We start from the raw sequence: 90,448 nt of genomic DNA, 5'->3' as shown, positions 1-90,448 counted from the left end.
CGAAGATCGACGATGACCGCCAGCCTCGCGATCAGCGACGCTCGCGGCTTCCTACACCACGCCGCGGGGCACTATCGTGGAATGAACAAGGGTGTAGAACCCGGCCGCCTTCATACCCACACCCGCAGCAGCAGCCCCTCCTCCGATCACAGCCGCCGCTCCCGTCATCGCTTCACCAACGAGTTTGGAAGGCTTGTAGTCGCATATGTCAGCAAGTGTGGGCGTCGCGAAAAGAGAAGCTGCGAGCACTACGCCCGCAAGTGAATGTGCATGGGTCATGGAATCGCTTTTGTAAAACTAATCCAACAACTTTACCCTTACCCGACACAGCTTGTCGACGCTGTGCTCGGCAGACTAGTCTCTAGGACCGCCCACAGTTATATCTTGTGATCGCTTCCCGCGCGCGGTTCGTAGATTTTTCATTCATGTTGCGACTACATGTACGCAAAAGCAGATCGCACATCGAGGACGGATTGAAAATCCTCGTGTCGGTGGTTCGATTCCCCCCCCCGGGCACCACTTCTTCCAGAGAAGACAGTGATGACAGATAGTTAGATCGAGAAGTCGGCGTTTTGCAGACCACTCGTATGGCGAAGGCGTTCTGTCCCCCAATCCTTGTGGCCGACCATTGAGCCACGGATCTTCCGCCTCCAGATCGTATCAGCGCATCGAAGCTGCGCGGAACGCTCCCGGCACCCACGTTGCGCGATTCCGAAACCCGGCGTCCCGTCGGGCGTAGTCGAGGCCGCCGACGAAACGAAACTCGCGTCCGGCACGCCTCCTCGGGCGATGACCTCCTCGACGCCGACATATCCAGGATCGACCTGCGGCCCGCTGGAATACCCGGCGGCGCGCAAAGCCTCGACCCGCACCTCGCCGACAAGCGTGTCGCCGGCGGCGCTCCGCGAACTGTGGCGCACCAAGATGCCATCCTCCGCCAAGCCGCGCAGCACAGGACGCCCGAACCCGCCCAACCGGCCCCGTTCCAACGCAAAAGCTGCGGATTTTTTCATCAGCCGTCAGGGCCATTTCAAGTAGTGCACCGGTGCGGCCACCGATAGGGTTTGCAGTGCTGCCTGCAGTTGTTACCTTCGGTACCCTTACTGGAGGAGAAATGGTGTTGAGTAATATTCCATACGGCTTGACCGGCCCGCAGTACTTTTTGTTGTGCAAATTGCGTATCAATAATGTCATAAATTTCAATCATGGTGATGCCAGCATCCTTATCGACAAGGGACTTGCACGGGTCGGGGCGAGCGGCGATCTCGAACTTGAAGACCGGGAACGCGCGGATGTCTCGCCCCCCTTACGGCAGGCGATGACGTCCTGAAGACAGCTCGCGCGCAAGTCCCCCTGCGTGCGAGACAACCGGCCAGACAGGGCGCCAAGCGACGCTGACAGCCGCGCGACAGGACGCGCCGCACCCAAACATGTCCCGCGCCGGAAGCTGCGGGACATGTCGATCGATATCACGCCGGCCAATCGCCCTTCCGCCAAGCGCAGCAACGCCTCGCCCGCGCGCAATGCGCAGCGCAACCAACTTCCGACGTCCTCCGCTCATCCCGCGCTGTGCGAGATGGCCTCATCGCGCTGCGCCCTCGACGTCGTGCCCAGTTCGGAGCGGAACAGGGCCAGCATCGCGACAAGCATCAGCGCGCAGCCGACCGCCTCGGCGAGGGAAAGCGTCTCGCGCAGCAGCACCGCGGCAAGGAATGCGGCAATCGCCGGCTCGGTCATGGTCGCGATGAGCCCGACCCCGGCGGAGGAACTGAGCTTCATCCCGGTCACGAAGGCACAATAGGCGCCGCCCGTTGCGGCAAAGCCGATGTAGGCAAGCAGCGCAAGCTCGCGCGGCTCCAGCATCGTCAAATCGACGAGCGAACCCGAACTGCGCGAAAGACCAACCGCCGCCAGAACGCCCCCCGTGGCCGCCAGGCCAAGGTAAGTCACGCAAAGACATGGCACCGTCCGACACGCCGCCCGCGCCGCAACGGAAATTCCGACGAATGCCAGCGAGGCCCCGGCGAGGAGCCCCGCGCCGACCATGTCCAATGCGCCCGCGGCATCGACGGCAGCCTGCGGATCGAAGGACACGAGGGCGAGCCCCGCGACCGACAACATCAAGGCGACCATGGTCCATCCCGGTGGCAAACGGCCCCGGCGCAGCGCGCTGGCAGCAACCACGATCATTGGCGGGGCGCAGACCGTCACCGCCACCGTCACCGTCACGCCGACCCGCGCAAAGGCCGCGAACAGGCAGATCTGGAAGACCGCACCCGAAAGACCGAACAGGCACAGCGGCGCAAGGGGCAGCCGGCGCATCTCTGGCAGGGGGTGTCCTGCCAGACGTGCGATCAAGAAAATCAAGATGGCCCCCATCCCGACCCGCAGCATCCCGATGAGCGCGGGATCGAACACGATATCCTTCCGCATCAGCCCGTTGGCGACCCCGACCGTTCCCCAAAGACAGGCCGCGACGGACACCATCGCGAGACCCGCAAGCGGCCGCAAACGGCCAAGCCGCGCCATCTCGGCCGAGATCATCGCCCCGCCTCCGAGGTCCGGGTGCGGCCAGATCGACTGCGGACCAACGAGACCGTCGCTCGGAACCCTGGTGTGGCTTCGGGTGCTGCCTTGGCCATGCGATCCTGCAGCGCCTTCGACGACGGAGAACGCAGACCTATCAGGTGCAGGCGGCGGGGCTCTGCGGGCCGGACATTGTGCATCTCGCAGACCTCCCATGGGCCATCGGATCGGCCATCAAGGCGCGCCTGGCCGCAGAGTCATCACGCAGCGTCATCACATTGAAATAATGCGATTATTCCCAGGGCCATTTGGTACACATCGATTGTTGCAGAATTGTTTGCGACGCGCAGAAGCGTCTGCGGTCCCCGGTTTCGGGCCCCTGCCTGCTCTCGGCGAGGAACCGGGCCACTGCTGGCCCACGTCTTTCGGCGCCTTGCCGGGCTTGTCGCAAAATTCCAACACTCCCCGCGCCGGCGGCGACACCGACTGGGCTTCAAGACTCGCGGTGTCTAGAACTTGGGTCGCATCCACCAAGCATCAGGACGTCACGATGAAGATCAATGTCTGCCACATCGGGAACAGGGAATGGTTGGATTTCAAGGCGGATATCGCTTACGGCCTGCTGTTCGCCCTCGAAGAGCTTGGTCATGACGTCGTGATGCGCATCAACAACTTCGAGCAGAACCGGCTGAACATCATCATCGGTGCCGATTTTCTGGCCGCCTCCGAAGACACGGTCCGGCAAATCCGCGGCTCGACGATCGACTACGCCATCTTCGAAGTGGAGAACTTCGACGGTGCGACCATCAACCAAAGACCGAATTTCCCGCTCTCGAGCTACACGTCCCTGGTCGAAGGGGCACGGTTCGTGATCACCCCTTACCTGGCCAACCTTTCGGCCTATGCGGGCGTCTGCGATGCCGCGAAAATCCGCTATGCACGCTGGGGGTTCTACGAGCAGCTGCGCGATCCCAGGATCGTCCGACGGAAGGACTTCGACTTCGAGGCCCTGTTCTTCGGCCTGCTGAAAGGCAGCCGGGCGGAAAAGGTGGATCGCCTGGTCAACACCCACGGCCGCACTGTGAAAATCCTGGGCAGAAACGATCCGTTGACGGTGAAGGATTACTTCGTTGCGACCTGCAAATGGGGGCTCAACCTGTCCTACGGTGCCAGCGAGAAATTCATCAATCCGTTCCGCCTGTACTACATGGCCGCGAACGGCATGCCGATCCTCGCCGATCCGGGCGCGGACCAGGATGGCTACCTCGGCTTATGCGAGGTGGTCGGTTTCGAGCATCTCCCCGCCCGGCTCGACGATGCCGTGATCGACGCCGACACGCTCGCCGAGCGCTGCCGGGCCCACAGCCTCAGCCAGAACCTGAAGGCCGTCCTCTAGGCTCGGGACTGATAGCCAGCATATTCCAGTAGCGGCGAGAGCGATGGCTGACAGGAAGACCGTCGGGCATAGGTCGTGGCGAAAGGTGTCGATCATCACAACCCTTTCCCGCCGCGCTCGGCGGCCAGTCCCGTCATCATCCTCGTGCTGATGACCTTGTCCGTGGTCTTTCGCCGCCACCGCTGCCAACGGTTGCAGAACGTCTCGATGGGGGCCGATAGGTGGGGCACTTACGGGGGCATTTCTACCGCCCTCGGGCCGGAAGTTTCGTAACTTCGGTATGTTAGGAGATATTGGCTGGGGCGGTAGGATTCGAACCTACGGTGCGCGGTACCAAAAACCGGTGCCTTACCACTTGGCTACGCCCCAACCGTGGCGCGGGATTTACGCCAGCCTCCCGGAGGGCGCAACCCCCTTCTGGAAAAAATCTCGGTCTTTTTTGGCTCACCTTGCGGAACCCTCGCCAGAACCCTCCCGACGGTCCGAAGACCCGCGGCGATCACGCCCTCGCCGGAGGACCTCTGGGCAGAAAAATGCGTATCTGCCGCGTCCGGCGCGCTTCGCATCGTAGAGCGCCGCATCCGATGCTTCGAGCAGCGCATCGGCCCCGCTCCGCGGCATCGGCTCACCGGGAGACCGCAGCGCGATACCGATGCTCGCGGAAATCCGTGCCGGCGGAAGCGCGGTTTCAGCCCGCAGCGGAATCGGCTCTTCGAGCCGGGTGATGAGCTGCGCCGCCAGAGCGGCAAGACGGGTACGATCGCCCGTACCAACCACGACGATGACAAACTCGTCGCCGCCGACACGCGCCACTGTATCCTCCTGCCGGGTCAGCTCGCGCATGACGCCGGCGACCCGCTCCAGAACCCGGTCACCTGCCCCATGTCCGAGCGTGTCATTGACCCGTTTGAAGAAATCGAGGTCCACGTGCATCACCGCAAAAGCCGCGTCCCTCCGCAGCAGGTCGGTGAGCACCTGCGACACGGCACGGCGGTTGCGCAGCCCGGTGAGAGGATCGGTATAGGCGCGCTCCTCGGCGGCCAGCATTGCGCCCTGCAAGCGGCGATTGAGCGTGCGCGACGCCTCCATCGCGGCAGATTTCGCCTCGACCAGGTAGAGCATGTCGATGGCGAGATCCGTCGCCGCGAAATCGCTGCTGGTCAGCGCGTGATCGCGCACGGCATCGACAAGGCCGAGGCCGAAGGACAGGTCGAGTACCGCCCCGCCCGACGCATCCGGCAGGGCGAGACCGCGCAGCGTCTCGCGCCCCTGCCCGACCAGCCGCACCTGCAAGCGCCGCCCATCGAGCGCCAGGAGCGCCGCAAGTTCGGTGATCTGACGCGGGCGAAAGATGTCGAACAACTCAGAGAAATGCCGCGTGCGGTACTCCCGGCCGCCGAGGACCCGGTGCAATGTCGGCCCGATCGTACCGACCCGTCCCATAGCATCAAGGCGAGCGTGCATGGGGCAGAGCCGGTCCAGCGTGGCCTGCGGCAGGGCAAGCGGCGTCATCCGTCACGCCCCGCACCATGCGCGCCCAGCTCGAAGCTGCGGCCCGCTGAATAGCTGGGCTCGACCACCGCGATCTCGATCATTTCGTCCTCCCCCGGCCCTGCCTCGAGGTCGAGCACGATCAGCGCGCCATAGTCGTCCGCCATCGCCCGCAGCACGCCGGCAAGCACATGCGAATAGCCGCGTCTGGTGGGGCCGCTGCACTTGCAGACGAGCGTGAATCGGCGTGCGGCGGTCTCGGTCAGTTCCAGCGGCGGCAGATCGAGATCGGGCACGGCAAGCCGCGCGCGTCCGGGCAGTTCCTCGAGCGAGTGCAGGAAATCGATGAAGTCCTCGCCGCCATAGCGCATGAGTCGGCGCAGGCGTTCGTTGTTGGGGTGGGTCATCAGATATGTTCCGATGTCCTCGAGCATCGCGGCGCGCGGCTTGCCCAGTTCGATCTCGGCCTGCGTCAGCACCCGGCCGACGATCTGTGCCTCATAGTCGAGCATGGCTTCGAACTCGGGCAGGTCGAGCTGGGCGGCATCGGCAACGCTGCGCCAGCGCTCTGGCCCATAGGTGTCTTGCACGAAACACTGGAGCGTGCGCGCAACCAACCCGTGCATCCGCCACTCCATCCGCTGTCCGGCGCGCTACGCGCCGCCGCGTCTCAGGAGGGCTGCAGCCGACCTTGGCTCCGCTCCCGCACTGTCAGTGCCGCGCGGTCGTTCTTCCATCGCGTGTGTCCTTTCTCCTTCGCATGGCCGCGCTGTCCGCGAGAAGGATCACGAGCAACATGGCGATACGACCACCAGATTAAGGCACGGGGGCTTAAGGAAATCGGAAATCGGAAAGTTTTAGGGAATTTCCACCATCAGGTCGCCACGATGCGCAGCCAATCGGGAAGATGCCCGATGTCTGGCAGGACGGCATCCGCGAGCGGGCGCAGCTCTTCGGCGCCTGCCGGACCGGTCAGAACCCCCACGGTCATCATGCCGGCCGCGCGCCCGGCCATTAGGTCGTGGGTGCTGTCGCCGACCATGACGACCTGGGCGGGCGAAAGGTCCAGCGCCGCAGCGAAGGCCAGCAGCGGTTCGGGCGACGGCTTTGCACCGTGCCCGCTGTCGAAGCCTGCGACGAAATCGAACCGGTCCGCGACGCCGACCTGACCAAGATGGGCGTAGGCCACGGCCTCGTTGTCGTTGGTCATGACCCCCAGCCGCAACCCGGCGCCGCGCAGCCTGTCCAGCAGCGGCGCCAGCGGCACGGCTTCGACCACCGGCGCTCTGGCCGCCGCCTCGGAGAGGAAGCTTTCAAGCGCGGCGGCATCGCGCCCGCCAAGCCCACGTGCCAGGCATTCCGCCGCCTCGCGGCTGGTACCAGCGATCACCGGGCTGTCTTTCCAGAAGCTGCGGCTGTCGAGGTCGAAGCGCAGCTCGCGCGCCATTGCGGCCACCAGCAGGCCATCGCCCTGCGCCAGGTGATCCATCACCCCCAGCGCCCAGGCGCTCCATGTGCGGGTGAAATCGAACAGCGTGCCATCCTTGTCGAACAGCACCGCCGCTGCGCGCCGCTGCGGGGCCGCGGTCATGTCCAATGCACCTCGCCGCCGCCGGGAAGATGCTGGCGCGCCTGGAATGGCAGATCGTAGGTCAGCCCCGCTTCATCGCAGAAGGCCCGCACCCAGGCGTCGTCCATCAGCAGGAAATCGAGCACGGCACCCTGGAACCCCGGATCGGAGAGGCCGGTCCGGAAATCCTCGACCGAGGCGCCGGTGGCTCCCAGGAAGACCGGCAGAAGCTCGTCATTGGCAGCAAGCCAGGCCGCCGCCTGCAAGCCGATCAGCTCTGCCTCGTCGCGTCCCACCATCTTCGCACCCCGTCAATTGAAAGGCTTTCTTAACCAGTTTTCATAAAGACTGAGCGACAACGGGGATGCAAGGCCGTGCGATCTGCGCCCGGATGGCGAGAAATGCGCCGCGCCGGAACCACCTACGCCCCAGGTGCAGAGCAGGACCACGGTACAGGGACATGAGCGGGCCAATGGCAGGACGCATTCTGATCGTCGAGGGCATGGCGGACCACCGCATCCTGCTCAGGGGCCGACTGGCCAAGGCCTTTTACCAGGTGAGCACCGCCGAAAGCGGCACAGAGGCGCTGACCGAGGCCGCGGCAAGCCGGCCTGACCTGGTCATCGCCTCGACGCGCCTGTCCGACATGTGTGGTGGCGGCTTCTGCACCCGCCTGCGCGCGCTTCCCGGTCACGGCGACACACCGCTCATCCTGCTCTGCGAAGACGACCAGCCCGAGCAACGGCTTGCGCTTCTGGCGATGGGCGCCGACGACGTCATCGCCCGCCCGGCCTCGGAGATTCTGCTGCTGCCCCGAATGCGCAATCTCTTGCGCCGCGCCAGGGCGCAGGACGAAATGCACCTGCACAGCGACACCAAGCGTGCGCTCGGCCTGTCCGATGCCCCACGCAGTTTCGAGCGCCCCTCCCGAATCTCGCTGATCTCCATGGATCCGGCCCAGGCCATGGACCCGCTTGCCGCGCGGCTGCGGATCGGTCTCGGCGCGCAGGTGCAGGTCGCACTGCCCGAGCATCTGCTCAAGAACAACGCGATTTTTGCCGAGGTGATCGTTCTCATCGACCCGGGCTCCGACGCGGGCGCGGGGCTGGCCCTGCTGTCGCAACTGCGCACCGCCCGTGCGCAGCGCCGCGCCGCATTGGTCTATGTCACGGATGCGGGCCGCGCGACGCTCGCGGCGCAGGCGCTCGACCTCGGTGCCGACGAATTGCTGCATCACGGTGCGGACCCACTGGAACTCGCGTTGCGCCTGCCGCGGCTGATTGCCCGCGGGCGCTGCGCCGAGCGGCATCGCGCCGCCCTGCGCAGCGGCTTGCGGGACGCGATGATCGACCCGCTCACCGGGCTGTACAACCGGCGCTACGCGATGCCCGAACTGGCGCGCATGGCGCAGAAGGCGGCGCAGCAGGCTCAGCCGCTCGCGCTGCTCGTCGCCGACCTTGACCACTTCAAGGCGGTGAACGATCGCTGGGGACATTCCACCGGCGACCGGGCGCTGGCCGCCTCGGCGCAAGCGCTGTCGGAGACCTTGCGAGAGGGCGATCTGCTGGCCCGACTCGGCGGCGAGGAGTTTCTGATCGCGCTGCCCGGCTGCACCGCCGATGAGGCGCTGGCCACCGCCCGCCGCCTGCGTCACTCCGTGGCCCGCCTTGCGCTTCCGTCGAGCGACCGAATGCCCGACGCCCCCGCCTGCCTTGCGCTGACGGTCAGCATCGGCGTGGCGCTGGTGGCCGAGGAAGGCGACCCGGTCGAGGCCGCTCTGGTCCGGGCCGACGGCGCGCTCTATGCCGCCAAGCAGGCCGGTCGCAACCGCGTGCGCCTTGCGCGGCCGGAGACGCCGCTGCCGCGGCGAATACATCTGCGCGAGGTGCGCCAGATGTAAGGCCCTTGGCCGAACAGCGCGGGCGCGCCGCGTTCAGTCCCGCGGTTTGCGGGGCAGATGGCGCGCCAGATCGTCAAGCTCCGCTTCCAGCCGGTCCGCATAGGCCGTCCGCGCCTCCGGCGAGAGTGCCGAGACGTAGTCCACCAGCACCTGCTGCCCCATCTTCTGCCGCTCTGCCGCGCGGGCGTCTTGGGCAGTCAGCGCCTGCGCGAAGGCGGCACTGTCGAAGGGGTCGGCACGCAGCACCTCGACCGCGCTGCGGTAATCGCCAAAGGGGGCCGGCCGCGGCCGATCGCCCTGCTTGCGCTCAAAGGAGCTGAACAGCTTGTGCCCCAGCTCGCGCCGCTGGTCCTCGGAGAAGGCCCGCGTGTAAGGCGTGATGAAATCCCGGCCACGCGGCGGGCCGTCGCGGTCGGGACCGCCGTGGCGCAGTAGCCCGCCCGCGACGACGCCGGCCACGGCGAGATTGAGCGCCAGCGAACCCAGCAGCAGCAGGCGCATCCAGCGCGGAGCGCGCGAGGCCTTGGGAGAGGCGGAGGGGCGCGGGGCGTCGTTCGTCATTTTCAAAGTCCCAACATCGCGTAGTCAAAGCCGCTCGCCGGATCGATCGCCGAGAGCGAAGTGCTGCTGTCGGTGGACAGCCAGGTGGTCATGGTCTGGGGCGAGGCAACCCCGATCCACACGCCCGCGGCGCAGGCCGCCGCCAGCCCCGCCAGCGCAGGCCAGCCGCCGAAGACGCGCAGCGCCTCGCGCCAGCTGGCAACGCCCCGCCGCGGCGGCGCAGATCGCACATCTTCCGGCCTCGGCGCGGGCTGCTCTGCGAGCGCCAGTGCCTCCATGCGGGCCATCCAGTCGCCAGAGGGCATGGGTGCGTCGCGCCGTTCGGCCTCGAACAGCGGGGCCAGTGCCCCCTCTTCCTTCCTGCGCTGATCAGTCATCGTCATACCCCAGCTCTGCGCGCCGCCCGGCCAGCAGGGCCTCCAGCGCCTTGCGTCCCCGCGCGGTCAGACTTTCCACCGCGCGCACGCCCAAGTCCATGATCCCGGCAATTTCCGGGTTTGAAAGTCCTTCGAGATGCCGCAGCACCACGGCCTGACGCTGGCGCTCCGGCAGGGCCCCGAGCGCCTCCTGCAGCGCCCCCTCACGGGCGCGCCCCTGGAGGGTCGCCTCGGCACCGGGCGCAGGATCGGCCGGTTCCGCGATATCGTCGAGGTCCACCGTGCCGCCGCGACGCCTGCGCATCCGGTCAATGCAGAGGTTTGCAACCACGCGGTAGAGCCAGGTCGACACCTTCGCCTCGCCGTCACGCCAGCCCGGCGCCGCGCGCCAGAGCCGCAGCAGGGCCTCCTGCGCGACGTCCTCTGCCTCGGCCCGGTCACCCAGCATACGCACGGCATGACCAAAGGCGCGCGGGCCGAGCCGCTGCACAAGGGCGCGCGCCGCGGCCTGATCGCCCGCGGCATAGGCCGCAAGCAGGGTCTCGTCGCTGTCCCCGTTCATCGCGTCATAAGGCATCCGGTCCATCCCATTGCGCTAGCCCGAAGTCCCGGACCGCGCAAGGACCGGGCCGCGGCAGGCGGCCCGGTCCCGTTCACCTCAGTACTGCCAGAAGTCCCGCATCATGCCGCCGCGCGGACCTTGTCCGTCGCGCGGACCATCGCCATCCTGCGGGCCGCGCTTGAAGCCCTTGCCGCCCTGATCATGCTCCCGCTCACCGTGCCAGGACCGCGGCCCATCCTCATGGCGCATCATCCGGTCCGCCTTGGGGCCATGCTCCATGTCGCGCTGCTGGCCGCGCATCGGGCCGGCGGCCGCCAGTTCATCGGCGGTCACCAAGCCGTCCTCGTCGGCATCGAAGCGGTCGAAGAAGCCCATCGGCCCCTGCGCCTGCATCTCCTCGAGCGACAGCTTGCCGTCCTTGTCGGCGTCGAACCGCTCGAGCATCCGCTGCTCCATGCGCGCCTTGCGCATCTCGAGCTGCTGCGCCTCGCGCGCCGCCCGGCGGGCGTCGGCGAAGGCGATCAGCTCATCGCCCTCCAGCAGACCGTTGCCATCCGCGTCGGCGGTCGCAAAGGCCTCGGTGAAGCCCGCGGCGGGGCCGTGCCCTGCAAATTCCTCACGACTGATCGACCCGTCGCCGTCGCTGTCGAAGCTCTCGAACATCTGCGTCATCGGCGCCGGTCGCGCGCCGCGCTGGTCGGTCGGCTTGGCGTCGGATGCAGCAAAGGCAAGGCTCGCCGTGCCCAGGACCACGAGGGCAGCGCCGGTCATCAGTTTGTTCATGCGTGTCATCGCTGCGATCTCCTCATTCATCGCGTATCGTGTCGGCGGCGGTCTTGCCGTCCGATCACAAGCTTCCACGCGCGGCGGCGCAAACTCCGTCGCATACCGGCGAAGATTTTTTGAGAAGGACAGGAGCGCGAGCCGGACTGAACAAGAAAATCGATTAATTAAAGTCACTTAAATCGAAAACATCCGTTTGCTTTCTGCATCGCGGGTCCCGGACTTCCGACTTGCGGAAAAGGATATATGGCAGCCCGTCCCCGGTGCGCCTGCCTCCCGACGTCTTGGAAAACCTGACTCTGCCGGTCTTGTTTGCGACATCACGCCGCTGCGCGCCTCTGTCCTCTTCCCATGCGGCCGGTCATGCGCCACCTTTGGGATATGACTTCGAAAGTGCATCCCATGTCCGATCTGTCGCAGGAACGCGAAACCTGGCCCGCCGTCTGGCGCGGCTTTCGCTGCCGCTGCCCAAACTGCGGCAACGGTCCGATCCTCCGGTCCTATCTCAAAGTGCGCGATCACTGCCCCGTCTGCCGGGAAGAGCTGCACCACCACCGCGCCGACGACGGCCCGGCCTATCTGACCATCCTCATCGTCGGCCACATCATGGCCCCGGCGCTGCTCTGGGTGTTCACCACCTGGCGCCCCGAACCACTGATCCTGGTCACCATCTTCCTTATTGGCTGCATCGGGCTTTCCCTCTACCTTCTGCCGCGACTGAAGGGGGCGATCGTCGGCTTCCAGTGGGCGCGCGAGATGCACGGCTTCGCGCGCGACCGCTAGGAGCGGCGCGCAAGCGCGATCCCCGCGAGCCAACACAAGACGCAGGGGAATGCGCATGAGCAGCGACAAGACAGCCATCCGCGACGCAGCCACGGTGATCGTGCTGCGCGACCGCGACAGCCGCCCGAGCGTGTTGATGGGACAGCGCGGCGCGGGAGCGGCCTTCATGCCCAACAAGTTCGTCTTTCCCGGCGGCGCGGTGGACGACGCCGACGCCGAGGTCAAGCTCGCCGCGCCGCTGCCGGCGGCCTGCGCCACCCGGTTGGAAGAGGACGCCCCCGCAGGGCGGGCCCCGGCGCTGGCCGCGGCGGCGATCCGCGAGCTCTGGGAGGAAACCGGGCAGGTGCTGGGCTGGCCCGGCAAATGGCCGACGCCGCCGGCGGGATGGGAGGGATTTGCCGAAACCGGCCACCGCCCGTCGGCCTCGGCGCTGCAATTCGTCTTCCGCGCCATCACCCCGCCCGGCCGCCCGCGTCGCTTCGATGCGCGTTTCTTCCTGGTGGATGCGGAGGCGCTGAAAACCGATCCCGATGACTTTTCGGCGGCCTCGGACGAGCTGTCGCACCTGCAATGGGTGCCGCTCGACGAGGTGCGCCGCTTCGACCTGCCGTTCATCACCGAGGTGGTGCTGGCCGAAATCGCCGCACGGGTCACCGATCGCCGCGCGCCGAGCTCGGTGCCCTTCTTCCGCAACGACGACGAGGAAAGCCTGTTCCTGCGCCTCAACGGCCGCGCACCCGGCGCGCCGGAAAACAGCAAGCCGAAGCGTCAGCTGCGGATCAGGAGGTAGTAGGCACCCGCCAGCAGCGCCGCGAGCAGCGCGAGGTTGAACATCAGCCCGGCCAGCACGCCGAGCCGCCAATGGCTGCGCCGCGCCTTCACGTCGATCGCCTCGAGATGCCGGGCAATCCGGGATTCGGCGCGGGAAAGCTCGGCCTCGTCAAGCCTCATGGCAAGCTTGGGGTTGCCGACCATGCCCTGCGCCCGGCGCAATGTTGCAAGGTCGCGCCGCGCCCATCGCGGCAGCCGCGGAGCGGCGCGGCGCGCGCGCTGCTCGAAGCTGCCCTTACCGAGGCCGAGGCGGCTCTCGAGAAGCGGCATCAGCCGGGCACCGATCTTGGGGTCCTGATCCATGGCGCGAACCTCGGGCATTTGCCGCCCGCGCGCAAGCCGCAACGGCGGGGCGGCGCCAACCTCCTTCGAAGGAGGTTGCAAATCTCTTCGAAGAGATTTGCCCCGGCCCGGCGCGTTTTGCCCTTTTCTGGTCCCCGCCCGCGCCCTAGACAGGGCCCATGCTGAACATGATCCGCCACGGCTCCGCCACCGACCAACCGCCGCTCGTGATTGTCCACGGGCTCTTCGGTTCCGCGCGCAACTGGGGCGTGATCTCGAAGCGCCTGTCGGACCGGCGCGAGGTGATCGCCGTGGACCAGCGCAACCACGGGGACAGCCCGTGGCGCGACAGCCACAATTATCTCGACATGGCCGGCGACATCGCCGAGGTGATCGAGAGCCTCGGCGGCCCTGCCGACGTGCTGGGCCATTCGATGGGCGGCAAGGCGACAATGGTGCTGGCGCTGACCCGGCCCGATCTGGTCAATCGGGCGATCCTGGCCGACATCGCGCCGGTGCCCTACAGCCACGATCAGAACCAGAACATCGCCGCCATGCGCAGCGTCGACCTGTCGGCCATCGAGAAGCGCTCGGATGCCAACGCCCAGCTCTCCGAGGTGCTCGAGGATCCCACCCTGTGCAGCTTCTTCACCCAGTCGCTCGACCTCAAGGACAAGCGCTGGAAGCTGAACCTCGACGTGCTCGAATCCGAGATGCCGAAGATCCTCGGTTTCCCCGAGATCGAGGCGCAGTTCGACCGCCCTGCGCTGTTCCTCTCGGGGGCCGAGTCGCATTACGTGCTGCCCGAGCACCGCGCGCGCATCCGGTCGCTCTTCCCGGCGGCGAAATTCGCCAAGCTGCCCGGCTGCGGTCACTGGCTGCACGCCGAGAAGCCGCGCGAGTTCGAAGCGGCGGTGCGGACTTTCCTTGACCTGACGGCCTGAGGCAGGAACCAGCGCTGCCCGGTTTCCGGGCTGACGCCGACGCCGATTTTCCTTTTTGGAATCTGCGCATTCCTGTTTTCGAATTGCGCGCGAAGGCGCTTGCGCCGGGGCTCGCCCCTCCCCTTCTAGTTTCCGAAACGCTTATGTTCCGGAACGTCGCCCATGTCCGCCTTCTCTTTCTGCGCCGGCTCAGTCGCCTTCGAGCAGGTGGAGCTTGCCCTCCAGCCAGGGCAGCTGGCGCAGCGCGGGGGTGATCACCAGATCCGCGACAAGCTGGCGCATGGTGCGTGCCACGTCTCGCGGCACGCGGTCGGCCCAATCGGCGGCGGCAAAGAGCGAGATGGTCCGTGCGAAGGGCTTGATCGGCAGCGGATGCGCCTCGATCCGGTCGTGCACCCGCGCCGCGCGCATGTAGCCGAGCGGCGTGGTGATGCCCCAGCCGACGCCACGCGCCACCAGCGTCATCAGGGACAGATGCGCGCCGATCTCGAAACGCTCGGGAAAATCCAGCTTGAGCCGCGACAGATGCGCCTCGATCTGGCGGCCGATCATCTGGTCGCGGTCGTAGCGCAACATCGGCAGGGCCGACATCAAGGCCTCGGTCCCGCCCGCCTCGCGCGCCTTGCCGCGCGGCGCAACCAGCACGAAGGGGTCTCGCACCAGCGGATATTCGATCACGCCGGGCGTCGCGATGCCGGGGCTGGCCGCGATCGCGATATGCAGGCGGCGGTCCACCATGGATTCCATGATCTCGTGGCTCGGCGCGGTGACCAGCTTGAAGCGACAGCGAGTCATGTTCTCGGCCAGGATGGTCACCAGCTGCGGCGTCAGGTCGTTGTCGAAATCGTCGATCACCCCGAGGTTGAGCTGCGCCAGATGGGTCAGGTCCATCACCGTGAGCTCGTTCTGCGCCAGCCGGAGCTGCCCGAGCACCGCCTGCGTCCGCATCAGGAAGGTGCGCCCCGCCGGGGTCAGTTGCATCGGCCTGCGCCCGTGGTCGACCAGATCGATGCCAAGCGCGGATTCAAGGTTGCGCAGCTGCTGGCTGACCGCCGGCTGGCTGAGCCCGGTGCGTTCGGCCGCCTGCGCCACGGAGCCGGTCCCCGCCAGCGCCTCGAACACCTCGAGGCCGCGCAGGCTGATCCCTTTCATCAGCATAAACTCATCCCTCACCTGAACCGGGTACCGCCCCGGCCCACTCCGCCCTGCCCGTGTCGAAGACTGGCACAGATTCACTTTTTCCGAAACTCCCCAAGATCAGGCATGAGCCAGACCCAATGACCGTGACCCCTCTCAAAGCCGCCCCCGGCCTGCCCGCTCACAGCACCGCCGACACCGCCGATATCGTGCAGATCATGCTGGCGAGGCTGCGCGCCGAGGGCGAGGCGGCGGCGCTCGACTATGCCGCGCGACTGGACGGCTGGCAGGGCGAGATCGTGCTGCCGACGGCGCGCCTCGCCGAGGCACAGCGCGCCCTGCCGGTCACGCTGGTCGAGGACATCGCCTATGCCCATGCCAACATCCGCGCTTTTGCAGAGGCGCAGCGGGCCTCGGTGCAGGAGTTCGAAATCGAGCTGCGCCCCGGCCTGCGCGCAGGGCAGCGGCTGATTCCGGTCGGCTGCGCCGGCTGCTACGTGCCGGGCGGGCGCTATGCCCACATCGCCTCGGCGCTGATGACCGTGACCACCGCCCGCGCCGCCGGGGTCGGCCGGGTGATCGCCTGCTCGCCGCCCGGTCAGGGCGGCATCCCTCCGGCAATCCTGCATGCTCTGCACCTGGCCGGGGTGGACGAGATGCTGGCACTCGGCGGGGTGCAGGGCATCGCGGCGCTGGCGTTGGGGCTTTTCGGAATGCCGCGGGCCGACATCCTCGCCGGGCCGGGCAATCCGTTCGTCGCCGAGGCCAAGCGGCAGCTCTTCGGGCCGGTGGGAATCGACATGGTGGCTGGGCCGACCGACGTGATGATCCTCGCCGATGCCAGCGCCGACCCGGAACTGGTGGCGCTCGACCTGCTTGGACAGGCCGAGCATGGCGGCAATTCCCCGGTCTGGCTGGCCACCGACCACCGTCCGCTTGCAGAGGCGGTTCTGGCGCGACTGCCGCAGATGGCCGAGACCCTGCCCGAGCCGAACCGCTGCGCCGCCCGCGACGCCTGGGCGCACCTCGGCGAAGTGATGCTCTGCGACACGCGCGAGGAGATGGCCGCGCTTGCCGACCGCTATGCCCCCGAGCACCTGCACGTGATGGCGCGCGATCTGCCGTGGTGGCGGGCGCGGCTGCGCTGCTACGGCGCGCTGTTCCTTGGAGCCGGCACCACCGTGACCTTCGGCGACAAGGCCGCGGGTCCGAACCATGTCCTGCCGACCGGCGGCGCCGCGCGCCACACCGGCGGGCTCTCGGTGCACAAGTTCCTCAAATGCGTGACGTGGCAGGAGGCCGCGCCCGAGGCGCTGCCCGACCTGGCCCGCGCCAGCGCCGGAATCAGCCGCGCCGAGGGAATGGAAGGCCATGCCCGCAGCGCCGAGGCACGGATCGTGCGGCGACCGCTGCGCGCGGCAAGCTGAGGCTGCGGAAGGTGCCGGACGGGCTCAGAGCCCGGTGCACATCCGCTCGGCACGCTTCACGAAGGCCGAGTAGCGGCTCCAGAAGTCCTTGTCCGACTGGCGGCTCGACTGGCGCACCTCCTGGGCCTGGTGCGGGTCACGGTAGAAGTTGACCGCCCGGCGCTGATCGCCCGAGCGCAGCTCGTCGTTGGCCGCCGCCTGCACGCAGCCGCAGAGCGCGTCATTGCGGGCTTTTCGATCCGAACTCATGCAGGCTTTGCTGACTGGCCCCTGCGCATAGTACCTGTAGCCCGACCCCGAGCCGCCCCCGCAGCCCGCCACCAACGCCAGAATCGTCACCAGAAATATCGGTTTCATCCGCCTGCTCTCTCAACACTGCCCGTCACTCCACGGGTCTTCTGCCCGCTGGTCCGGAGTTTTCCCGAAGATGCCCGAAGCGGGCGGCGGTTTCAATTCACCGATTCGTTGTTGGACAACAGCTGCCGCGACGCTAGGCGGCGACATCGCATCGCCACCGTCTACCAGTTCACCCGGCCGCCAATCCGCCCCGAGAGAGGTGGCCCTGAAAGCGTGCCGCGCGCGGCGGCGGCATGGCGCTTGGCGCGCCTTGCGCCAAACCCGCCGCCGCGTCAGGAAATGCAGGGAGATGAGGCGCATCGGCGCAGCCGCGCCGCCTGCCCTTCGATCCGGCTTGACCGGACGCCAAAAGCCTTACATATCGGGCCAATCATGACCGATCTCGCGCATATCCGTAACTTCTCCATCGTTGCCCACATCGACCACGGGAAATCCACCCTGGCCGACCGGCTGATCCAATCCACCAACACCGTCTCGGAACGCGAGATGAAGGAGCAGCTGCTCGACGCGATGGATATCGAGCGCGAGCGCGGCATCACCATCAAGGCGAACACCGTCCGGATCGAGTATATCGCCGACAATGGCGAGCAATACGTGCTCAACCTGATCGACACCCCCGGACACGTCGACTTTGCCTATGAAGTGTCGCGTTCGATGCGCGCCGTCGAAGGTTCGCTGCTGGTCGTCGACAGCACCCAGGGCGTCGAGGCGCAGACGCTCGCCAACGTCTACCAGGCGATCGACGCCGACCACGAGATCGTGCCGGTGCTCAACAAGATCGATCTGCCCGCCTCGGAGCCCGAGCGCGTCAAGGAACAGATCGAGGACGTGATCGGCATCGACGCCGAGCACGCTCTGCTGGTCTCGGCCAAGTCCGGCCTCGGCATCAAGGAAACGCTGGAAGCCATCGTGCACCGGCTGCCCGCCCCCACGGGCGAACGCGACGCGCCGCTGAAGGCGATGCTGGTCGACAGCTGGTACGACGCCTATCTCGGCGTCGTCGTCCTTGTGCGGATCATGGACGGCGTCCTGAAGAAGGGCGACAAGATCAAGATGATGCAGACCGGCGCGACCTATCCCGTCGACCGGATCGGCGTCTTCCGCCCCGCGATGCAGAACGTCGACGAGCTGGGTCCGGGCGAGATCGGCTTCCTCACCGCGCAGATCAAGCAGGTGCGCGACACCAAGGTCGGCGATACGATCACCCACGAGAAGAAGGGCGCCGAGAAGCCCCTGCCGGGCTTCAAGCCCTCGGTTCCGGTGGTGTTCTGCGGTCTCTTCCCGGTCGACAGCGCCGAGTTCGAGGACCTGCGCGACGCGATCGAGAAGCTGGCGCTGAACGACGCCTCCTTCAGCTACGAGATGGAAACCTCGGCGGCGCTTGGCTTCGGCTTCCGCTGCGGCTTCCTCGGGCTGCTGCACCTCGAGGTGATCCGCGACCGCCTCGAGCGCGAGTATGACATCGAGCTGATCACCACCGCGCCGTCGGTGATCTACCACGTCTACATGAAGGACGACACGAAGATCGACCTGCACAACCCCGCCGACATGCCCGACATGTCGAAGGTGGACCACGTCGAGGAGCCGCGCATCAAGGCCACGATCCTGGTGCCCGACGAATACCTCGGCGACGTGCTCAAGCTTTGCCAGGACCGCCGCGGGTTGCAGCTCGACCTCACCTATGCGGGCAACCGTGCCATGGTGGTCTACGACCTGCCGCTGAACGAGGTGGTGTTCGACTTCTACGACCGCCTCAAGTCGGTGACCAAGGGCTACGCGTCGTTCGACTACCAGATGATCGGCTACCGCGAGGACAACCTCGTGCGCATGTCGATCCTGGTGAACGACGAGGCGGTGGACGCGCTGTCGATGCTGGTTCACCGCGACCGCGCCGAGATGCGCGGCCGGGCAATGTGCGAGAAGCTGAAAGAGCTGATCCCCCGCCACATGTTCAAGATCCCGATCCAGGCGGCGATCGGCGGCAAGGTGATCGCACGCGAAACGCTTTCGGCGATGCGCAAGGACGTGACCGCCAAGTGCTACGGCGGCGACGCCACCCGGAAGAAGAAGCTGCTCGAGAAGCAGAAGGCCGGCAAGAAGAAGATGCGGCAGTTCGGCAAGGTCGAGATCCCGCAGGAGGCCTTCATCTCCGCCCTCAAGATGGACGACTGACCGGCACATCCCGGCCAGCACCAGACAGACAGGCCGGGGCGATCGCGCCCCGGCCTTTCACGTTGGGCCCCGCTCGGGGCCGCCCTACCTCCCCCTCTTCACCGCATCCTCGCATGGGAGCTTTCCGATGCCCGCACCGAAGACTTCGCTGAAGCTGCTCGCCACCGCGCTGGCGCTGCTTCTCCCCGCAACCTCGCTCTCTGCGGCAATCTGCGACTACCGGCCCAGCCGGTTGGTCGGCGACACCGTGACCGGCGCAGCGGCCGCCGCCACCGGTGCCGTTGCGGCCGCGACCGGCGTGCAGGGCGACGGCGGCTTCTACACTTTGGTCAATGCCACCAGCGGCCTGACGCTGCTCGGCGGCAAGCTCGCCGCCTCGGGCGGCGCGGCCGGGCTGCTCGAGGGCGGCGGTGCCGCGGCCGCGGCGGCCATGGCCAACCCGATGGTCTGGGTGCCGGCGCTGATCCTCGGCGCGGGCGGCGCGGGCTACGAGGCGACCTGCGCCTATTTCGTCGACGAGCGGATCACCGACTACGACCACGTGCTGATGATCATGCGCGACTTCGAGGCGCATTCCGACCCGCGGTTCTTCCGGCTGGAAGAGGACACGCTGAACCCGTTCATCGAGATCCACGACGAAGCCGGCAAGCGGGCCACCTACCGCATCGAGGACCTCTACATCGTGGACGGGATGCTCAAGCACCGGGGCTGGGGTCCGAACCGCAAGATCGGCCGCGTGGTCTTCGTGCCGGCCGATGCACCGATCGAAGCCCTTCCAGAGGGCTCGGTGCAGGAGCTGCCGACCTCGACCGAGATGGCGCCGGTTTCTGATACGCCCGCCGTCGAAGCGCCTGCCGAAGCCCCGGCGGCTGCGGCCGCCGCTCCGGAAGCGCCCCCTGCGCCCGCCCCCGCGGTGCCCACAACCAACTGACAGGCACCCGGCGCCGCAGACCCAGGGCGGCGCCGGATGTCCCGGCATCCACTGCGCAAGAAAAGAGCCGCCCCCGAGACGGGGACGGCTCCAGGATGACCTCGTTGAGGGGGTTTTACTCGGTCATCGTCTCGGGGCCGGCGGGTGCGCGCTCCTGCAGCATCGCGATGATGCGCTCGTTGAGCTCGGGGTTGGCCTGCGCCGCCTGGCCGATCTGGTTGTAAGTATCGACGTCCATGCCCTCGGTCTCGTTCACCGCATCAGCCATCTCGGCCTGGGCTTCCTCGACCAGCTTCTGCTTGCCTTCGGGCTCCTCGACCGCGTCGATCTTGACCATGTAGTCCTGCTGCACCGCCTGCACCTGCGCGGCGGCATCGACAAAGGCGGTCAGCTGCGTTTCGCTGAACTCCGCCGCCGGAGCAGCCGGGGTCTGTTCGGGTGCCTGGGCCGGCGCTTCCGCCGGGGCCTCGGGGGTGGCGGTCTGCGCCATCACGGGTGCCAGCGGTGCCGCGACAAGGGCTGCGATGACGGTCGACTTAAGCAGGGTGCTCTTGAGGTTCATAGAAGTCTCCTTCCGAAGGGTCTGGCGCGGGAGCATCCCGCGGCTTCTCCCGACAGCTATGTGCGGTGCCGCAGCGCGGCAATGCAGCCGGAAGAACGGCCCGCGTTCGGGCAAGGGCTTGCCGGGATGGCTCGCGCCGGGCGGCGGTGAACCGCGCGTCAAATCGCCCTTGCGGAAGCTCGCCGGGGCCGGGCACCGCGAATGGCGGGGATGCGCCTGCGGCTTCACCCTCGCGTGAGCATCTCTTGCCGTTTTTCGTGCTACACTCCCGCCATCCAAGGGAGGAAACCACATGAAACGCCTAGCCATCGCCGTCGTCCTCGGCCTCGCCGCGACCCCGGCGCTTGCATTCCACTGCCCCGCCGACATGGCCAAGATCGACGCCGCGCTCGCCGCCGGACCGACGATTTCCGAGGCGGACCTTGCCAAGGTCAAGCAACTGCGCGCCGACGGAGAGCAATTCCACGCGGCGGGTCAGCACCAGCAATCGGTGGACACGCTGGCCGAGGCGATGCGGATTCTGGGCATCAATTAACCGCGAGGTCCGCCGGGTTTCGCCACCCGGCGGGCCAGGGCTCTTCCCTCTCGGCCTTGTGGAGTCCATGTTGACGCCGGAAGCACCCGCCTTTGCGGCGTGCCGACGCAGGGAGGGCATCTTGGATCCACACGCAGCAACAACCGTTTACGCCCGCTGGGCTCCCATATACGACCAGACCTTCGGAGCCATCACCCAGGCCGCGCGGCGCGCCGCCGCGAAGCGGGTGACCGGCCCGGAAGGCATGCGGGTGCTGGAAGTGGGGGTGGGCACCGGACTGTCGCTGCCGCTGCTGCCGCGGCACATGAAGGTCACCGGCGTGGACTACAGCGCCGAAATGCTGGCGCAGGCCAAGCGCCGCGCCGCGCGGATGGACCTGCCGCATATCGAAGCACTGCTGCGCATGGATGCCCGCGCCCTCGACTTCGAGGACGCCAGTTTCGACCGGATCGTGGCGATGCACATGATCTCGGTGGTCCCCGAGCCGGAAAAGGTGATGCGCGAGATGGTCCGCGTGCTGAAACCCGGCGGGCAACTCGTCATGTCGAACCATTTCGCCCGCAAGCAGGGACCGCTCGCGCATATCTCGCGGCGTACCGCGAAATTCGCCGACCGCATCGGCTGGCACTCGGATTTCGACATCTCGGTGGTGCTGGACACGCCGGGGCTGAAACTGGTCGAGCGTCGCGCCCTGCCGCCGGTCGGCATGATGACGCTGCTCGTGCTCGAGCGCAGCGATGCGCCGGCCGCCGCGAACGATCCGGCCCGGCCCGGAGGCTGAGCCGGCCGCCGCGTCAAGCCAGCATCTGGCCGTCGCCGCAGATCGAGATCGCCTGCCCCGAGACCGTCCGTCCGCGCGGGCTGGCGAGGAACAGGATCTGGTCGGCGATCTGCTCGGGCGAAACATACTCCTTGAGCGAGGTGTAGGAAAACGCCGCCGCCTCGACCTCCTCGAAGCTCTTTCCGAGGCGTTGCGCCTTGGCCTCGAGCACCCGTCGCTGGCGCTCCCCCGCGACGATGCCCGGCAGGATGGCGTTGGCACGGATCCCGTCCTTGCCCAGTTCGATGGACAACGACTTGGTGAAGCCGATCACCCCCCATTTCGCCGCCGCGTAGGGCGTACGCAGGGCAAAGCCCACCCGCCCCGCCATGGACGACAGGTTGACGATCGAGGCGTTGCCGCTCTGCCGCAACGCAGGCACCGCGTGACGCACGCAGTGAAACTGCGAGGTCAGGCAGATCGACAGGCAGCGCTCCCAATCAGCCGGGTCCACCTCCTCGACCGGGCTGGTCGGTCCGGCGATCCCGGCGTTGTTGACCAGCACGTCGAGCCCGCCCAGCTCGTCGATGGCCGCCTGCATGAAAGCCTCGATCTGCGCCGCATCGGCGACGTCGCAGCGCCGCTGCCAGACCTCCGCCGGCAGATCCGACAGCGCGGACGAGTCGATGTCGCAGGTGGCCACCCGCGCGCCCTCTGCAAGAAAGGCATCGACGATGGCCCGTCCGATGCCCTGCGCGCCCGCGGTGACGATCACCCGTGCGCCCTCAAGTCCCAGATTCATGGCAGAATTCTCCTCCGGCTGTCTTCCATCTGTTCCGCGCCATAGGCGAGGATGAGGTCCGCGGCGACACGGATGTCTTCTGTCACCGCCCGCGCCGCCGCCTCGGGATCATGCGCGCGCAGTGCCGCGCAGAGCTGGCGGTGGTGGGCTCGCGAGTGGTGCCCGCGCGAGCGGCTCACCTCTTCTTCCTGCGCCACCGCGGCGCGCGCCCCGATGTCGTAATTGATGATCGGCCCGGCCTTCAGCCAGAGCATGGTGATCACGTCCATCAGCATCTGCGAGCCCGCGGCCCGATAGAGCGCGAAATGCAGCTCCTTGTTCGCCGCCACTGCCTCGGGGCTGCCGTTGGCGGTGTCGAGGATCGCCTCGTAGCGCTCTGCCAGCGCCAGGATCCCCTCGATCTCCTCCGGCGTGGCGCGCGCCGCCGCGAGCCGCGCGGCCTGCGCCTCTGTCAGCACCCGCATCTCGGTCAGATCGGAAAACTCCTCGGCGCTCATCAGCGGCACCTGCACCGCCCGCTTCGGCTCGACCAACAGTGCCCCGCCCGCCGCCAGCCGACTCACCGCCTCGCGCACCGGCATCATCGACACGCCCAGCTTCTCGGCCAGGTCGCGCAGGGAAATGCGGTCATGCGGCCTGAGCTGCCCCGAAAGCAGCATCTCGCTCAGTGTCTCGTGTACCTGCTCCGAAAGGGTCTTCGGTCGCGCGTCGCGTGACGCGCCGTAATTTCTGCCCATATCTTCACTTCTCCCCGTTGACTCTTTCCGAGCCCTTCTGCAACTGTGATCTCAGATCACACCAGAACGGGCAAGACCGCAACCGTGATCCCGCGGCAAGGGAGGAAACTGTGCCACGGGGACGCGGGTCACCAGAATCTGGTGTGATCTCATGGACCAGTTCCATTTTGCATGAGCCGGAGGAGGACCGCGATGATGCCCGCACCCACAGAGTTCCGTCGTTCCCCTTGCCCGGCCGTACTGGTCTGACCTGAACCTGACCCGGAGCCTCAGAATGGCAAAGACCCGCAAGGTGATCATCACCTGCGCCGTGACCGGCGCGATCCACACCCCCTCGATGTCCGAATACCTGCCGGTGAGCGCCTCGGAAATTGCCGAGGCCGCCATCGGCGCGGCCGAGGCCGGGGCCGCCGTGGTGCACCTGCACGCCCGCAACCCCGAGGACGGGCGCCCGGATCAGACGCCCGAGGCCTTCTCGCCCTTCCTGAAGGTGATCAAGCAGGCCTCGAACGTCGTGGTGAACATCACCACCGGCGGCGCGCCGACGATGACCATCGAGCAACGCATCCGCCCGGCGCAGTCCCATCGGCCCGAGATCGCCTCGCTCAACATGGGGTCCATGAACTTCGGCCTCTTCCCGATGCTGCAACGGTTCCCGAACCTCACGCACCAATGGGAGCGCGACTACGTCGGCAACAAGGACATCATCTTCAACAACAGCTTCGGCCAGATCGAGCATATCGTCACCACGCTCGGCGCGCTCGGCACGCGCTTCGAGTTCGAGTGCTACGACACGGCGCATCTCTACAACCTCAAGTACTTCCTCGATCAGGGGCTGGTGAAGGGTCCTCTGTTCATCCAGACCGTGTTCGGTCTGATGGGCGGGATCGGCGCGCATCCCGACGACGTCATGCACATGAAGCGCACCGCCGATCGCCTGTTCGGCGACCAATACCGGTGGTCGGTGCTTGGCGCGGGCAAGAACCAGCTGCCGATCGCCGCCATGGCCGCCGCGATGGGCGGGCACGTGCGCGTCGGGCTCGAGGATTCGCTCTGGGCCGGACCCGGCCAGCTGGCACGCAGCAACGCCGAGCAGGTCACCAAGGCGCGGCAGATCATCGAGGGACTGGGGCTGGAGCTGGCCACACCCGACGAGGCCCGCGAGATCCTGGACACCAAGGGCGCGGACGCGGTCGGCTTCTAGGCCCCGCCCCGCACGAAATCCCCTCGGGAGAGAATGCTCCCAGACTGGCCCCCGTTGCCCCCTCATGGCGCCGGGGGCTTCTTTTTGATGGCGGCGGGGGGCTGATCCGCCCGGAATCAAGGCGAAGCCGCCGTGCGAGCGCCGGTCCGTCCCGGCGGGCTGGCGCTCGCCCGGCTCTCGTTGCACCCCTTGCGCCTCAGGGCTTCCTGAACAGCCGCGTCAGCTCGAACAGCGCGTCCAGCCGCTCGAAGCGTTCGCGCGCGTCCGGCCAGCGTTCCTCCTGCGCAGCGGCGACCAGGGCCTCGACCAGTGACAGCGTCGAGATGTTGGAATCCCAGGCCGAGGGGATCTCGACCCAGCAATTGAAGGCATGTTCGGCGACGCTGGTGATCGGGCTCGACCACTGGTCGGTGATCAGGATCACGTGCATCCCCCGCCCCGCCGCGATCTCGGCCAACCGCTGCAGGTTGTCCTCGTAGCGGCGGATGTCGAAGATCAGCAGCGTGTCGCCCTCCTCCATGTCCAGCACGTAGTGCGGCCATGTCGCAGAGGAGGACGTCAGATGGGTGACCCGCGCCCGGATCGCCTGGAAATGGGTGAAGGCATATTCAGCAAGAGAGCGGGTGATCCGCCCGCCGACCACGTAGAGCCGCCCCTCGGTCGAGGCGAGCCGCTTGGCCGCCGCGTCGAACTGGCCTGCGTCGATATTGGTAAAGGTCTGCCGCAAATTCTGCGTCACCGCCTCGGCGAAGCGGTTCAGCAGGTGCGACTCCGGCGCCTCCGAGGCCCAGACCGCGCGCCGCGCCTCGGGGCCGGATACCTTGGCCTGCAGCTCCGATAGCAGCGCCGCGTGGAAGGCCGGATAGCCCTTGAACCCAAGCTTCTGCACCATCCGCGCGACGGTCGGCGTCGACACTCCGGCATTCGCCGCGGCGGCGGTGATCGAGGCGATCCCCGCACCGGGGTAATCGTCGAGCAGCGCCTGCGCGAACTTGCGCTCGGAGTTCGTCAGCTGCGCGTAATGCTCGCGGATGAGCTGGCGCACGGTGCCGGTCGGGCTGGTTTCCACGGGCTCCCCTTCTTGCCGGGTTCAAAAATTGGGCAGAAATCGACGGCACTTGGCGCCCGGTCCCCTCGACCCAAAATCGTTCTGAAAAATTATTGACGCACTATCGAGCGCGTGGAAAGGTTTTTCCAAAGACAGGGGGACAGACGTGTCGGAAGAAGACACCACCGCATTCAAACTGCGCAGAGCCGGGGGCCGCGGCCCCGCGCTGGTGCTGTGCGAACATGCCTCGAATGCCATTCCCGCGCGCTACCACGGGCTTGGTCTGCATGAGACGGATCGGCAGAGCCACGCCGTCTGGGATCCCGGCGCACTGGCGCTTGCCGAGCGGCTTTCCGCGGCTCTCGATGCGCCGCTGGTGGCCGGGACGGTCTCGCGCCTCGTCTACGACCTGAACCGCCCGCCAGAGGCTGCCTCGGCGATGCCTGTCAAAACAGAAAGCGTTGATGTGCCGGGAAATATCGCCCTGTCAGAGGCCGAACGCGCCCAGCGCACACGCGACATCTACGCTCCCTTCTGCACAGCGGTGACCGAGACCATCGCGGCGCGGAAGACGCTGGGCACGCCGTTTGCCCTGATCACCGTGCACAGCTTCACGCCCAGCTGGTTCGGCGCACCGCGCGCGGTCGAGATCGGCATCCTGCACGACGACGACACGCGGCTGGCCGACCGCATGCTGGACGAGGCGCGCCGCCTGCCCGGCCGCCGCATCGCGCGCAACGATCCCTACGGCCCCGCGGATGGTGTGACCCATTCGCTGAAGCTGCACGGCATCACCAACAACCTGCCGAACGTGATGATCGAGGTGCGCAACGACCTGCTCGCCGATGAGACCGGGATCGAGATGATCGCCGGGGAACTGCTGACCCTGCTGCGCCCTGCGCTGGCGGGTCTGGGACTGACGGAGACGGACAATGCCTGAGGCCATGATCTGTTACGTGCGGATCATCGACCGGATGAATCGCGCCATCGGGCGGTTCGCCATGTACCTGCTCTTCGCGTTGATCGGCGTGCTGATCTGGTCGTCGGTGTCGAAGACCTTCTTCACGCCAACTCTCTGGACGCTGGAAACCGCGCAGTTCATCATGGTCGCCTATTACGTTCTGGGCGGTCCCTATTCGATCCAGATGGGCTCGAATGTGCGGATGGACTTCTTCTACGGCGACTGGTCGCCGCGCCGCCGCGCCATCGTCGATGTCATCACCATCTGGTTCCTGCTGTTCTACCTCGGCGTGCTGCTCTGGGGGGCGATCAGCTCGACCGCCTACAGCTTCGGCTATTTCGGCACCGAGCCCTTCAAGTTCTTCGGCGAGCTCATCTGGGCCTTCGTCACCGGCGGACCCAGCGCCGCCGCCGAGCACCTGGGCCATCTCGAGCGCAGCCCGAGCGCCTGGCGCCCCTACGTCTGGCCGGTGAAGGTCATCCTGTGCTTCGGCGTCACGCTGATGATTTTGCAATGCGTCGCCGAGTTTTTCCGCGACATCGCCCGCATCCGCGGAGAGGACCTCTGATGTCGCAAGACCTGATCGCAATCGTCATGTTCTCGGGCATGCTGGGCCTTCTGCTGACCGGGCAGCGCGTGTTCGGCGCCATTGGATTCGTCGCTGTCGTGGCCGCGCTCTGCCTCTGGGGTGACCGGGGCGGCTTCGATCTGGGCTTTGCCGCCTCGATCAAGCTGATGAAATGGTACCCGCTGCTGACCCTGCCGATGTTCATCTTCATGGGCTACGTGCTGTCGGAATCGAAGATCGCCGACGATCTCTACAAGATGTTCCACGTCTGGATGGGCGGGCTTTCAGGTGGCCTCGCCGTGGGCACCATCGGGCTGATGGTGCTGATCTCGGCGATGAACGGCCTGTCGGTGGCGGGCATGGCCATCGGCGCCACCATCGCCCTGCCCGAGCTGCTGAAACGCGGCTACGACAAGCGCATGGTGACCGGGGTGATCCAGGCGGGTTCAAGCCTTGGCATCCTCGTGCCACCCTCGGTGGTGCTGGTGCTTTACGCGATGATCGCCCGCCAGCCGGTGGGCCAGCTCTGGCTCGCCGGGGTGATCCCCGGCCTGCTCATGGCGGCGGCCTTCATCGTGTACATCGTCATCCGCTGCAAGCTGAACCCCGAGCTCGGCCCGATCCTGCCCAAGGCCGACCGCGACATCGCCATGGCCGAGAAGCTGCGCCTGCTGCGCGCCGGGCTGCTGCCGCTGGTGATCTTCTTCGTGATGATGGTGCCCTTCGTGCGCGGCTGGACCTCGCTGGTGGAAAGCTCGGCGATCGGCGCCGTCGCCGCCTTCGTCGCGGCGGTACTCAAGGGCCGGATGACCCGCGAGGTCTTCGAGAACTCGGTCCGCAACACGCTCGGCGTGTCCTGCATGTTTATGTGGATCATCCTTGCCGCCCTCGCCTTCGGCGCGGTCTTCGACGGGCTCGGCGCGGTCAGCGCCATCGAGGAGCTGTTCACCGAGAAACTCGGCCTCTCGCCGTGGATGATCCTCGTGCTGATGCAGCTGAGCTTCATCGTCATGGGCACCTTCCTCGACGATACGGCGATGCTGGTCATCGTGGCGCCGCTCTACGTGCCGCTGGTCGGTCATCTGGGCTTCGACCTGGTGTGGTACGGTGTGCTCTACACGATCACCTGCCAGATCGCCTATATGACGCCGCCCTTCGGCTATAACCTCTTCCTGATGCGCGCCATGGCGCCGCCGCAGATCGGGCTGCGCGACATCTACACCTCGATCATTCCCTTCGTCGCGGTGATGACCGTGGTGCTGGCGATCATCATGATTTTCCCCGGGCTGGCCCTTTGGCTGCCCAACCTCGTCTACAACAATTAACAACGAGACCCCCGCAAAGAGGGGCGCAAACCCAACCACGCAACAGGAGAGACAAGATGACACTGACACGACGCAAGATCCTGAGCGGTGCCGCTCTGGCCGCTCCGGCTGCGCTCGCGGCGCCCTCCATCGGCCGCGCGCAAGAGCCGATCAAATGGCGCTTCCAGACCTACGCGGGTGCCGCCCTCGGCGAACAGGTGACCAAGCCGATCGTCGACTACATCAACACCGCCGCCCAGGGCGAGCTGGAGATCGAGCTCTACTACGCCGACCAGATCGTGCCCACCGGCGAGCTGTTCCAGGCGCTCCAGCGCGGCACCATCGACGCCGTGCACTCGGATGACGACTCGATGGCCTCGCCCACTCCGATGCGAGTCTTCGGCGGCTACTTCCCCTTCGCCACCAAGCACATCCTCGACGTTCCGGTGCTGTTCCAGCAATACGGGCTCGCCGACATCTGGCGCGCGGAATACGAGAAGGTCGGCGTGACCTGGCTCTCGGCCGCCGGCCAGGACCCGTGCAACTTCAACACCAAGAAGGAGATCACCAGCCTTGCCGATCTCGACGGGCTGAAGCTCTACACCTTCCCCACCGCCGGGCGCTTCCTCGCGCAGTTCGGCGTGGTGCCGGTGAACATCCCCTACGAGGATGCCGAGGTCGCGGTGCAGACCGGCGAGCTTGACGGCATGGCCTGGTCGGGCATCACCGAGGATTACACGGTGGGCTGGGCCAACGTCACCGACTACTTCCTGACCAACAACATCTCGGGCGCCTGGATCGGCTCGATCTTCGTCAACCAGCAGCGTTGGGCCGACCTGCCCGAGCACCTCAAGACGCTGGTGATGGCCGGGATCAAGGCCGCCGACACCTACCGCAACCAGTGGTACTGGGGCGGCGAAGCCAAGCTGCGCGCCACCGGCGACAAGCTGCAGCTGCGCTCGGTGCCGCCCGAAGAATGGGCCGAGGTCGAGAACGCCGCCAAGGCGTTCTGGAAGGAGATCGCCGAGGAGAGCGAGGTCCACGCCAAGGTGGTCTCGGTCTTCGAGGAGTACAACGGCGTCATCAACCAGGCCGGCCCGCCCTACAACTTCTAAGGCGCTCCGCCGCAGCGACATTTGGCCCCCGCAGAGCTATTGCGGGGGCCGATCCCGTGGAATAATTTGATCAAATCTCCGCGCCCGCGCGCGGTGACACGGACAAGCCCAGCAAGGAGCACGCGGAATGACCGCCCCCCTGACCCTAGACGACCTGAAAAACGCCGCACGCGCCGGCGAGATCGACACAGTCCTCGTGTGCATCGTGGACATGCAGGGTCGTCTGCAGGGCAAACGTTTCCATGTCTCCAACTTCCTCGACCACGCGATCGTGGAGACCCATTGCTGCAACTACCTGCTGGCCACCGACGTGGTCATGAGCACGCCCGAGGGCTTCGCCTCGACCAGCTGGGCGTCGGGCTATGGCGACTACGTGATGAAGCCCGACCTCGCGACGCTGCGCCCCGTCCCCTGGCTCGAGGGCACCGCGATGATCCTCTGCGACGTGCTCGACCACCACGGCCACCCCGTGGCGGAATCGCCGCGCCAGATCCTGCAAAAGCAGATCGCCCGCGCCGAGGCCATGGGCCTGACGCCGATGATGGCGACCGAGCTGGAGTTCTTCCTCTACGCCCGCTCCTACGACGAGATCCGCCACAGCGGCTGGCGCGATCTGGAAACCCTCTCGCCCTACAATCAGGATTACTCGATCCAGATGACCAGCCGCGAGGAATACGTGATGCGCCCCGTGCGCAACCACCTCTACGCCATGGGCGTGCCGGTGGAATGCACCAAGGGCGAGGCCGAGCACGGTCAGGAAGAGCTGAACATCCGCTACGCCGATGCGCTGACCTGCGCCGATCACCACGCGATCTCCAAGCACGCGGTCAAGGAGATCGCCCACCAGCAGGGCCACGGCGCGACCTTCATGGCCAAGTGGCACGCGGACAAGGTCGGCAGCGCCGCGCATATCCACCAGTCGCTGTTCCGCGGCTCCGAGAACGCCTTCTACGACAAGGATGGCGCGCACTGCATGTCGCAGACGATGAAGCACTACGTGGCGGGCCTGCTGAAATACGCCCCCGACGTCACGCTGCTGCTGGCCCCCTACGTCAACAGCTACAAGCGTTTCGTCCCCGGCACCTTCGCGCCGACCAAGACCGCCTGGTCGGTCGACAACCGCACCGCGGGCTTCCGCCTCGTCGGCGAGGACACCAAGGGCGTGCGCATCGAGTGCCGCATCCCCGGCTCGGACATGAACCCCTACCTCGCCTGCGCCGCGCAGCTGGCCGCGGGCCTCGCCGGGATCGAGGAGAAGCTCGAGCTGCCCGAGCCCGCCAAGGGCGACATCTATGGTATGGATCACGTGCCTGACGTGCCGAGCACCCTGCGCGCCGCGATCGAGACCTTTGCCGGATCGAAGATGCTGCACGCCGCGCTCGGCGACAAGGTGATGGAGCATTACGCCCATGCCGCCCGCGTCGAGCAGGCCGACTTCGACCGCGCGGTCACCGACTACGAGCTGGCGCGCGGTTTCGAGCGCGCCTGAGGAGCCCCTTGAGGAACCCAAAATGACCACCCTGAACAACATTTCCCCCATCGACGGTTCGGTCTTCGCCACGCGCGAGACGCTGCCCCTCGACATGGCCCGTGCCGCGGTGCAGAGCGCCCGCGCAGCTCAGGCCGACTGGGCCGCCCGCCCGCTCGCCGAACGCATCGACCTCGTCATGAAGGGCGTCGCCGAGATCGGCGCGCAGAACGAGGCGATCGTGCCCGAGCTGGCGCAGATGATGGGCCGCCCGGTGCGCTACGGCGGCGAGTTCCGCGGCTTCAACGAGCGTGCCTCCTACATGGCCGAGATCGCCGAGGGCGCGCTGGCGGACATCGAGGTCGGCGAGGACGCCAGCTTCAAGCGCTACATCAAGCGCGTGCCGCACGGCGTGGTCTTCGTGGTCTCGCCGTGGAACTACCCCTACATGACCGCGATCAACACCGTGGCCCCGGCGCTGATCGCCGGCAACACCGTGGTGCTGAAGGGCGCGACGCAGACGCTGCCCGTGGGCGAGCGGCTTGCCAATGCCTTCCACAAGGCCGGCGTGCCCGAGGCGGTGTTCCAGAACCTCTACCTCGACCATGACACCACCTCGGCCCTGATCGCCGAGGGCGCCTTCAACTTCGTCAACTTCACCGGCTCTGTCGGCGGCGGCAAGGCCATCGAGCGCGCCGCGGCGGGCACCTTCACCGGGCTCGGGCTCGAGCTTGGCGGCAAGGATCCGGGCTATGTGATGGAGGATGCGGATGTCGATGCGGCGGTCGACACGCTGATCGACGGCGCCATGTTCAACTCCGGCCAGTGCTGCTGCGGCATCGAGCGCATCTACGTCCACGAGAGCCTCTACGACGCCTTCGTGGAGAAGGCCGTTGCCGTGGTGAAGGGCTACAAGCTCGGCAACCCGCTGGACGAAGCGACCACCATCGGCCCGATGGCCAACGTGCGCTTCGCCGAAGAGGTCCGCGCGCAGATCGCCGAGGCGCTTGAAATGGGAGCCAAGGCCCATATCGACACCTTCCCCGAGGATGACGGCGCGGCCTACCTGACCCCGCAGATCCTGACCAATGTGACCCACGACATGCGCGTCATGCGCGACGAGAGCTTCGGCCCGGTCGTCGGCATCATGAAGGTGAAGGATGACGCCGAGGCCATTGCCCTGATGAACGACAGCCCCTTCGGCCTCACCGCCTCGCTCTGGACGCAGAACGTCGAACGGGCGCAGAAGGTCGGCGATGCCATCGAGACCGGCACCGTGTTCATGAACCGCGCCGACTACCTCGATCCGGGCCTGTGCTGGACCGGCTGCAAGCAGACCGGGCGCGGCGGCGGCCTGTCGGTCATCGGCTACCACAACCTGACACGCCCCAAATCCTACCATCTCAAGAAGGTGACGAAATGAGCCTGACCGCCAACTGGTCCTACCCCACCGCCATCAAGTTCGGCGCGGGCCGCATCGCGGAACTGCCCGCCGCCTGCGCGCAGGCCGGCATCAGCAAGCCGCTGCTGGTCACCGACCGCGGCCTTGCCACCCTGCCGATCACCGAGAGCACCATCGCCATCCTCGAGAAGGCCGGGCTCGCCTGCGGTCTCTTCGCCGACGTTGACCCGAACCCCAACGAGCGCAACCTCGCCGCGGGTGTCGAGGCCTACCGCGCCGGTGGCTATGACGGGGTGATCGCCTTCGGCGGCGGCTCCGGTCTCGACCTCGGCAAATGCGTGGCCTTCATGGCCGGGCAGACGCGGCCGGTCTGGGACTTCGAGGACATCGGCGACTGGTGGACCCGCGCCGACGCCTCGGCCATCGCCCCCATCGTCGCCGTGCCGACCACTGCGGGCACCGGATCCGAGGTCGGCCGCGCCGGCGTGCTGACCAATTCCGAGACCCACGAGAAGAAGATCATCTTCCATCCCAAGATGCTGCCCGCCGTGGTCATCTGCGACCCCGAGCTGACCGTCGGCATGCCCAAGGCGATCACCGCGGGCACCGGGCTCGACGCCTTTGCCCACTGCGTCGAGGCCTTCTCCTCGCCCTTCTACCATCCCATGTCGCAGGGCATCGCGTTGGAAGGCATGCGGCTGGTGATCGAGTACCTGCCCCGCGCCTATGCCGACGGCACCGACCTCGAGGCGCGCGCGCAGATGATGAGCGCCGCCGCCATGGGGGCCACCGCCTTCCAGAAGGGCCTCGGCGCGATCCATGCGATGAGCCACCCCATCGGCGCGGTCTTCGGCACCCACCACGGCACCACCAACGCCGTCTGCATGCCCGCGGTGCTGAAGTTCAACGCCGACGCGATCCGCGAGCGCTTCGACAAGGCGGCGGGCTATCTGGGCATCGAGGGCGGCTTCGACGGCTTCTGCGCCTTCGTGGACGCCTTCAACGACAGCCTCGGCGTGCCCAAGGGCCTCAAGGCGCTCGGCGTCACCGAGGAGTCGATCCCCGAGCTGGTCAAGGGCGCGATCAAGGACCCCTCCTGCGGCGGCAACCCCGTCGAGCTGACCGAGCAGAACCTCGAGGCGCTGTTCCGCGCCGCAATGTGAGCCGCTCGGCTTGAGCGATGCGGGCCGGGGCGAAAGCTCCGGCCCTGCTTGTTTTCGCATGTCGTTTTCACTTGGCGCAGCCTGCCCGTCCGCGCGGGCTGGCGCTCGCCCGGCTCGCCCCAAGCTCTTCTTCGCCGCCCCCCGCTCTTGCGCTAAACTGCTGGCACGCCCCCGGAGGACCTGCCCATGCACGCGCCCACGCCCTTCACCCTCATGGCCCGCAACAATGCCTGGGCCAACGAGACGCTCTACACCGTTCTCGCCGCGCTGTCCGAGGAAGAGTTCACCGACCCGCGCCCCGGCTTCTTCCCATCGCTCAGCCTGACGATGAACCATATCCTGCTGGTCGATCTCTACTACATCGACGCGCTCAGGCGCGGTGGGCTGGGCCTGTCGCTGCGCAACCGCGCGCGGGTGGACGACCCCGCCGCGCTGGCCAGGCTGCAGGCCGAGAGCGACCTGCTTCTGCTGGCCTTCTGCGAGTCGCTCACGCCCGCCATGCTGCACGAGGAGAGGCTCACGCAGCGCCCTTCCGGCCCCGTGCACGAGAAGGTCGAGCCGTTGCTCCTGCATCTTTTCCAGCACCAGATCCATCACCGGGGACAGGCCCACGTCCAGTTGCAGGAGGCGGGATACGCCCCGCCGCAGCTCGACGATTTCTATCTCGACCATGGCCGCGTTCCCTCGGCCGTGGCCTGGTTCCCGCGGTAGCCGCCGAGCCCCCTTGCACATGCTGCCCCGACGTCGCCTTATGGCGCCGACATACGGACGGGGAACGACAGATGACGAAGACTGTGGCGGTGATCGGCGCGGGGATCGTGGGGGTGAGCACGGCGATCGAGCTTCTGCGCGAAGGCCACTCGGTGGTGCTGATCGACCGCAAGGGCCCGGCAGAGGGAACCAGTCACGGCAATGGCGGCGTGCTGGCGTCGGCGGCGGTGCTGCCGGTCACCGGGCCGGGGCTGTGGAAGAAGGTGCCCAAGATGCTGCTCGATCCCGATCAGCCGCTCTTCCTGCGCTGGTCCTACCTGCCGACGCTGCTGCCCTGGCTGAGGCGCTACATGTCCCATGCCAATGCCGCCGACACGCTGGCACGCGCCCGCGCCATCGCGCCGCTGATCGGTGACAGCCTGGCCGACCACCTCGCACTGGCCGGGGGCACCCCGGCGGAAAAGTGGATCGTCCCCTCGGATTACGTCTTCGCCTACGCCGATCGCGCCGCTTTCGAGGCGGATGCCTTCGGCTGGCGCACCCGCAGCGATCTCGGTTTCCAACACGAGGTGCTCGAGCACGGTGCCTTCCAGGCCTACGACCCGGCGATGAGCCCCGCCCTCGCGCTCGGCGTGCGCCAGCCGGGTCATGGCCGCATCGCCGATCCGGGGCACTACGTGAAGGACCTTGCCGCCCATGCCCAGAGCCTCGGCGCAAAGCTGGTGATCGGCGAGGTGACGGATTTCGTCGAGGAGCACGGGGTGCTCACCGGCCTCCGGATTGGCGGCGACACCCTGCCCTGCGACGCCGCGGTGCTGGCCACCGGGGTCTGGTCCGGCCCGCTGGCGACGCGACTCGGTCTGAAGGTTCCGCTGGAATCGGAGCGCGGCTACCATCTGGAGCTCTGGGAGCCGTCGGTCATGCCCAAGGCCCCGGTGATGTTCGCCGCCCAGAAATTCGTCGCCACCCCGATGGAGGGCCGGCTGCGCCTTGCCGGGATCGTCGAGTTCGGCGGTCTCGAGGCGCCGCCCTCGGCCGCGCCCTTCGCGCTGCTGCGCCGGGCCATCCGCGCCGCCATGCCGGAACTGACATGGGCGCGCGAGGTGGAATGGATGGGTCACCGCCCGTCGGTCGCCGACTCGCTGCCGGTGATCGGGGCGGCTCCCGCGCTCAAGGGAGCCTACGTCGGCTTCGGCCATGATCACATCGGCCTCACCGCCGGGCCGAAGACCGGGCGCCTGCTGGCGCAGATGATCTCGGACCGCAGCCCGAACATCGACGCGACCCCCTTCTCGCCGCGCCGCTTCGCGTGACCGCGCAAAGGTGATGTCCCCGCTGCCCTTCTTCGCCCGCAACGCCAGATGGCTCATGCTCATCGGCCTCGCCTTCGGCATCGCCGTGCCGGAGGGGGCGCAGATCGTCCGCCCCTGGCTTCAGGAGCTGGTGGCGCTCATGCTCTTTGCCGCCGCGCTGCGCATCGGCCCGCGCGCGGCGCTCGGTGCAATCCACCACCTGCGCGGAACGCTCGGCGCGCTGCTGGTCTTCCAGCTGGCCTGCCCGCTGGCGCTGGTCGGCCTGGCCGCGGCCTGCGGTCTGCTGGGCAGCCCGGTTGCCCTCGCGCTCATCCTGCTGATGGCGGGGGCGCCGCTGGCCAGCAGCCCCAATCTCACGCTCATGGTCGGCGGCGAGCCCGGTCCGGCGCTTCGGATGCTGATCCTCGGGATGCTGATCCTGCCCGCCACCACGCTGCCGGTCTTCGCCCTGCTGCCCGCGCTCGGCGATGCGGCGGGCATCCTCGGCGCCGCGCTCAAGCTGCTGCTGGTGATCCTTGCGGCCACCGGCCTTGCCTTCGCGCTGCGCCCGCTGCTGCTGCCGCGTCCCGGCCCGGCCGCCCTGGCGCAACTCGATGGCGCTTCGGCGCTGCTGCTGACGGTGATGGTGCTGGCGCTCACCTCGGAGATCCGCCCCGCGATGATCGAGCGCCCCGGCGCCCTGCTGGGCTGGATGGCGCTGGCCTTCGCCGCCAATCTCGGGCCGCAGGTGCTGACGCTCTGGCTGCGGGCACGGGGCGGCAGGCGCGACGCGCTGGAAGCGCTGGCGATCATCGCCGGGAACCGCAACATCGGGATCTTCCTCGTTGCCCTGCCGGCGCAGGTGACCGACCCGCTGCTGCTCTTCATCGGATGCTACCAGGTGCCCATGTTCCTGACGCCGCTGGTGATGACCCCGATCTACCGCCGCTTCGCAACCCGCGCCGCAGGACTTGGCTTCACCGGCACCTGCGCTATCACGGGCACAGACAACGGAGACCGCAATGCCCCTCACTCCCGCCGATGACACCTTCGCCGAGACCCTGAACCGAACCCTGCCCGAGGGCACGCTGCGCCGCGCCGAACCGCGCTACCTCGAAGAACCGCGCGGCCGCTGGCAGGGAATCTCGGGCTGGGTGGCGCTGCCGCGCACCGTCGAGGAGGTCTCGGCCATCGTCCGCGCCTGCAACGCGGCCCACGTCGGCCTGCTGCCCTATGGCGGCGGGACCGGCCTCGTCGGCGGGCAGATCGCCCCGGAAGGCCCCGCACCGCTGATCCTCTCGCTCGAGCGCATGTCGGCCATCCGCGCCGTCTACCCCGAGGAGAACGTGCTGGTGGCCGAGGCCGGGGCGGTGCTCGCCGACGTGCAGGCCGCCGCGCTCGAGGCCAACCGCCTCTTTCCGCTGTCGCTCGCATCCGAGGGCACGGCGCGGATCGGCGGGCTGCTCTCGACCAACGCCGGCGGCGTCAACGTGCTGCGCTACGGCAATGCCCGCGAGCAGGTGCTGGGGCTGGAAGCGGTGCTGCCCGACGGCACGATCTGGCACGGGCTGAAGCGGCTGCGAAAGGACAACACCGGCTACGACCTGCGCGGGCTGCTGGTCGGCGCCGAGGGCACGCTGGGGGTGATCACCGCAGCCGCGCTGAAGCTCTCGCCGGTGCCCGCCGCCACCGGCACGGCGCTGCTCGCCGTCGAAAGCCCCGCCGCCGCGCTCGGCCTCCTCGCCCTCGCCCGCGAGCAGCTCGGCGAGATGGTCAGCGCCTTCGAGCTGATCGGCCGCATGGGGTTCGACTTCCTCGCCGAGGCGCTGCCCGAGGTGCGCCAGCCCTTCGCCGAGCCCCCCGCGTGGTGCGTGCTTGTCGAACTCGGTCTCGCGCAGGGCATGGACCCCGAAACGGCGTTGGAGGCGCTCTTCACCGCCGGCATGGAGGCCGGTCTGGTCAGCGATGGGCTGCTCGCCCAGTCCGAGGCGCAGGCGCGGGCCTTCTGGGACATCCGCGAACGCATCCCCGAGGCCAACCGCGCGATCGGCGCCATCGCCAGCCATGATGTCTCGCTGCCGCTGAGCGCCCTGCCCGAATTCATCGAAACCGGCCTCGCGCGCCTGGCGCGGCTTGGCGATTTTCGCGTCAATTGCTTCGGCCACCTCGGCGACGGCAACCTGCACTACAACGTCTTCCCGCCGAAGGGCCGGAAAAAGCAGGAGTACGTCGCGATCCGGGGCGATGTGCAACGCTGCGTTCACGACCTGGTGCACGAGATGGGCGGCTCGGTCAGCGCCGAGCATGGCATCGGCCGGCTGAAGGTCGATGACCTCGAGCGCTATTCCGACCCCGCCAAGCTGGCGGCGATGCGCGCGATCAAGGCGGCGCTCGATCCGGGCGGCATCATGAACCCCGGCGCGGTGATCCGGGGCTGAGGTCGCGCAGGCTGCGCGCGGCGGGGCGGCCCCAGCCCCGGCGGGTGGTCACGCGGGCGACTTGTAGGCCTGCGCCACCTTGCCGGCCCGCTTCTGCATCTCCATCAGCTCCTCGGCCGAGAAGCCCCGGACAGTCTGGACGTTGCTCACCATGCCAGAGGCCCCCACGGCCATCATGCTGGCCAGGAGGTCATGCACATCGGCGACCTCGGCGATCACCATCCAGTCGGTCGGTCCGGTGGTGGCGTAAAAGGCCAGCATCTTGCCGCCCGCCGCCTCGACGACGGAGCGCGCGCCCTCGGCACGGTCACTGGGGTTGGCGATCATGCCCTTCAAGGCCGCCGCCGTGTAACATCCCGTCACAATGAATGTCGGCATAATGACTCCTCCGGGGAAGGACCCACGGGTCGTCCTCTGCACCACGCAGGCCGGTCCGGCCCGCATCCTCCCTGACAAAGTTTTACCACAAACGGCCGCTCCGGCACTGACCGGAAGCGTGTCAGCCGGTGCAGCTCACCGGCAGAAGCGGTTGCCGGTCCGCGCCGCACGCTCCGAGCGGATGCGTTCGAGCCCCTCTTCCACCGCCGTTCCGGAATGCACCGCGTCCTGCACCGTCACGTCGTCGCGGGCATTGCGCTCGCGCAACACGCGCGCGGCATCCATCGTCCGCCCGGCATCGCGCAGCAGGATCACCCGCTGCAACTCGTCGCTGCTGCTGGCCCCGCCGCGCGCCTGCGCGGCGCTGTCCAGCACGGCCAGCCCCGCGTCGTGACGACAGGCGATGGCCAGTTCCAAGGCGTCGCCGCGGGCCGCAGGAGCATCAGGTGCATCAGGAGCGGCGGTGCAGGCGGCCAGCAGCAGCGGCACGCAGAAGAGCGTTGCACGCGCCGAGCCTGACCGGGAGGGGATGGACAATTGCATGGTCTGCTTCCTGATCAAATGGTCACCTCACATGGGCCCGGAACTTGCCCCCGTTATGGCCAAGGGCACGAGCGGCCCGCACTCAGCGCGGACCGAAGAAATCCTGCGCCGCCGCGGCGCGCGTGGTCCCTATGGCCGAGGAGAACGCCTCCCGGTCGGCCCGCGCCTCCGGCTGGGCGAGCATCACAACTAGCGCACCAAGCAGCCCCGCACAGACCAGAAACTCGTATTTCATCGCCAGCATCGGTCCCGCCTCGCGCCCTGCGCACCCGTTGATGTGCAGAATGCTGCGCGGGATCCGCGATCAAATCAAGACCGCGGGGCGTGTGCACACCGGCTCGGTCAACTCTCCGCCGCACTCCGCCGCACTCTGCCCCACTCAGCCCCACCAGGGACCGTGGTGCACCGCCCTTCCATCGACCCGGTCAAAGCCGTGGCGGCCGAAGAAATCGCGCTGCGCCTGGATCAGCGCCGCCGTGCCGCGCGGCTGGCGCAGCGTGTCCCAGAAGGCCAGCGCCGAGGCGAGCACCGGCAGCGGGTAGCCCGCCGCGATACCCTCGGACACCAGCTGCCGCAGCGCCGGAATGCCGCGCTCCAGCACCGGCGCGAAGCGCGGCGCAAGGAAAAGCTGCCGCTCGGGCGGGCCATCGCGGAAGGCGGCCGAGATGTCGTCGAGCAGCCGCGCGCGGATGATGCAGCCAGCGCGCCAGATCTCGGCGATGCGGGCGAAGTCGAGCTGCCAGCCGTATTCGGCCGAGGCCGCATCGAGGATGCGGAAGCCCTGCGCGTATTCCAGGATGCGCGCCGCCAGCAGCGCCGCTTCCAGCTCTCCCATGTCCGGCGCAAGGGCCGCCCGGTCCGCGCCGAGCGCCGCCCCCGCCACCTCGCGCAGCGCCTTCTCGGCCGACCACGCGCGCGCGGCCACGGCGCCCTCGATCATCGTCGCGGACTGGCCCAGCTTGACCGCCTCGATCGCGGTCCAGCGGCCGGTGCCCTTCTGCCCGGCCCTGTCGAGGATGGCATCGACCATCGGCCCCGCGCCGAGCGGGTCGTCGTAGGAGAGCACCTTTCCGGTGATCTCGAAGAGGTAGCTTTCCAGCGGGCCGTCGTTCCAGCGCGCGAACTGCGCGCCGATCTCGGCGGGCGAAAGCCCCGCGCCGTGGCGCAGCAGGTCGTAGACCTCGGCGATCATCTGCATGTCGGCATATTCGATGCCGTTGTGCACCGTCTTGACGAAATGCCCGGCCCCGTCCGGCCCCATGCGGTCGGCGCAGGGCGCGCCCTCGAACGTGGCGGCGATCTTCGACAGGATCGGCTCGAGCCCGGACCAGCTTTCCTCCGAGCCGCCGAACATCATCGACGGGCCGTGCCGCGCCCCCTCCTCGCCGCCCGAGACGCCGAGCCCGACGAAGTGCAGCCCATGCTCGGCCAGCCGCGCGCTGCGGGCGCGGGTGGAGTGGAAATCGGCGTTGCCCGCGTCGATGACCGTGTCACCCTCCGCCAAAAGCGGGATCACCTGATCGAGGAACCCGTCCATCGGTGCCGTCGAGGGGATCATCGCCAGCAGCAGCCGCGGCACCGGCAGCGTCTCGATCAGCGCCTCCAGGGTGTCCACCGCGGTGACGTGGTCCGCGAAAGGTTCGGCGCGCGTCATGAACTCCGCAATCGGCCCCGCGCTGCGGTTCGAGACCGCGATCTCGATGCCGTTGTCGGCCATGTTGAGCGCCAGCGCGGCCCCCATCGTGCCCAATCCGTAAATGCCGATCTGCGGGTCTGCCATGGAAGCCTCCTGTGGGTGTGCCGCGGAAGGTAGCGATAACATCGCGAGAGGCAAGCCTGTGTCGCCCTCCCTGCCGCGCACAAGCGCCGTGCGGCGCTCGCGCATCCGGTGCGGCTCGACCGAAACGACAAAAGCCGGACGCTGCCGCCCGGCTTCTTCTCTTTCCAAATATGCCGGGGGAGTCCGCCGCCAGGCGGGCGGGGGCAGCGCCCCCTCCCCGACCGGGTATCAGGTGTCGAGGCACCAGCGCATGATCGCCTTCTGCGCGTGCAGGCGGTTCTCTGCCTCGTCCCAGATCACCGACTGCGGCCCGTCCATCACCTCCGAGGTCACCTCCTCGCCGCGGTGCGCCGGCAGGCAGTGCATGAAGAGCGCGTCCTTGCCCGCGGCCTCCATCAGCGCCTCGTTCACCTGGTAGGGACGCAGCATGTTGTGGCGGCGCTCCTTGGCGGATTGCGCGTCATGCATCGACACCCAGGTGTCGGCGACGATGAGATCCGCGCCCTCGACCGCCTTGTAGGGGTCGCGCTCGATGGTGATGCTGGCGCCCTCGTTGCGTGCCAGGCCGACAAACTCCATCTCGGGGTCGAGCTGCACCGGGCCGGTGAAGGTCAGGTCGAAGCCGAAGCGCCCGGCGGCATGCAGGAAGGACGCGCAGACATTGTTGCCGTCGCCGCACCAGACCACCTTCTTGCCCTTGATCGGGCCGCGGTGCTCCTCGAAGGTGAGGATGTCCGCCATGATCTGGCACGGGTGCGTGCGGTCGGTCAGACCGTTGATCACCGGCACGGTGGCGAATTCCGCCATCTCGGTCAGCACCGCCTCGTCGAAGGTGCGGATCATGATCATGTCGACGAAGCGCGACAGCACCCGCGCGGTGTCGGCGATGGTCTCGCCGTGGCCAAGCTGCATGTCGCTGCCCGAGAGCACCATGGTCTGCCCGCCCATCTGCCGCACGCCGACGTCGAAGGACACGCGGGTCCGGGTCGAGGGCTTCTCGAAGATCAGCGCAACCATGCGTCCATCGAGCGGGGTGTCATCGTCGGGCATGGCCTTGGGTCGGCCGTTGCGGCGGTCCTTGATCGCCTTGGCGCTGTCGATGATCGCCCGCAGCTCTGCCGGGTCGGTTTTGTGGATGTCGAGAAAATGGTTCATCTGTCGGTCTTTTTTGTTGGGCCGGGGTGGGGGCGCTGCCCCCGCCCGCCTGCGGCGGGCTCCCCCGGGATATTTTTGCCTAGAAGAAACTCAGGCGGCGGCCTCCAGCGCGGCGGCCGTGGCGTCGAGGCGCGCGACCGCCTCGGCGATCTCCTCCTCGGTGATGGTCAGCGGCGGCAGGAGCCGCACGACATTGTCCGCCGCGGGCACGGTGATCACCAGTTGCGCGTAGCCGGCCTTGACGAAATCGGCCGGGGCGACCTTGGTCTTGAGGCCGATCATCAGCCCGGTGCCGCGCACCTCCTCGAAGATGTCCGGATGCGCCGCAACGAGGCCCTCGAGCTTCTGGCGCAGCGCGCCGGCCTTGCGGCTCACCTCCTCGAGGAAACCCTCGCCGGTCAGCACATCCATCACCGCGCCGCCAACGGCGCAGCCGAGCGGGTTGCCGCCATAGGTCGAGCCGTGGGTGCCGACGGTCATGCCCGAGGCGGCCTCCTCGGTGGCCAGCACCGCGCCGAGCGGGAAGCCGCCGCCGATGCCCTTGGCAACCATCATGATGTCGGGGGCGATGCCCGCGAACTCATGCGCGAAGAGGCGCCCGGTGCGGCCCATGCCACATTGCACCTCGTCAAGGATCAGCAGGATGTGCTTGTCGTCGCAAAGCTTGCGCAGCGCCTTGAGGTGGTCGTCGGGCAGCGGGCGGATGCCGCCCTCGCCCTGGATCGGCTCGATCAGGATGGCGCCGGTGTGCTCGTCGATGGCCGCCTCGATCGCATCCATGTCACCGAAGGGCAGATGCTTGAAGCCGGGCAGGATCGGCCCGAAACCCTTGACCATCTTCTCGGAGCCCGCCGCGGCGATGCCCGCCGAGGAGCGGCCGTGGAACGAGCCGGTGAAGGCGATGATGTCGGTCTTCTCGGGCTGGCCTTTCTCGTACCAGTACTTGCGCGCCATCTTCACCGCGAGCTCGCAGGCCTCTGTGCCGGAATTGGTGAAGAACACCGTGTCGGCGAAGGTGGCACCGACCAGCTTGTCGGCCAGCGCCTGCTGCTGCGGGATCTCGTAGAGGTTCGAGACGTGCCAGAGGTTCTGTGCCTGCTCGGTCAGCGCCGCCACCAGCGCCGGATGCGCATGGCCGAGCGCGTTCACCGCGATGCCGCTGCCGAGGTCGAGAAATCGGCGGCCGTCCTCTTCGATCAGCCAGCAGCCTTCCCCCTTCACGAAATGAAGCGGGGCGCGCGAATAGGTCGGCAGGACGGAGGGGATCATGGAGGCTTCCTCTGCAATGAGGCCCGATTGGTGCCAAGGGCATGGGGCCAAGTCAAGTTTTCAAAGGGGATGTGTGACGCACAAACGATCGGACGCGCCCGAAAGGGGCGCTGCAGGAAGAGCTCAGGCTCGTCGGATTCGGATCGCTTGCGTCATGCGCAGGCTCTTGCCGGGTTTCCCCGCGTAAATCAAGCACCTTGCGCGGCTCACGCCGCAAAGGGATCCTCGGGGTAGCCGACACCCATAAGGTAGAGCCCATCCGGCGGGCAAACCGGCCCGCAGGCGGCGCGGTCGGCGGCCTCGAGCGCCGCTTTCACATCCGAGGGCGCCCAGCTGCCCGCGCCGACCCGCTCGAGCGTGCCGACGATCGAGCGCACCTGGTTGTGCAGGAAGCTGCGGGCGCGCAGGTGGAAATGGTATTCCGTACCCGCCCCGGTCTCGACCTCCTCGATGCGGCATTCGTCCAGCGTCTTCACCGGCGAGGCGGCCTGGCACATGGTCGAGCGGAAGGTGGTGAAGTCGTGCAACCCGATGAGATGCGTCGCAGCGTCGCGCATCGCCGTGAGCGACAGCGGGGTCATCACCCGCCAGACCTGCCCCTTTTCCAGCGTCGAGGGCGCGCGGCGCACCAGCACCCGGAAAAGGTAGCGCCGCTCCGTCGCCGAGAAGCGCGCGTGCCAGTCGCCGTCGACCGCCGCGCAGGCGCGGATCGCCACCGGCGCGGGCTTGAGGTGGAAGTTCAGCGCCTCGCCGAGACGGAAGGGATCCCAGTCCTTCTCCATGTCGCAATGGGCAACCTGCCCGCGGGCGTGCACCCCGGCATCGGTGCGCCCGGCGGCGGCGATGGTGTGCTCGCGCGTCTCGAGTTTGCCGAGGGCAGCTTCGATCGCCCCCTGTACGGAGGGCTGATCCGCCTGACGCTGCCAGCCCGCGAAGGGCCCGCCGTCATATTCCACCAAAAGCGCGTATCTGGGCATGGATGCCCCCTTAGCGCGCCGCCGCGCGCCCATCAATCCCCGCGGCTGCCCCGACCTTCTTCTAGGTTCAAATATCCCGGGGTGAATTCGCCGCAGGCGAAGAGGGGCAGCGCCCCTCGCTGCGCCCCGCGCCCGAGACGGGCACTGGCAACCCGGCCCCCGCGCCTCTATCTCTAGGGAAACGCAGAACGAGGGACGCCGCCTTGGTCATCGGAACCATCGCCGACACGCTCAGCCGCGGGGTCGGAAACGTCGCCGACACGCTGTCGGAAACCTTCTTCGAGCCGGTCGTGCGCCTCGGCGTGACCGGGCTGTCGCGCGCCGGCAAGACCGTCTTCATCACCTCGCTGGTCGCCAACCTGCTCGACCGCGGGCGGATGCCGCAGCTTGCCGCAGAAGCGGAATCGCGCATCCTCACCGCCTATCTCCAGCCGCAGCCCGACGACACCGTGGCGCGCTTCGACTACGAGACGCACCTTGCCGCGCTCACCGCGCGCGAGCCGCGCTGGCCCGAGAGCACCCGCGCCGTCTCCGAACTGCGGCTCTCGCTCAAGGTGCGGCCCACGGGGTTGCTGGCCGGGCTGCAGGGCCCGCGTACGATACATCTCGATATCGTCGATTATCCCGGCGAGTGGCTGCTCGATCTCGGCCTGCTCGAGCAGAGCTTCGAGCGTTGGAGCGAAACGACGCTGGCGCGCTTGCCGCAGCGGCCCGGATCGGAGGCTTTCCTCGGCCTGCTCGGAGGGATCGACCCGAACGCAGAGTTCGCCGAGCCGCAGGCCAAGGCGCTGGCCGAGGCTTTCACCGGCGCGCTGCATCAGGCGCGCGAGGCCGGGTTCTCGGACTGCACGCCTGGGCGTTTCCTGCTGCCCGGCGAGAAGGCGGGCAGCCCGGCGCTCACCTTCGCGCCGATGCGCAAGCCGGAAAATCCCGCGCGAAAGGCGCTCTGGCGCGAGATGGAGCGCCGCTTCGAGGCCTACAAGTCGCAGATCGTGAAGCCCTTCTTCCGCGACCACTTCTCGCGCATCGACCGGCAGATCGTGCTGGTGGACGCGCTGGGGGCCATTCACGCGGGTCCGCCGGCACTCGACGACCTGCGGCGCACCATGGCGGGCATCCTCGGGGCCTTCCGTCCCGGCTCGAACGCCTGGCTGACGCAGCTTCTGCGTGGGCGGCGGGTGGAGAAAATCCTCTTCGCCGCCACCAAGGCCGACCACCTGCACCATAGCCAGCACCCGCGGCTCACCGCGATCATGGAGGCGCTGACCCGCGAGGCGCGCGACCGGGCGCGCTTTGCCGGGGCCGAAACCGCGGCCATGTCGATCGCCGCGCTGCGCGCCACGGTGGAGCAGACGCTGCCGCACAATGGCGGAGAGCTTGACTGCGTGCGCGGCACGCTGCTGAACGCCGACGGCTCGCGCGGGAAGCAGGCGGCCTTCTACCCCGGCGCACTGCCCGAGGACCCGGCGCATCTGCTGACCCCGGCGCGCGAAGGCGCGACGGGCTGGCTCGATGCCGACTACGAGATCATGCGGTTCGCGCCCGCTCCGCTGACGTTGAAGCCCGGCGAGGGCCCGCCGCACATCCGGCTCGACCGCGCCGCGCAGTTCCTCTTCGGAGACAAGTTGTGAGCCCGCATCTGCGTCCTGCCCGCCCCACCGACGCCGGCAGCCTCGGTGCGATGATCACCGAGGCGGTCGCGGCGCATGACTGGAAGCCCGCGCTGCACAGCGGTGCCGAGGACATCGCCCATGCCGGCATGATGATCGAGCGCGGCTGGGTCACCGTGGCCGAGACCCGCGGCGGCGCGCTCCTGGGCTTCCTCGCCCGCGAGGACACCTACGTGCATGCACTTTTCGTCTCGCCCGCGGCGCAGGGGCGCGGCGTCGGATGGGCGCTGCTGGCGGATGCCCAGCGCGCGGCGCGCCGTCTGGAACTCTGGACCTTCGTCGCCAATGCCCGCGCCCAGCGCTTTTACGAGCGCGCGGGCTTCGCCGTGACCGGACGCGGCGACGGGTCTGCCAACGAGGAAGGCCTGCCGGATCTCTTCTACGTCTGGGAGCGCCCCACATCCCGCATCAAGGAGGCCCGCGCATGAGCGACCTGCCCCCCGGAGGCCCCCGCAAGCAGGGCCCGATCCTCTTCGACCTCGACGAGGCGCAGCCCACGATCACCCCTTCCGAGGCGCCGCCGGTGCCTGAACCGGATCTGCCCGGCCCGCAGGGACAGGCGATGACCACCGTCGCCGCGCTGGCGGCGCGCCGCCCCTCGAAGCTGGCGCGCTGGTTCTGGGCCCTCGCCGGCACGCTGATCTCGGCGCTGATCTCCATCGCCGCCTGGCGCTTCGCCACCGATCTCATCGCATCGGTGCCGCTGCTCGGGCTTGCGGTCTCGGTGCTGATGGGGCTGGTGGTGCTGGTCGGTCTTGCCATCGTGGTCAAGGAACTTGCCGCCATGTCGCGGCTGGCCAAGGTCGACGCGCTGCACCGCGCCGCCGATGCCGCCTTGGCCTCCGAGGACCTGAAAGCGGCGCGCAAGGTGGTGGACCAGCTCTCGAGCCTCTACGCCGGGCGCGAGGACACCCGCTGGGGCCGCGAGCGTCTGAAAGAGCGCGGTGCCGAGGTCTTCGACGCCTCGGGGCTGATCGGGCTGGCGGAAACCGAGCTGCTGGTGCCGCTCGATGCCGCCGCACGGCGCGAGGTCGAGGCCTCGGCGCGGCAGGTGGCGACGGTCACCGCGCTGGTGCCGCTGGCGCTGGCCGACGTGATCGCAGCGCTTTCCTCCAACCTGCGGATGATCCGCCGCATCGCCGAGATCTACGGCGGGCGCTCGGGCACGCTCGGCAGCTGGCGGCTGACTCGGGCGGTGATGTCGCATCTCGTGGCCACGGGCGCGGTGGCGGTAGGCGACGACATGCTCGAACCGGTGCTCGGCGGCGGCATCCTTGGCAAACTGTCGCGCCGCTTCGGCGAAGGGCTGGTGAACGGCGCACTGACGGCGCGCGTCGGCGTTGCGGCGATCGAGGTCTGCCGGCCCCTGCCCTTCGTCCAGCGCAAGCGCCCCTCGGTGCGCGAGATCATCCGCACCGCGCTGGCCGGTTTCGTGATCAGGGAGAACACCAAGGGGTGACCCCGTGCCACAGGCAGCGATCTGATCCGCGGCGGGTTGATCCGGGACAAGGCGCGCGGCGCACGGCGAGGTCAGGCTCGTGCCGCCGGCAGGAGCCTGGCCGATGGTCCGCCAGCCCGACCCCGCCAAGGATTTTCCCAAGCCGGGGGATCACGGCTTCCAGCGTGATGTGGTCTAAGGGGCGATCGATGGCTCGGTCACCACCTTTGCCATCGTCGCCGGGGTGGTGCCGATGCTGTCCCTCGTGCTGGCGCTCGAGAATGCGCTTGGCGTCGCGACGCGGCGCACCATGACGAGTTTCTTCGGCATCGGGGTCTAATCGGGGCCTACAAGCGCCGCGGGTCGCTCACGCCCCGGTGGCGCTCAGGGCTGGAAACGCTCGCCCTCGGCGGCATCGCCGCAGCAGGGACCTTTGCCGTGGGGCGCTGTTCACGTTGTGATGCAGCCCGAGCCTGGGCTGCCATCCGGAAGGCGATGCGCGGAAAAAGGGCGGCCAGTGCCGGTAAAGGAGCTTTCAGTCGGCACTGGCCAAAGGGGGTGCCCCCAAACCTGGGGCCGTTCATGAGAGGAAACCCTCGCCCGGACCATCCGTGAGTGGTAGCGGGTCCCCGTTTCAGGGGCGAGGGGTACAGCGCACCGGCCTTAATTGGCCGACGCGGGGGAAGGCAAAGCGGTTCTTGTCCCTCCACTTTGCCCCGTGACGGAGTTCTGGACCCCGCCTTCCGAGGGGACGGGGGACTCACCTACCCCGCCGACCCTCAGAGTTCCAATCCCGACCACCAGGCCGAGTATCAGCAGAACGGCGACCAGCAGACCGCCGGTGAGGGTTCCGGCCCCGCCGTAGGGATGCCGTTCCGCCAAATCCATCTTGGGCTCGGAACGCAACGTTGAGCCATAGGAGCCGCTGTGACGCAGCTCGGTATCACGATAGGCCATAAAGCCTCCACGAGTTCGGAGTGCGCACGCCGGGTACGGTTGAGTGTGGGAGGGGCGTGGCATTTGCAGAAATAAACCTCATTTGCTGGCCAAGGTCGCCTGCAATCCCCGCGGCCCCGGCTTACCGGCGCGCTGCCGCCAGATACGGCAACCGCATTGGCCGATCCCCGCCACCGCACCCGCGCACCGGCGGCGGTGCGCCGTTTTCGCGCCACCTTCGAGGTGGAATTCCGCGCATTGCCGCCTCGGCAGGCACCCCTCCGCAACCACTGGACCATCGCGAGTCGGATGCCTATAAGGCGCGCATGATGCCCCGCAATGCGATCATCATTCGAATTACATGCCCGGCGCTCTGACCTCTAGAGCCGCCGGGACAAGGCGTATGGACCGCCGCGCCGACCTTTCTCAGACATCTCCGACATAATTTCCGGGACCGCAGAACATGTGCGCCGACACCACCCCCCAGACGCCTGACTACAAGGACACGCTGAACCTTCCGCAAACCGAGTTCCCGATGCGCGCGGGCCTGCCCAAGCGCGAGCCCGAGTGGCTGGAACGCTGGGCGAAGATCGGCGTCTACGACCGCCTTCGCGACAAGGCCGCGGACGGCGCGCGCACGCCCTTCACGCTGCACGACGGCCCGCCCTACGCCAACGGCCACCTGCACATCGGCCACGCGCTGAACAAGACGATCAAGGACATGATCGTCCGCTCGCACCAGATGATGGGCCATGACGCGCGCTACGTGCCGGGCTGGGACTGCCACGGCCTGCCGATCGAATGGAAGATCGAGGAGCAGTACCGCGCCAAGGGCAAGAACAAGGACGAGGTGCCGATCATCGACTTCCGGCAGGAATGCCGCAAGTTCGCCGAAGGCTGGGTCGACATCCAGCGCGAGGAATTCAAGCGCCTCGGCATCACCGGCAACTGGGACGATCCCTACCTCACCATGGCCTTCCACGCCGAGCGCGTGATCGCCGAGGAATTCATGAAGTTCCTGATGACCGGCACGCTCTACCAGGGCTCGAAGCCGGTCATGTGGTCGCCGGTCGAGAAGACCGCGCTGGCCGAGGCCGAGATCGAGTACCACGACCACAAGTCGCACACGATCTGGGTGCCGTTCAAAATCGTCTCGGGCGGGCACATCGCGCTGCCGCAGGGCGAGGATGACGATTACGCCGGGGCCGACACCGAGCTGCTGGCCGAGGCGCTGCACCAGGCCCGCGTGGTGATCTGGACCACCACCCCCTGGACCATCCCCTCGAACAAGGCCGTCGCCTTCAACCCCTCGATCGAATACGGGCTCTACGAGGTCACCGCGACCCCCGAGGAGTCCTGGGTGTCGGTCGGTGATCTCTACGTCGTGGCCGACAAGCTGGCCGGCGACGTGTTCAAGGCCGCCCGCCTCGCGCCCGAGATGTTCACCCGCAAGCGCGGCGTCTCGGCGGAAGAGCTGTCGAGCCTCACCCTCGCCCACCCCTTCGCCGGCCTTGAGGGCGCCGAGGGCTTCTGGGACTACGAGGTGCCGATGATCGACGGCGAGCACGTGACCGATGACGCGGGCACGGGCTTCGTGCACACCGCGCCCAGCCACGGCGCCGACGACTACGAGTGCTTCGTCAAGCGCAACTGGATCGACCGGATGACCCACAACGTCGGCGAGGACTCCGAGTTCCTGCCGCATGTGCCGTTCTTCGCCGGGCTGACCGTGTTCGATCACAAGGGCAAGGAAGGCAAGGCCAACGCCGCCGTGATCGACAAGCTGGTCGGGGCCCGCGGCATCATCGCCCGCGGCCGCGTCACCCACTCCTACCCGCACAGCTGGCGCTCGAAGGCGCCGGTGATCTTCCGCAACACGCCGCAGTGGTTCGCCTCGATCGACCGCGACGTGAACGACGGCCAAGACGAGAACGGCACCACCATCCGCCAGCGCGCCCTCACCTGCATCGACCAGGTGAAATGGACGCCGCAGTCGGGCCGCAACCGGCTTTACTCGATGATGGAAGCCCGCCCCGACTGGGTGCTGTCGCGCCAGCGCGCCTGGGGCGTGCCGCTGACCTGCTTCACCAGAAAGGGCGCCCTGCCCACCGACGCGGACTTCCTGCTGCGCGATCCGGCGGTCAACGCCCGCATCGGCGAGGCCTTCGAGGCCGAGGGTGCCGATTGCTGGTACGCCGAGGGCGCCAAGGAGCGCTTCCTCGGGGCCGAGTACAACGCCGATGAGTGGGAGCAGGTCTACGACGTGCTCGACGTCTGGTTCGACTCTGGCTCGACCCATGCCTTCGTGCTGCGCGACCGCGCCGACGGCACCAAGGACGGCATCGCCGACGTCTACATGGAAGGCACCGACCAGCACCGCGGCTGGTTCCACAGCTCGCTGCTACAATCGGTCGGCACCACCGGCCATGCGCCCTATCGCAACGTCGTCACCCACGGCTTCACGCTGGACGAGAAGGGCAACAAGATGTCCAAATCGCTCGGCAACACCATCGTGCCGGACGAGGTGATCAAGCAGTATGGCGCCGACATCCTGCGCCTTTGGGTCGCCCAGACCGACTACACCGCCGACCAGCGGATCGGGCCGGAGATCCTCAAGGGCGTCGCCGACAGCTACCGCCGCCTGCGCAACACCATGCGCTTCATGCTCGGCGCGCTCGGCCACTTCGAAGAGAGCGACCGGGTCGAAGCGGCGGACATGCCGGAACTCGAGCGCTGGGTGCTGCACCGCCTTGCCGAGCTCGACGACGTCGTGCGCGAGGGCTACCGCAGCTTCGACTTCCAGCACGTGTTCCAGCAGGTCTTCACCTTCTGCACCGTGGATCTGTCGGCCTTCTACTTCGACATCCGCAAGGACGCGCTCTACTGCGACGGCGACACCGCCCGCCGCAAGGCCGCGCGCACCGTCATGGACCTGCTGTTCCACCGGCTGACCACATGGCTCGCGCCGGTGCTTCCGTTCACCATGGAAGACGTCTGGCTCGACCGCTTCCCCGGCGAGGACAGCTCGGTGCACCTGATGGACTTCCCCGAGACCCCGGCCGAGTGGCGCGATGCCGTGCTGGCCGAGAAATGGGGCAAGGTGCGCCTCGCCCGCCGCGCGGTGACCGCAGCGCTGGAACTGCAACGCACCGACAAGGTCATCGGCGCCTCGCTCGAGGCATCGCCGGTGGTGCATGTCGAGGATGCGGCGATGCTGGAAGCGCTGAAGACCGTCGCCTTCGAGGACATCTGCATCACCTCCGAGGTGTCGCTGACCGCCGATCCGGCCCCGGCCGAAGCCTTCCGCATGGCCGACGTGCCGGGCGTGGGCGTGGTCTTCGAGAAGGCCGAGGGCGAGAAATGCCAGCGTTGCTGGAAGATCCTGCCGGACGTCGGCACCCACAGCCACCCCGCCACCTGCGCGCGCTGCGACGCGGCCCTGGGGTAAGACGGAGCGGCCCTGCCCCGCGGCGCTGTGACGGCGCGGGCTGCAGGGGACTCCGTGAAGAAAAGGAAGGGCCGGGGCAGGCATTGCCCCGGCCCTTTGCTCTTGCCCGGCGGCCTCAGGCCCCGCCGGGCGCGTCCCCGGCCCCGCGCAGCTGCGCGGCGATCGCGCCCTTGTCGATCACCGACCAGACCTCGGCAATCCGCCCGTCGCGAACCCGGTAGAAGACGTTCTCGGCGAACCGCACGCGGCGTCCGTTCACCGGCAGGTCGAAAAGCGTGCCGACCGGGGTGCAGTCGAAGTCAAGCCGGCTGGCGATCTGCGGCGGATCGCAGGCAAGCAGGGCAATCTTGAACGCGAGGTCCGGGATCGCCTCGAAATCGCGCTCGAGCATGTCCCGGTAGCCCGCAAGGCCGATCCGAGCGCCGTTGTATTCGACCGTTTCCGCGACGAACTCGCCAAGCCGCGGCCAGTCCTGCCGGTTCAGGCACGCGATATAGCCGCGATAGACCCCAGCCAGTTCTTCGGATGTCATATGTCGATGCTCCCCCTGCCGAACTGCGGCGGAGCCTAGCGCGTCGCGACGGGCCGGCAACGCAAAAAGGGCGCCCGAACCGGGTGCCCCCTGCCACTCTTGCCGCCCGCGTTCAGCGGGTCGGGATGCTGACGCGCAGCTGCACCGTCTCGACGCCGGGGTTCTCGTCGTAGATATCCCAGTTCGAGCGGTGGTCGTAGCTCAGGCCGACTCGCCAGCCGCGGCTGGTCTCGTAGCCCAGCTCGATTCCCGAGCGAAACTCGATCGGACCGCCCAGGTCGAAACCGTCGTTGTTGAAATAGAGCCCCGGCATGGCGTGCAGCTCGGCGTAGAACGGGCTGTACCCGATGTTGGTGCCATAGGTCGCGCCGTAGCCGACCCAGCCCTCGCCGTCCTCGCTCACCGAAATGCCCATGGTCTGGCCGAAGGGGCCGAACTTGCGCCCCAGATCGTAGCGAAGATAGGCCTCGCCCTTTGCTTCGGCTTCACGATCGACCCATTGACCCAGAGAGAAAGCGACGCGCGACCGCGTCTCGTTCGGACCAAGACAGCCGTCCGCCGTACCGCAGTAGTTCATGCCCATGTCGGTAAGACCACCGATCAGCATCAGCACCGCGAAGGTTCCGTTTGCCATTCTGCTCTCCTGTCTGCCCCGGCGCTTGACGCGCCGTCCGTTGATGGCGTTTGCATGGCGCAGGATTGCCCTCCTGTCCACCCGGAGCGCGGCTCCGGAGATGCGGCGCATCCAATCGGCAACAGGCGTCTACAGCGGCAGGCGCGCCAGAAGCCCCTCCGCGGCCAGTTCGACAAGATCGAGCGTGCCGTCGAAATCGCGCGTGTAATAGGGATCAGGCACCTCGGAAGCGCCGATTTCCGGCGCATAATCGGTGAACAGCGCCAGCGCCGCCTTGCTGCCGTCGGGCCGGAGCGCCAGCAGGTTGGACATGTTCGCACCATCCATGCCGACGATCAAATCGAAGTGATGAAAGTCCTCGGGCGACACCTGCCGGGCGCGGAGCCCCGAAAGATCGTAGCCCCGCGCCTTGGCGGCCCGCTGCATCGGGCCATAGGGCGGCTCGCCGACGTGCCAGTCCCCCGTTCCCGCGCTGTCGATCTCGAGCGGCAGACCGCGCTGCTCGGCCTTCGCGCGCAGCACCCCCTCGGCCGAGGGGGAGCGGCAGATATTGCCCAGACAGACAAAGAGGATACGGTAGGTCATGCGGGTCTCCTTCGGGGTCCGTGATACCGCGACGCCGCCGGCGGGCAAAGCCCCCGGCGCGCCACCCGACACAGCGAGGGGCCATGTCCGCACAGCGCAGCACCGCAGAGAAGATCGTTATCCTAACCGGGGCCGGGATTTCCGCCGAAAGCGGGCTGGGCACCTTCCGCGACGAGGGCGGGCTCTGGGCGCAGCACCGGATCGAGGACGTGGCGACGCCGGAGGGGTTCGCCCGCAATCCGAAGCTGGTGCATGACTTCTACAACGCGCGCCGCGCGCAGGCCGCCGTGGCCACGCCCAACGCCGCCCATTCCGCTCTGGCCCGCCTGCAACGCGACCATCCCGGCGAGGTGATCCTCGTGACCCAGAATGTCGACGGGCTGCACGAAAAGGCCGGAGCCACGGCGCTCCACATGCACGGCGTGCTGGACGGGGCGCTCTGCGCCGCCTGTGGCGGCCGGTGGACGGCACCTCTGGTCATGTCGCCGTCCGGGGTCTGCCCGCATTGCGACCGCCCCGCGACCCGCCCAGACATCGTCTGGTTCGGCGAGATGCCCTATTTCATGGACGAGATCGCCGAGCACCTCGAAACCTGCGACCTCTTCGCCGCCATCGGCACCTCGGGACAGGTCTACCCGGCCGCCGGATTCGTGCAGGAGGCTGCCTATGCCGGCGCGCATACGGTCGAACTCAACCTCAGCGACAGCGACACGTCGCGCAGTTTCGCCGAGCATCGCGTCGGCCCCGCCAGCCGCATCGTGCCGCAGTGGGTCGAGGAAATTCTCGCCGCCAAAGCCTAGCGGTCGAGGTCCACCGGCACCTCGAGGCGAATCTCTCCCGCCCGCTCGAAGGTCAGTACGAGACCCACCGTCGCCCCCTGCTCCATCGGCCGGGTCAGCCCCATCAGCATGATGTGGTCGCCGCCGCGAGCGAACGCATGGTCGCTCCCGGCGGGAATCAGCACGCCCTCGGCGTGCCCCTGCATGGAGACCACCCCGTTCGCGCCCTCGGAACTGCCGTGCAGCATGGTCTTCGCGGCGCTCTCGGAACTGGCCGCGATCAGCCGGTCATCCTCGGGGCCGTCGTTGCGCACCTGCATGTAGACCGCAGCGCTCGCGGCAGAGGGCATCGCGGCGCGCGCATAGGCGTCCTCGATGACGATATCCGCATGCACCTGCGCGGCTGTGGACAGCCCCAGCGCGATCATCAAAGCAAACTTCAGGCCCATGCTCAGCTCCTCTCCCCAAGTGAAGGTAATCCCTCGGAATTCGTGGACCATCCACAGGGCTACCGCAAGGGCATGCCCTGGGGATATCTCACCGAACAGTGCCGCGGCGCAGAAAATCAGATAAGCATCAAGTAGATGAAAACAAAAGAAAACAGCCCCGGAGCAGGCTGCTCCGGGGCTGTGGAAATCTCTGTGGGCAGGATCAGGCCTGAGCGGCCTGTGCCTTCGCGATTTCTTTCTTCACTTTCAGGGCATTGGCGCTGAGTTCGACGTCCTTCGCCTTGGCGAGGAACTTGTCGAGGCCACCACGGTGGTCGACCGAACGCAGGGCCGAAGCCGAGATGCGCAGTTTGACGCCGCGGCCGAGGGTCTCGGACTGCAGGGTCACATCATTCAGGTTCGGCAGAAAGCGACGCTTGGTCTTGTTGTTGGCGTGGCTCACGTTGTGGCCCGTCATCGGGCCTTTGCCGGTCAGTTCGCATACGCGCGACATTGGGTCCATTCCTTCATGTCTCGGGGCGAAAGCGGGCCTTCCGCCAATATCAAAGGGCGCCGCTTGCACAGCGCCCGGAATCTGGTCGGGCTTCTCTAGCTCCAAGCCCCATCGGAGTCAAGAGCCCTTCCCGGCAAAGCCCGGAAGATAGGTGCGGAGGATTTCCTCGGCGGCGCGGGCGGGGCTCAGTCCGCCCTGCTCGACCTGCCCCGCCAGCGCTGCCATGGCCCCGCGGACCGGTTCCTGCCGCAGCCGCGCGAGCAGCCCCTCGCGCACCTCCGCCTCGAACCAGTGCCGTGCCTGCTCGGCCCGCCGGGCGGCGAACTGGCCGCTCTCGCGCCGCCAGCCGACCAGCGCCTGCATCTCCTCCCAGGCCTTTGACAGCCCCGCCTCCTCCAGCGCCGAGACGGTCAGCGCCTTGGGAAAACCCTCGGGGTCCTGCGGGCGCTTGCGCAGGAGCCGCAGAGCCCCGGCGTAATCCGCGCAGGTGCGGGTCGCGGCGCCCTTCAGCTCGCCGTCGGCCTTGTTGACGAGGATGATGTCGGCGCTCTCCATGATGCCGCGCTTGACGCCCTGCAACTCGTCGCCGCCGGCGGGGGCCAGCAGCAGCAGGAAGAGATCGGACATCTCGGCCACCATGGTCTCGGACTGGCCCACCCCCACGGTCTCGATCAGGATCACGTCGAAGCCCGCCGCCTCGCAAAGACCGATCGCCTCGCGCGTGCGCCGCGCGACGCCGCCGAGCTGCGACTGCGCCGGCGAGGGCCGGATGAAGGCGTTGGGCTCGCGCGACAGCCGCTCCATGCGGGTCTTGTCGCCAAGAATAGACCCGCCCGAGCGCGCCGAGGAGGGATCGACGGCCAGCACCGCCACCTTCAGACCCTGCGCGGCGAGCATCATGCCGAAGGCCTCGATGAAGGTGGACTTGCCCACCCCCGGCGTGCCCGAGAGGCCAATCCGCAGCCCCTCGCGCCCCGCCCCGCGCAGCCGGTCGAGCAGCGCCATCGCCTGCGCCCGGTGGTCGGCGCGCGCGCTTTCCACAAGCGTGATCGCCCGCGCCAGCGCGCGGCGTTCGCCGGCCTCGATGCGTGCCGCCAGGTCCTCGATATCCATGCCACCTCGCTTCAGTTGCCCCGATTTGCGCCGCCCCCGCGCGGAATGTCCACCCGCAGGGCTTTTCTTCTGGGTGAAAATATCCCGGGGGCACCGCCGCAGGCGGTGGGGGCAGAGCCCCCTCTGCGGCACCGGCGCCGAGCGGATTGCCGAGCAGGGGCGCTGCCCCTCTTGGCCTGCGGCCAATTCACCCCGGCGTATTTGGAAAGAGCAGAAGCGCCGCGGGCTCAGGTGCCGCGCGGCTTGGCGCGGAGCGTGGGATCGGCCTCGCGCGGGTCCTCGGGCCAGGGGTGGCGCGGGTATTGCGCCTTCATGTCCTTGCGCACGTCGGCGTAGGAGCCGGCCCAGAAGCCCGGCAGATCCATGGTGGTCTGCACCGGGCGGCGGGCGGGCGAGAGCAGCGTGACCCGCAGCGGCAGCTTGCCGACCATCGGATGGCTGCGCTGGCCGAACATCTCCTGGATGCGCAGGGTGATCTCGGGGTGCTCGCCCGAGTAGTCGATGGGAATCTCGCGCCCGAGCGGCGTGGTGAACCGGCCCGGTACCGAGCCGTCGAGCGCCTGCATCTGCCCCCAGTCAAGCCGGGCGCGAAGCGCCGGCAGCAGGTCGAGCCGCTTCCAGTCCTCGGCGCTCTTCACGCCGCCGAGGAAGGGCAGCAGCCAGTCCTCTGCTTCGGCCATCAGCGCATCCGGCCCCATGTCCGGCAGGTCGAGCCCGGCGGCACGGCCGATCTCCACCCGCGCGCAGAACCGGCGGGCGGCGTCCGACAGCGGGATGCCGAGCTCGCGCACCCCGTCCAGCATGGCGCGGGAGACGGCCTCGGCCGGGGCGTCCTTCCATTGCCGGTCATCGAGGGCGATGGCGCCCAGCCGTTCCTGCTGGCGCGCGATGACCCGGCGGTCGCGCTTCGACCATTCACAGACATCCTGCCAGACGATCTGGCCTTCGAAGAGCGCGCGCAGCTCCGACTCCGCGATGGGGATGGCCTGCCGGATGCGCGCCTCGCGCGGGTTGCCGTCGGTGTCGGTGACGACGATGAGCCGGGTCTGCGCCAGCGGATCGGCCCCGTCCATCACCGCGCCCTTGCCGCCCGAGAGCTGGTAGCGCGGCGCATCCCCCTTGCGGCGCAGCCCGATGCGGTCCGGGTAGGCGAGCGCGGCCTGCGCGGCGGGCGAAAGCCGCGCGCCCTGGGTCTCGCCGGCGGCGCGCGTGAGCCGCCGCGCCTCCTGCTTGATCCGCTCGAGCGCGGCGCGGGTGACCTCATAGGGGCGGCTCTCGGTGAAACGGCGCAGGTCGCGGAGGGCTTCGAGCCGATAGCTCAGATCGCAGGGGGCGCCGCGCAGCGGATCGCGCTCGGCCAGCAGCGCGGCGAGCGGTGCCGCCTCGGGTCCGGCCAGGCTGAGCATATGCGCCAGCCGCGGGTGCAGCGGCAGACGGGCGAGCTGGCGACCGTGGCGGGTGATGCGGCCCTCGCTGTCCAGCGCCCCGAGCATTGCCAGAAGCGCCTGCGCCTCGGCGAAGGCACCGGCATGCGGCGCGGTTAGGAATGGCAGATCCTCGGGCGTGGCGCCCCAGAGCGCCAGTTCCAGCGCCAGGCCGGACAGGTCGGCGGTTTCGATCTCGGCGGGCGGGAAGGCGTGAAGCGCGCCCTCCTCGCCACGCGTCCAGAGCTTGTAGGCGATGCCCGGCGCGACCCTTCCGCCGCGGCCGGCGCGCTGCGTGGCCTCGGCGCGGGTGACCTTCTCGGTCACCAGCCGCGACATGCCCGAGCCGGGGTCGAAGCGGGCCCGGCGGGCGCGGCCGCCGTCGACGACCACGCGGATGTCCTCGATGGTCAGCGAGGTCTCGGCGATGGAGGTGGCCAGCACCAGCTTGCGGCCCTGTTCCTCGGGGCGGATCGCGGCGCGCTGCGCGGCGAACTCCATGGCGCCGAAGAGCGGGCGGATCGTCACCTCCTTCGGCAGGCGCGACTTCAGCACCGACTCGGTGCGGCGGATCTCGCCCTCGCCCGGCAGGAAGGCCAGCAGGCCGCCCTGTGTCTCGGACACCGCCTGCACGATGAGATCCGCCATCGCCTGCTCGAAACGCTGGGTCTTCGGCACGGAGCGCTCGAGCCAGCGCGGCTCGACCGGGAAGCTGCGGCCCTCCGAGGTGATCACCGGTGCCTGCATCAGCTCGCCCACCGGGCCGGCGTCGAGCGTGGCGGACATGGCCAGCAGGATCAGGTCGTCGCGCAGCGCCCCGGCGATCTCGAGGCAGAGCGCGAGGCCGAGGTCGGCATTGAGCGAGCGCTCGTGGAATTCGTCGAAGATCACCGCGCCAACCCCCGCGAGTTCGGGGTCGGACTGGATCATGCGCGTGAGGATGCCCTCGGTCACCACCTCGATGCGGGTGGCTTTCGAGGTCTTGCTCTCGCCGCGGATACGGTAGCCCACGGTCTCGCCCGGGGCCTCGCCGAGCGTCTCGGCCATGCGCGTGGCGGCGGCGCGGGCGGCAAGACGCCGTGGCTCGAGCATGACGATGCGGCCCTCGGTCAGCCCGACATCAAGCATCGCCAGCGGCACCCGCGTGGTCTTGCCCGCGCCGGGCGGCGCCTGCAGCACGGCGCGGCCCCGCGCGCGCAGGGCAGAGATGAGCTCGGGCAGGACGGCGTCGATGGGCAGGTGATCCATGCGCGTGGTTATGCGGGATCGCAGTGCCGCCGTCGAGGGCGGGATTCGGGGGGCGCTGCCCCCGAGGCGCTGCGCGCCTCTCCCCCGGGATATTTCCGCCTAGAAGAAAGGGCGGCTCAGCGCGCGGCGACGCGGAAGACGCAGCCGTCGGAGATGAGCTGCGGCGGGGTCAGGCACAGGCCCTTGGCGACGCTGAAGGCGGCGAGCACCTTGGGGACATAGTCGCGGGTCTCGGCATAGGGTGGCACGCCCTGGTGCTGCGGGATCGAGTTCTCGCCCGCGTTGTAGCCTGCCAGAACGAGGATCGGATCGCCGTCGAAACGTTCCATGAGGAAGTCGAGGAAGGCGACACCGCCGCGGATGTTCTGCGCCGGGTCAAGCGCATTGGCCACGCCGAAGCGCGCCGCGGTGGCGGGCATGAGCTGCATGAGCCCCTGCGCGCCGGCCCGGCTCACCGCATCGCTGCGCCCGCTCGATTCCACCGCCATGACGGCCAGCGCCAGCGCCGGCGAGACGCGGGTGCCGACGGTGGCCTTGAGCAGCTCGATGCCGTAGCGCGCGGCAATGTCCTGCAGCTGTTGCAGGCGCGGCGCGCGCACGCCTCCGCCCTGCGGGGGCCGGTCGAGGCGCAGGAGCGCCGGCTCGAGTCGCCCCGGACCCGAGGCAGCAAGCTCGGGCGAGACCGCCTGCCAGAACCAGCCGTAACTGCCTGTCCCTTCGCTCCGTCCCGGCACCGACGGCGCGTCCGGCAGCGATTCCTGCGGCAAAGGCACGGGTTTTGGCGGCGGCGGCACGATCTGAACGGTGATCCGTTTCGCGGTGCCCGGCTTGGGCGGAGTCACGCGCTTGGCCGAGAATTCGGGAAAGGGCGGCGGTGTCTCGGCGCGGACACCCCCCGCAAGCGGCGCGGCGGCCAGCGCCACGGCCAGCGTGGCGGTACGGAAAAAGCCCGGTCGGATGACGTCTGCGGTCACTGCTGCCTCGTCTGCGTCTTGTGCCTGTCGAGGGGCCCGGCTCTGCGTCCGACTCGCCTCCGACGCAGTCCCGGCCTGCCCCTGCCCCGGCAGGAGGACCGGCGGATCCGCGCCCGCCAGCGAGTCTCGCACAGATTGCAAAGTCAACCAAGATTGTTCGCGAAACGCGCATAAATTCGTGACCCGGAGGGCGCAGCCGGGCGAGGTTTTGCCAGAATGCGCCGAGCTTTCTTGATTTTTACATCTAAAATCAGCGACTTGTCGGAATGTTATAGATTCCTTTCCGGACTGCAAAAACAATCCGATTGCGCCAAAGTCCCGCCTCATTCCACCGGCTTTATTGGGTCTAGGCCACGAGGGACAGGGGTGTGGAGAGACGCCCCGGCAAGCTCCCGAAGCGGTTGAGAGAGCAAACTGGATTTACGGAGAGAGACAATGCTGAAATTCATCAAGAACTTCCGCAAGGACGAAGACGGCGCAGTCACCGTGGACTGGGTCGTGCTGACCGCAGCCGTGGTCGCCATGGCGGCAGCCGCCTACAACCTGATCGGCACCAACGTGACCACCGCACTCACCTCGGTCGGTGGCAACCTGACCACTGCGATCGCCGGCGACACCGCCGCTGAGCCCGCCGCGGAAGAACAACAATAACGGTAAGCAACAGCGCCGCATCGCAGGCCTTTGCAAAGCCGCCGCCGGACGCTGTCCGGCGGCGGTTTCCTGTTCGGGGGCGCGCGGGCCCGCCGCTCCGCGCAATCGGCACCGCCGGCGCAGTCGCCCCGACGCGCCGCCGTGAAGGCCCAGAAGCGGCCATCTTTCACCACAATCCCCACGTAGACCCCCCATTGGACGCGCCGGAGAAACCTGCGTGGACGCGACGCGCAGGGCCCGCCCGGCCCCCGAACGAGAGGAACTGACATGCGACTGGTATTCGGACTGGTTCTGATCCTGGGGCTCGGCCTTGCCGGCTTTGCTGTGTATCTCGCGCAGAATTACATCGGCGCCTATCAGGTGGCGCTGAAGCAGGAGCGCGAGAAATCGGTCAAGGCGGTGCCGACCCAGCAGGTCTATGTGACCACCCGCGCCATCGCCCACGGCGAGATCGTCTCTGCCAAGGACGTGCGCCTGGCGCCCTGGCCCGTCGAGATCCTGCCCGAGAACACCTTCGGACCCAAGACCCCGCTGTTCAAGGACGGCGATGCCCCGCGGGTCGCCATGCGCGCCCTTGAGAAGTTCGAGGCGGTGGTGCCCAGCAAGATCAGCGAGCCCGGCGGCGACGCGGGGCTGACCTCGCGGCTGCGGCCGGGGCAGCGGGCCTTTGCCATCAAGGTCGACGTGCACACCGGGGTCTCGGGCTTCCTGCGTCCCGGCGACCGGGTGGACGTCTACTGGACCGGCAAATCCCCGAACGAAACCGGCAACGGCATCCGCGGCGAGTTCACCAAGCTGATCCAGGCCGGGGTGCGGCTCATTGCCATCGACCAGACCGCCGACATGGATGATTCCGACGTCAATATCGCGCGCTCGGTCACCGTGGCCGCCCTGCCGCAGGAGATCGCCGCGCTGGCCCAGGCGCAGAGCACCGGCCGCCTGTCGCTGTCGCTGATGAATTCCACCGACACCACGGTTGCCGATGTTATCGAGGTCGACCAGCGGGTCATGCTGGGCATCCAGGCCCCCGAAGAGCGCAAGGCCGAGCCCGTCGCCCAGACCTGCACCACCCGCGTCCGCCGCGGCGGCGAGGTGGCGGAAATCCCGATCCCCTGCACGAACTGACCCGATATCAAGAGCTTGGAGACGGGGCGCCGGAGTGGCGCCCCGTTTTGCATTTGCCCGCCTCAAGCGGCGATGTTGCGCAACATCCACAGCAGGACAGGCCGCGAAGCCATTGATTCTTGCATGGAAACGGGATTGCGCGCAGAGTGCCTGGAAAAGCGGGCGGCACGACCCGCCCCCGAGGCGTGATCGACGTGATCGAAAGGCAGGTCACATGAAAGCTGACAACTTCCTCAAGGCGGCCCTGCTTGGGCTGGCGCTGAGCGTGACTGCCCTGTCTCCGAGCCTTGCGCGGGCGGAAAGCCTGCGGGTCGTGCGCACTGGCACCGAGAGCGCGCTGAACGTGCCGATGAACCGCGCCGTGGTGGTGGAAAGCGAAACGCCTTTCGCCGAGCTTTCGATCGCCAACCCGTCGATCGCCGACATTTCCTCGCTCTCCGACCGGACGATCTATGTTCTGGGCAAGACGCCGGGCACCACGACGCTGACGATTCTCGACGCCAATGGCCGGCTGATCACCAATGTCGACGTGCGCGTCGCCGCCGATGTCTCGGAATTCAAGGAACGCCTGCGCCAGATTCTCCCCGGCGAGAACATCGAGGTGCGCACCGCCAATGACGGCATCGTGCTTTCTGGCACCGTCTCGAGCAGCCAGAAACTCGACCGCGCGCTGGATCTCGCGCAGCGCTACGCCCCGGACCGGGTCTCCAACCTGCTGTCCGTCGCGGGCGTGCAGCAGGTCATGCTGAAGGTGCGTTTCGCCGAAATGCAGCGCTCCGTCGCCAAGACGCTGCGCAGTTCGCTGTCGCTGAACGGCGACCTGCTGGGCGGCGACCTGGGGCTGGCCTCCGAAACCGGCAACTGGATCGGCGACAATGCCCTCGGCTCTGCGGTGACCGTCTCCGACGGCACCGAAGGCGCGGCCGTCTTCGGCTTCAACGCCGGCGGGCTCGAGGTGGGCATCCTGCTCGAGGCGCTGGAGTCCAAGGGCGTGGTCCGGACCCTGGCCGAACCCAACCTCACCGCCCTCTCCGGACAGGAAGCCAAGTTCCTCGCCGGTGGCGAATACCCGGTGCCCGTGGCGCAGAAGGAAGGCACGATCTCGGTCGACTTCAAACCTTTCGGCGTCGAGTTGAACTTCATTCCCCGCGTCGTGGATGGCGATCTGATCAACCTCGAGCTGAAGGCCGCGGTCTCGTCGATCGACAGCACCAACGGCGTCGACCAGGATCAAATCCACATCGACGCCTTCCGCCGCCGCGAAACCTCGACCACGGTCGAAATGCGCGACGGCGAGAGCTTCGCCATCGCCGGCCTGCTTCAGGACGACTTCACCGACCTCAACGGCCAGGTGCCGTGGCTTGGCGACGTTCCGGTGCTGGGCGCGCTGTTCCGCAGCGCCGAATACAGCCGCCAGCAGTCCGAGTTGGTGATCATCGTGACGCCGCATCTGGTGACCCCGACCCGCGGCCAGGCCCTGGCCTTGCCGACCGACCGCGTCAAGCCGCCCTCGGAACGCGACCTCTTCCTGTTCGGCCGCACCGCCGCCGAGGGCAACCGGCCCGTGAAGGGGGCTGCCGGCGAGGTTGCCAAGCAGGACTTCAGCGGCTCCTACGGCTACGTGATGGATTGATCCGATGCAGGTTCTTCAGCAAAAGACCGGTTTCCGCAGGCTCCGGATCGCGGGTGCTGCCACGGGCCTCGCCCTGCTCGCGGCCTGCTCGGGGCATGAAAGCGGCTCGGGCGTCGACGATGGCGCCTTCGGCAATGCCACGATGACCAACACGCTGGTGATGACCGGTCAGGAGAGCTACGTGCACGATCTCTCCACCCGGTTTGCCGCGGAGGTGCCCAGCATGGTGACCTTCGCCTTCAACAGCAGTCAGCTCGACGCCGAGGCGCAGGGGATTTTGCGCCGCCAGGCCAGCTGGATCCGCCAATTCCCCGAAGTGCGCTTCCGCGTCTACGGGCACACCGATCTGGTCGGCAGCTCTGCCTACAACAAGTCGCTCGGCCTGCGCCGAGCTCAGGCGGTGGTGCGCTACCTCGCGACCCTCGGTATCTCGCCGTCGCGGCTCGAGGCCGTCGTTTCCTTTGGCGAAACACAGCCGCTCGTCGTCACCGAGGGACGCGAGCGCCGCAACCGGCGCACCATCACCGAGGTGTCGGGTTTTGTCGCCGGCCACCCGTCCCTGCTGGACGGCAAATACGCGCAAGTCATCTACCGGGAATACGTGCGCAGCGCGGAACCGGCCACGGGCCTGAGCGGCACGTCGCTCTCGGAGGGCTCCGGCGGGCTCTGACCGCGCTGCCGGGGATCGTCCGACAATTCCGTACAATTACGGTTTTTCGGACAAAATGTTGCCCCACTTGACCGACATTTTCTGCACTAGCGGGTCGCTCCCGGCACGGCTTCCGAGTCGAGGGACAGAGCGGCGGGCAAGGTGCGCACATTCACGACAAGCACCCTTTGCCACCGCCCCCGCGTGAGGCAAAGGACAAGAAGAATGACAACTATTCCCGAGCGGCAGCCAGCCCCTGCGCCGATCTTGGCCTGCACCGTCAGCCGGGACGTGCAGACCTTCGACCTGCTCATCGAGGATATGGAAGCCCTGCTTGGCGAGGCCTGGGGAGACCTTGGCTTCGAGGACGCGCTGACCTTCCTGAGCCAGCCCGATGCCGCCTCGCTGGAGTTCATCGCCCTGGCCATCGACAGCGAGGACGAGAACAATCTGCCGCTGCTTACCCAGATCATCGCCCGCGCTGCCGAACGCGGCATCAAGATCGTGCTGATCGCCGAGGACGTGACCCCTGCCTCCCTGCACAAGCTGCTGCGCGGCGGTGCGGACGAATTTGCGCCCTACCCACTTCCCGAGGGCGAACTGGCCGCCGCGGTCGCCCGCTTCCGCAGCCGCGCCGAAGCGGCCCGCCTCGCGGCCGAGACTCCCGCCGCGCCCGAGGGCGTTGCGCTCAAGGGCGGAGGTGACGGCGTTCTCATCGCGGTGCACGGCATGGCCGGCGGATGCGGCGCGACCACTTTCGCGGTGAACCTCGCCTGGGAACTTGCCACCGTGCGCAAGAACGGCGCGCCCCGCGTCTGCCTGATCGATTTCGGCCTGCAATTCGGTGCCGTCGCCACCTATCTCGACCTGCCCCGCCGCGAAGCGGTCTTTGAACTGTTGAGCGACATTGCGTCGATGGACGGCGACAGCTTCGGTCAGGCGCTGACCACCGTCGATGAAAAGCTGCACGTGCTGACCGCCCCGGCGGACCTGCTGCCGCTCGACATGCTCACGCCCGAGGACGTGAAGCGCCTGCTCGACACCGCGCGCGAGCATTTCGACTTCGTCGTCGTCGATCTGCCGACGACCATCACCCATTGGACGGACAGGGTCCTGACCGAGGCTCAGGTCTACTTCGCGCTGGTCGAGCTGGACATGCGCTCGGCGCAGAACGCGCTGCGCCTCAAGCGCGCGCTGCAATCCGAGGACCTGCCCTTCGAGAAAATCCGCTTCGTGGTCAACCACGCGCCGAAATTCACCGACTTGCCCGGCAAGACCCGCGCCAAGCGCATGGCCGAGGGCCTGGGGATCGACTTCAGCGCGATGCTGCCCGACGGCGGCAAGCAGGTCCAGATGGCCGGCGACCATGGCCTGCCCCTGGCCAAGCAGGCGGCCAAGAACCCGCTGCGCAAGGAAATCGCCAAGCTGGCCGCCGAGCTTTACGCCATCGGCCAGTCGGATGCGGAAGCCGCGTGATAGGAGCCCGCAATGTTCTCGCGTTACAAGAAACCCTCCCCTCAGCCGGCCGCGGCCCCTGCCCCGGTCGAGGCGGCGACACCGAAAATGGTTCCCGTAGACACCGACGCGCGGCCGCAGGCGATGCGCAAGCCGCTGCCCAAGCGCGCCGCCGAGGCCGGGCCGCAGGACCGCGAGAAGAAACGCAAGGAGCGCATGGGCGAAATCAAGCTCGAACTGCACCGCGCCCTTCTGGACAACTTGAACCTTGCCGCCATCGACCAGGCCAGCGAGGCCGAGCTGCGCGAGGAAATCGCCGCGATCGCCACGGAATCCCTGCAGGAAAGGGGCATCGTGCTGAACCGCGAGGAACGCAGCACGCTGAACCAGGAACTCTATGACGAGGTGAAGGGGCTCGGCCCGCTCGAAACCCTGCTCAAGGACGACACGGTCTCGGATATTCTCGTCAACGGGCCGCATCAGATTTTCGTCGAACGCAGCGGGAAGCTGCAACTCTCGGACGTGACGTTCAAGGACGAGCGGCACCTGATGCGGATCATCGACAAGATCGTGTCCGCCGTGGGCCGCCGGGTTGATGAATCCAACCCCTATGTCGACGCCCGCCTGGCGGATGGCTCGCGCTTCAACGCCATGGTGCCACCGATCGCCGTCGATGGCTCGCTGGTGTCGATCCGGAAATTCAAGAAGGACAAGCTTGGCATCGACGACCTGGTGCAGTTCGGCGCCTTCACCGAGGAGATGGCTGTCTATCTGCAGGCCGCCGTCGCCACACGGCTCAATGTCATCGTCTCGGGCGGTACCGGTTCGGGCAAGACCACCACGCTCAATGCCCTGTCCTCCTTCATCGACGATTCCGAACGCATCCTGACCATCGAGGACACGGCCGAACTCCAGCTCCAGCAGACCCACGTGGGCCGCATGGAAAGCCGTCCGCCGAACGTCGAGGGCAAGGGCGCGGTCACCCCGCGCGACTGCCTGAAGAACGCCCTGCGGATGCGCCCCGACCGCATCATCGTCGGCGAGACCCGCGGCGAAGAGGTGATCGACATGCTACAGGCGATGAACACCGGCCACGACGGCTCGATGACCACGATCCACGCCAACAACCCGCGCGACGCCATCTCCCGCCTCGAGAACATGATCGCCATGGCCGGGGTAGAGATGCCGCTCAAGGCGATGCGCAGCCAGATCTCCTCGGCGGTCAATATCCTCGTGCAGGCCAGCCGCCTACAGGACGGCTCGCGCCGGATGACCTCGATCAGCGAGATCACCGGCATGGAGGGCGACGTGATCTCGATGCAGGAGGTGTTCCGCTACCAGCGGGTCGGACTTACTCCGGACAACAAGATCATCGGCCACTTCACCGCCACCGGCGTGCGCAGCCACTATTCCGAGCGCTTCCGCATGTGGGGCTACGACGTGCCGCCGTCGATCTACGAACCTTTCCGCCCGGAGTAAGCCATGCTCAGCGCTGAACCTATCATCTACGGTCTGATCTTCATCGGCGTGCTGGTGCTGGTCGAGGGCATCTATCTTGTCGCCTTCGGAAAATCGATCCGGCTGAACAGCAAGGTGAACCGCCGTCTCGACATGCTGAACAAGACCACCTCGCGCGAGGATGTTCTTGCCACGCTCCGCAAGGAGATGGACCAGCACAGCAAGAATCGGGGGATTCCGCTCTACTCGCTGCTCGCGGACCGCGCGCAGAAGGCGGCGCTCGCCTTCACCCCGCAGCAGCTCATCCTGATCATGGTGGGCGTCAGCCTGCTGGCTTTCGTCGCGCTCACCTTCGGCACCGCTGCCACGCTGCCGGTACGTCTGGTGATGGGCATCCTCATCGGGGTCGGCGGCGTCTACATGTGGGTCAACGGCAAGGCCAAGAAGCGCCTCGCGCTGATCGAGGAACAGCTGCCCGACGCGGTCGAACTGATGGTGCGCAGCCTGCGCGTCGGCTATCCGTTCAGCTCGGCAATCAGCATCGTCTCGAAAGAGATCAAAGACCCGCTGGCAACGGAATTCGGGGTGATCTCGGACGAGGCCACTTACGGCCGCGACATCGGCGAGGCGCTCAAGCACATGGCCGAACGGCTCGACATGCAGGACATGCGGTTCCTTGCGGTTGCGGTCAGCATCCAGCAGCAATCGGGCGGCAACCTCGCCGAAATCCTCGAAGGGCTTGCCAAGGTGATCCGCGCCCGGTTCCGCCTGTTCCGCCGGGTCAAGGCGATCACCGCCGAGGCGCAATGGTCCGGCAAGTTCCTGTCGGGATTCCCGGTCTTCGTGCTGGTCGCGATCCAGGTGCTCGATCCGCACTATTACGACGAGGTGCTCAACCACGCCCTCTTCATCCCCGCCTGTTTCGCTGTCGCCATCTTCCTGATCCTCAATCTCATCGTGATGCGGATCCTGGTGAACATCAAAGTCTGAGGTGCCCGTCATGCTCGATACGCTCAATGCATTGCTGATCGCACGCCTTGGCCCGGCCGGCCCGCTCATGGCGGTCGCAGGGCTCGCCTTCGTCCTGCTTCTTGCCAGCATTCCGCTCATGCTGCGCTCGCGCCCCGATCCGATGGAGAAACTGCGCGAGACCTCTCGGGAGACGATGGCGAAGGACACCCGCGCGGTGCTCCGAGACACCCGCCGCAACGAGAAGCTGAACAAATACGCGCAGTACCTCGAGCCGACGACCGAGGAAGAGCTCAGCGCGGTGCGCAAGAAGCTGCTGCAGGCCGGGTATCGCTCGCGCGATGCGGTACGGCTTTACTATCTTGCGCAGATGACACTCGGGCTGGGCCTGCTCGCCGCTGGCTCGGTCTACTACCTTCTCGTGCTCGACACGCCGGACGCGCCGCTGCACACCAAGATGCTGTGGATGATCACGCCGGGGGCCTTCGGCTATTTCGCCCCGAAGTACTGGGTGACCCGCCGGGTCGAGGAGCGCCGCCAGCAGATCGAGGAAGGCTTTCCCGATGCGCTCGACATGATGCTGGTCTGCGTCGAGGCCGGCCAGTCGCTCGACCAATCGATCAACCGCGTCGCCCGCGAGCTGCGGGCCTCTTACGCCGCATTGGCCGACGAGTTCGAGATGGTCTGCTACGAGCTGAAAGCGGGTAAGGAAAAGACCGCGGTGCTTTCCGACATGGGAGAGCGCTGCGGGGTGCACGATGTGTCGTCCTTCGTCGTGGTGCTGAACCAGGCGGCAAGCTTCGGCACCTCGATCGCCGACGCGCTGCGCGTCTATGCCGCCGAGATGCGTGACAAAAGAGTCATGCGGGCCGAGGAAAAGGCCAACAAGCTGCCGACAAAGATGACGCTCACCACTATGATGCTGACGGTGCCCCCGCTGATGATCATCCTGGTCGGTCCGTCGCTCGTGGGTATCGGGAAACTGGCAACCTTAACGAACTGACATCATGTCCCCACGCCCGGCCTGTGCCGCCGCCGTCCTCGTCTGCCTGGCCGCCTGCTCAACGGGCGGCCTTGGTGGTTTCGGCGGCCCGGCGACGCTGGAGCAGCAGCGCGGCACGCCCTACGCGCCGACGCTCGATCCGCGCGGCGCAGAGGTGGACCAGCTTCTCGTCGGGCACCGGCTGATGCAGGCCGGCGAGGCCGAGCTTGCGCTCGAGGCCTACACCCGTGCCGCCGGCAGCAACGGGCTGACCGCCGAGGTGCTCAGTTCGCTCGGGTCCGCCAACCTCGCGCTGGGGCGCCTCGGTCAGGCCGAGACGCTGCTGCGCCGCGCTGTCGAGGTCGAACCGACCTGGCCCGAGGCCTGGAACAATCTTGGTGTCGTGCTGATCGAAAGTGGCCAAACCTCCGAGGCCGCCGAGATATTTCGGCGCGCCTACGCCCTGGACAACGGCGAAAGTGACGCAATTCGCGACAATCTGCGCTTGGCGCTCGCAAAGCGCGACGATACCGGTTATGATCCGGCGCAAAATCAAGACTATAGGCTGGTTCGCCGGGGCAGCGGAGATTTCCTGATCCGGCGCGATGGCTGAGGTCTCCCCCTCCGGGGCGGCGGCAGGGCCAGCGCAAGAGGCACGAGCAGCAAAAGGACGCAGGAAATGCGCCACCGGAATGTTTTGATCGCCCTTGCGACGGGGTGTCTTGCACTGTCCGCCTGCGGCAAAGACATCGACAAGGACGCGGTGGATCGCGAGTTTTCCAGCGTCAACGCCATCGACGGTGCCGGGTTGACCGAGGTGATGCTCACCGCCGGAGACCCGGACGAGGCCGTGGCCTACTTCTCGCGCAGCGCCGAACAGGATCCGAACCGGATCGACTTCCAGCGCGGTCTTGCGAAGTCTCTGGTGCGCGCCAAGCGCTACCCCGAGGCCACCACCGCCTGGTCGCAGGTCATCGCCCATCAGGGCGCGACAAACGAGGACCGCGTCGCCCTGGCCGACGCGCTGATCCGCAACAACAAGTGGGACCAGGCCGAGCAGGTGCTCGATGCCATCCCACCCACCCACGAGACCTTCCAGCGCTATCGCCTCGAGGCGATGATCGCCGACAGCCACCAGCAGTGGCAGAAGGCCGACAGCTTCTACGAGATTGCCTCGGGGCTGACCACGAAGCCTGCCTCGGTGCTCAACAACTGGGGCTACTCCAAGCTGTCGCGCGGCGACTACGCCGACGCGGAAAAGCTGTTTGCCGACGCCATCCGGCAGGACCCCAAGCTCTTCACCGCCAAGAACAACCTTGTTCTGGCGCGCGGCGCGCAGGGCAACTACGCGCTGCCGGTCATGCAGATGACCCAGATCGAGCGCGCCGAGCTGCTCCAGACGCTCGGGCTCGCTGCGGTCAAGCGCGGCGACGTGGAGATCGGGAAGGGGCTGCTGCGCGACGCGGTGGAAACCCATCCGCAGCATTTCGAAGCCGCCGCCCGCGCTCTCGACGCGCTGGAAGGCACGGTGACCAACTGAGGCGGAGAACATGCTGGTGATCTCCGCAACCGCCGCCCTCTGGTTCCTGCCACCGGTCCTGGTGGTGTGCCTCTGGGTCTGTTTCACCGACATGAAATACATGCGGATCCTCAACAAGTCGGTGATCGCCCTCGCGGCGATCTTCGTTGTGCTCGGCCCCTTCGTGCTGCCGCTCGGAGAATACGGCTGGCGCCTGGTGCAGATGCTGGCGGTGCTGGTCGCGGGGATCGCACTCAACGCCGGCGGCGCGGTCGGTGCCGGTGACGCGAAATTCGCCGCCGCGGCCGCGCCCTTCATCCACCTGGGCGATCTGCGTTTCGTCATGGCACTGTTCGCCGCAACCCTGCTTGGCGCCTTCGCCAGCCACAGGATCATGCGCGCGACGCCGCTGCGCAAGCTCGCCCCTGACTGGAAAAGCTGGGAAACCGGCAGCCGATTTCCAATGGGGCTGGCACTGGCCGGAACGCTGGTGCTCTATCTGCTGCTCGGAGCGCTCTACGGCACCGCCCCGGTCTGAGCCCCTTCCCTAACCGGCAATCTTCCGCGTGCGCGCAACCGCCGCGTCGAGCCCGATGTCGACGACCCTCTGCACGCCCGCGGCCTGCATCGCCAACAGCCCCTCGGCAGTGGTTCCGGCATAGTCGACCATCTCCTGCACGTGGTCCTGTGGCGAGGCCGCCCCCTGCGCCATCATCTCGCCGGCCGATAGGAAAAGCTGGCGTACCGCCATGTCGGCAACACTCGGTGAGATGCCGCGGCGGGTGGCGAACTCGGCCATACAGGCCGCGAACTGCGCGACGAAGCCCGGCACCGGGCCGGTCATCGCGGTGAAAAGCTCGATCTGCGACTCGTCCGCCACTTCGGCCGTCTTCCCCCAGGCCGCAAGCAGCGCCGTCACCCGCGCCCTGTCCGCATCCCCGATCGCACCGCACCAGGGCGAGAAGGCCAGCCCTCGTGCCGCCGCCGGGCTCGACATGGCACGCACCACCCGCGAGGCCCCGCTGCGCTCCGCGAGCCGTGCAAGCGACACGCCAGCCATCACCGAGATCACCAGACGGCCCGAGGCGTCCAGGTCCAGGGCGCCAAACTGCGCCGGCGGGATCGAGAGGATGACCACGTCGCAACCTGCGACCAACTCCTGCGCATCCGCCGTCACCCGAACCTCCTCCGGCAGAGCGCCTCGGGTGCCGGAACGGTTGGCCACCCAAAGCGCGCCTGACCGAAGCAGGCCGCTGTCCAGCAGCCCGGCAACCAGGCTGCGCCCAAGCATCCCCGTGCCTCCGATCACCCCGACCGCCAGTCCTTGCGTCATCTCTGCCTCCTTCGCCCTGCCCGGCCAGCTTTTCGTACCGACGGCTTTCGCGCAAGTCGCCCCGGCAATTCCCGCGCCCAGACAAGCTCTTGCCACAATGCTGAAGTTTCCTCGGCCGCACCAACGCGGGCCGCAAGACGGGAACAGGGCAAGGCACCAATGAACATGCAGGCTTCCGGCGTCGTCGCGCCACCGGCACCGAAACGGCTCGAGGACATGGCGCTGCCGCGCACCATGATGCGCGACATCGTGCTGAAAACGCTGTTCCGCAAGAACACCAACGTCGTCACGGAACTGGCGCGCGCCGTCTGCCTGCCCATCGTGATCACCCAGGAATTGGTCGACCTGGCGCGCGCGCAGGGGCTGGTCGAGGCGATGGGCACGCGCGGCGACGCGCTGGCAAGCGAGATGCACTACCAGCTCACCGACAGTGGCAAGGCCCGCGCGCTCGACGCGCTGTCGCAGTCAGAGTATTTCGGGCCGATGCCGGTGCCGCTCTCGGCCTACCGCGAGCAGGTGCAGCGCCAGTCGATCCGCAACATCCAGGTCACCCGCGAGGCGTTGACCGGCGCGATGGGCCATCTTGTACTGCCGAACGAACTGCTGTCGCACCTCGGCCCGGCGGTCAGCGCGGGCCGGTCGATCCTGATGTACGGACCGCCGGGCAACGGCAAATCCTCGATCTCCAACGGCATCCGCGAGGCCTTGGGCGACCGGATCTATGTGCCCCGCGCCATCGAGTATTCGGGCCAGGTGATCACCGTCTACGACCCGATCGTGCATTCCGCCGCCGAGGCCGAACTCGAGGACCCCACCCGCCTGCGCCGAACCAACCGTTTCGACACCCGCTACGTGCTCTGCGACCGCCCGACGGTGATCACCGGCGGCGAGCTGTCGCTCGACATGCTCGATCTCGTGTACAACCCCACGGCGCGCACCTACCAGGCCCCGCTGCAACTGAAATCCACCGGCGGGCTGTTCATCGTCGACGACCTTGGCCGCCAGGCCGAGCCGCCGCAGAAGCTGGTCAACCGCTGGATCGTGCCGCTCGAGGAGAGCAAGGACATCCTCGCCCTGCAATCGGGCGAGAAGTTCGAGGTGCCCTTCGACACGCTGGTGATCTTCTCGACCAACTTCCATCCGAACGAGATCTTCGACAAGGCGGCGCTGCGCCGGATCTTCTTCAAGATCAAGATCGACGGGCCGAACCAGCAGGACTACCTGAAGATCTTCGCCATGGTCGCGCGCAAGAAGCAGATGGTGCTCGACGAGGCCGCGCTCGTTTACCTGCTGAAGAGCAAGTATCCGACCATCGGCAATGTCTACGCCAACTATCAGCCGGTCTTCCTGATCGACCAGATGAAGGCCATCTGCGACTTCGAAGGCTGGGAACATCGGATGACTCCGGAACTGATCGACCGGGCCTGGGCGAACCTCTTCGTGAGGGACGAGACCATCGTGAAATGAGCGCGTGGAAGGGGGGCTGAAATTTCCGCCACGGCAGGTGATTTTTCCGCTTGACCCTCCCGGCCCATAACCATATTCAGCGCTCACTTCTTGGCGGAGTAGCTCAGTTGGTTAGAGCAGCGGAATCATAATCCGCGTGTCGGGGGTTCAAGTCCCTCCTCCGCTACCATCCCCCCTTCGATGTTGAACAGACCTTCCCCGAAGGGGACGCGCTCCTTGCCGCGCGTTGTGGTCATCCCCTTGCAGAATTGCCGAAAAGTCGCGCGCCGGTCCGGCGCGCGCTGTGCTTTTGCGCGTCACCCCGGTGGATGCAGACCGAAGCTGCGCTCCAGCACCTCGCCCGCGTCGAGACAGAGGTCCTCGCGCCACGGCGGCGCGACGAGCTGGACGCCGCAGGGCACCCCCGCCTCCACTCCCGAGCAGACCGAGAGCGCCGGAAGCCCAAGCAGCGGGATGCCGATCTGCGGCACCTGCGCCTCCCACAGCCGCGCCAGCGCCTCGGGACCCCGGAGGTCTTCGTCCTGCGCGAAGGGCAGCTCGGCCGAGACCGGCATCAGCACCAGCGGGTAGTCGACGAGGAAGGCGCGCCAGGCCCGGATCAACCGCGCCCGACGGCTGAAAAGCGCGCTGAACGTCGCGAGGTCGATGCCCCGCGCACGCTCCTCGTAGAAGGAAAGCAGCGCGATGGCACCCGGATCGCCCTCAAGCTTCGCTGCCGCCAGCTTGTCGGAATGCGCGTCCGAGAGCCACAGGTCGATCTGAAGCTCTACCGCCTCGCGGATGTCGGGCACCTGTGTCGGTTCCTCGACCTGCCAGCCCGCGTTACGCAGGACTTCTGCCGCGCGCTCGAGGTCTTCGAGGATGCGCGGGTCGGTATCGATGCCGCCGGGGCGCTTCACCAGCGCGACGCGCGGCGCGACCGCGGGGCCGGTGAGCGGCACGGGCGCGCTCCATGGATCGTCGGGCGCATAGCCCGACATGCCCTCGAGCCCCAGCCGCAGGTCGTCCACCCGGCGCGCCAGCGGCCCCGCCACGGCCATCAGCTGCGGACCGATGGCGCGGTCCGGGCCGGACTGGTTGAACGCGGGCACCCGCCCGGGTGTCGGCCGCAGCCCCTGCACGCCGCAGGCATAGGCCGGGTAGCGGATCGAGCCGGCGATGTCGGTGCCATGGGCGATATGACCCAGCCCCGCCGCCGTGGCCGCCCCGGCCCCGCCCGAGGACCCGCCGGGAGTCAGTCCCGGGTTGTGCGGGTTGCTGGTGGTGCCATGCAGCTTGTTGGAGCTGAACCAGCGGTAGGAGAAGGCCGGGCAGTTGGTGCGCCCGACCACGATGGCCCCCTGCGCGCGCATGTTGCGCAGGAACGGGCTGTCCTCGGTGGCGATCAGATCCTTGGCCAGCGTCGTGCCATTGGTGGTCGCATAGCCCTTCTGGTCGGCGATCACCTTGACCGTCACCGGCACGCCCGCCAGCGCGCCGCCTTCCTCGCCGGCCGCAATGCGGGCGTCCAGTGCCTCGGCATCGCGCATCGCCTCTTCGCCGGTGTCCTGCACGATGGCATTGATCGCCGGGTTGAGCCGCGCCACCCGGTCGAGCGTGGCGCGGGTCACCTCGCGCGCCTTGAGCGTGCCGCTGCGGACGCGGGCGGCAAGCTCGCGGGCGGTGAGGTCGTTGGGGTCTGTCATGATTGAAAGTCCGGAATCAGAGGGAAGACAGGCGTTCACGCACCGCCTGCACGACGAAACGGCGTTCGGGAATGCTGGCGACATGCGGGGTGACGAGCACCCTGGGATGGGACCAGAGCGGGTGGTCCTGCGGCAAGGGCTCGACCTCGAAGACGTCCATCGACGCACCCGAGAGGTGCCCGCTGTCGAGCTGGGCAATCAGGTCGTCCTCGACCACCTGCCCGCCGCGTCCCATCTGCACCAGCGCAGCGCCCTGCGGCAGCTTCGACAGGAACCCTGAGTCGATCAGCCCGCGCGTGGCATCGGTGAGTGGCAGCACGTTCACCAAAATGTCGGTGCTGGCGAGAAACGCGTCGAGGCCGTCACCGTGGAAATGCTCCACGCCCGGCTCCGCCGGTTCAGGCGCGCGGCGCGAATAGCCCGCCACCGGATATCCAAGCCCCATCAACCCCTTGGCGATGGCGCGGCCCATGTGGCCGAACCCCAGAACCCCGACGCGACGGTAGGCCGGCGACAGCCCGATGAGCCTGCGCGCCCACGCCCCGCCGGCCTGCTGCGCCACGTAGCGGCCCATGTCGCGGTGATGCCAGAGCACGTGGAAGGCGGCAAAACCCGCCATCTGCAGCGCCTGGTCGGCATCCTCGACCCGAAAGACCGGCACATGCTCGGGGCGCGACGGGCAGGCCATGATCGCATCGGTGCCCGCCCCCGCGGAGAAGATCGCCTTTAGGCCGGTCATCCCCTCGAAGAGGTCCGCGGGCGGGATGAAGGTGAAGACGAAATCCACCTGCGCCGGATCGGAGACATCCTCGCGCCGCATGACGGTCAGCTCCGGCGCATCCTCGGCGAAGACCCCGCTGAAATGCGGCCAGAGATCGACCCCGCCGGTGGTCGTGATGACGCCCTTCATGCGGCGCCCGCCTTGGCCCAGCCGGCGCCCGGCACGGCGGCCAGCAGTTGCCGCGTGTACTCCTGTTGGGGATTGAGGAAAATATCGTGCACGGTTCCGATCTCCACCAGCTTGCCCTTTTTCATCACCGCGATCCTGTCGCAGAGCTGCGCCGCCACCCGCAGGTCGTGGGTGATGAAGAGGATCGACAACTCGAAACGCTCGCGCAGATCGCGCAGAAGGTCCAGCACCTGCGCCTGGATCGACACGTCGAGCGCCGAGACCGCCTCGTCGGCGATGATCAGCTCGGGGTCCATGGCGAGCGCGCGGGCGATGCCGATGCGCTGGCGCTGGCCACCCGAGAATTCATGCGGGAAGCGGCTGGCGGCATCTGCGCCAAGCCCGACGATCTCCAGCAGTTCCTTCGCGCGGGCCTGCGCCTGAGCCTTCGGCACGCCCTTGGTGATCGGCCCGTCGGTCAGCGCGCCCATGATCCGCTGGCGCGGATTGAGCGAGGCGTAGGGGTCCTGGAACACCATCTGCACCTTGTGGCGCTGCTTTCTCAGTTCCTCCTCGGACAGGGCCGCAAGATCGCTGCCGCCGACCAGCACCTGCCCGCCGTCGGGCGTCACCAGCCGCACCGCGGTGCGGCCCAGCGTCGACTTGCCCGAGCCGGACTCGCCCACCAGCCCCAGCACCTCGCCGCGCCCGACGGTGAGCGAGACGTCGTCCACCGCGCGCACCTCGCGCACCGGACGGAAGAAGCCGCCGCCGGTGCGGTAGACCTTGCGCAGCCCCTTGATCTCCAGCGCCGGCACCTCGCGCGGGGCGCGGGCGGGTGGCAGCTTTCCGGTAGGGATCGCGTCCAGAAGGCGGCGCGTGTAGTCGTGCTGCGGGTCGGTGAGCACCTTGGCCGCGATGCCGCGTTCGACCACCCTGCCCTCGCGCATGACGATCACCTGATCGGCGATCTCGGCCACCACGCCGAAGTCGTGGGTGATGAACATCACCGCCATGCCGCGCCTGTCGCGCAGGTCGAGGATCAGCTTGAGAATCTGCGCCTGCGTCGTCACGTCGAGCGCGGTGGTCGGCTCATCGGCGATCAGCAGCTTGGGCTCCAGCGCCAACGCCATGGCGATCATCGCCCGCTGCCGCTGCCCGCCCGAGAGCTGGAAGGGATAGGCGCGGATGATCTTCTCGGGGTCCGGCAGGCCCACCTCGCGCACGAGGTTCAGCGCCTTGTCGCGGCGCTCCTGCTGGCTGAATCGGTCATGTGCGGCAAAGACCTCGGCGATCTGCTCGCCGATGCGCATCAGCGGATTGAGCGCGGTCATCGGCTCCTGAAAAATCATCGCGATGCGCGCGCCGCGCAGCGCCTGCTTCTCGGCCTCGGGCAAGCGCAGGATGTCGCGCGACTCGAACAGGGCGCGGCCGGATTTCACCGTCACGCCCGGTGGCAGCAGCCCCATCAGCGCATTGGCGGTCATCGACTTGCCCGAACCGCTCTCGCCGACGACGCAGAGGATCTCGCCCTTCTCGATGGCAAAAGAGACGTCCTCCACCGCGAAGGCCCGGTCGGCGCCCTGCGGCAGCCCGATGCTGAGGTGCTCGATGGACAGAGTGCTCATGCCTTGCCCTTCCGGCTGAGGTGAGGATTGAGGGCATCGTTCAGCCCCTCGCCGATAAGGTTCAGCGCCAGCACCGTGAGGACGATGGCGATGCCGGGAAAGAAGCTGAGCCACCACGCGCTGCGGATCACCGTGCGCGCCGCGCCGATCATGTAGCCCCAGCTCATCGCGTTGGGATCGCCAAGGCCGAGGAAGGACAGCGAGCTTTCCAGCAGGATCGCCGTGGCGACCATGAGCGAGGCCATGACGATGATCGGCGAGACGGTGTTGGGCAGCACCTGCGTCAGCAGGATGCGCGGGCGCGACAGGCCCGCGAGACGCGCCGCGTCGACGAACTCGCGCTTGCGCACCGACATGACCTCGGCCCGCACCAGACGCGCCACCGGCGGCCAGGAGACGATGGCGATGGCGATGGTGATCGAGGCCAATGTGGGCTCGAAGATCGCCACCAGCACGATGGCCAGCGCGAAGTTGGGGATGGTCTGGAAGAACTCGGTGAAGCGCATCGCGCCCTCGTCCACCCAGTTGCCGTAAAAGCCCGCGAGCGCGCCCAGCGGCACGCCGATCAGCAGTGCCACCAGCGTCGACACGAGACCCACAAGCAGCGACACCCGCGCGCCGTAGGCGAGCTGAGAGGCCACGTCGCGGCCCAGCGTATCGGTGCCGAGCGGCAGCCCATCCATGGTGAAGGGCGTCAGGAACGGCCGTTGAACCATCTGCCACGGCGTGTGCGAGAAGATAATGGGCGCAAAGATGGCGACCGCGATCACCGCCAGCAGCAGCACCACGCCGAGCATCGCCCCGATGTTGGAAGAGAAGCGTTTCCACATGGTTCAGATCCTCCTCATGCCTTGGCGCCGATGCGTGGATCGACCAGCCGATAGACGATGTCGGTCACGATGTTGAACAGGATCACCATCGCCGCCGAGACGAGGAAGACGCCGAGAATGGTGTTGTAGTCGCGCGCCGCGAGGCTTTCGAACATCAGCCGCCCGATGCCGGGCCAGGCGAAGACGGTCTCGGTCAGCACCGCGCCGCCGACCAGTTGCCCCGCCTGCAGGCCCGCCAATGTCACCACCGGCAGGATCGCGTTGCGCAGGATGTGGCGGCGGCGGATGGCCGGGCCCGAGAGGCCCTTGGCCTTGGCGGTCTTGACGAAATCGAGCTGGCTGACCTCGAGCATCGAGGCGCGGGTCATCCGCATGTAGACCGCCATGAAGAAGAGGCCGAGCGTCAGCGCCGGCAGCACGAGGTGCTTGGCGATGTCGAAGGCCCGCGCCAGTCCGGTGTAGCCCGCCCCCACCGTCTCGTAGCCGAAGCCGGGCAGCCAGCCCAGCCAGACCGAGAAGATCAGCACCGCCATCAGCGCCGCCCAGTAGAGCGGCGTCGCGTAAAACAGCAGCGCCAGCGTGGTCAGCAGGCTGTCGGAGGCTTTGCCCACCCGCGCCGAGGCGGCCACGCCGAAGGCGATGCCCAGCACCAGCGAGATCACGAAGGCGGTCAGCGTCAGCAGCAGCGTCGCGGGCAGCCGCTCGGCGATCAACTGCGCCACCGGCGCGCCCTGCCGGAAGGAATAGCCCAGATCCAGCGTCAGCACGCTGCCGACATATTTGCCAAGCTGCACGTGGAACGGCTGATCGAGGCCGAAGCGCTCGCGCAGCTGCTCGATCATCTGCTCGTCTGCGGCCCCCGCCTCGCCCGCCAGCACCACCGCCGGATCGCCCGGCGCCGCGTGCAGCAGGCAGAAGTTCAGGACCGCGATGGCCAGAAGCGTCACGAAAGCCTTGAAGGCCCGCGACAGGATGACTGTGACTATGCTCATTGGCCCCCGTTCGACACGCCGGTCGTCCCGTTGGTTCCTGTCCCCCGCCAGAGGACGGCTGAGGGGCGGACCGGACCCGGCCCGCCCCGTGGCTCCAGGTTACTCTTCGACCCAGGCGTCGCGTGGACCGTCATTGATCCCGATGGCGGTGGTCACCAGATCCTTGACGTTGCAACGGTAGATGGTCGGGAACTCCAGCTCCTGAAGCCAGGCAACCGGCACGTCGTCGACGATCTCCTTCTGGATCTCGGCGTAGGCGGCGGCGCGGTCCTCGGCGGACACCATGCCGGCGGCGGCGGTCCACTTGGCGTCGAGCTCGGGGTTCTCGTAGCCCTCGACGTTGTTCCAGGGGCTGCCCTTGCTGATCTGGCTCGCCACGTAATTGCGCGACACGCCCAGCGCCGGGTCGCCGTACTGGTAGAGGTAGGTGAAGGCCAGATCATAGTCCCACTGCGAGGTCTTCTCGTTCCAGCCCGCGACGTCGGTGCTGTCGATCTCGGCATTGATGCCGACCTCGGACAGGTTCTGCCGCACCGCCTCGGCCCAGCGCTGCCAGGTCTCGCCGTAGGGCAACGGCAGGATGCGCACGGCCTCTCCGCCGTAGCCCATCTCGGCCAGAAGTTCCTTGGCCTTGTCGGGGTTGTGGTCGTACTGGGTAACCGCGTCGCTGTAGTAGTTGGTCGAAGAGGCGACGGGGCCGGTCGCGACCTTGCCGAATCCGTTCCACACCACGTCCTTCACGAAATCGCGGTCCATCGCGTACATCACCGCCTGGCGGAAGCGCACGTCCGAGGTCGGCCCCTCGCGGTTGTTCATCCACATCCACGACAGCGGCGCGAAGAACTCCCAGCCCGCGCCGGTCGAGCAAACGCCCTCCATCTCGGTCAGCCGCGGCACGTCCCAGTTCTCGACAGACCCGCCGGGGAGCACGTCCACCTCGCCGGTCTCGAAGGCCACGGCACGGGCGGCGGCATCGGGGATCACCCGGTAATAGACCTCGTCGAGGTAGGGCTTGCCGTCGAGGTAGTAGTCCTCGTTCTTCACCAGGTGGATGTAGCTGCCCTTCACCCATTCATCGAACTTGAACGGGCCGGTGCCGATCGGCGTCGCGTTCATCTCGTTCGTCGCATAGTCGGTGCCCTCGTAGATGTGCTTGGGCACGATCGGCATGGTGCCGGTCTCGAAGGCGTTGATGAACGGGCCGAAAGGCTCCTTCAACTGAAACACCACGGTGGTGTCGTCGGGCGCGGTGATGCTCTCCACATAGGCCAGCGAGGCGCGCAGGCGGGCGTGGGTCTCGCGCAGGAAGACATCGGCCGAGAAGACCACGTCATCGGCGGTGAAAGGCTCGCCGTCGTGCCATTTGACGCCGTCATGCAGGTGGAAGGTGTAGGTCAGCCCGTCGTCCGATATCTCCCAGCTCTCGGCCAGGCTCGGCTGCGGCTCGAGGTCGGAATTGTAGCGCAGCAGGCTCTCGTAGATGTCGCCCGCCACCAGCTGCGTCGGGCCATTCTGCACGAGGCCCATCATCAGCCCCGGCGGCTCGGGTTGCACGACGATGTCGAGGCGGCCGCCGGACTGCTGCGCGGCAAGCGGCGCGGCAAGGGTGGCGGCGATCAGGAAAGTGGTCGCTCTGAGTGTGTTCATGGGGTCCCTGTCGGTTCTGTTTGACTGCTTTTCTTCGAAAGTCAGGCCCCGGAAACTGACCGGGGCAGGCAGTGGCTCAGCCCTTGTAGCCGGGGGCGTGAGCTTCGAGCCGGCGCAACTGCGCGGCCCATTCGGGGTCGGGCTTGCCGCGAAGCTCGACGGAATCGTAGGCGCGCTGGTATTGCTGCGCGGTGTGCTCGGCGACATCGTCCGGCAGCACGTCGGCGGTCAGCCCCATGCCGAGCGCCGCCACCTGCGCCTTGCAGGAGCGTTCGAGGTTCAGCGCCAGTTTCACCGCCTCGGAGACCGAGCGTCCGAGCAGCAGCGTGCCGTGGTTGCGCAACAGCATGACCTGCCTGTCGCCGAGGTCGGCAACGATGCGCTCGCGCTCGGCAAGATCGAGCGCGATGCCCTCGTAGGCGTGGTAGGCGATGCGGTCGTGGAACTGCGCCGACCATTGGTTGAGGCTGAGAAGCCCCTCCGTCACCGACGAGACGGCAACGCCCGCCACCGTGTGGGTGTGCAGCACGCAGACCGCGTCGTGCCGCGCCATGTGCACGGCGGAATGGATGGTGAAGCCCGCGGCATTGACCCCGGCGCCGTAGGGGTCGTCGATCACCGCGCCGGTCTCGTCCACGGTCACCAGGTTGGCGGCGGTCACCTCGTCGAAACGCAGGCCGAAGGGGTTCAGCAGGAAGCGCTTTTCGCCTCCGGGTCCGTCCGGCAGCCGCGCCGAGATATGGGTGTAGATGCCGTCATCCATCCCTTCGAGGGCGATCAGCCGATAGGCGGCGGCAAGGTCGCGACGGAGGGTCAGGACTGTGGAAGCGGGCGCGCCATCGGGCATTCGGCTCTCCTCGGGTTGGCTCGCCGCCGGGGCGAGCTCCGTGCACATTCTTCACCCATCGTAAGGGCAGCCCCCCTGCCCCGGTCAAGGGAATTGTCGACAATCGTCAAAACGACATTTATTCTGGGGGAAATTCAGGCGCATGACGGCATGGCGAGACCTCCACAGCAGACCGGTTTCCAACCCCTCGACCGCGAGGGTCTGGTGCAGCGCGTCGCGACGCTGCTCACCAAGGCCATTGTCACCGGCCAGCTCGCCCCCGGCGCGCGGCTCTCGGAATCGGTGGTTGCGCGCGAATTGGGTGTCAGCCGCGCCCCGGTGCGCGAGGCGGCGCGGCTGCTCGAGAACTCGGGGCTGGTGACCTACTACGCCAACCGCGGCTTCTTCGTGCGCGAGACCTCGGCGGAGGCGTTGAACGATCTCTACGAGTTGCGGATGGTGATCGAGATCGCCGCCGCCCGGCGGGTGATCCGCCTCGGGCTGGACGAGACCGTGGACAAGCTCGCCGCGCAAATCGCCGAACTGCACCGAGTGGCGGACCAGCGGGCCGACATGCTCACGCAGGTCGAGGCGGACATGCAGTTCCACCGCCTGCTCTGCGCCGGCAGCGGCAATCCCAAGTTCCTGCACGTCTTTGAACAGATCGCCGCCGAAACCGAGTTCTCGATCATGGTGATCGGGCGGCTCTACGACGACGCGCATAAGATCGCCGAAACCCACGAGCCGATCCTCGACGCCATCCGCCGCGGCGATGCCGAGGCCGCCGAGGCGGCGCTGCGCTACCACATCGGCGAGGCGCAGGAACTGGTCACCCGCCAGTTCCGCGACCTCGAGGCCGCGCGCAGGCCGACCTGACCCCACGGGCGCAAGCAAAGACCGCGCGGGGCGGCGGCCCTGCGCGGTCTGATCGATGTGCAAAGCGCCCGGCGCGGACTGCGCCGCTTCGTCTCAGAGCTTGCGGAATGTCAGGTAATGCGGCGTACGGCCCTCGCGCAGCGCCTTCTGCTCGTAGCGGGTCGAGATCCAGTCGCCCCAGGGTGCGCGCCAGTCGCCCGGCCCCTCGGCCAGCCATTCAAAACCGGCCTTCGGCACTTCCTCGAGGGTTTGGCGCACGTAGTCGGGAATGTCGGTGGCGACGCGGAACTCCGCCCCCGGCTTGAGCGCCCGCGCGAGCGGCTCGAGATGTTCCTGCGTCACGAAACGGCGGCGGTGATGGCGCGTCTTGGGCCAGGGATCGGGGTAGTTCAGGAAAGCCTTGTCGATGCTGCCTTCCGGCAGCACGTCGAAGAGATTGCGCGCATCGCCGGGGTAGACCTTCAGGTTCTCGACCCCAGCCTGCCGGATCTTGCCGAGCAGCATCGCCACGCCGTTGATGAAGGGTTCGCAGCCGATGATCCCCATGCCGGGATGGGTCGCGGCCTGGTGCACCAGGTGCTCGCCGCCGCCGAAGCCGATCTCGAGCCAGACCGGCTTGCCGCCGAACATGGCCTGCATGTCGAGCTTCTCGCGCTCGGGGTTCACGTCCCAGTCGACCGCGCCCGGCGAAAGCTTCGCCAGGTCCTCTTCGAGGTAGGTCTCCTGGCTCGGGCGCAGGGTCTTGCCCTTCACGCGGCCGTAGAAATTGCGCCAGGGGGCGCCGGGATGCTTGTTCGAGCTGGTCATGCGCCGCGATTTAGCGGCGATGCGGGCGCGGAGCAATCACTTCCGCGCCCATTTTGGTGCCGGAGCCGCGACAATCGGCGCGGCTCCCCCCACTCAATAGGGCAACGGGTGCTGCTTGTGGGTCGCGTCGATGCGTTCGAGCAGTTCGTCCGGCAGCGTGACCTCTGCCGCGCCGAGCAGATGTTCGAGCTGGCCAAGGGTGGTCGCACCGAAGATCGACGAGGCGACGAAGGGCCGCCGCGCCGACCAGGCCAGCGCCATGTGGACCGGATCGAGGTCGAACTCCCGCGCCAACTCGATATAAGCCGCCACCGCCGGGAAGACCCGCTCGGACTTGCGCCCGCCAAGGTCGCCGTTGATCGCCATGCGCGAGCCCTCGGGCAGCGCGCCGTCCTGGTACTTGCCGGTCAGCAGCCCCGCGCCAAGCGGCGAATAGGGCAGCAGGCCGACATCCTCGTTGACCATCAGCTCGCCGAGGTCGGTGTCCGCCATGCGGTAGAGCAGCGAATACTCGTTCTGCACCGAGGCGACGCGCGGACCGCCGACCTCAGCCGCCATGCGCAGCCATTCGGCGGTGCCCCAGGCGCTGTCGTTGGACAGGCCGAAAGCGCGGATGGTGCCGCGCTCGACCTCGCGCTGCAGCGCGCCGAGCGCGTCGGCCATGTGCTGGCGGGTCGCCTCTCGGTCCTGTTTCCAGGGCGCGAAGGTCCAGTTCTGGCGGAAGGCGTAGCTGCCCCGGTTCGGCCAGTGGAACTGGTAGAGATCGATGTAATCGGTCTTCAGCCGCTTCAGCGAGGACTCCACGGCGACCGGGATGGTCTCGGAACTGATCGGCGCCTCGTCGCGCACCAGCTTCGACGGGCCGGTGTGCTTGCTGGCGAGGATCCATTCGCCGCGGCGGCCGGACTTCTCGAACCAGTCACCGAGGATCTCTTCGGTACGGCCCACGGTCTCGGCCCGCACCGGGTTCACCGGGTACATCTCGGCGGTGTCCATGAAGTTGATGCCGGCATCGAGCGCGCGCTCGATCTGCGCAAAGGCATCCTCGGGGGGCGTCTGGTTGCCATAGGTCATGGTCCCAAGGCAGAGCTCGGTCACCGACATGCCTGTGCGGCCCAGCGGGTTTTTCTTCATTGGAGGTCTCCTGTTAGCGCTCGGCGCGACACTAGTCACCTGAGCCGGGAAGCCAAGACCCCAAGCTCCGGGAACCGCCACGGCAGCGCCGATTGCCCATGGCGCAGGCAGGCGCGGCGCAGCGCGCGGGCGGATTTGAGATCACAGAATCCGCAGCTGCACCAAAAACGACGCCCTCCTGTCGCAATCCGCCGCGACAGCCCCCGGAACGCATGTCCCTAACCGGCCCATGCGCCTGCCTCTTTCCTTCGCCGCCCTCTTCCTCTCCGTCATCCTGCAGCAGCTTTCCTCCGGCGGCGTCGGCCCGTTGGACGCGCTCTCGGGTTTCGCGCTCAACTTCACCACCGCCGAGATCGGCTTTCTCGGCTCGGCGCATTTCATCGGCTTCTTCGTCGGCTGCTGGTGGGCACCGCGGCTGATGGGCTCGGTCGGCCACAGCCGCGCCTATGCCGCCTTCACCGCCGCGGGGGTGATCGGCCTCATCGCCCACCCGCTGCTGACCACCCCCGAGGCCTGGGCGATCTTCCGCATGGCCACCGGCCTGTCGGTCGCCGGCGCCTACACGGTGATCGAGGCCTGGCTGCAGGCCGAGGTCACCAACGAGACCCGCGGCCGCGCCATGGCCGCCTACCGCATGGCCGACATGGGCGCGGCGCTGGTGGCACAGATGCTGATCGGCGTGCTCGAGCCCGCGCATTACGTCAGTTACAACCTGCTGGCGCTGCTGTGCTGCGCGGCCATGCTGCCGATCACCCTCACCCGCCGCGCCCAGCCCGCCACCCCCGCCGCGCCGCGCCTGCGCCCGGGGCTGGCCGGGGCGCGCTCGCCGCTGGCGGTCGCCGGCGTCATCGTCTCGGCGCTTTCCGGGGCGAGCTTCCGCATGGTCGGTCCGATCTACGGCGCAGGCGTCGGGCTTCAGCCCGACCAGATCGGCCTCTTCCTCGCCGCCTACATCGCGGGCGGCGCGGCGGCGCAATATCCCGTCGGCTGGCTCGCCGACCGCTTCGACCGCCGCACCGTGCTGATCTGGCTCTCGATCGGATCGATCCTCGTCTCGGTCGCCACCGCCACGCTCACCGATTTGTCCCCTGCCGGGGTGATGCTCATGGCCGCGCTCTTCGGTGTCGTGACCTACCCGATCTACTCGGTCTCGGCGGCCCATGCCCATGACTTCGCCGACAATTCGGAACGGATCGAGCTCTCGGCGACGCTGATGTTCTGGTATGCCGTCGGCGCCATCGCCGCGCCCTATGGCGCGGCGCTGCTCATGGCCGCCTTCGGCCCGGCCTCGCTCTTCGCACTGATCGGCGCCGGGCACGTGGTGCTGGTCATCTTCGGCCTGGTCCGCATGCGCGCCCGCCCCGCCGCGCGCCGCACCCCCTATGTCTACGCCCCGCGCACGAGCTTCACCATCGGTCGGCTGCTCTCGCGCCAGCGCGAAGGGCGGGACTGACGCCCGCGGGTCTTCTAGGCAAAAATATCCTCGGGGGAGTTCGAGGGGGCAGACAGCCCCCTCGCCGCCGCACTGGCAAGCGCGGACAACATCCGCTAAGAGCGCCACAACTCCAAAGTCATTCGCGGGACGAACATGGCACGTCATCTGATCACCTCGGCGATCCCCTACATCAACGGGATCAAGCACCTCGGCAACCTCGTCGGCAGCCAGCTTCCGGCCGACCTCTACGCCCGCTACCAGCGCGCGCGCGGCAACGAGGTGCTGTTCCTCTGCGCCACCGACGAGCACGGCACCCCCGCCGAGCTCGCCGCCGCCAAGGCCGGCAAGCCGGTGGCCGAGTATTGCGCCGAGATGCACGAGGTTCAGTCGAAGATCGCCGAGGGCTTCCGCCTCAGCTTCGATCACTTCGGCCGCTCCTCGAGCCCGCAGAACCACAAGCTGACGCAGCATTTCGCCGGGGTGCTGGCCGAGCGCGGCCTGATCCGCGAAGTGTCCGAGACGCAGATGTACTCGCCCACCGACGGGCGCTACCTGCCGGACCGCTACATCGAGGGCACCTGCCCCAACTGCGGCTTCGAGGATGCGCGCGGCGACCAGTGCGACAATTGCACCAAGCAGCTCGACCCGGTGGAGCTGATCAACCCGCGCTCGGTGATCTCGGGCGCGACCGACCTCGAGATGCGCGAGACCAAGCACCTCTACCTCTGCCAGAGCCAGATCAAGGACCAGATCGAGGCCTGGATCGACAGCAAGAGCGACTGGCCGGTGCTGACCACCTCGATCGCCAAGAAATGGCTGCATGACGGTGACGGGCTGCAGGACCGCGGCATCACCCGCGACCTCGACTGGGGCATTCCGGTCAAGAAGGGCGACGCGGACTGGCCCGGCATGGAAGGCAAGGTCTTCTACGTCTGGTTCGACGCGCCGATCGAATACATCGCCTGCGCGCAGGAATGGGTCGATGCCGGCAAGGGCGATGACTGGGAGCGCTGGTGGCGCACCGACAAGGGCGCCGAGGACGTGACCTATACCCAGTTCATGGGCAAGGACAACGTGCCCTTCCACACCCTCACCTTCCCGGCCACGATCCTTGGCTCGGGCGAGCCCTGGAAGCTGGTCGACTACATCAAGTCGTTCAACTACCTCAACTATGACGGTGGCCAGTTCTCGACCTCGCGCGGGCGCGGCGTCTTCATGGACCAGGCGCTGGAGATCCTGCCGGCGGACTACTGGCGCTGGTGGCTGCTCAGCCACGCGCCGGAAAGCTCGGACGCCGAATTCACCTGGGAGAATTTCCAGGCCTCGGTGAACAAGGACCTCGCCGACGTGCTGGGCAACTTCGCATCGCGCGTGACCAAGTTCTGCCGCTCGAAGTTCGGCGAAGTGGTGCCCGAGGGCGGTGCCATGGGTCCGCTCGAGACCAAGCTCATCGCCGACCTCGCCGAGAAGATCCGCGAGTATGAGGCGCAGATGGAGGCGCATGAGGTGCGCAAGGCCGCCGGCGCGCTGCGCGCCGCCTGGGTGCTCGGCAACGAGTATCTGCAGGAGGCCGCGCCCTGGTCGACCTTCAAGACCGACCCCGAGACCGCGGCGATGCAGGTCCGCCTCGCGCTGAACATGATCCGCCTTTACGCGGTCATTTCCTCGCCCTTCATCCCCGACGCCTCGGCGCAGCTGCTGGCGGCGTTGAAGACCGGGGATGACGCCTGGCCCGGCGATCTGGGTGCGGCGCTCTCGACCCTGCCCGCGGGCCACGCGTTCGAAGTGCCCGAGGTGACCTTCCGCAAGATCACAGATGACGAGCGCGCCGACTGGCAGCAGCGCTTCGCCGGCACGCGCTGAGGCGCCTCCGGCGGGAGCAATCGAAGAAAGATGAAAGGGGGGGCGCGGGCCATGAGGGCCGCGCCCCTTCGCTTGCTGGGGCCTACTTGCTCGGAACGCCGCCCGTGACGATGCCGGTGGGGGTCGGACTGAGCCAGCTGTAGAGTATCCCGCCAAGCGCACCACCGAGCAGCGGTGCCAGCCAGAACAGCCAGAGCTGCCCCAGCGCCCAGCCCCCGACGAAGAGCGCGGGTCCGGTGCTGCGTGCCGGGTTGACCGAAGTGTTGGTGACCGGGATGCTGATCAGATGGATGAGCGTCAGCGCGAGCCCGATGACCAGCGGCGCAAAGCCCACCGGCGCCTGCCCGTGCGTGGTGCCCATGATGATGAAGAGGAACATCATCGTCAGCACCAGTTCGGCGACGAAGCTAGAAAGCAGCGAATAGCCTCCGGGGCTGTGCTCGGCGTAGCCATTGGCGGCGAAGCCCGAGGCGACCAGATCGAAGTCCGGCACGCCGCCAGCGATCACCGAGAGCACCGCCGCGCCGAGGATCGCCCCCAGGACCTGCGCCACCACATAGGGCAGGATGTCGGCCGCCGGGAAGCGCCCGCCCGCGGCGAGCCCCACGGTCACCGCAGGGTTGAGATGGCAGCCCGAGACATGGCCGATCGCGTAGGCCATGGTCAGCACCGTCAGCCCGAAGGCCAGCGAGACGCCGAGAAGGCCGATCCCCACCTCTGGAAAGGCCGCCGCCAGAACAGCCGAGCCACAGCCGCCGAAGGTCAGCCAGAAGGTGCCAATGAATTCGGCCGCGTATTTTCGGGAGGTCCCCATCGCAAACTCCTTGATTGAATAGATTTGGAAAAATACCGTGATGCGGATACTGGCACCGGAACGCCTCGCCTCAAAGGAGTTTTGCGCCCGGCACCGGGCAGACGTGGCCGGTCTTTGCCGCTTCCGCGCCGGGCACGCCCCGTCGGGCGTGAAGCGCCGCAGGCCGATCCGGGCCTCCCCAGCGCCTGTGCGATTTGGGTGACCTTGTCCAGGGCGGGGTCAACCTCGCCCGCACGGCAGTCGGCTTCGAACCCTTGGCACGGAGCCGCGAGGCGCCGCAGTCCCTTCCATTCACCTTCTGACCGTGCGCCGAGACCGCGGCCCGCATCCAGCCCAGCAACGCGGGTGCCTCCTGATCGAAGTCGGCAATCAGCGCTGCAAGGACCGGGGGACCCTGCCGATCTCGGTGCACAGCCGGCGATGGGCCTTCTGGCCGATGGCAGCCGTCCCCGCCACCTCGTCGCTCCCCCTTCGCCCGCAGGGCCGCGGGCAGCCCCGTCCGGCGCCTGTCCGCGACGATGCTCTTGGCAAGCATCTCGACGTCGATCGGCTTGTTGAGGTGGTCACCCATTCCCACTCTCAGGCAACTTTCGCATCCGGCACTCATGGCATTCGCGGTCAGCACGACGGTGAAAGGCACGGGCCGCCCCGCCCGCGCATCGCCGATGGGATGCGTTGCGACGAGGCCGTCCATGTCGGGCATTTCGATATCCGTCAGAACGAGGGCGAATGTCGCCCCAAGGGCGCGGTCGATGGCCTCCCGCCCGCTGCAAACCAAGGCCGGGTCATGGCCCAGGCGGGTCCGCCGCGCCGGGATCCGGCGCCCTGACGAGCGCGTGCAGCAACGGCCCCGACTTGGCCGGCCTGGCGAGGATCGCAGCGCGGCCGATCTTCGCCGCTGCGTCCCGAAACATACCTCATCACGAAGGAAACCAAGCTGAACCGGATCATCGACGGCACCCCGATGCCAAGCGCGGCGCGGGTGAACTCGAAGCCGGTCATCTGGGGCATCCTGGAGCCGACCTTGCGCAGATCGAAGGCCTCTTCCGAGCCAAGATGATCAAGGGCCACGGCTCGCGTCGCGGAGACGACGGAATACAGCTCTCACGCGCGGAGCGTCTCGCTCAGGAGGAGCCGGGTGGAGCGGGTGTCATCGACGATCCGCGCGCCCCTTGATGCGGGTGAGCCGCGCATCCCGGCTCACCCTGACCGCAAGGTTGGCCATCGTGCCGGGAAGCGAGAAGCTGGAAGCCTTGCCATCTCACGGCTTGCTCTGGGCCGGGTCTCCTCCCACCAGCAGCTGCACCAGCCGCTTCGCGATCACCAGACCGGGCCATGTACCGCGATAGGGCCGACGGCCGATCCCCGCTTCACCTACCGGGAGCCCGATCGCCGTGCATCATCCCGATGGTGCCACCAGCCAATCATCCTGAAACATCCGGAAAAATGCAGCTTCCGGCGATCTAACATTGGGGCGCGGTACAGCAGCAAGCAAGACTGAGGTTGAGGAGGGGCTCGCTGTGGAAGGAGAGGAGCAGCCCGTTCTTCTGCACCCTGCCCTCGCGGAGCGTTGCCATCAGCAGGTCAAGGGTCTTCCCATGGCACTTCGTCGGCGCGGCGCCTGCTGTCTGGTCGCCCAGGCGGTTGCCGGGTCCCCTCCCCCGGGGCGCCCTCGGGAGCCTCGCCTGTGGTGCCGGATTTGGCGCTGGGTCTCTCGTCGTTGTTAAGCCTTGCAGACGACAAAAAAGCCGCCGGCCATTTGGCCGCGGCTTGTATGTATTGGTTGCGGGAGCAGGATTTGAACCTGCGACCTTCAGGTTATGAGCCTGACGAGCTACCGGGCTGCTCCATCCCGC

Annotated in this window: 89 protein-coding genes and 2 tRNA genes; 45 read left to right on the top strand and 46 right to left on the bottom strand. The window is 67.7% G+C overall.

Features of this window, described 5'->3' with window-relative positions; genetic code table 11:
* Window positions 1-264: hypothetical protein (locus IQ782_RS29975; RefSeq protein ID WP_240989532.1), on the top strand; the 264-nt coding region annotated here is incomplete at its 5' end.
* Between the two features lie 287 nt (window positions 265-551).
* On the opposite strand, the gene IQ782_RS24080 is transcribed toward IQ782_RS29975, so the two are convergent.
* Window positions 552-1,013 (bottom strand): hypothetical protein, encoded by a 462-nt coding sequence (locus IQ782_RS24080; RefSeq protein ID WP_194137218.1) that lies wholly within the window; start codon window positions 1,011-1,013, stop codon window positions 552-554.
* A 107-nt stretch (window positions 1,014-1,120) separates the two neighbouring features.
* Between IQ782_RS24080 and IQ782_RS24075 the strand changes: the two genes are divergently transcribed.
* Window positions 1,121-1,330 carry a hypothetical protein gene (locus IQ782_RS24075; RefSeq protein ID WP_194137217.1) on the top strand — a complete coding sequence of 70 codons (210 nt, stop codon included), beginning with the start codon at window positions 1,121-1,123 and terminating at the stop codon, window positions 1,328-1,330.
* Window positions 1,331-1,557: 227 nt separating this feature from the next.
* On the opposite strand, the gene IQ782_RS24070 is transcribed toward IQ782_RS24075, so the two are convergent.
* Entirely contained in the window at window positions 1,558-2,544 is a 987-nt protein-coding gene (locus IQ782_RS24070; protein WP_194137216.1) for a DMT family transporter, read from the bottom strand.
* Window positions 2,545-3,076: 532 nt separating this feature from the next.
* On the opposite strand from IQ782_RS24070, the gene IQ782_RS24065 reads away from it, so the two are divergent.
* Entirely contained in the window at window positions 3,077-3,922 is an 846-nt protein-coding gene (locus tag IQ782_RS24065) for a hypothetical protein (protein WP_194137215.1), read from the top strand.
* A 294-nt stretch (window positions 3,923-4,216) separates the two neighbouring features.
* Here IQ782_RS24065 and IQ782_RS24060 read toward each other — a convergent pair.
* The 5 genes from IQ782_RS24060 to IQ782_RS24040 form a co-directional block, all read right to left on the bottom strand.
* Window positions 4,217-4,291 (bottom strand) — tRNA-Gln (locus IQ782_RS24060).
* A 75-nt stretch (window positions 4,292-4,366) separates the two neighbouring features.
* Window positions 4,367-5,434: a GGDEF domain-containing protein gene (locus IQ782_RS24055; RefSeq protein WP_194137214.1), complete on the bottom strand. Its 1,068-nt coding sequence runs from the start codon at window positions 5,432-5,434 to the stop codon at window positions 4,367-4,369.
* Window positions 5,431-6,039: a heme NO-binding domain-containing protein gene (locus tag IQ782_RS24050; protein WP_194137213.1), complete on the bottom strand. Its 609-nt coding sequence runs from the start codon at window positions 6,037-6,039 to the stop codon at window positions 5,431-5,433. The genes IQ782_RS24055 and IQ782_RS24050 overlap by 4 nt, the downstream gene beginning before the upstream one ends.
* Before the next feature lie 248 nt (window positions 6,040-6,287).
* Window positions 6,288-7,004 carry an HAD family hydrolase gene (locus IQ782_RS24045; RefSeq protein WP_194137212.1) on the bottom strand — a complete coding sequence of 239 codons (717 nt, stop codon included), beginning with the start codon at window positions 7,002-7,004 and terminating at the stop codon, window positions 6,288-6,290.
* The gene (locus tag IQ782_RS24040; protein ID WP_194137211.1) at window positions 7,001-7,282 is read right to left on the bottom strand and encodes a DUF3572 domain-containing protein; all 282 of its coding nucleotides are present in this window, start codon (window positions 7,280-7,282) and stop codon (window positions 7,001-7,003) included. The genes IQ782_RS24045 and IQ782_RS24040 overlap by 4 nt, the downstream gene beginning before the upstream one ends.
* A 173-nt stretch (window positions 7,283-7,455) precedes the next feature.
* Between IQ782_RS24040 and IQ782_RS24035 the strand changes: the two genes are divergently transcribed.
* On the top strand, window positions 7,456-8,883 hold the full coding sequence (locus IQ782_RS24035) for a diguanylate cyclase (RefSeq protein WP_194137210.1): 1,428 nt from the start codon (window positions 7,456-7,458) through the stop codon (window positions 8,881-8,883).
* 33 nt (window positions 8,884-8,916) lie between these two features.
* Here the strand turns inward: IQ782_RS24035 and IQ782_RS24030 are convergent, their stop codons facing one another.
* The 4 genes from IQ782_RS24030 to IQ782_RS24015 form a co-directional block, all read right to left on the bottom strand.
* Window positions 8,917-9,444 carry a periplasmic heavy metal sensor gene (locus tag IQ782_RS24030; protein WP_194137209.1) on the bottom strand — a complete coding sequence of 176 codons (528 nt, stop codon included), beginning with the start codon at window positions 9,442-9,444 and terminating at the stop codon, window positions 8,917-8,919.
* Window positions 9,445-9,446: 2 nt separating this feature from the next.
* Window positions 9,447-9,827 (bottom strand): hypothetical protein, encoded by a 381-nt coding sequence (locus tag IQ782_RS24025; RefSeq protein WP_338092643.1) that lies wholly within the window; start codon window positions 9,825-9,827, stop codon window positions 9,447-9,449.
* Window positions 9,814-10,398, bottom strand: coding sequence for an RNA polymerase sigma factor (locus IQ782_RS24020; protein ID WP_194137208.1), 585 nt, complete (start codon window positions 10,396-10,398; stop codon window positions 9,814-9,816). The genes IQ782_RS24025 and IQ782_RS24020 overlap by 14 nt, the downstream gene beginning before the upstream one ends.
* Window positions 10,399-10,479: 81 nt before the next feature.
* The gene (locus IQ782_RS24015) at window positions 10,480-11,175 is read right to left on the bottom strand and encodes an EF-hand domain-containing protein (protein WP_240989531.1); all 696 of its coding nucleotides are present in this window, start codon (window positions 11,173-11,175) and stop codon (window positions 10,480-10,482) included.
* A gap of 393 nt (window positions 11,176-11,568) precedes the next feature.
* Here IQ782_RS24015 and IQ782_RS24010 point away from each other — a divergent pair, with 393 nt between their 5' ends.
* Window positions 11,569-11,949 (top strand): DUF983 domain-containing protein, encoded by a 381-nt coding sequence (locus IQ782_RS24010; RefSeq protein ID WP_240989530.1) that lies wholly within the window; start codon window positions 11,569-11,571, stop codon window positions 11,947-11,949.
* 55 nt (window positions 11,950-12,004) lie between these two features.
* Window positions 12,005-12,739, top strand: coding sequence for an NUDIX hydrolase (locus tag IQ782_RS24005; RefSeq protein WP_194137207.1), 735 nt, complete (start codon window positions 12,005-12,007; stop codon window positions 12,737-12,739).
* Here the strand turns inward: IQ782_RS24005 and IQ782_RS24000 are convergent.
* Window positions 12,718-13,083 (bottom strand): hypothetical protein, encoded by a 366-nt coding sequence (locus tag IQ782_RS24000; RefSeq protein WP_194137206.1) that lies wholly within the window; start codon window positions 13,081-13,083, stop codon window positions 12,718-12,720. The two genes, IQ782_RS24005 and IQ782_RS24000, sit on opposite strands and share 22 nt — an antisense overlap.
* 158 nt (window positions 13,084-13,241) lie before the next feature.
* On the opposite strand from IQ782_RS24000, the gene IQ782_RS23995 reads away from it, so the two are divergent.
* Window positions 13,242-14,006, top strand: a complete 765-nt coding sequence (locus tag IQ782_RS23995; RefSeq protein ID WP_194137205.1) for an alpha/beta fold hydrolase — start codon at window positions 13,242-13,244, stop codon at window positions 14,004-14,006.
* Between the two features lie 189 nt (window positions 14,007-14,195).
* Here the strand turns inward: IQ782_RS23995 and IQ782_RS23990 are convergent, their stop codons facing one another.
* A complete protein-coding gene (locus IQ782_RS23990; RefSeq protein ID WP_194137204.1) occupies window positions 14,196-15,164 on the bottom strand; it encodes a LysR family transcriptional regulator in 969 nt (322 codons plus the stop codon).
* A 119-nt stretch (window positions 15,165-15,283) separates the two neighbouring features.
* On the opposite strand from IQ782_RS23990, the gene hisD reads away from it, so the two are divergent.
* Window positions 15,284-16,570: a histidinol dehydrogenase gene (gene hisD, locus IQ782_RS23985; protein ID WP_194137203.1), complete on the top strand. Its 1,287-nt coding sequence runs from the start codon at window positions 15,284-15,286 to the stop codon at window positions 16,568-16,570.
* Between the two features lie 24 nt (window positions 16,571-16,594).
* On the opposite strand, the gene IQ782_RS23980 is transcribed toward hisD, so the two are convergent.
* Complete coding sequence (locus tag IQ782_RS23980; protein ID WP_194137202.1) at window positions 16,595-16,927, bottom strand: hypothetical protein; 333 nt, start codon at window positions 16,925-16,927, stop codon at window positions 16,595-16,597.
* Window positions 16,928-17,299: 372 nt separating this feature from the next.
* Between IQ782_RS23980 and lepA the strand changes: the two genes are divergently transcribed.
* Window positions 17,300-19,099: a translation elongation factor 4 gene (lepA, locus tag IQ782_RS23975; protein WP_194137201.1), complete on the top strand. Its 1,800-nt coding sequence runs from the start codon at window positions 17,300-17,302 to the stop codon at window positions 19,097-19,099.
* A gap of 127 nt (window positions 19,100-19,226) precedes the next feature.
* Window positions 19,227-20,030 carry a hypothetical protein gene (locus tag IQ782_RS23970; protein ID WP_194137200.1) on the top strand — a complete coding sequence of 268 codons (804 nt, stop codon included), beginning with the start codon at window positions 19,227-19,229 and terminating at the stop codon, window positions 20,028-20,030.
* 115 nt (window positions 20,031-20,145) lie between these two features.
* On the opposite strand, the gene IQ782_RS23965 is transcribed toward IQ782_RS23970, so the two are convergent.
* The gene (locus tag IQ782_RS23965) at window positions 20,146-20,592 is read right to left on the bottom strand and encodes a DUF4168 domain-containing protein (protein ID WP_194137199.1); all 447 of its coding nucleotides are present in this window, start codon (window positions 20,590-20,592) and stop codon (window positions 20,146-20,148) included.
* A gap of 292 nt (window positions 20,593-20,884) precedes the next feature.
* Here IQ782_RS23965 and IQ782_RS23960 point away from each other — a divergent pair, with 292 nt between their 5' ends.
* On the top strand, window positions 20,885-21,127 hold the full coding sequence (locus IQ782_RS23960) for a hypothetical protein (RefSeq protein ID WP_194137198.1): 243 nt from the start codon (window positions 20,885-20,887) through the stop codon (window positions 21,125-21,127).
* Between the two features lie 121 nt (window positions 21,128-21,248).
* Window positions 21,249-21,908, top strand: a complete 660-nt coding sequence (locus IQ782_RS23955) for a class I SAM-dependent methyltransferase (RefSeq protein ID WP_240989529.1) — start codon at window positions 21,249-21,251, stop codon at window positions 21,906-21,908.
* Window positions 21,909-21,921: 13 nt separating this feature from the next.
* Here the strand turns inward: IQ782_RS23955 and IQ782_RS23950 are convergent, their stop codons facing one another.
* Window positions 21,922-22,689, bottom strand: a complete 768-nt coding sequence (locus IQ782_RS23950; protein WP_194137196.1) for an SDR family oxidoreductase — start codon at window positions 22,687-22,689, stop codon at window positions 21,922-21,924.
* A complete protein-coding gene (locus tag IQ782_RS23945) occupies window positions 22,686-23,426 on the bottom strand; it encodes a GntR family transcriptional regulator (RefSeq protein ID WP_194137195.1) in 741 nt (246 codons plus the stop codon). Before IQ782_RS23945 ends, IQ782_RS23950 begins: the two co-directional genes overlap by 4 nt.
* Window positions 23,427-23,700: 274 nt before the next feature.
* Here IQ782_RS23945 and kce point away from each other — a divergent pair, with 274 nt between their 5' ends.
* Window positions 23,701-24,630 (top strand): 3,5-dioxohexanoate:acetyl-CoA acetone transferase, encoded by a 930-nt coding sequence (kce, locus tag IQ782_RS23940; protein WP_194137194.1) that lies wholly within the window; start codon window positions 23,701-23,703, stop codon window positions 24,628-24,630.
* Between the two features lie 196 nt (window positions 24,631-24,826).
* Here kce and IQ782_RS23935 read toward each other — a convergent pair whose 3' ends face one another.
* The gene (locus IQ782_RS23935) at window positions 24,827-25,699 is read right to left on the bottom strand and encodes a MurR/RpiR family transcriptional regulator (RefSeq protein WP_338092642.1); all 873 of its coding nucleotides are present in this window, start codon (window positions 25,697-25,699) and stop codon (window positions 24,827-24,829) included.
* Between the two features lie 145 nt (window positions 25,700-25,844).
* Between IQ782_RS23935 and IQ782_RS23930 the strand changes: the two genes are divergently transcribed.
* The 11 genes from IQ782_RS23930 to IQ782_RS23880 all read left to right on the top strand — a co-directional run bounded on the left by IQ782_RS23930 (window position 25,845) and on the right by IQ782_RS23880 (window position 38,100).
* Window positions 25,845-26,618, top strand: a complete 774-nt coding sequence (locus IQ782_RS23930) for an N-formylglutamate amidohydrolase (RefSeq protein ID WP_194137193.1) — start codon at window positions 25,845-25,847, stop codon at window positions 26,616-26,618.
* Window positions 26,611-27,207, top strand: coding sequence for a TRAP transporter small permease subunit (locus IQ782_RS23925; RefSeq protein ID WP_194137192.1), 597 nt, complete (start codon window positions 26,611-26,613; stop codon window positions 27,205-27,207). The genes IQ782_RS23930 and IQ782_RS23925 overlap by 8 nt, the downstream gene beginning before the upstream one ends.
* Window positions 27,207-28,532, top strand: a complete 1,326-nt coding sequence (locus tag IQ782_RS23920) for a TRAP transporter large permease (RefSeq protein ID WP_194137191.1) — start codon at window positions 27,207-27,209, stop codon at window positions 28,530-28,532. The genes IQ782_RS23925 and IQ782_RS23920 overlap by 1 nt, the downstream gene beginning before the upstream one ends.
* Window positions 28,533-28,588: 56 nt before the next feature.
* The gene (locus tag IQ782_RS23915; protein WP_194137190.1) at window positions 28,589-29,626 is read left to right on the top strand and encodes a TRAP transporter substrate-binding protein; all 1,038 of its coding nucleotides are present in this window, start codon (window positions 28,589-28,591) and stop codon (window positions 29,624-29,626) included.
* Window positions 29,627-29,753: 127 nt separating this feature from the next.
* Window positions 29,754-31,115 carry a glutamine synthetase family protein gene (locus tag IQ782_RS23910; RefSeq protein ID WP_194137189.1) on the top strand — a complete coding sequence of 454 codons (1,362 nt, stop codon included), beginning with the start codon at window positions 29,754-29,756 and terminating at the stop codon, window positions 31,113-31,115.
* 22 nt (window positions 31,116-31,137) lie between these two features.
* Entirely contained in the window at window positions 31,138-32,517 is a 1,380-nt protein-coding gene (locus tag IQ782_RS23905; RefSeq protein WP_194137188.1) for an aldehyde dehydrogenase family protein, read from the top strand.
* Window positions 32,514-33,659 carry an iron-containing alcohol dehydrogenase gene (locus tag IQ782_RS23900; RefSeq protein WP_194137187.1) on the top strand — a complete coding sequence of 382 codons (1,146 nt, stop codon included), beginning with the start codon at window positions 32,514-32,516 and terminating at the stop codon, window positions 33,657-33,659. The genes IQ782_RS23905 and IQ782_RS23900 overlap by 4 nt, the downstream gene beginning before the upstream one ends.
* Before the next feature lie 186 nt (window positions 33,660-33,845).
* Complete coding sequence (locus tag IQ782_RS23895; protein WP_194137186.1) at window positions 33,846-34,370, top strand: DinB family protein; 525 nt, start codon at window positions 33,846-33,848, stop codon at window positions 34,368-34,370.
* A gap of 71 nt (window positions 34,371-34,441) precedes the next feature.
* The gene (locus tag IQ782_RS23890) at window positions 34,442-35,683 is read left to right on the top strand and encodes an NAD(P)/FAD-dependent oxidoreductase (RefSeq protein WP_194137185.1); all 1,242 of its coding nucleotides are present in this window, start codon (window positions 34,442-34,444) and stop codon (window positions 35,681-35,683) included.
* Window positions 35,684-35,696: 13 nt separating this feature from the next.
* Window positions 35,697-36,707: a hypothetical protein gene (locus tag IQ782_RS23885; RefSeq protein ID WP_194137184.1), complete on the top strand. Its 1,011-nt coding sequence runs from the start codon at window positions 35,697-35,699 to the stop codon at window positions 36,705-36,707.
* On the top strand, window positions 36,685-38,100 hold the full coding sequence (locus tag IQ782_RS23880; protein WP_194137183.1) for an FAD-binding oxidoreductase: 1,416 nt from the start codon (window positions 36,685-36,687) through the stop codon (window positions 38,098-38,100). Before IQ782_RS23885 ends, IQ782_RS23880 begins: the two co-directional genes overlap by 23 nt.
* 48 nt (window positions 38,101-38,148) lie before the next feature.
* Here the strand turns inward: IQ782_RS23880 and IQ782_RS23875 are convergent, their stop codons facing one another.
* From IQ782_RS23875 to truA, 7 genes are all read right to left on the bottom strand, one after another.
* Complete coding sequence (locus IQ782_RS23875) at window positions 38,149-38,478, bottom strand: GYD domain-containing protein (protein ID WP_194137182.1); 330 nt, start codon at window positions 38,476-38,478, stop codon at window positions 38,149-38,151.
* Window positions 38,479-38,613: 135 nt separating this feature from the next.
* Window positions 38,614-39,021: a hypothetical protein gene (locus IQ782_RS23870; protein ID WP_194137181.1), complete on the bottom strand. Its 408-nt coding sequence runs from the start codon at window positions 39,019-39,021 to the stop codon at window positions 38,614-38,616.
* A gap of 82 nt (window positions 39,022-39,103) precedes the next feature.
* Window positions 39,104-39,265 carry a hypothetical protein gene (locus tag IQ782_RS23865; protein WP_194137180.1) on the bottom strand — a complete coding sequence of 54 codons (162 nt, stop codon included), beginning with the start codon at window positions 39,263-39,265 and terminating at the stop codon, window positions 39,104-39,106.
* A 135-nt stretch (window positions 39,266-39,400) separates the two neighbouring features.
* Entirely contained in the window at window positions 39,401-40,801 is a 1,401-nt protein-coding gene (gene gndA, locus IQ782_RS23860) for an NADP-dependent phosphogluconate dehydrogenase (protein ID WP_194137179.1), read from the bottom strand.
* A 228-nt stretch (window positions 40,802-41,029) separates the two neighbouring features.
* Complete coding sequence (gene argF / locus IQ782_RS23855) at window positions 41,030-41,956, bottom strand: ornithine carbamoyltransferase (RefSeq protein WP_194137178.1); 927 nt, start codon at window positions 41,954-41,956, stop codon at window positions 41,030-41,032.
* Between the two features lie 90 nt (window positions 41,957-42,046).
* The gene (locus tag IQ782_RS23850; RefSeq protein ID WP_194137177.1) at window positions 42,047-43,225 is read right to left on the bottom strand and encodes an aspartate aminotransferase family protein; all 1,179 of its coding nucleotides are present in this window, start codon (window positions 43,223-43,225) and stop codon (window positions 42,047-42,049) included.
* 206 nt (window positions 43,226-43,431) lie between these two features.
* The gene (truA, locus tag IQ782_RS23845; protein ID WP_194137176.1) at window positions 43,432-44,202 is read right to left on the bottom strand and encodes a tRNA pseudouridine(38-40) synthase TruA; all 771 of its coding nucleotides are present in this window, start codon (window positions 44,200-44,202) and stop codon (window positions 43,432-43,434) included.
* Window positions 44,203-44,405: 203 nt separating this feature from the next.
* On the opposite strand from truA, the gene IQ782_RS23840 reads away from it, so the two are divergent.
* From IQ782_RS23840 to IQ782_RS23830, 3 genes are read left to right on the top strand one after another with little or no spacing between them, the layout of a single operon-like run.
* The gene (locus IQ782_RS23840; protein ID WP_194137175.1) at window positions 44,406-45,833 is read left to right on the top strand and encodes a YcjX family GTP-binding protein; all 1,428 of its coding nucleotides are present in this window, start codon (window positions 44,406-44,408) and stop codon (window positions 45,831-45,833) included.
* Window positions 45,830-46,300 carry a GNAT family N-acetyltransferase gene (locus tag IQ782_RS23835; protein WP_194137174.1) on the top strand — a complete coding sequence of 157 codons (471 nt, stop codon included), beginning with the start codon at window positions 45,830-45,832 and terminating at the stop codon, window positions 46,298-46,300. Before IQ782_RS23840 ends, IQ782_RS23835 begins: the two co-directional genes overlap by 4 nt.
* Complete coding sequence (locus IQ782_RS23830) at window positions 46,297-47,331, top strand: YcjF family protein (RefSeq protein WP_194137173.1); 1,035 nt, start codon at window positions 46,297-46,299, stop codon at window positions 47,329-47,331. Before IQ782_RS23835 ends, IQ782_RS23830 begins: the two co-directional genes overlap by 4 nt.
* 174 nt (window positions 47,332-47,505) lie before the next feature.
* Here IQ782_RS23830 and IQ782_RS30235 read toward each other — a convergent pair whose 3' ends face one another.
* Entirely contained in the window at window positions 47,506-47,640 is a 135-nt protein-coding gene (locus tag IQ782_RS30235) for a hypothetical protein (protein ID WP_277347899.1), read from the bottom strand.
* Between the two features lie 1,069 nt (window positions 47,641-48,709).
* Here IQ782_RS30235 and ileS point away from each other — a divergent pair.
* A complete protein-coding gene (gene ileS / locus IQ782_RS23825; RefSeq protein ID WP_194137172.1) occupies window positions 48,710-51,694 on the top strand; it encodes an isoleucine--tRNA ligase in 2,985 nt (994 codons plus the stop codon).
* Window positions 51,695-51,809: 115 nt separating this feature from the next.
* On the opposite strand, the gene IQ782_RS23820 is transcribed toward ileS, so the two are convergent.
* From IQ782_RS23820 to IQ782_RS23810, 3 genes are all read right to left on the bottom strand, one after another.
* Window positions 51,810-52,226: an ester cyclase gene (locus IQ782_RS23820; protein ID WP_194137171.1), complete on the bottom strand. Its 417-nt coding sequence runs from the start codon at window positions 52,224-52,226 to the stop codon at window positions 51,810-51,812.
* 112 nt (window positions 52,227-52,338) lie between these two features.
* On the bottom strand, window positions 52,339-52,860 hold the full coding sequence (locus IQ782_RS23815; protein ID WP_194137170.1) for an acyloxyacyl hydrolase: 522 nt from the start codon (window positions 52,858-52,860) through the stop codon (window positions 52,339-52,341).
* Window positions 52,861-52,989: 129 nt separating this feature from the next.
* Window positions 52,990-53,445: a low molecular weight protein-tyrosine-phosphatase gene (locus IQ782_RS23810; RefSeq protein ID WP_194137169.1), complete on the bottom strand. Its 456-nt coding sequence runs from the start codon at window positions 53,443-53,445 to the stop codon at window positions 52,990-52,992.
* Between the two features lie 83 nt (window positions 53,446-53,528).
* Here IQ782_RS23810 and IQ782_RS23805 point away from each other — a divergent pair, with 83 nt between their 5' ends.
* Window positions 53,529-54,245: an NAD-dependent deacylase gene (locus IQ782_RS23805; RefSeq protein WP_194137168.1), complete on the top strand. Its 717-nt coding sequence runs from the start codon at window positions 53,529-53,531 to the stop codon at window positions 54,243-54,245.
* Here IQ782_RS23805 and IQ782_RS23800 read toward each other — a convergent pair.
* The 5 genes from IQ782_RS23800 to IQ782_RS23780 all read right to left on the bottom strand — a co-directional run bounded on the left by IQ782_RS23800 (window position 54,242) and on the right by IQ782_RS23780 (window position 59,925).
* Window positions 54,242-54,673 (bottom strand): copper chaperone PCu(A)C, encoded by a 432-nt coding sequence (locus IQ782_RS23800; RefSeq protein ID WP_194137167.1) that lies wholly within the window; start codon window positions 54,671-54,673, stop codon window positions 54,242-54,244. The genes IQ782_RS23805 and IQ782_RS23800 overlap by 4 nt on opposite strands.
* A gap of 202 nt (window positions 54,674-54,875) precedes the next feature.
* A complete protein-coding gene (rpmB, locus tag IQ782_RS23795) occupies window positions 54,876-55,166 on the bottom strand; it encodes a 50S ribosomal protein L28 (RefSeq protein WP_092429714.1) in 291 nt (96 codons plus the stop codon).
* Between the two features lie 117 nt (window positions 55,167-55,283).
* Complete coding sequence (gene meaB / locus IQ782_RS23790; protein WP_194137166.1) at window positions 55,284-56,279, bottom strand: methylmalonyl Co-A mutase-associated GTPase MeaB; 996 nt, start codon at window positions 56,277-56,279, stop codon at window positions 55,284-55,286.
* 227 nt (window positions 56,280-56,506) lie between these two features.
* Complete coding sequence (gene hrpB / locus IQ782_RS23785; protein ID WP_194137165.1) at window positions 56,507-58,951, bottom strand: ATP-dependent helicase HrpB; 2,445 nt, start codon at window positions 58,949-58,951, stop codon at window positions 56,507-56,509.
* 116 nt (window positions 58,952-59,067) lie between these two features.
* Entirely contained in the window at window positions 59,068-59,925 is an 858-nt protein-coding gene (locus tag IQ782_RS23780; RefSeq protein ID WP_420832687.1) for a lytic transglycosylase domain-containing protein, read from the bottom strand.
* A 435-nt stretch (window positions 59,926-60,360) separates the two neighbouring features.
* Here IQ782_RS23780 and IQ782_RS23775 point away from each other — a divergent pair, with 435 nt between their 5' ends.
* From IQ782_RS23775 to IQ782_RS23725, 11 genes are all read left to right on the top strand, one after another.
* The gene (locus IQ782_RS23775; RefSeq protein WP_194137163.1) at window positions 60,361-60,576 is read left to right on the top strand and encodes a Flp family type IVb pilin; all 216 of its coding nucleotides are present in this window, start codon (window positions 60,361-60,363) and stop codon (window positions 60,574-60,576) included.
* Between the two features lie 267 nt (window positions 60,577-60,843).
* Window positions 60,844-61,701 (top strand): Flp pilus assembly protein CpaB, encoded by an 858-nt coding sequence (gene cpaB / locus IQ782_RS23770; protein ID WP_194137162.1) that lies wholly within the window; start codon window positions 60,844-60,846, stop codon window positions 61,699-61,701.
* A 214-nt stretch (window positions 61,702-61,915) separates the two neighbouring features.
* Window positions 61,916-63,334, top strand: a complete 1,419-nt coding sequence (locus IQ782_RS23765) for a type II and III secretion system protein family protein (protein ID WP_194137161.1) — start codon at window positions 61,916-61,918, stop codon at window positions 63,332-63,334.
* Between the two features lie 4 nt (window positions 63,335-63,338).
* Window positions 63,339-64,004, top strand: a complete 666-nt coding sequence (locus IQ782_RS23760; RefSeq protein WP_194137160.1) for an OmpA family protein — start codon at window positions 63,339-63,341, stop codon at window positions 64,002-64,004.
* A gap of 204 nt (window positions 64,005-64,208) precedes the next feature.
* Window positions 64,209-65,459: a CpaE/TadZ family protein gene (locus tag IQ782_RS23755; protein ID WP_194137159.1), complete on the top strand. Its 1,251-nt coding sequence runs from the start codon at window positions 64,209-64,211 to the stop codon at window positions 65,457-65,459.
* Between the two features lie 12 nt (window positions 65,460-65,471).
* On the top strand, window positions 65,472-66,917 hold the full coding sequence (locus IQ782_RS23750; protein ID WP_194137158.1) for a TadA family conjugal transfer-associated ATPase: 1,446 nt from the start codon (window positions 65,472-65,474) through the stop codon (window positions 66,915-66,917).
* Between the two features lie 3 nt (window positions 66,918-66,920).
* A complete protein-coding gene (locus IQ782_RS23745) occupies window positions 66,921-67,886 on the top strand; it encodes a type II secretion system F family protein (protein WP_194137157.1) in 966 nt (321 codons plus the stop codon).
* A gap of 10 nt (window positions 67,887-67,896) precedes the next feature.
* Window positions 67,897-68,868, top strand: a complete 972-nt coding sequence (locus IQ782_RS23740; protein WP_194137156.1) for a type II secretion system F family protein — start codon at window positions 67,897-67,899, stop codon at window positions 68,866-68,868.
* A 4-nt stretch (window positions 68,869-68,872) separates the two neighbouring features.
* Complete coding sequence (locus IQ782_RS23735; RefSeq protein WP_194137155.1) at window positions 68,873-69,460, top strand: tetratricopeptide repeat protein; 588 nt, start codon at window positions 68,873-68,875, stop codon at window positions 69,458-69,460.
* Between the two features lie 66 nt (window positions 69,461-69,526).
* Window positions 69,527-70,387 carry a tetratricopeptide repeat protein gene (locus tag IQ782_RS23730; RefSeq protein WP_194137154.1) on the top strand — a complete coding sequence of 287 codons (861 nt, stop codon included), beginning with the start codon at window positions 69,527-69,529 and terminating at the stop codon, window positions 70,385-70,387.
* Between the two features lie 10 nt (window positions 70,388-70,397).
* Window positions 70,398-70,904, top strand: coding sequence for a prepilin peptidase (locus IQ782_RS23725; protein ID WP_194137153.1), 507 nt, complete (start codon window positions 70,398-70,400; stop codon window positions 70,902-70,904).
* Window positions 70,905-70,913: 9 nt separating this feature from the next.
* Here IQ782_RS23725 and IQ782_RS23720 read toward each other — a convergent pair whose 3' ends face one another.
* The gene (locus IQ782_RS23720) at window positions 70,914-71,699 is read right to left on the bottom strand and encodes a pyrroline-5-carboxylate reductase family protein (protein WP_194137152.1); all 786 of its coding nucleotides are present in this window, start codon (window positions 71,697-71,699) and stop codon (window positions 70,914-70,916) included.
* A gap of 159 nt (window positions 71,700-71,858) precedes the next feature.
* On the opposite strand from IQ782_RS23720, the gene IQ782_RS23715 reads away from it, so the two are divergent.
* Window positions 71,859-73,166, top strand: a complete 1,308-nt coding sequence (locus tag IQ782_RS23715; protein WP_194137151.1) for a P-loop NTPase family protein — start codon at window positions 71,859-71,861, stop codon at window positions 73,164-73,166.
* 92 nt (window positions 73,167-73,258) lie between these two features.
* A tRNA-Met gene (locus IQ782_RS23710) sits at window positions 73,259-73,335 on the top strand.
* Between the two features lie 127 nt (window positions 73,336-73,462).
* Here IQ782_RS23710 and IQ782_RS23705 read toward each other — a convergent pair.
* The 7 genes from IQ782_RS23705 to IQ782_RS23675 form a co-directional block, all read right to left on the bottom strand.
* A complete protein-coding gene (locus IQ782_RS23705; RefSeq protein ID WP_194137150.1) occupies window positions 73,463-74,851 on the bottom strand; it encodes an amidase family protein in 1,389 nt (462 codons plus the stop codon).
* Window positions 74,852-74,867: 16 nt separating this feature from the next.
* Window positions 74,868-75,761, bottom strand: a complete 894-nt coding sequence (locus tag IQ782_RS23700) for a 2-hydroxyacid dehydrogenase (RefSeq protein WP_194137149.1) — start codon at window positions 75,759-75,761, stop codon at window positions 74,868-74,870.
* The gene (locus IQ782_RS23695; protein ID WP_194137148.1) at window positions 75,758-77,368 is read right to left on the bottom strand and encodes an ABC transporter ATP-binding protein; all 1,611 of its coding nucleotides are present in this window, start codon (window positions 77,366-77,368) and stop codon (window positions 75,758-75,760) included. Before IQ782_RS23695 ends, IQ782_RS23700 begins: the two co-directional genes overlap by 4 nt.
* Window positions 77,365-78,198: an ABC transporter permease gene (locus tag IQ782_RS23690; protein WP_194137147.1), complete on the bottom strand. Its 834-nt coding sequence runs from the start codon at window positions 78,196-78,198 to the stop codon at window positions 77,365-77,367. The genes IQ782_RS23695 and IQ782_RS23690 overlap by 4 nt, the downstream gene beginning before the upstream one ends.
* Before the next feature lie 14 nt (window positions 78,199-78,212).
* Window positions 78,213-79,190, bottom strand: a complete 978-nt coding sequence (locus tag IQ782_RS23685) for an ABC transporter permease (protein WP_194137146.1) — start codon at window positions 79,188-79,190, stop codon at window positions 78,213-78,215.
* A 99-nt stretch (window positions 79,191-79,289) separates the two neighbouring features.
* Window positions 79,290-80,837 carry an ABC transporter substrate-binding protein gene (locus tag IQ782_RS23680; RefSeq protein ID WP_194137145.1) on the bottom strand — a complete coding sequence of 516 codons (1,548 nt, stop codon included), beginning with the start codon at window positions 80,835-80,837 and terminating at the stop codon, window positions 79,290-79,292.
* Window positions 80,838-80,913: 76 nt separating this feature from the next.
* On the bottom strand, window positions 80,914-81,684 hold the full coding sequence (locus IQ782_RS23675) for a class II aldolase/adducin family protein (RefSeq protein ID WP_194137144.1): 771 nt from the start codon (window positions 81,682-81,684) through the stop codon (window positions 80,914-80,916).
* Window positions 81,685-81,834: 150 nt separating this feature from the next.
* Here IQ782_RS23675 and IQ782_RS23670 point away from each other — a divergent pair, with 150 nt between their 5' ends.
* Window positions 81,835-82,539: a GntR family transcriptional regulator gene (locus IQ782_RS23670; RefSeq protein WP_194137143.1), complete on the top strand. Its 705-nt coding sequence runs from the start codon at window positions 81,835-81,837 to the stop codon at window positions 82,537-82,539.
* Between the two features lie 93 nt (window positions 82,540-82,632).
* On the opposite strand, the gene trmB is transcribed toward IQ782_RS23670, so the two are convergent.
* Window positions 82,633-83,346, bottom strand: coding sequence for a tRNA (guanosine(46)-N7)-methyltransferase TrmB (gene trmB, locus IQ782_RS23665; protein ID WP_194137142.1), 714 nt, complete (start codon window positions 83,344-83,346; stop codon window positions 82,633-82,635).
* Window positions 83,347-83,439: 93 nt separating this feature from the next.
* Entirely contained in the window at window positions 83,440-84,480 is a 1,041-nt protein-coding gene (locus tag IQ782_RS23660) for an aldo/keto reductase (RefSeq protein ID WP_194137141.1), read from the bottom strand.
* A 229-nt stretch (window positions 84,481-84,709) separates the two neighbouring features.
* Here IQ782_RS23660 and IQ782_RS23655 point away from each other — a divergent pair, with 229 nt between their 5' ends.
* Window positions 84,710-85,933, top strand: coding sequence for an MFS transporter (locus IQ782_RS23655; RefSeq protein WP_194137140.1), 1,224 nt, complete (start codon window positions 84,710-84,712; stop codon window positions 85,931-85,933).
* Window positions 85,934-86,068: 135 nt separating this feature from the next.
* On the top strand, window positions 86,069-87,778 hold the full coding sequence (metG, locus tag IQ782_RS23650) for a methionine--tRNA ligase (protein WP_194137139.1): 1,710 nt from the start codon (window positions 86,069-86,071) through the stop codon (window positions 87,776-87,778).
* A gap of 82 nt (window positions 87,779-87,860) precedes the next feature.
* On the opposite strand, the gene aqpZ is transcribed toward metG, so the two are convergent.
* On the bottom strand, window positions 87,861-88,592 hold the full coding sequence (aqpZ, locus tag IQ782_RS23645) for an aquaporin Z (protein ID WP_194137138.1): 732 nt from the start codon (window positions 88,590-88,592) through the stop codon (window positions 87,861-87,863).
* Window positions 88,593-88,662: 70 nt separating this feature from the next.
* Window positions 88,663-89,370 carry a response regulator gene (locus IQ782_RS23640; RefSeq protein ID WP_194137137.1) on the bottom strand — a complete coding sequence of 236 codons (708 nt, stop codon included), beginning with the start codon at window positions 89,368-89,370 and terminating at the stop codon, window positions 88,663-88,665.
* Window positions 89,371-90,448 lie beyond the last annotated feature (1,078 nt).

The sequence above is a fragment of the Salipiger mangrovisoli genome (assembly GCF_015223355.1).
GTDB classification, from domain to species: domain Bacteria; phylum Pseudomonadota; class Alphaproteobacteria; order Rhodobacterales; family Rhodobacteraceae; genus Salipiger; species Salipiger mangrovisoli.
The sequence above is the reverse complement of the archived record's forward strand: the minus strand, read 5'-3'. Positions and strand labels throughout refer to the sequence as shown.

Bases quoted from the DNA above. Each gene is read 5' to 3' on its own strand.
- IQ782_RS24080 (WP_194137218.1), bottom strand. From the start codon at position 1,013: ATGAAAAAATCCGCAGCTTTTGCGTTGGAACGGGGCCGGTTGGGCGGG.
- IQ782_RS24070 (WP_194137216.1), bottom strand. From the start codon at position 2,544: ATGATCTCGGCCGAGATGGCGCGGCTTGGCCGTTTGCGGCCGCTTGCG.
- IQ782_RS24065 (WP_194137215.1), top strand. From the start codon at position 3,077: ATGAAGATCAATGTCTGCCACATCGGGAACAGGGAATGGTTGGATTTC.
- IQ782_RS24055 (WP_194137214.1), bottom strand. From the start codon at position 5,434: ATGACGCCGCTTGCCCTGCCGCAGGCCACGCTGGACCGGCTCTGCCCC.
- IQ782_RS24050 (WP_194137213.1), bottom strand. From the start codon at position 6,039: ATGCACGGGTTGGTTGCGCGCACGCTCCAGTGTTTCGTGCAAGACACC.
- IQ782_RS24045 (WP_194137212.1), bottom strand. From the start codon at position 7,004: ATGACCGCGGCCCCGCAGCGGCGCGCAGCGGCGGTGCTGTTCGACAAG.
- IQ782_RS24040 (WP_194137211.1), bottom strand. From the start codon at position 7,282: ATGGTGGGACGCGACGAGGCAGAGCTGATCGGCTTGCAGGCGGCGGCC.
- IQ782_RS24035 (WP_194137210.1), top strand. From the start codon at position 7,456: ATGGCAGGACGCATTCTGATCGTCGAGGGCATGGCGGACCACCGCATC.
- IQ782_RS24030 (WP_194137209.1), bottom strand. From the start codon at position 9,444: ATGACGAACGACGCCCCGCGCCCCTCCGCCTCTCCCAAGGCCTCGCGC.
- IQ782_RS24025 (WP_338092643.1), bottom strand. From the start codon at position 9,827: ATGACGATGACTGATCAGCGCAGGAAGGAAGAGGGGGCACTGGCCCCG.
- IQ782_RS24020 (WP_194137208.1), bottom strand. From the start codon at position 10,398: ATGCCTTATGACGCGATGAACGGGGACAGCGACGAGACCCTGCTTGCG.
- IQ782_RS24015 (WP_240989531.1), bottom strand. From the start codon at position 11,175: ATGACACGCATGAACAAACTGATGACCGGCGCTGCCCTCGTGGTCCTG.
- IQ782_RS24010 (WP_240989530.1), top strand. From the start codon at position 11,569: ATGTCCGATCTGTCGCAGGAACGCGAAACCTGGCCCGCCGTCTGGCGC.
- IQ782_RS24005 (WP_194137207.1), top strand. From the start codon at position 12,005: ATGAGCAGCGACAAGACAGCCATCCGCGACGCAGCCACGGTGATCGTG.
- IQ782_RS24000 (WP_194137206.1), bottom strand. From the start codon at position 13,083: ATGGATCAGGACCCCAAGATCGGTGCCCGGCTGATGCCGCTTCTCGAG.
- IQ782_RS23995 (WP_194137205.1), top strand. From the start codon at position 13,242: ATGCTGAACATGATCCGCCACGGCTCCGCCACCGACCAACCGCCGCTC.
- IQ782_RS23990 (WP_194137204.1), bottom strand. From the start codon at position 15,164: ATGCTGATGAAAGGGATCAGCCTGCGCGGCCTCGAGGTGTTCGAGGCG.
- hisD (WP_194137203.1), top strand. From the start codon at position 15,284: ATGACCGTGACCCCTCTCAAAGCCGCCCCCGGCCTGCCCGCTCACAGC.
- IQ782_RS23980 (WP_194137202.1), bottom strand. From the start codon at position 16,927: ATGAAACCGATATTTCTGGTGACGATTCTGGCGTTGGTGGCGGGCTGC.
- lepA (WP_194137201.1), top strand. From the start codon at position 17,300: ATGACCGATCTCGCGCATATCCGTAACTTCTCCATCGTTGCCCACATC.
- IQ782_RS23970 (WP_194137200.1), top strand. From the start codon at position 19,227: ATGCCCGCACCGAAGACTTCGCTGAAGCTGCTCGCCACCGCGCTGGCG.
- IQ782_RS23965 (WP_194137199.1), bottom strand. From the start codon at position 20,592: ATGAACCTCAAGAGCACCCTGCTTAAGTCGACCGTCATCGCAGCCCTT.
- IQ782_RS23960 (WP_194137198.1), top strand. From the start codon at position 20,885: ATGAAACGCCTAGCCATCGCCGTCGTCCTCGGCCTCGCCGCGACCCCG.
- IQ782_RS23950 (WP_194137196.1), bottom strand. From the start codon at position 22,689: ATGAATCTGGGACTTGAGGGCGCACGGGTGATCGTCACCGCGGGCGCG.
- IQ782_RS23945 (WP_194137195.1), bottom strand. From the start codon at position 23,426: ATGGGCAGAAATTACGGCGCGTCACGCGACGCGCGACCGAAGACCCTT.
- kce (WP_194137194.1), top strand. From the start codon at position 23,701: ATGGCAAAGACCCGCAAGGTGATCATCACCTGCGCCGTGACCGGCGCG.
- IQ782_RS23925 (WP_194137192.1), top strand. From the start codon at position 26,611: ATGCCTGAGGCCATGATCTGTTACGTGCGGATCATCGACCGGATGAAT.
- IQ782_RS23920 (WP_194137191.1), top strand. From the start codon at position 27,207: ATGTCGCAAGACCTGATCGCAATCGTCATGTTCTCGGGCATGCTGGGC.
- IQ782_RS23915 (WP_194137190.1), top strand. From the start codon at position 28,589: ATGACACTGACACGACGCAAGATCCTGAGCGGTGCCGCTCTGGCCGCT.
- IQ782_RS23910 (WP_194137189.1), top strand. From the start codon at position 29,754: ATGACCGCCCCCCTGACCCTAGACGACCTGAAAAACGCCGCACGCGCC.
- IQ782_RS23905 (WP_194137188.1), top strand. From the start codon at position 31,138: ATGACCACCCTGAACAACATTTCCCCCATCGACGGTTCGGTCTTCGCC.
- IQ782_RS23900 (WP_194137187.1), top strand. From the start codon at position 32,514: ATGAGCCTGACCGCCAACTGGTCCTACCCCACCGCCATCAAGTTCGGC.
- IQ782_RS23895 (WP_194137186.1), top strand. From the start codon at position 33,846: ATGCACGCGCCCACGCCCTTCACCCTCATGGCCCGCAACAATGCCTGG.
- IQ782_RS23890 (WP_194137185.1), top strand. From the start codon at position 34,442: ATGACGAAGACTGTGGCGGTGATCGGCGCGGGGATCGTGGGGGTGAGC.
- IQ782_RS23885 (WP_194137184.1), top strand. From the start codon at position 35,697: ATGTCCCCGCTGCCCTTCTTCGCCCGCAACGCCAGATGGCTCATGCTC.
- IQ782_RS23880 (WP_194137183.1), top strand. From the start codon at position 36,685: ATGCCCCTCACTCCCGCCGATGACACCTTCGCCGAGACCCTGAACCGA.
- IQ782_RS23875 (WP_194137182.1), bottom strand. From the start codon at position 38,478: ATGCCGACATTCATTGTGACGGGATGTTACACGGCGGCGGCCTTGAAG.
- IQ782_RS23870 (WP_194137181.1), bottom strand. From the start codon at position 39,021: ATGCAATTGTCCATCCCCTCCCGGTCAGGCTCGGCGCGTGCAACGCTC.
- IQ782_RS23865 (WP_194137180.1), bottom strand. From the start codon at position 39,265: ATGCTGGCGATGAAATACGAGTTTCTGGTCTGTGCGGGGCTGCTTGGT.
- gndA (WP_194137179.1), bottom strand. From the start codon at position 40,801: ATGGCAGACCCGCAGATCGGCATTTACGGATTGGGCACGATGGGGGCC.
- argF (WP_194137178.1), bottom strand. From the start codon at position 41,956: ATGAACCATTTTCTCGACATCCACAAAACCGACCCGGCAGAGCTGCGG.
- IQ782_RS23850 (WP_194137177.1), bottom strand. From the start codon at position 43,225: ATGATCCCCTCCGTCCTGCCGACCTATTCGCGCGCCCCGCTTCATTTC.
- truA (WP_194137176.1), bottom strand. From the start codon at position 44,202: ATGCCCAGATACGCGCTTTTGGTGGAATATGACGGCGGGCCCTTCGCG.
- IQ782_RS23830 (WP_194137173.1), top strand. From the start codon at position 46,297: ATGAGCGACCTGCCCCCCGGAGGCCCCCGCAAGCAGGGCCCGATCCTC.
- IQ782_RS30235 (WP_277347899.1), bottom strand. From the start codon at position 47,640: ATGCCGAAGAAACTCGTCATGGTGCGCCGCGTCGCGACGCCAAGCGCA.
- ileS (WP_194137172.1), top strand. From the start codon at position 48,710: ATGTGCGCCGACACCACCCCCCAGACGCCTGACTACAAGGACACGCTG.
- IQ782_RS23820 (WP_194137171.1), bottom strand. From the start codon at position 52,226: ATGACATCCGAAGAACTGGCTGGGGTCTATCGCGGCTATATCGCGTGC.
- IQ782_RS23815 (WP_194137170.1), bottom strand. From the start codon at position 52,860: ATGGCAAACGGAACCTTCGCGGTGCTGATGCTGATCGGTGGTCTTACC.
- IQ782_RS23810 (WP_194137169.1), bottom strand. From the start codon at position 53,445: ATGACCTACCGTATCCTCTTTGTCTGTCTGGGCAATATCTGCCGCTCC.
- IQ782_RS23805 (WP_194137168.1), top strand. From the start codon at position 53,529: ATGTCCGCACAGCGCAGCACCGCAGAGAAGATCGTTATCCTAACCGGG.
- IQ782_RS23800 (WP_194137167.1), bottom strand. From the start codon at position 54,673: ATGGGCCTGAAGTTTGCTTTGATGATCGCGCTGGGGCTGTCCACAGCC.
- rpmB (WP_092429714.1), bottom strand. From the start codon at position 55,166: ATGTCGCGCGTATGCGAACTGACCGGCAAAGGCCCGATGACGGGCCAC.
- meaB (WP_194137166.1), bottom strand. From the start codon at position 56,279: ATGGATATCGAGGACCTGGCGGCACGCATCGAGGCCGGCGAACGCCGC.
- hrpB (WP_194137165.1), bottom strand. From the start codon at position 58,951: ATGGATCACCTGCCCATCGACGCCGTCCTGCCCGAGCTCATCTCTGCC.
- IQ782_RS23775 (WP_194137163.1), top strand. From the start codon at position 60,361: ATGCTGAAATTCATCAAGAACTTCCGCAAGGACGAAGACGGCGCAGTC.
- cpaB (WP_194137162.1), top strand. From the start codon at position 60,844: ATGCGACTGGTATTCGGACTGGTTCTGATCCTGGGGCTCGGCCTTGCC.
- IQ782_RS23765 (WP_194137161.1), top strand. From the start codon at position 61,916: ATGAAAGCTGACAACTTCCTCAAGGCGGCCCTGCTTGGGCTGGCGCTG.
- IQ782_RS23760 (WP_194137160.1), top strand. From the start codon at position 63,339: ATGCAGGTTCTTCAGCAAAAGACCGGTTTCCGCAGGCTCCGGATCGCG.
- IQ782_RS23755 (WP_194137159.1), top strand. From the start codon at position 64,209: ATGACAACTATTCCCGAGCGGCAGCCAGCCCCTGCGCCGATCTTGGCC.
- IQ782_RS23750 (WP_194137158.1), top strand. From the start codon at position 65,472: ATGTTCTCGCGTTACAAGAAACCCTCCCCTCAGCCGGCCGCGGCCCCT.
- IQ782_RS23745 (WP_194137157.1), top strand. From the start codon at position 66,921: ATGCTCAGCGCTGAACCTATCATCTACGGTCTGATCTTCATCGGCGTG.
- IQ782_RS23740 (WP_194137156.1), top strand. From the start codon at position 67,897: ATGCTCGATACGCTCAATGCATTGCTGATCGCACGCCTTGGCCCGGCC.
- IQ782_RS23735 (WP_194137155.1), top strand. From the start codon at position 68,873: ATGTCCCCACGCCCGGCCTGTGCCGCCGCCGTCCTCGTCTGCCTGGCC.
- IQ782_RS23730 (WP_194137154.1), top strand. From the start codon at position 69,527: ATGCGCCACCGGAATGTTTTGATCGCCCTTGCGACGGGGTGTCTTGCA.
- IQ782_RS23725 (WP_194137153.1), top strand. From the start codon at position 70,398: ATGCTGGTGATCTCCGCAACCGCCGCCCTCTGGTTCCTGCCACCGGTC.
- IQ782_RS23720 (WP_194137152.1), bottom strand. From the start codon at position 71,699: ATGACGCAAGGACTGGCGGTCGGGGTGATCGGAGGCACGGGGATGCTT.
- IQ782_RS23715 (WP_194137151.1), top strand. From the start codon at position 71,859: ATGAACATGCAGGCTTCCGGCGTCGTCGCGCCACCGGCACCGAAACGG.
- IQ782_RS23705 (WP_194137150.1), bottom strand. From the start codon at position 74,851: ATGACAGACCCCAACGACCTCACCGCCCGCGAGCTTGCCGCCCGCGTC.
- IQ782_RS23700 (WP_194137149.1), bottom strand. From the start codon at position 75,761: ATGAAGGGCGTCATCACGACCACCGGCGGGGTCGATCTCTGGCCGCAT.
- IQ782_RS23695 (WP_194137148.1), bottom strand. From the start codon at position 77,368: ATGAGCACTCTGTCCATCGAGCACCTCAGCATCGGGCTGCCGCAGGGC.
- IQ782_RS23690 (WP_194137147.1), bottom strand. From the start codon at position 78,198: ATGTGGAAACGCTTCTCTTCCAACATCGGGGCGATGCTCGGCGTGGTG.
- IQ782_RS23685 (WP_194137146.1), bottom strand. From the start codon at position 79,190: ATGAGCATAGTCACAGTCATCCTGTCGCGGGCCTTCAAGGCTTTCGTG.
- IQ782_RS23680 (WP_194137145.1), bottom strand. From the start codon at position 80,837: ATGAACACACTCAGAGCGACCACTTTCCTGATCGCCGCCACCCTTGCC.
- IQ782_RS23675 (WP_194137144.1), bottom strand. From the start codon at position 81,684: ATGCCCGATGGCGCGCCCGCTTCCACAGTCCTGACCCTCCGTCGCGAC.
- IQ782_RS23670 (WP_194137143.1), top strand. From the start codon at position 81,835: ATGGCGAGACCTCCACAGCAGACCGGTTTCCAACCCCTCGACCGCGAG.
- trmB (WP_194137142.1), bottom strand. From the start codon at position 83,346: ATGACCAGCTCGAACAAGCATCCCGGCGCCCCCTGGCGCAATTTCTAC.
- IQ782_RS23660 (WP_194137141.1), bottom strand. From the start codon at position 84,480: ATGAAGAAAAACCCGCTGGGCCGCACAGGCATGTCGGTGACCGAGCTC.
- IQ782_RS23655 (WP_194137140.1), top strand. From the start codon at position 84,710: ATGCGCCTGCCTCTTTCCTTCGCCGCCCTCTTCCTCTCCGTCATCCTG.
- metG (WP_194137139.1), top strand. From the start codon at position 86,069: ATGGCACGTCATCTGATCACCTCGGCGATCCCCTACATCAACGGGATC.
- aqpZ (WP_194137138.1), bottom strand. From the start codon at position 88,592: ATGGGGACCTCCCGAAAATACGCGGCCGAATTCATTGGCACCTTCTGG.